The organism is Acidobacteriota bacterium (assembly GCA_016208495.1).
In the GTDB taxonomy this organism is placed as follows: domain Bacteria; phylum Acidobacteriota; class Blastocatellia; order Chloracidobacteriales; family Chloracidobacteriaceae; genus JACQXX01.
This window is the reverse complement of record JACQXX010000045.1, coordinates 1-100,837: the sequence shown is the minus strand read 5'-3', so window position 1 is coordinate 100,837 and position 100,837 is coordinate 1. Positions and strand designations below refer to the sequence as shown.

Genomic DNA, 100,837 nt, shown 5'->3' with positions numbered 1-100,837 from the left:
CGTCGTCCCGTCAAACTTCTGAATCCGATGGTTGTTGGTATCCGCCACCAGCAACTGGAACGGTTCGTTCACGTTCACAATTGACACCAGCGTCGCCGTCGCCTGATTCCCCGTTCCTCCGTTGGTTGATGTCACCGCGTCGGTCGTGTTGACCAGCGACCCAAGTCCCGTCGCCAGCACATCCACCGATATCGTGCAACTCGCTCCTGGTGCTAAGGTTATCCCGCTCACCACAATGCTCGTCCCGGCTGGACTTGCCGTCACGCTCCCGCCACATCCGTTGACCACGTTTGGCGTTCCCGCCACTTCCATTCCGGCGGGTAGATTGTCGGTAAAGCTCACTCCCGTCAACCCCACCCCTGGATTTGGATTCGTCACTGTAAACGTCAGCGTTGACACACTATTTGGCGGCACCGCTGGCGGATTGAAGGCTTTGGCCAGGTTCGGCCCCACAATCACCGCCGTCGTCGCCGTCCCGCTGTTGTTTCCGCCTACCGGGTCGGTTGTGCTGCTCGCTGCCATCGCGCTGTTGGTGATCGTGGTTCCCGCCGCCAACCCCGTGTTGACCGCCACCACCACCTCGAACTGGGCCGTTTCTCCCGCACCCACGGTTGCCTTGGAAAACACCACGTTCCCGGTTCCACCCACCGCTGGCGCGCTGGTGCTCCATCCCGTTCCAGTCATCACACTTGCTGAAACAAATGTGGTGTTGGTCGGCACCGCATCCGTCACCGTCACTGTTTGGGCTGCCGATGGCCCGTTGTTGGTGAAATTGAGCGTGTACGTCAGATTGGTTCCCGTCGCCACCGGGTCGGGACTGTCCGTCTTCGTGACCGAAAGATCAGCCTGCGCCGTCACCGTCGTCGTCGCTGTCGCGCTGTTGTTCGCCGGGTTCGGATCCGTTCCCGCGTTCGCGGTTGCCGTGTTGCTGATAACTGATCCAGCCGTCACTCCGCTGTTGACGTTCACCACTATCGTAAACACCGCTGTTTCCGTATTGAGCACGGTGCCTTTGCTGAATACCACATTCCCCGTTCCACCAACTGATGGCGCACTCGTGCTCCACCCGGTTCCCGTCGTCACCGTCGCTGACACAAATGTCGTCCCGACTGGAACGCCATCCGTCACCGTCACCGTCGTCGCGTCTCCGGGGCCGTTGTTCACAAAGTTGATCGTGTACGCCAGATTCATTCCCGCCACCACTGGGTCGGGGCTGTCACTCTTGGTTACGGCCAGATCCGTTTGCACCTGCACCGTCGTCGTCGCTGTCGCGCTGTTGTTTCCGCCAGTTGGATCGGTCGTAGTGGTGGTGGTGGTCGCCGTGTTGCTAATCACCGTTCCAGCACTCGTGCTTCCGTTGACATTCACCACGATGGTGAACACCGCCGTTTCACTCGCGCCGACTGTCCCCTTGGAAAACACCACGTTCCCGATCCCACCAACCGCTGGTGTGCTTGTGCCCCATCCGGTTCCCGTCGTTACCGTTGCCGATACAAAGGTGGTATTGGTCGGCACCGCATCCGTCACCGTCACTGATTGGGCTTCGCTTGGGCCATTATTGGTGAAGTTCACCGTGTAGGTGATGGTGTTTCCCGCAAAGGTTGGGTCTGGGCTGTCACCTTTGGTCACCGCCAGGTCCGCGCTCGTACTCACCGTCGTCGCCGCCGTGCCGCTGCTGTTTCCACTGTTCGGATCGGTCGTCACGGTTCCTGCCGTCGCCGTGTTGCTGATGACGGTTCCGCTCGCCGTGCTCGCATTCACTTTCACCACAATTGAAAACACCGCCGTTTCGCTCGCTCCCACCGTCGCTTTGGAAAATACCACGTTCCCGGTTCCTCCCACTGACGGTGCACTCGTGCTCCACCCGGTTCCGGTCGTGACCGTCGCTGACACAAACGTTGTGTTCGTCGGCACCCCATCCGTTACCGTCACCGTTTGGGCGTCGCTTGGTCCATTATTCGTGAAGTTCACCGTGTACGTGATGTTATTTCCCGCCGTTACCGGGTCTGGACTGTCGCTCTTGGTCACCGAAAGGTCGGCGCTGGTATTGACTGTCGTGGTCGCCGTCGCACTGTTGTTTCCTCCAGTTGGATCAGTCGTCGCCGTGGCGGCCGTCGCCGTGTTGGTGATCACCGCTCCGCTCGCGGTGTTTGAATTGACCTTCACCACGATGGTGAACACGGCTGTTTCACTCGCCGCCACCGTTGCCTTGGAAAACACCACGTTCCCGGTTCCTCCCACGCTCGGCGCACTCGTCCCCCATCCTGTTCCCGTTGTTACGGTTGCCGACACAAACGTCGTGTTGGTCGGCACCCCATCCGTTACCGTCACCGTCTGGGCATCACTTGGCCCGTTATTGGTGAAGTTCACCGTGTACGTCACATTATTTCCTGCCGTTACCGGGTCTGGACTGTCGCTCTTAGTCACTGAAAGGTCGGCGCTGGTGTTCACCGTCGTGGTCGCCATTCCGCTGTTGTTTCCTGAAACTGGATCGGACGTCGTTGCCCCCGCCGTCGCCGTGTTGGTGATCGTTGAGCCGTTGACCGCATTCGCGTTCACCTTCACCACGATTGAAAACACCGCCGTTTCCCCATTCGTCACCGTCGCCTTGGAAAACACCACGTTCCCGGTCCCACCCACTGACGGCGCACTCGTCCCCCATCCCGTTCCCGTCGTCACTGTCGCCGACACAAACGTCGTGTTGGTCGGCACCGCGTCCGTCACCGTCACCATCGTCGCGTCTCCAGGCCCACTATTGCTGAAGTTCACCGTGTACGTCAGGTTGTTTCCCGCAATCACCGGATCCGGACTATCCGACTTCGTCACCGCCAGATCCGCCTGGGTGTTCACCGTCGTCGTCGCCGTCCCGCTGTTGTTTCCGCCAGTTGGATCGGTCGTCGTGCTCGCCGCCGTCGCCGTGTTGGTCACCGTTGTTCCGTTCGGCGTGCTGCCGTTGACGTTGACCACCATCGTGAACACCGCCGTTTCCCCATTTGCCACCGATGCTTTACTGAACACCACGTTCCCCGTCCCACCAACTGATGGTGCCGATGTGCTCCATCCCGTTCCAGTGGTAACACTTGCTGACACAAAGGTCGTGTTCGTCGGCACCGCATCCGTCACCGTGACTGTATCCGCGCTGTTCGGTCCGTTGTTCGTGAAGTTCACCGTGTAGGTGATGGTGTTCGTTACCACGACTGGGTCAGGTGAATCACTCTTGGTCACTGCCAGGTCCGCTCGCCGGATCACCATCGTCGTCGTCATGGCGGTGTTGTTGGCTGTATCCGGGTCAAACTTCGGACTCGCCGCCACCGCCGAATTGGTGATCGTCGTTCCTTCGGCGACTCCCGCTCCCACCTGCACCACAATCGTGAACACCGCCGTTTCCGCATTCGCCACCGACGCCTTGCTGAACACCACGTTCCCCGTCCCGCCCACCGACGGCGCGCTGGTGCTCCAGCCGCTGCCGGTCGTCACCGTCGCGGACACGAACGTCGTGTTCGTCGGCACCGCATCCGTCACCGTCACCGTGTTCGCGGCTGACGGACCGTTATTGACGAAATTCACCGTGTACGTGATGTTTGATCCAGCCACCACCGGGTCTGGCGCATCGCTTTTGGTCACCGCCAGATTCGCCGCATCCAACTGCGTGCAGGTCGGATTTGCCGCCCCCGCCGCGTCCGGGTCATCGGTTAAAACATTGCTGAAGTTCGACCCACTCACTGTTCCCTGATTGCATACCTGCGCGGTTCCCTGCGGCACCGGATTGTCAATGTCCACATCAAAGCGCACCGTCACGCTCTTGCCTGGCGGAATCGTTCCAATTGATGAATTTACCGTTTCCCCCGAGCGGAGCAGACCGGGTTCCGGGTTCCGGGTTCCGGGTTCCGGGTTCCACGTGGGTGAGTTCAAACTGTCAGATGAAAGTTCTTTCCGATCTCCAATTCCAGTCCAGTAACTGGCCGTGATGACTTTCATCGTTGAATCCCGAAGCCAGGAATCTGAAAGTTGAATCCCTGTCTTCTCATACCCGGAACCCGGAACCCGACGAACCCCCACCGCCATCCGCCCGCTCATAAGCTTGTGCGCATGTTCTTCCCCGTCAAGCACTTCCAGCCCGAGTGCGCGTCCAAACTGATGCATGATCACCGTCAACAGGTCCACTTTGCCGTGGGCTGGACTTGCCTGGCCCGCCTCAAGCTCGGTTTCGGAGACAATCTTTTCAAATTCCACATCGTCCATCGGCGATGGGTCAATGTACCAGCCGTACCCGCCAGCTTTCGCGTCAAGCAGCACCAGGGTTGATGGGGTCTGGGTCAACAGGTCGCCTTTTTCCAAATCGGCTAACCCAAATTTCACCGCTCGCATCTGGTCAATTTTTTCAACTGGTGCTCCGGCGGCGAGCCATCGGGCAATAGCGGCTTCCGTCAACCACGAAACCTGGTCTGGAGTTAATTTGGTGACCGCTCGGCGGTTGAGTTCTTTTGGCTCGGGTAACGACAGGGTTTTGCCAGGTGAGGTCAGGTGGGTTCCTGAATTTGAGCTGGTTGTGGCTGGTCTGGAAGGTGCGGTTTGGCAAGTAGCGTTGGATACAACTGTAACGGTTCCAAGCACTTCAGTTGTGGTTCCAGGATTGTTTGCGGCCAGCACCGTTGCCGCAGTTCCTGACGACACACCTTGCTCAAGATTAACAGTTGCAGTATTTGCCTGACGAACCCGAATGCCGAACTGGCCGCCCGGCACTCCATTCGGGAAAGTTGCCGTGTTGTTGCGAACGTCGAAACAACCAGCCGAAGCTTGGCGGGCTTGAACCACAATTGGGGTCACTCCATTAACATTATCCCCAACTGATACAATGTTGTTGATGACGGTCGCGGTATAGGTCGGCAGCGCATTTGTATCAGGGGTATCAACCAAAATTGCCCGGGCCACACCACTGGTGGAATTCTCCGTCACTGTATTGCGGTCAATCAGAATGTTTGCCGGAGCGGCAGCGGCAGCACACACAGGACTGGCGCCGGCGCCGCAACTGGTCAAAAAAGCAATAATGGCATGATTTGTCGCACTGGTTGGATGTGTAATCGTGTTGTCTTTAATGACTGCGGTCAGTGACGAAGCCGCCGTGGCATTCCCTGCTGTTTGACCGACAAAAATTGCCACCCCGCCCACACCTGAAATGGCGTTGTTGGTCACGTGGGCAACCAGGTCACCATCAGTCCCATTTGAGAGAAGAAATCCCTCGTTCCCTTGTGTGGATTTTTGAAGCCTACAGTTGTTGATCGTAATGTCTATCGTCGAATCCCCATTTGCTGCCGCCTGGATGCCTTGAGATTTGTTGTCGTCAAAGAAACAGTTTTGGATTGAAATGGTGGCATTTGCAGGAGGCGTGCCGGCATTCCCATCGGTGTGGGTTTCAATTTGGATTCCATCACTTCCACCGCTGGTGCTGTTATCGGTGATATCGCTATTTGACACCGTTCCGCTAAAACTATGGCTTTGCTGGTAAACTTCAATCTGATGTTCAATTGAACAAAAAACTTTCAGGTTATCCAGGAGGAAGGAGGGAGTGCCCGTTGTGTTGAATCCATTCAGACCGCCTGGCAAGGACTTTCCAAAAACAATCGCTGCATCCTGCGAACCAGTACTCGTTCCGATATCGCCATCCGCATCGGCACAGGCACTACCGGAAATTGCCCCCACCGTACAGTACTGAACTGTCACATTGTTGACCGAAAGTCCATACACCCCAAAATTGTCGAACCGCGTCAGGTTCATGTGTTGGAGTGTCGCTGAACCATTATTGATATAGACACCCGATGAGGTTGTTCCATCACCATCGGCACCTCCGGTTTTATTGGTGATGGTGCCGCCCGTCCCATTTCCCCCCTTCGGCGAAGTTGCACCATTTCCAGTGACTACCAGCGGATTGACACCTGTATTGACGAGAATAATCCCGGTCGCAGAACCTCCAGACGAGGAAATGCTTTGGAAATTCAGGGTGCTTGTTCCAACAGTTGTATTTTGGACGTTCAATGCCGTTCCAGTTGTGCTGGTAATCGAATTGCCCGTGCCGGTCACATTGACCGTTCCGCCACCAGTCGCCGTAAACCCCGTGCCGCTGGTGGTATCAATATCCAACCCGCCACCCGTGAAATTGATCGTCGCCCCGGTATTGCTGCTCAAGTTGACGGCAGTGCTGGCGCCAGTGTTCAGCGTTTTTGTCCCACCTGAAAAAGTATAGGTGCCGCCGGTATTACTGGAGACTGAGATTCCCGTTGAACTTCCCGTCCCACTCAAATTTCCTGAAAGTGTGACTGACCCACCCGTGTTGCTGGCGATGTCCACCAGCCGAAACGCCGTATTGGAGCTCACCGTCCCATTGTAGGTAATCGCGGCATTGCTCCCATTTTCTTCAAAGGCAACGTTGGTCGGATTGGTGATCGAGGTGTTGCTGCCAAAGCCGAAGGTGCCCGACGAACCGTTGAAAATCGTCAGCCGCGCCCCGCCGCCGTTGAGCGTCGTCGTCCCGTTAAAATTGTATGTTCCGTCCGCGTTGTCAAACGTCAATCCCCCATTGCTCGTCGAACTCAACGTCCCGGTCTGAAACGTGATCGTTCCCGTGCTGTGGGCCGAAATATTGACCAGCGGATTCCCGCCGCCATTCGTCGCACTCCCGCTGTAGGTCACCGACAGTGTTCCCCCGAATGTGAAACAGCCGTTTGACCCGCTGATGCTTCCGCCCGCCGTCAGACTCCCAGCCATGCTGGTCAACACCACCGCCGTCTGGGTCGTGCTCGTCGTCGAGAGCGTGATTCCCGACGTGGCGTTGATTGTTCCGTTTGAAAGGCTCAGGATTTGTCCCGTTCCGTTGATCGTCAGCGTGTCGGCGTTAAACGTCCCAATGCTGTTGCCGCTGATTCCCGCTCCGGTTGTGTTTCCAATCGTGAATCCCCGGACTGTATTGCCGCTTCCGAGCGTGATTGAATTGGTACTCGCCGCCGTCGCCACCAGCGTCGTGTTGCTCCCAGCAGCTACCACCGTAATCGTGTTGACTGTCAACGCCACTCCGCTTCCGATCAACTGCTGATTGTTGAGAAGCGTCATGTTCCCGTCGTAATCCCCAGTCCGTTCAAAGACATAGATGATGTCGCCCGCCGTGTCCGGTCCCGTCGCTCCACTTACGTCCGCCAGTGAATCAAACCGCGACGCGAACGTTCCATTCCCTCCCGCACTTGCTGTTGAATCCACATACCACACCCGCTGCCCGAGGTTGATCGTCACGGTTCCGGTATCCGTCAACCCGTCGCCATCCGTCAAGGTGTAGGTAAAAGTATCCGTCAGATTCTGGTCGCCGACTTGCGGTTCATAGGTAAATGACCCGTCCGCCGCAATCGTCACGCTCCCGCCCTGCGTCGTGGCAAATGTGCCTGCCGTTACCACCAGCGAAGCGGTCGGCGTCACGCCGTCCACGTCATAATCGTTGGCCCGGACGCCGCTCGCGGTGTTGATCGTCAGCGTTGTGTTTCCCACCGCGTTGTAACTATCGGCAATTGCCAGCGGTGAGACCTTCACCGACCCGGCTACCAGCGTCGTGTTGGCGTCAATCGTGTCTGTGAAATTCACTCCGGTCGCATTTCCACCACCCGAATTGGTAATCACCACCGTATACCGCAACCGGTCACCTGGATCAGCGGCAAAGTCTCCGTCCACATCATTTTGCAGCGCGTCCACCTTGGTCGCCGCAATCGTCGGCGTTTGCCGGAGCGGATTTCCTAACTTCGGAAACATCGTTCGGCTGGTGAGCAACGGATTGATTGCCACTGGAACACTTCCCTCGATTCCAGGAAGTCTCTGGCTGCGAGCTTCGGTTTCCCGAACCACAAGGTGGTTTCCAACTCCAAATACCAGGATGAGTCCAATGAAAAAGAAACCTGAACCGAAAAACCGGGAGGAAATGCGACGGTCTGAAGTCATAATGTACCTGCGAACCGGATTCAGGCAGTTTGGCGTTGGGGGGAGTGTTCATCAGTGATGGAGACAACCATTTGCAGCACATCACAAAGAACGTTCTGCGCCTGCAAACATAGTGAGCCACCCAATTTCCTGAACCAGCAATCAATAAGTGGTTTGTAAAAACAAAAGAGGGAAATAAGTGATTGATGTGGAACTACTTGTGATGGATTTCCTGCGAAAAGTCAAGCAATGGCAAATCTTTCTCCAGTGAATGACATTGTCTATTTCTGCTTAACATCCTGAAACAATACTCATACTATTTGGATCCAGGTTTTCGAATCTCAGAAAAATACAAATATTTCAACAACTTATGGCCACTATGATTCCCAAGAATCACTCGGTTTACAGCTTTTCTTCCCTTCAGTCGCCCGTGTGTGAAGTGACCCCAGGGACAGTCCTGACATTTGAAACGTCTGACGAGCAATATGAACGCCTCAGCCGTGGCGAATCCGTTCAGGCAGTTCGGAAATTGACCAACCCGGTGACCGGCCCGGTGGCGATCCAGGGTGCACAGAAAGGTGATGCGATTTGTGTGGAAGTACTCGATATCCAGATCAGTCGGGCCTGGGCAGTCTGGGTACCGAACCTCGGTAGCCTCGGCCACAAGACCCAAACGATTCAAGTAAAAGAAGTTCTCATCCAGAACCAAACTTTGCATTTGAGTCCGCGATTGACAGTTGACCTTGATCCAATGATCGGCTGCATCGGTGTGGCACCCAAAAAAGGTGTTGGGTCAACAGTTGCCCCAGCAGGACGATGGGGTGGGAATATGGACCTCCGGGAATTGCGAAGCGGAACCAGCATCTGGTTGCCCGTGTTTCATCCTGGCGGCCTGCTCTCGATTGGGGACCTGCACGCCGCCATGGGCACGGGTGAACCAACCTGCATTGCCATCGAAGCCAGTGGCCAGGTCACAGTCCGGATTGAGCTGATTCCCAAAGCCGGGATTGAATCGCCACGGTTGTTTGTCCCAGGAGCAACTATGTGTGTTGGCATTGGCCAAAGTATTGAACAGGCTCAACTTTCGGCCATTGATCAGGCATATCAGGTTTTAGTGGAAAAGTTTGGTTTGAGTGACTTCGAAGCTTACGCTTATGCCTCGGCAAAGCTTGAACTCAGATTCGGAGGCCCTGCCTCACCGATTGTGCTGGCAGTTGTGCCAGATCTACCATTCAACAACAAGAACTACCAAATTACTGAAAATTCTGATTCTTTCTGACTATGCACCAACTCCCAATTACCTTATTTCTTTTTTTGTTCACTTTGGGACTGGTGAGCAATCAACCCGTTTCCGAACAAAACGATCTTGCCACACTGGCAGCCAGGTTTCGCGCTTACCGTGAAGCATTGCGGAAAGATACTGACCGGCAACAAACCGAACTCCGACACTGGAACGGCCCCGTTCACAAGCTGATGTCTGAACTCGGAGACCGTCTTGAGCTTGAACATCTTCCGGAAAAACAGGTGATCAACCTGCTTGGCAAACCAGATGAAATCATCAAGGGCGGCAAGTACCACAACGGAATGCTTGTTCCCAAACCTGAAAAACATCTTGTCTACTGGTGGCGCGGAGGACACGACTATCTGTATCTGGTTGTCCGCCAGGGAAAAATCGCTGAGGCAAGATGGTGGTATGCTGGAGAGTAAACCCTTTCGGGTTTAAGGTTTAAGGTTCAGAGAAACAAATTCCACAATAGGTTAATCCCCATGAAAAGAATTTTCCCTTTTTTCCTGGTCGGGCTTCTTTTTCTGTTCCAACCACCTCCTTTAGTGGCTTCTTTGAAGCCTGCTCCATCTTCAATTCGGTCAATTGATTTTCGCAACTTCACTTATCCGTTACCTGATAAGCGATTTTCAGAACTGGGTAAAAAAGTGAGAGTGGTGGATGGAACGTGTGATGATGGAAGTAACCAAATGTGTCGGGCCTATTTTCACGTCGCAGAAGTGATTTATGGTGATTTGACCGGCGATCAGCATGAAGAAGCTGTGGTTGTTACTATTTTTGGCAGCGCATGTGGAACATATTATCTGACAAACATCTATGTTTATTCTTTGGTCAACCGCAAGCCATTACTCCTTGCCCAGTTAAAAGAATCCCAGGTTGAAGAAGACTTCAAAAAGACTTACAGAGGTGATAAATATCAGCTTTTTGAATCGGTTGAGAGCGGAAGACTCATCAAAAACAAACAACTAACTGTCAGCTATTTTACAACTGGCGCTCATTGTTGCCCAGAAAACGTTTCAACATTCAGATATGAGTTGCGTGGAAAAAAAATGGTATTGATCCAAAATCCAAAGCGAGTGCCGAATTCCCAGGAGTATGTAAAAATGCAGGCTTACCATGAGAGATTGAATTACTTGAAATTCTGAGAACTCAAGAAACTTTGCTACACTGCTGTGGCCGACACCAATTTCACTTTCTCATTTCAGGACTATGGAATTCCAACTCACTCACGCACTTGAAATACTCCGGCAAACACCTGCCACGCTCCATTCCCTGCTGGATGGACTCTCTCCCGAATGGATTCACGCCACCGAAGGCCCCGAAACCTGGAGCCCATTCAACATTGTCGGCCATTTGATCCACGGCGAAGAAACCGACTGGATTTCCCGCGCCCTCATCATTCTCAATCAGGGCGAAAGTCGCCCGTTTGAACCGTTTGACCGGGTGGCAATGTTTGAACGCTATGGCCATCAATCACTGGCTGAATTACTGGACTTGTTTGCCCGGCATCGGGCCGCCAACCTTGAGAAGCTGATTTCGCTCAACCTGACAGATGAACAACTCGCACTTCGTGGTCAGCACCCAGCTTTTGGGAGCGTCACGCTCCGGCAGCTTCTGGCAACCTGGGTCGCGCATGATTTGAGCCATTTGGCCCAGATTTCACGCGTCTTTGCATATCAATATCGTGATGCGGTCGGCCCCTGGCGCGAGTATCTTTCGATACTGAAATGAAAAAGCGCATCCCAGGTGTCTTTTCCAGGTGAAAGCATTTTTCATCAAGTACAGTTCCCATTCCGCCACCTTTGCCAGTCGTGGGTCACCAAATCTGCGCGGCACATCTTATTCATCAGGGAATGAGCTTTGCCCTTGAAAGCTCAAAAATAGTTCTATGAAACTAAACTCTATCTCGCGAATGTGGTTGTTTTTTGCTGCTTTCAACCTGTTTTTCTGCCTGACATCACACTCCACGCTTGCCAAACTGCCCCCACGCGGGGGAGAAAAAATCAAGGCCGAAGACGTTATCGCCAAACACCTCGAAGCCATTGGCCCAGCGGCGGTTCGGGCGTCAATCAAAACCCGCCGGGCAGAAGGAACCGCCAGTTTCCTGTCGTTTGCGGTTCGAGACCTGCGGCCCTCTGGCCCTGCCGTTTTTACATCAGAAGGTAAAAAAGTCCTGCTTGGAATGAACTTTAACCTCAGTGATTATCAATCGGAGCGCACCACGTTTGACGGGAATCGGGTCTGGTCAGGCTATGCGCGGCCCGGCGTTCGGTCTCCGCTCAGCGAATACCTGCTCCCCCGAAAAGTGATTTTTCAGGAAGGGTTGCTTGGCGGCGTGCTCTCAACCGGCTGGCCGCTTCTTGACCTCACATCAACCAAAGCCCGGCTCGAATATGGTGGAATCAAAAAAGTGGACGGCACGCCGGCGCATTTACTCCGCTATCAGCCCAAAGGCGGCTCGGATGTAACGATTCGGCTCTATTTCGACACCGAGCACTTTCGGCATATCCAGACGGAATATGAACAGGTTTTTGCGGCTCAAATGGGTGCTACACCTGACCAATCAGCCCAGATTCAGACACCGCGCATTAAAATGACTGAGCGGTTCGATGATTTTTCAGACGAACAGGGCCTGGTGCTGCCCCACAGCTACAAGATTTTGTTTTCACCAAATGGCTCAACCCTATACAACTGGCAGATCACGATTCAAAAAGTCGTGGTAAACGAAACCATTGACTCGTCCACATTCCAGCTTTCACCGGGTAAGTAGGCAGGTGGGGGTTCCGGGTTCTGGGTTCCGAGTTCCGGGTTCCGGGTTTTCGAAACCAAGCACCAAGCACCCTGAACTTCAACGAGGTACATTTTATGTGTCGCAACATCAAACCCCTGTTCAATTTCGAGCCACCTGTGACGGATGAAGAGATTCGGGCCGCCGCGCTCCAATTTGTGAGAAAAGTGAGTGGCTTCAATAAACCATCAAAAGCCAATGAACCAGCGTTTCTGGCAGCAGTTGAGGAAATCACCACCATTTCCAAAAACCTGCTGAGTGCCCTTGAGACAAATTCACCGCCGAGGACTCGCGAAGAAATGGCCGCCAAAGCCCAGGCCCGCACCGCCCGGAGATTTCCGACGTGAACCGCCCGGTATCAACTTTTTTGTAGTCAGTAGTCAGTAGTTCGCTAAGTTTATTTATTTGAATTACTTAACTGTTTTCTAATACGGGGATCTCATTACAAACTGGTATCACACGGTATTAGGAAATAGTGATAGTATCTCAAGAGGTTTTGCTCAGAGGGAGTTTACGATGTCAACACAACTTAAACATTACTACACTGACGAAGAATACCTCACAATTGACCGGGCTTCCGATATCAGGCGTGAGTACCTTGATGGAATCATTTATGACATGGGTGGGGCATCGGCTCGGCACGTTCAAATTGTCGGCAACATTGCGGGAGAACTCCGCACCCGGCTCCGAGATAAACCATGTCTGATTTATTCGACCGATCTTCGCGTGCAAGTGAGCCCAGCGGGGTTGTATGCCTATCCAGATGTTGTCGTTGTCTGCACAGAACCAGAGTTTGTTGACGAAGAACTCGACACATTGACCAATCCACTGTTGATTGTTGAAGTTCTCTCAGACTCAACCAAAAACTATGACCGTGGAGAGAAATTTGAGCGATATCGAACCAACCCTTCATTCCGTGAGTATCTGCTCGTCGCTCAAGATCGGGTCCATGTCGAGCGATTTGTTCGTCAGGCCGATGGGATGTGGCTTTTGTATGAAACCAACCAGCTTGATGAAACTATTGAACTGATTTCAGTCGGGTGCCAAATTCCAATTGCTGAGTTTTATCTCAAGGTCACTTTCCCAACATCAACTGGGGGTTCAGGGTTCAGGGGTTAGGGTTCAGGGGTTTCGAACTCAGGTCCTTTATGTCCCTTTTGTCCTTTTTGTCCTTTATGCCCTTTTTCGAAAACCCGGAACCCGGAACCCGGAACCCGGAACCCGGAACCCGGAACCCGGAACCCGGAACCCGGAACCCGGAACCCTAAATCTGCGGAAACAAATGTGCTAACCGGAGTTCCCGGAGCATGGCGCTTTTCTTGGCCTGGTGGGCCTGCATCCGCTGCAAAATGTCATCCAGCACCTGGACGGCATTGACCACAAAGGGACCTTTATTGAGCATCACGCATTCGGCGCGGTGACCCATGGCCGCGTCGGTGATTTCGGCCCGCGATGGCATTCCCTGGCGGGCCAGCGTTTCCAAAACCTGGGTTGCCCAAATCACCGGCACATGCGCGGCTTCGCAAATCCAGAGAATTTCCTCTTGAACTTCAGCCAGTCGTTCAAAACCACATTCAACCGCCAGATCGCCACGGGCAATCATCACGCCGGAACAGGGCATGCGCATGGCGGTCAGCAACATGTCGCCCAGGTTTTCAAACCCCCGGCGGGTTTCAATTTTGAGAATCACGGCGGGTTGTGGCCCACCGATTCGGCTGATTTCCTCCCGAAGCAAATCAACATCCTGCGCTTGATTGGCAAACGAGAGCGCCACCACATCCGCGTGATGAACCACAAACTGGAGATCCGCAATATCCTTTTCGGTCAATGCCGACAACCGCAGGGTACTGTCAGGCAGGTTGATGCCTTTATCACTTCGGAGTTTGGCCCCTTGGGCTGCCGTCTGTGTGATTCGAACCAGGATTCGATCAGCTTCGATGCGTTCGATGACGCCGCCAATTTTGCCATCATCAAACCAGATTCGCTCTCCGGCCCGAATATCGTCAAACACTTCGGGCAAGGTGCAGCCAATCGAAGCTGGACAGAGAATTCTCCCACGGCTATCCACCGTGGCTGGTCGGCCCGGTTTTAAATTCCGAGTCAAAATCAGCAAATCCCCTTGCTGTACAGTGATTGGATTTTCACGTGGGGCAAACACACCAACTTCTGTTTTCCCAGTTTCAGGGCGGTGATCACCTGGCTCGATGTGGAGCACAATTCCAGGAACGATATAGGCCACGCGTTTGAGTTCGGCCCAACATCCATCATCGGTGGCGTCCACCACGTGCAGGGTTCGCGCGGCACCACGAAGATCCCGAAACTTGACCGCGTCTCCGACCTCAAGTTGCGCCAGCCAATCAGCCGACACGGGAAGGACGGCATCAGCCGGTGACGGAGACCGGACCGGCGATTCTTCATTGGTGAACCACACGCGGGCCGGAGCGATAACTTTTCCATATACATCGCGTTGCGGACGAATCTTCATTACCGTCGCTCCAGGTTCCAAGGGTCCAGTCCGCAGTTTCGGCCCCGCCAGATCCATCACGACCCGACACGACCGGCCCAGCGACGCTTCGGCGCGACGCAGGTGGTCAATCATTCGTTTCCAGGCTCGGGCATCATCGTGGGCACAATTGATGCGCATGCAATTCATCCCCTGGCGGAGCAGGTTATGCACCAGCATGTAATCATTGGCGGCTTCACCCGGCATGGTGACCATAATCCGAACCTCGCGCCCTGTCGGAACCGGCCCCAGCAGCCGTTCGGTATGGTCGTTGAGCAGGCGCTGACCTCCGGCAAAATCAAGGGCTGGCGATTCTGGCTTCGGTAGATCGCCAGTTCGTTGAATCAGCCGATGAAGCGCACGCAAGACAGCATCCACCGTTGCCAGCACATGTGATTCAGCCCGTCCCAGTGAAGACAGGCCCAGGCCCGCCAGCCGTAACTGAAGCGGACGCAGGTCATGTCGCCGCAACGCCAGATAATGCAGCAAGTTGCGTGCGCTTTCATGGTAAGTTGGATTGAGTTTATCCAGAATGGTTTCAACTGGGCTTGCCAAATTGATCATTTCCGCGCGAATCGTGGTCAATTCAGCAAACAAAGATTCCATCTCCGCAGTCAGTTGAGAAGGAGTGAGGTCAAGACAGTTGTTTGGGTGTGACATGGAGCAAATAAGACCATTTAGGGCTAAGGGCATCGGGCTTAAGGGAAATACAATTTTATCAACAAGTTAGCCTCTTGCTCATACGATAGGGCCATTCCAAGATGGTATAAGATTCAGAATTGAATAATTTTGGGGAGCGAATGCGCTTTTCTTGTCTGGTTGGGGCAACCTTGTTTTCTTTGTATCTTGCCATTGTCGGCTTACCTGCTTCAACTCCAGATCCTCATAAAAAGGTATAGAGTTCAAGCTTTCTCTTGCTTCGGTCTTCTGGGGCAAATAACCCGAGGTTCACCAGGTACTTAACGTGAGTTCGATGTAAGAAAGACAAAGAAATAACCAACAACTCTCATTTTTGGTATCATTTACAAAATGAAAACCGGCGTTCACCACAAATGATTGAAAGGAAAGCCTATGCTCCGTGCTGCGTTGCTGGCGTTGGTGTGTATGTTGTTTCAGGGTATGGCGGTGTGTGCTCAGGAATTGCCTCCGGCTCCGCCTGACACCAGATTTTTTCAGGCCCAAAAGCTCGAAAAAGAGAAAAATTTACCGAAGCCCTTCATATCTATCTCGAACTTCCCGGTGCTGAATCTTTCGCAATGAACCTGGTCCGCCAGGATTCGGAGCAGACCGCTTTGAATACCTTCCGCCCGATGCTGTTTATGAAGCGTTGCCGTTCACATAGCCGGTCGGTTGGCCGCTTTGGGACTACCACCGGTCACCTCGGCCACCTCTTGTCACTCTGCGCTTCGCCGTGCACCGACGGGGCGCAGGCGAAGCGCGGAGAACTGGACAGGATGAAACCTGTTTCCGGTGGTAGTTCACTGCAGCCGAGCAACCACCAGCTATCCGAACAGCAGCCTTTCAGGATGCTCAATCCAAATACTTTCCCCCAAACGAAAACGGGAAGTTAATTTTTAACAGTCCCTAAGGACTTGGGTTGCACCTGATTGGGGTAGCAATCCGTTCTGGGGTGGTGCGCCAAATAGCTTCCCCGAGGCTAATATTCTGATTCGGCTTTGCAGATCAAACTACATCTTTTGTTAGCATACTGGATGAAAACCTAATGCTGTCTTGCTGCTGCGAAGTGGCGAAAGAAGAACTTGGTTCAAAGTTAAGATTGAATTGAAGTTGCTCCCTACTTACTCTCACAATTTGAATCTAAAACAATACTTCTTGTTTTAACAAATTGTGGCTTCTTCCACATTGACAAGCTTACTCACCTTCTTGCATATTCCTCTTGCTCTATACTGCAACGGCTTTGGGGTTACACGTCCATCCAGGTCAATCAATTTCAATACTTCTGGATTGATGAAAAATCAATGAGCCAGTTGACTTTCCTCTTGTTGGTTCTGGACAAAATTCCTGGAGTAAATCTATGGGTGACTATAACTTATCAGGATTGAGCACTCGTTCCTTTGAGCAACTTATCCAGGCGCTGGCTCTTAAAATCATCGGCCCTGGTGTCAGCATATTTGGTGATGGGCCAGATGGAGGACGAGAGGCGACTTTTGATGGGCCAACCAGTTACAGTCCGTTCGGTCGGGAGGAGGATCAATGGAACGGTTATGGAATCATCCAGGCTAAGTTTTTGCAGCGGCCTAAAAACTCAACAGATGATGGTGATTGGGCACTTAATGAGCTTAAAACAGAATTAAGAAAATTCACTCATCCGAAAAATCGAAAAAGGAAACCGGATTACTATATTTTCGCTACTAACATTGTTTTGACCCCAGTTGAAGAATCGGGTTCTCAAGATAAAGTTAAAGAGCATTTGAACTCATTTGCTCAGACTTATCCATTAAAAGGCTATGACATCTGGCATTTTGATAAAATCTCCAGATATCTCGATGGAGATCGTGATACCAGATGTGCTTATGCAGCCTGGATAACACCTGGCGATGTTTTGGCTCAGATTCTCAAATGGTTTTCCCCCAAAACCCCCAACTTTGAGACGATTATTTCCAATTTTCTTCAAAAAGAGTTTCTCAATGACCAATCTCTAAAACTAGAACAAGCTGGCCATACATTAAAACAGCGGATCTCAATTGATCGTGTTTTTGTTGATTTGCCTGCACTCGATCAACCAGCGATTGCGCCACCTTCTGAACATTTCCTGAATAGAAAGCTCCCTCCAGGGCTGGTAGCCAGAGTTCTTGAGTATGCCCACGAAAAACTCACTCCAACTTCAAACCAAACTGAACTAGGTAAGGGAAAGAAACCTGTTGATGGTTCACGAATTGTCCTCATCGGGGGACCCGGTCAGGGGAAATCAACTTTAGGTCAGTTTTTGTGTCAGTTGTTTCGAGTTTCAATCCTGAAAGACCGCACCAACCTGGAAACTGATGTTGAAGAATCCAAACGAGCATTTCTCGATCAATGTAAAGCAGAGGAGTTAGACATTCCAACTGTTCGACGATTTCCAGTGCGAGTTGTTTTAAATGACTTTGCCGCTAAACTTGCCAGCGATCCTACAACCAAATCGCTTCTCTCTTATCTCGTTACTCAAATTGGTGATAGAACCAATCATGATTTGTCACCCGATAATCTCCGCGAATGGCTAAGGACATACCCATGGTTATTGATCTTGGACGGCCTGGATGAGGTTCCTGCGTCAAGTAATCGGGATCGAGTATTGAATGAAATAAAAGGATTTTTTGTCGATATCAATGATTACGGTGCAGATGTTTTGGTCCTTGCCACAACAAGACCTCAAGGATACAACAACGACTTTTCAACAGATATTTACCATCACCTTTGGTTAGCACCTCTTTCTCCAGTACGTGCCCTGCACTATGCAAACAGACTGGTCAGCGCCAAGTTTGGGCCTGAATCAGACACCCAGCGTACAGTTCTTGAAAGACTTAAACGAGCCTCAGAAAAGCCAACAACTGCTAAATTGATGGAAAGCCCCTTACACGTAACCATTATGGCAGCTTTGCTGGAACGGCTTAGTGAACCACCCCAGGAACGATGGAACTTGTTCAGCCGATACTATCAGGTTATTTATGAACGAGAACTTGCTGACCGACCGGCTTCGACGGTGTTAAGTGAACGCGAGGCAGAAGTCGAGGGTGTTCATCAACGAGTCGGATTACTACTTCAGATAAAAAGTGAACAATCGGGAGAAACGAATGCTCAGATATCTTCTCAGCGTTTCGAAGAACTGGTTGAAAACCAACTAAAAGAGAGCGGATTTAGCGGGTCAAAACTTCGAACTTTGCATCAACAGATTTTCGATGCAGCTACTAAACGACTCGTTTTTCTGGGGGATCCCAAACCAGAGACAATCGGATTTGTAATTCGACCATTGCAGGAATTTATGGCTGCCTGGGCACTAATGATTGGCAATGAAGAAGAAATAAAGAAACGATTGAGGAAAATTGCCCCCATAAGCGCGTGGCGGAATGTGTTTTTGTTCGCTGTTGGAAAATGCTTTAAAGATCGAAATAAGGGTCTTTTGAATGAAATCTCGAAGATTTGCACCGACTTTAATGACCCAGCCCAATACAGTCTATATTCAGCAATTCGTCTTGGATCTCAACTTGCACTGGAACTACTTGAAGAAGGATCCCTTTTAAAGACTCCGAATTCTGCTAAACACTTCATAGAGATTGCCTTACATCTTTTGGATGTGCCCAAATATTTAGAAAATAACCCTTCATGGTTTGCTGAGCGCCTCGCTTCTATTTATACCCCTGACTTGGAAAATGAATTCTCTAAAGCAATAAATTCTCGGATTTCACAAAGCAATCCGCAAAGTTGTCTGGGTGCCTGGGCTTGTTTAAGTATTCTTATTCGACAGGAAGTTGAATGGGCAGAAGAACTCGAAACTAAATATTGGCCAACTGATCCGCTTCAACAATTAGCAGTTTTTAATGTGTGTCCATTGAGGAAGCAAAATGTATGGATAGTTAAAAAGATGATTGATCTCGTTCCGCACCTATCCCCATTGGATTTTATAAATAGCGAATGGAAACTCTCATTTCTAGATACAAAGTTAACTAGGGCTCCATTGGAAAGCGAGCCAAAGGCGCACCTTGGGTGGCTAAGTAAGGCACTTGAAATCCTGCGACATTCAAGAATTTCGCCCCCAATTCTGGAAATCAAAGTTAACGTCCCTTCAAATGCTCGTCTCAAAGCAGTCCTTTTATTTGGATTACCCCAACAAAGTACTGACAACTCAAGTTCCTTGGAGAAAATGCCAAATCCATCTATTGAATGGATACTCGTCACGGCCATAGATTCCTTTGTAATCAATCCTTCCCGGGAATCACTATCAAAAGCACTAAGATGCATTGGAGAGAACTATCACATTCTCTCAGATCATTTTCTTAAATGGGTTAGAGAAAGTGGGCCATGGTTGGTAGAGTTATGCTTATTAGCAACTCATAACAAATTAGATTTATTAACAATTGCAAACCATATTGAAAATGGAGATATGGGAGACGTAGAAGACTGGAGAGAAACAGAGCGAATTTGGGTAAAGAATGGCATTAGCATTGAACAATTTCGCTTAAAGGTAGAAATACCTGAATTGATTAAAGCTTTCCAAATGAAAAACCTCCTTCTCCCATTTCCTTATGAATACCGTTTAGCCCCTGTTTCAAAACAAAATAATATTAAAGAACAATTCAGTTTTTATTTCCAACTTCAAGAAACTACGGTCAAACAGTTTTATGCTTCGTTTCTGCTTTTGGTTTGGAGAGATATAAATTTAGACGATCAGGTTTGGATTCAGGAGCAACCTGTTCTTACACCTATCCAATTTCAGTCGTTTCTGGAAGATGCTTCATCTGGTTATTTAAATTTTCCTATCGAAATCTTGCAATTCCTTGAGATCCATAACCTTCTCGATAATGAATGGATGGAGGTTATAGATTCATTTGCTAGAAAAATGAAACTAGAGATATATACCGTTAGTGGAAACGACTATCTAACTAAGCTATTTTCACAAGGATTTTGTTCAGATCCAACTCGTTTAGGAATTCTCAAAATTCTTAAAGCGTTTACTGCTGTAGGTAACGCTCCCAATATTCCACTATCATTGCTTGATCCAGATCGTTTTAATGATCCTGATTATCGTGAGTCAGCACTTATCATTCAGCTTGCATTAGGATTCAAAAGTTCAGAAGCTACTGATTTGGCAATGAAAATAGCCGATTTAGTTGAGGGTCAAAATGATGTACTTGAATTAACTCTCCATACTTTAAGCCATAGAGAATCCAATGACGCAATTCAACACTTCTTGATTGCACTGCAAAAACAACTTCTTCCTTCAAAATGGCACGAAGCAGCAAAGGTCACGGAGCGACTTCAAAGAATCCAACAAAGCCAACGAAGTCAACTAAATAACTTTGAGATCTGGCAAGACCTTGGGTTTTCGCATGAACTTCATCAACTGCTTGAATAGGCAATCGGATCGCTGGACCTATCTTCACCAACTAGATTCAATTCATAAACTTCGCCACAATCGAGTCAAAATAAATCACGACGTAGAGCAGCGTTGCCAGATTGACGTACAGCAGCAGTGGCACCACCCACGCCAGCACCACCAGCCACGAACCGCTGTGCAGGTAGATCATCAACGTCATCAGCGTCAACCCGATGTACAGATCCATCCCAACTTGCCGTCCCCAATGCAGTTCAGCCATTTTGAACAGACTTCGAAGCAAGTCTTCTTTGGTGCTACAGAAAACCGTGAAGGCCAGAAAACTGAGATAAATCACCCAAATCAGCACTTTCACCGAGGCGAGCGGACCTGAAAACGAGAAAATCCGGTCGCTCCAACCGGTGTAAAAAGCAATGCCAGCGAAAACAACATAACCAGACCAGAGGAGTAAGTTTTTCCAATTCATAGGGTTCAGAAGACCAGGGTTCAGGGTTCAGAAAACCAGGGTTCGGGGTTTTTCTTCGAAAGTATTGATTTCTAACCACTAACCACTAACCACTAACCACTAACCACCAGAGGGATTCTTCATTCTCAATTCTTTTTTCTGAAGCGCGGCTTCAAGCAAGCGGGCCACCAGTTCGTGGTTGCCGCGCCGGGCGTCGGTCAACGGTGTGCCTCCCCAGCGGTCAATCGGGCTTAGATGAACGCCGCGTTCGATCAGGTATTTCACCACCACGTCGTGACCCTCTGAAGCCGCCAGATGGAGCGCCGTGCGTCCGTCATAGTCCGCTCCGTCGAGGTCTACGCCAAGCGATGCCAGTTTCTGGATCTCGCTGATGTCGCCCTGACTCGCGGCCCAACACAAATTGACGGTGCCTTCGATTCGGGTCTGGTTTTTCTTGAGCCGGGGGTCGCGTTTTTTGTTCTCACCCAACGTCAGGCTGTCAAAGTTGTGGAAGTTATAGCGCTCCACGAGCTGTTTGCAAAACTCAATGCCCCGTACCGAGTTGCCCAGCGCGTCCAGTCGCGGAGACCAGAGCGCAATTCCCATCACGCCCGGAACCACCACCATCAACGCTCCGGAGACACCACTCTTGGCCGGCAACCCAATCGAGAAGGCAAATTCGCCCGAAAAGTCATACATCCCGCACGACGACATCAGTGAAAGGCAGTTTTGGACCGTCCGGGCATGGAAAATCCGGTCTCCGGTGATAGGGCAAATCCCGGCACTGGCCAGCGATGCGGCGGCCACGGCCAGCGCCTCGGCTGAAGTCTCAATCGAACAACACTGAAAGTAAAATTCCAGGGATTGAATCAAATCCGTTCCAGCCGGAAACGCCTGTTTCTCGCGCATAAAGTAGCCCAAGGCAAAATTTCGATCCGCTGTCCGGCGTTCCGAGAGGTACACCGGATTGTTAAAGCTGACGCGCTGGCCTCCGGTCAGCCGTCCCCAGGTGTTGAGCACGTAGTCAAACCGGTCAGCCGGTTCAAGCCCCGGCTTAATCATCGAACAACACATAATCGCCCCGGAATTGATCAATGGATTATGCGGGAGGCCATCGTTGTTGAGCGTCAGTTCGTTAAACCCGCGCCCACTTGGTTCGCGTCCGACGTGCCGATGGACGTGCGTTTCGCCGTGCTCTTCGAGCGCCAGACAGTAATTGACCGGTTTGCTGACTGATTGAAGACAAAAATCTACCTGGGCATCGCCCAACGACAATCGCTGACCGTCAACCGTGCAGATCGAGACCGCAAATTGTTCGGGATTGACCCGGCTGAGTTGTGGAATGTAATTGGCGACTTTTCCCGAAGTGTTTTTCCGAACGCTGGTAAACATCTCCTGAAAGACTGCCACCATTTCCTGAAACTCGGGGATGATCAAATTTCCCTGAATCGCTTTTTTGATCAGGCTGCTGTTCTGGTGGCAAATTTCCTTGAACTGGGAAAAGGTAATCCGGTGGTTGGCTTCGAGCGCCCGCAGTGTTTCGACTGTTTTCAGAAGGCGCGGATCATTGACCCAGATGCCGCAGTCCTGAAGCCGGGCAAACAAATCATCACGCGAAATCGTGCCGTCAATATCACATCCGAAGAGCTGAAACAGTTTTTGATATTCGAGGTCAATCCCATTGAGTACAACAGGTTGACCGTCCACGGTTCCGATGTGGGGAGGAACGAGATCTTGTTCTGTCCGGGCTTCATTTGAAGTCGCCCCCAGGCCGTCTGATTGAAACGACATAGCAATTCCTTTCAGAAGTTCAGGTTTGAAATGGTTCAGATGGACGAAAAAGAGTGGGCTCTGGAATGAAAGGGTTTGATGAAAGTTCGACAAGGTTCATTAAATCAACTGGATAGACAAATCTTGTCCTGCTTGAGATCCTTTTGCAAGCCAAAGTTGTACTGGCCAGAACTGGCTGCTCGCTTGCCAGGGTTCATTTTTGTCCCTACATTCCACAATTTAACGAAATCCTGAAAATCAACTCACCAAAGGCAGTAAAAACAACTTATGACTCAATTGGACTACACCGTGAGAACCATGACCCGTCAGGAACTCGATATTGCCGTGGGCTGGGCGGCAGCCGAAGGCTGGAATCCAGGGCGCTACGACGCTGATAGTTTTTATGCGGCAGACCCAACCGGATTCCTCATCGGATACCTTGGAAACGAACCCATCGCCAGCATTTCAGCCGTGAAATATGGCGATTCTTTTGGCTTCATTGGGTTTTATATTGTCAGGCCCGAGTATCGCGGTCGAGGGTATGGCCTTCAGATTTGGAATGCGGCTATGGCGTATCTCAGTGGCCGCACTGTTGGTCTCGACGGTGTTCTGGCCCAGCAGGAAAACTATCAGAAATCAGGATTTACCCTGGCCTATCGAAACATCCGCTACCAGGGCACCGGCGGTGGTGTGCGTCCAACCGACTCAAACCTGGTTCCACTGTCAACAATTCCATTTGATGAAGTCTGCGCCTATGACCAGCCATTTTTCCACGACAATCGCACGTCGTTCCTGAAAAGCTGGATTTCCCAACCCGAGAGCATTGCGCTTGGTGTCCTCGGAACTGACGGAAGACTTGCAGGATACGGTGTCATCCGCCCCTGTCAATCTGGGTTCAAGATTGGTCCATTGTTTGCCGATAGTCCGCAACTGGCGGAAGACCTGTTCCTGGCCTTGAAAACCGGTGCCCCAAATGAAGCACCAGTCTTTCTCGATATTCCTGAAGTCAATCCTGCGGCACTGGAACTTGTCCAGCGACACACCATGGTCAGCATGTTTGAAACAGCCCGGATGTACACTCAGACCTGTGCCGCATTACCCGTCAACCGGCTGTTTGGGGTGACCTCTTTTGAGCTTGGGTAGGGATTGATAAGGCATCTTTAACCACGAAATACACGAAATACACGAAAAAATCGAACATCTACTAAAACCTGTTTCTCAGATTGCTTCAGTTCAGCCCGTTCAGCCTGTTCCCACACTCCCCATATGTGGTTGATCTACCTGAGGTTGGTGTACTTTCCAACGCTCTGGCTGGGGCTTGCCACACAGTTTGATTTGGAACCCGGGACCATAATGGACACCTCTTTTGCCAATTCCAATCAAAACTGGTCAAATCACAATGAGTTTTCAACTTCGACCCAGGCGACTTTCTTTCCGGTGGAACACCGTCAAAATCCGGCTTCACGGACGCTCGAAACTTATTACATTTGTATTTTCAGCCATTGTAATAACGCTCCTTTCGATCTTTTTTTGGATTCACCATCAGGTTGATTCCGACCTGGCCCGCACCAGAAAACTCATTTCAAATCAAGAGTTTATTGCCTTTGAGCACAAACATCTCGGGCCTATTGAACATTCAAACATTCAAACAATTTTTACTGATTCACACGTGACCGATGTAACCAGGTTTCAAAATACACTGGTGGCGGCGACAACCGGTGGGCTGGTTCAAATTGGGAATCAAGCCCGGCATTTCACCCTTCGAGATGGCCTACCAGAACACGATCTCACCTGTCTGGCGGTTTTTCACAACACATTGTGGATTGGAACCGAGAAAGAGGGGCTCATGACTTTTGATGGCGTACAGTTTGAACACTACACCTGGCCCAATCACAATCAACACATTACGGCCCTGCTGGCTGACGCTCATTCCCTGTTGATTGGGACACAAGCCGGCGGATTGATTGCCTTTGATGGATTGCGATTTACCCAGGTCCAGTTTGAACGTGAAAAGCACCGATTTCCCGCAATTGAATGCCTTTCCAAAATTGAATCACGGCTCTATGTCGGCACATATTCCGAAGGATTATGGGTTCAAACCAGCGGACGCTGGCAGCAGTTCACCACCAGCCACGGCCTGCCTTCTGACCGGGTGGTGGGTATTGCCGAACTGGGTGAACAGGTGATTGTGGCGACCGATTTCGGGTTGGCCAGTGTCTCCAAAACCGAAATGGATCAGGCGGAAGCCACCACCCCCAATCTTTTTCATACACTTGCGACGCTACCGGGATTGGCTTCACTTACGACCTGTCAGGGAAAAATCCTGATGTGTCAGGACAATGGAGCACTCTCGACGGTCGTCCAAACCGGCAATCAGCTTTCGGTTGAACCACTTGACCAGCCATTTGTCAGTCAAACCCCTTCCCTTTCTGGATGCCGGGTTTCAGCAGTTGAAAACAGCGTGTTTTTGAACAGTGACCAGGGATTGTGGAAGTCATCAGAAATCACCACCGACGTTTCTCAACTTGCATTTGAACCGATTGCCCTTCCAGCCTCACTGGGTTCGCTGACCAGCAATCAGATTTCAGCTCTGGAGTTTGACGCCGACGGAAACCTCTGGGCCGGGACCTTCCGTGACGGCATTGATGTCCTTTCCCCGACAGGGAAACGAATGGCGCATCTTGAATCCGATGCGCTCCGGGATATAAACCAGCTGGTGTTTGACCCCCAACTCAAGGTCATGTGGGCGGCAACGTCAAATGGACTGATGAAGATTGACGCCCTCACCCAAATGTCCTCGGTCACGACCCGGCAGGGACTTTTAAGCGATTCTGTCAATTCAGTGTTTCCGGGCACAGAATTGGTTGTCGCCACCAGCGATGGCCTTTCCACGGGTAAACCCAATCAGTTCAAAAGTTTGACCCGAATCCAAGGCTTGCCGGGTAATTCGGTATATTGTGTTCTGCAGGTTGGACGCTCGGTGTTTGTCGGCACCGGAGGCGGACTGGCCGAAGTGCAATCCGGCAAAGTCATCCGTGTCTGGACTGATTCCAATTCACACCTGACCCATAACTGGGTGTCAGCACTCGCCGCGACTGAATCACGTTTATTTATAGGAACTTACGGCGGCGGTGTCTTTGAACTTCTTCCATCCGGTGATCTGCACGCCTTCGACATCGGCAAACAAACCGTCAATCCCAATGCCTTGATGTGTTTCGGAAACAAACTCGGTGTCGGCACACTCGACGGAGCGTGGATTCTGGACCTGGACTCACAGAAATGGACGCACCTTTCCAGCGAACTTCCGTCTTCCACCGTCTTGAGCCTGACAGCAACTGATGAACACCTCTATGTGGGAACGGATGCGGGGATTGTTGTTTTAAAACAGGGTTCAGGGTTCAGGGTTCAGGGTCTTTAAAGCAGGGTTCAGGGTTCAGGGTTCAGGGTTTGGAAAACTAAGGTCATCACATTTATCAGGAAAGATTCCTTTGCAGAGTCAAAATTTTATGAAATGGCTTAACCTTCATATCACCAGCAATCTCAAGAAAATCAATCTTCTGGGATTATCACCTGAACCCCGAACCCTGAGCCCCGAACCCTGTTTTTCAAACCCTGAACCCCGAACCCTGAACCCTGTATTCATTCTGGCTTTCCTTCTCATCCTTCCCTGCTGGCTTCCAGTCTTTCGAAGTCACGCTCAATCGGGGGTTCTGATTCCGTCTTCGATCAAAGATAAACCGGATGCGGCGATTCTTTCGCTCCAGGTGATGCACGTTGATGTGCGGATTGACAATCAACTGGCTCGGGTTCGAGTTCGTCAGATTTTTGATAATGCGATTTCCTCGACGCTCGAAGGAAAATACCTGTTTGCGTTGCCAAAGCTGGCTTCGATTTCGGATTTTGCGGTCTGGGACGACGATTTGCGGATTCCTGGCGTGGTCATGGAAAAACGTCGGGCCAATGAAATCTATACTCAGATCAAAGATCAGCAGGTTGATCCAGGTCTGCTCCAACAAGATGACGAACACGGCGGAAATTCAGCGTTTTCAGCCAAAGTCTTTCCGATTCCACCATTTGGCACCAAACGACTGGAGCTTGAATACACCCAAATGCTGCCGGTTGACAGCCTGACGTCACATTTTACCTTCCCACTTAAACCGGCATTTGGCGACGTGCAAACCTGCGCGAATTTTTCCATCCACGTCCATATTGTCAGCGAAACGCCGCTCTCGCCGCCTGTTTTTCGGTCAAAGGCGTATCCGATGCGGGCGCTCACATCCAGTCCCAATGAATTTGAATATGAGTTCACGGGTCAGCAGGTCAAATTGACTGATGATTTTGCGCTCGATTATCAACTGAAGCTTCAAACCAGTTCGCTGTCGTGGCTGGCCTATCGCGCACCGGAATACATTTCAGCCTATGACCTGCGCGACCCGGCGCAGGCCGCACAAAATCCAGATGGCTACTTTCAAGCCACGGCGACGTTTCAGATGGGTCAACCTTCCCAAGCCGCCCCGGCACGAAATGTTCTGGTGCTCCTGGACACATCGCTTTCGATGCATGGGGAGAAACTCGTTCGGGCAGTCGAAGCCGTGGAGTTCTTTCTGCATAACCTGACGCCGCAAGATCGCTTTAACCTGCTGCTTTTTCATTCTGAAGTCATTCCCTTTTCACCCCAACCTGTCCCAGGCACGCCCGACCAGATCGAAGCGGCCTTGAATGTAATTCGAAGTTCCTACCTTTCCGGCGGCACCAATCTCAAACAGGCACTCTTGAAAGCAAAGGAACTGATCGGACAATTCCCGACTGGTGAACGGACGCTGATTCTGATTTCAGATGCCAACCCAACGCTGGGCACAACCCAGCAAAAACAGTTGATCCAGACGTTTACCGCCAATCAGAAGGAAGTCACCGGGCTGCGATTTTTTGCTTTTGCACTGGGGAGTGATGCCAAAACGACGTGGCTTGAAACCCTGGCCGAGCACTTCAACGGCTTCTCGGTCCAGGTGCGGGAAACCGAAGACATCGCCGCCCAACTCAAGCTGTTTTTCGACAAAGTTGGAGCTTCGATTCTGTCCGGAGTGCAGTTTGTCCCTGCCAACCCAGAGCTGTTTTATCAGGTTTACCCAAACGGCCAGCATACGTTTGAGGGAGGCAGCCTGGCGTTTGTCGGACGGTACAAACCATCTGCCGGCTCGACTTCGGTCCAGGTTCAGGCATATCACAGCACGGACCCGATCCAGCTTTCCCAAACCGTTTCGCTGCCTGAGCTGGACGCCACCCACGATCATTTACCCCGATTGTGGGCCCAGGCCAGAGTGACGGCGCTACTCAAGGAAATGGATTTGAATGGCGAACGCGAAGACTACATTTCAGAAATCATCCGGCTGGCTCAAAAATACAAGCTCGACACGCCGTACACAGCCTTCATTGCGGCACCACGGGCGTTGCTGCGGCCACGGTTGATTCAACCGGGTGATCCGGTGATCCGGGTCAAAACCGATGAATCCATTACGTCAGTGTTTGCCGTGCTGCCGTTTGGCGAGACACTTCCCTTGCAATTTATTGAGGATAAAAAGGTTTGGGAAACCAGATTTCTGGCGCCGGCCTGGTTGCCCGATGGCACGTATCGCTGCCGGTTGCTCCTGACAGACAACCATGGCAACGGCTATCAAGAAGCCAAAACCTTTGTGGTTGACTCTCATCCGCCAAAGCTCAAAGGCACGGCAGACACACCTACCGTCAGAAGTGGTGAGCTGGTCCGGCTCCGGGTTTCGGCTGATAGCGACACCGTGCGACTGGTTGCCAAAATGTACGGCGCCCAACCAGTTCAACTTGTCTGGTCAGACCAGGAAAAAACCAATTGTGGAACGCTGTGCATTCCAAAGGGCCTGGCGCCTGGACGCTATCTCGTCACGGTAACGGCTGAAGATTTCGCCCACAATCAGGCAAGTACTGAGATTGAACTTCAGGTTTATTAGCTGAACCAAACCAAAATATTCACCACAGAGGACACCAAAGGAGCACAGAGAATCAAAAATTTCCTCAATTCCTCTGTGGTCCTCTGTGTCCTCTGTGGTTAAAAAGTATGAAACCGCAATTGCTCGCCGCACTCACTGTGGGTCTGGTTGTCCTGAGTTTTTCTTTCTGGAAAAGCCGCGCCGATGCCGTTCCACCAAAAACTGAAGACCTGCAAACTCAAATTGAGGCCGCACTCTATACCCGGGCTGAATTTTTCGGAACTCAGGCGCTGGTGCCAGTTCCAACTGCTGAAGCACGCACCCGAATGGAAGCCCTGCAAGCCCAATATCCACAGGCATCGCTCATTGCCCGGCACCTGTCACAACTCGATGAGAAACTGGGAAATCCCGATCTGGCCGAAAAAGAAATCGAGCATTATGCCGAGCTTGAACACCAGAGTGTTGAAAGCCTCGAACTGGTCGCCGCTTTCCAGGACCGACAGGCTCGATTTGACCACGAAGCCAAAACATTGGAACGATTGCTCAATGTCGTTCCAAAAGTACAGAAAGTCTCGATTCTGCAGCGGCTTATTTCCCACGCTCGAAAACACAATTTGACTGAGTATCTTGGCCCACGGTACTACCAGAAGGTCATTGAACAGGATCCGTCCGTGGTTTCAGTCATTATTGAACTGATTGACTGGCTGACAAATGAAAAAAATTACCCGGAAGCCCTGAAACTGGTCCAGCAGTACAAACCGCACTTTCCGCAAAATACCAGGTACTTTGTGGTCACCGAAGCCAATCTCCTGGCCAAACTGGGTCGCGAAAAAGAGGCCGAAGTCGTTTTTTCAACCACACTCGATGCACAATGGTCTGAAGCCCTCGCCCAGTCATTTGACTCGTTTCTGGACGAACACGACCGATACCGCGCCTTCTATTTTGAAATCAAAGAACAATTTCTGCAGCACCCAGAGAACTTTTCCCTGCTCGTCAAACGCCTCCATTATCTGGAAGGACACTATGCAGGCGGCTCGGTCAAAAATGATATTCTCCGCCACGAAAAGGCCCGTGCTGAACGCAATCAGCCGTTGACGCCAGATGAACTCCTCATCATCAGCCACTATTTGATTGAGGAAAACGAGCCTGATGAAGCCGCCCGGTATCTCTACACGGTTTGTTTGCAGAGCCAGGTCAAACCCGGAGACCCCATTCGCGCCAAAGTACTCTATCAACTGTTTGAAATCCTGATGGATGCCCAGAACGAGCAGCTTTCATTGACCAACAATGACCTGCAGTTTTATCAGGATATTGCTACGGCAGATTCGCATCCAGGGCTGTTTGGCGCCGTGCTGTCGCTTATTTTTTCAGATAGCGATGTGGGCGATACGTTTGAAGCAAAGCAAACCAATGCCACTCGATTTTTTAATCAAGCCGCTGCATTTCGAATTTTTTCAGCCTACAAACAGGAAAACCCGACTTCGCCCGAACTGGCGCAAATGTATCTGGATATTGTTCGGTTGTATGCCGCCACCAAGGAACTTCAAATTGCCGATACAACACTGGTTGAATTTGAGCAACGCTATCAGAATGCGCCGCAATTTCCAGAAGTCGCGCTCAAACTGGCGGATGCCTACCTGGCCAGAGACAACCGCCAGGAAGAACAGGCCGTTTTGCAGCGGGTACTCGATTACTTCGGCAAAAACCGGAAGCCCGGCGATCAGTTACTGCCGTTTTCTCCCCAGATTGGGTTTTCGACTGACCTCACCGGACCACCACCCAATCAAACCAACGCCGCGTCCCCATCAAACCCTGGCATCAACATCCCCAATACCAAAGACGCTTCACCACCTGAGAATTGGAGTTATTCATACAGCACCTTCAATAATCACCTGGGCATTTCAGCCGAAACTCAGCCCCAAACCATCACTTATGGAATCGTTTTGGACCGGCTGGTTGCTTCGCTCTTTGCCCAGGAGCGGAGACAAGACATTTTGAGCCTGTATGCCAGTGAACTGAAAAAATATCCGGACGAACAGGGCCTCTATGAACAATGGTTGCAATGGCTTGACCAGACCAATCTGGCTGAAGAACAGCTCCGGGTATATCGAGAAGCGATTGCCCATTTCCCCACAACGCTCTGGCATCATCGGCTGGCACGGTGGCTGATCCGGACCAAACGCGACCGCGAGCTTGAGACTTTTTCCCGTCAGATGGTTGCCACGTTAAATGACTCTGAAACCGAAGCGTATCTGTTGAAAGTCGTTGAGTTACAGGCAAATCCCAGAGCAAATTTCGACCAGAGTTTTGCCTTTGGCATGTATCAACTGGCACATGCGCGTTTCCCGCATAACCTGATGTTTGTCAATGGGTTGCTGAAGATTTATGAACAGCGGAAAGAATGGACCGAATGGCGCAAACTGATGGCGGAATATGTTTTTGTATCGCCGGGAATTCGCCGCGAATTTCTGTCACATCTGGCCAGTCGGAAAGAACTTCGATCCTCAGTTGAGCAAGCCCGGAAAAAGTGCGCAACGACGACAAAAAATCCGCTGGAACTCCTTCCCTACAAACTCTTTCAGGCTGATGCGGCCATCCGGCTTTCTGATTTTGAAGGCGCGGTCGAGACTTATCGCGAGCTGACTCGCCTCTATCCAAACAATGCCGAATTTACCCTCCGCCTCGTGGCATTGAACCGCTCGTTTGGGCAAAAAGACCGCACCGCTTTAACTGAAGCGGCCACCACTCAACATGCCTATACCGAAGCCAATCCCGCCATTAGCGACCTTCGCACCACGTCGGGCGAACTATATGCCGAACTGGGCGACTATGGTCAGGCCAAAGCCGAATGGGAAAAGCTGCTCGACCTTGGCCGGGGTGAGCCCGAAATCTATCTCAACACGGCGACGCTCTACTGGGACTATTTTCAATATGATGACGCGTTGCACACAATTTGGCGGCTCCGGGAACAACTCCATAATGATAGCCTGTATGCCTATCAGGCCGGGGCCATCCACGAAGCCAAACACGAGCGGCCCCAGGCGCTGGCGGAGTATGTGAAGGCGTTAAATCAGGAAACCACCGACTATGCTGACCGCCGCAAAACCAGAGCACGGTTGCACGTTTTGTATGATCGCCAGGATGTTCCCCAGGCGCTGGAACAGGCACTGGCACAAAGCTATCGCACACAACCGGAACCCGAATGGCTGGTGCTCGGATATGCCGAATTTTTGAAGGAAGTCGGCCAGGAAGAACAGGCGGTCAATCACCTCAAAACCGAAGTCACGAAAAGCCGGTCCCAGGAATTTCTCGCCCGAGCCCGCAGTTTTTTCAGAAATAGCAGTCACCTCGATGGCGAAGCCACCACACTGCACCAACTTATCGCAAATGCCAAAAGCCATCAGTTTGCGATTTCGTTTCACCTGCAACTGGCTGAACTGTACAAAAATCACCGTGACCTGGCTGCCGCAGACCAGGCCCTTCGACACCTTCTTGAGAAGTATCCGCGCAACTACGGCGTGTTGAGTGAAGCCGCGGACATCTACTGGCGGATGGGGCAAAGTGACCGGACGCTGGAAGTTCTCAATCAGGGACGTCAACGCGGCATCGGCAAATTTGCCTACCGGTTTGCCCGCAAGTTGGCGGCGCGATATCTCGACCTGAACCGGTTTCCGCAGGCCGAGCAAGTCTTGACACAACTGCATCAGGAAAACCCACTCGATGCCGGGGTGTTCCAGGAACTGGCCCGGATGTATGTCAAAACCAGCAATCCAGCCGCGTTACAGCAGGTTTTTCAACAAAGCCTCAGCGCCATCCAAAAACAGGACATTGAAATCCAGGAAATTCGATATCAGGTGGCGGATGTGCGGGAAAAAATGATCACGGCGTTTACTCAGTTAAAAGACTATGACGCCGCCATTGACCAGCACATTGAAATTATCAACCGCGAACCGGATGACGAAGACCGACTCACTGCCGCGCTTAACTATGCGAAGCGATACGGCGGTGCCGAACGGCTGTTGACCTATTATCAGCAAACAGCGAAACAGGCGTATAAAAATTATCGCTGGTATCTGGTTCTGGCGCGAATTTATGAAACCAAAAAGGACTGGCCAAAGGTCATTGAAAACTACCGAACGGCGATTGGGAACCAACCTGAGAAAGCTGACCTCTACGCGGCAATCGCCGAAGCCCACCTCAAGCTCGATCAAGTCAACGAGGCCATCAAAGCCTTGCGCAAAGCCGCAGAACTGACCAACGACGATCCGGAATACCTCAAAAAACTGGTCAAAGTCCTTGAACAGGCTGGTTTTCATAAAGAAGCCGCCGTGGTTCGACAAAAACTCCCCGAACCACCGCCACCAAAGAAACAAACCTTAGCCGAACAGCTTGCCGAAGCTGAACAACTCCGAACCACTGATAAGGCCAAAGCAATTGCACTCTATCGAAACGTCTTTGAAACCTATGCGTCCAATCCGTACAAAAATGAAATCAACATCGGTGATCTGACCAGTTACGTGCAAACGCTTCACTCTGAAGAACCTCTGGACAAGATTGCCGGACGACTCTGGGACCTGCGCCAGAAATTGATTGCCGAACGTGAATCACCAACCAGTCTGCAAGCCGGGACCGCTCAGGAACGAATCAAATTTCTGAATTATGGACTGGTGGCGGCAGTGGCGGCTGAAGCAGCCGACCGGGCTACCGGTGACGAACTGGCGGCCCTTATCCAGGACCTGCGGCAACGCATCGAACCCGCCGTTTCCCAACCTGATCAATTTGAAACCATCAGCCTGTTGCGCAACTTCGCGGCCAAAGCCGGGTTTACTCACCTGGAAGAAGAAATACTCAACGCCCAGCTCAAAACTTCAACCCACGTCAACGATTTCCATCGGCAGCAAGTGTTTGAACTGGTTGAGTTTTATCGCACGCACGGAGATTTCCAGCAGGCACTGGTCACGCTGGTGACCGAATATGAGCGCGACCCCGACAAACCTTCCGTTGACTATCTGGAAGCGATTGCTGACGAATCGCACCGCCTCAACAACCGTGAAAAAGAACTCTGGGCATTGAGAACTTACTATCAGCGGTACACCGGTGAACTTTGGAAACAGCCTACCCCAACAGTTGAGCGCTATTTTGAACTTCTGTTTGATCTGGGCGATGCCGGGAAAGCTGAACTCCGGGCCTGTGCCGAAAAACCGTCTCCGTTCCATCTTCAACTGGTCAATTTCTTGATTCGAAAGCAGATGACCGACCTGGCTCACCTTGCTATTCAGAACGCACCGCTTTCCGCAGCCTGGAAATCGGCTCGCACGGCCCAAACCGGGCTGGTTTTGCACGAATTGACACCGCCGATTGATGAAGCTTTTCAAAACGCGCTCCGGTTTACCACAATTGGGGAGCTGGTCAAACAACGTCCCGACACAACCAGTCAACTGGTGGGCGATGATTGGGCAATGCTGGCTCAAAATTACGGCCAGTGGGTATTTCAAAAGCAAACTACCGGCGACAAACAAATCACAAGCCCCATTCCACCCACCGGCTGGCTGCAGGCTGGACTTGAAAACCGCCCTGAAGACGCTGCTGAACAGATCAGACTGGGTCGCTGGTTTTTAGCTCATCACGACCCACAATCAGCGCTCACCCATTTGACGCTGGCGCTTGAAAATACGGCTGACCCGGCTACGGTCAGACTTGATCTGGGTCAGGCACTCTGGCAACTGGGCGAAACAGTAAAAGCCAAAGAACAATGGGAGCAGGCCATTTCCTCAGACTTCAATCGTGAATTCAGTGAACGCTATCTCCGCATTCTGACCGAACATGGACTCAGTGAACAGAGTCGGGCACGGCTTTTCCCGATTCTGGTCAAAGAACTCAAACGGATCGAAAAAGAAAATGACGAGGTCTATTACAGCGACCCCAAGAGCCAGTTTGAACCACTGAAACCTCTGCTTCATACGCTTTCGGCATCCTTTCATCCAGCATTGAAGACCGACACGCCGCTTTCACCAGCCGCAGCCCAGGCCCAGGCGGCTTACTTTAACCAATTGTGCCTTGAGCTTCCCAAAAATAGCTGGCTGGCAGAAACCGTGATTGGTGAATCACTGGTCAGCGAAACAAAACACGCTCAGTTTTATCAGCTTTTGATTGACCAGAGTTCCGGGCTGAGTCGCTACAACTACGATTATCAATTTACCGACCAGCTCAAGACGACATTCAATCCGTTGCGGGCTGAAGAAATCCTCGACCACAAAAATGACTATCGTGTTGAGGAACCAGAATCTGACCGATTGAAATGGCACCAGGCGCTCATTGAATCCCAACTTTCGCAGCAACAGACCGCCGCCGCCCTCAACACAGTTGAAACTATCGAAAACGAACTCAAAAACAGTTACCCACGCCCGGAGTGGCTCCGGCTGACCCGCTTCCGCCTGGAAGCACAGACCGGAACGGCAACCCTTTTTGAAGAACTCAACCACTTCTGTGGGATTGAAACCTACCCGGAAACACTCACAGTCCAGAAACCTTCATTGCGCCGATTGAATGATGTGGTTGCGCTGCTTCAGGAAGAAAACCGCACTGACCTGGCTCACAATCTGCTCCAGGCCGCCTATGAACGGATGCTGGCGCTGGAACAGCTTGAACCGTCAGCCTTTATCGGCCTCGCCCGGCTGGCCTTTGAGCGAAACGACACCAAAGCTGGCCTTCAATTTCTGAATTTCCTGACCAGCCTCGATGAGGACGAGACCAGAGAAACGACTCAGGCTGCCGTAGCGAAACTCTCATTTCTTGCCAGTCGGGCCATTACCGACCCGGTGGTTGAAAAACCCGCTCCGGTTCTTTCCGTTTCTCGCGGAGAGGCCCTGGCTCTCAGCGCTGAACTGGCCGCAGAGGTCGGTCAGATTGAGCTTGCGATTCAATACCGGCAGCGGATTCGAGCCATTCATCCGGAAAATGAAATCAACCGCCTCGAACTGACCCGATTGCTGGCCCTGGCCAACCACACATCAGAAGCCGTTGCTGAACTGGCTGCCCTGCTGGGAGATCGTTCCGTTTTGCGAAAAACCCGGTGGCAGGCAGTCTGGCTCGCGCCCGAGTTGATCGGGACAAACCCTGCGTTGTGGACAATGCTTGAACAAATGGTTCAAACCAAAGGTGATACTGAGATGTTAACGGCGATTCAGGCAAGAAAGCTGGCTTCGATGAATCAGGCATCCGAGGCACTTCAACTCCTCAACCAGCAGTCGCCAGTTTTTGCTAATCCATATGGTTCATTCTTCAGAGCCCTTCTGGAACAAGCAACCCACCAGCCCAGCCAGGCTATCGCCGATTTTTCGCGGGCTCAAACAAATAACCCGCACCTGTCGATGGTTGAGAGCTTTGGGTTTGTCGAAGCCGACCCGCAAATTCAGCAAATCGGGTTGTACCTTGACAGGAACCAGCCGCGAGCCGCCTTCACCATCGCCGACAAATTAACCAGTTTGGAAAGTACCCAACCAGCGACGGAAGAAGCTACTTCCGAAAACAACACCCGTGAATCTGCACCAGTTGCTTTGCCGGAACCAACCGTTCAGCCTCGGTGTCAAACCCTGAAAACCCTCACCCAAAATCGTCAACACCAAATCCAACTTGAGCTTCTGGAGCGGTTGTCGTTCGCTGCCGAAACCATCAAAGCCTATGACATTGCCCTGAAGTATGAAAACCAGCGACGGGCACTCCTTTCTGATCCTGCCCGACAGTCAGCGAGTGAAGCTCGCATCGAAAAGCTTTCGGCCCTGCTGGCGACGCAACCTGTCCCGCCCGCACCAACCCTCGTCATTGACCAGAGGTTGGTGACACCTGTGGAATGAAGAATGTGGTTAGTGGTTAGTGATGAGAGTTGCACAAAAATCGAGCCTTTGGGGACTCATAAGCGCCAGGATAAGGGTTTGAGGCCCGAAGGGTCGTCGTTTAATAGCCGTGGTGCGAAGCCCACGGAATACGGCCAGGACGGGATCCAGGCCCGACACGAGCGTCGTTCAATGCCAACGGAACGGACACGGGTTTTCTTATCCTGGCGCTTATAATTGTAACCGTGGGCTTCGCGCCACGGCTATTGCACAACGTCCCTGCGGGACTAAAACCCTTTTGAGGCCAATGTATGATGTTCCTAACAGGCTGTAAATTCCGGGGTTCTGCGGTTATTCAAAACTCCTGGCGGTGGAAACTGGCGCTGGTGCTGATTGCGGGCCTGGGGCTTTTTGGTTCGGCGCAATCCGCGAGGAAAAAAGCCAATCCATTTGAACTGGCCAATGCCTTGCCGCGTGGGGCGTTTGTTTATGGGCAATTTCAGGATTTGCCGGAGTTCATCAAACGCTGGAATGAATCCGGTTTGAAAGCTCGCTACCAGGAAAGTGTGAATTATCAACAGTTTCAAAAACGTCACCTCGGGCTCAAGCTGATGGAACGATACTTTGAATTCAATTCTGCCCTTGGGTTTGAGCTGGATTCGATGACAATGAGCAACTCAGCAGAAAAGAAAGCTGCCTTTGCCGTCTATGACATTGGTCGAATGGAAATGGTGTTTGTCGCACCAATGAGTGACGAAAAAATTGCCGCCACTCAATTCTTTAGCAACCAGGATCGGTTTGAACCGACTGAGCTTCCTGATGGAACAACCTACTACAGCCTCGAAGTCGAAGCCGACCGGGGCCGTCAAAAACAGAAGCTGGTTTTTGCCGCTGTCAAAGGAAAGCTCATTCTGGCCACCAGCGAACAACTGATGCTCCGCACGCTGGCCAACCTCCGAGGGAAATCACAGGCTGACCGGTTGTCAGCCGAACCCGCCTTTCAGAAATTGACGCGTGAAGCCACGCCGCACTTCTTCACCGCCTGGGTTGACCAGAACAAACTCAACAGCGACTGGTACTTCAGACATTACTGGGTGCAGCGCAACGTGGCTGAGTTGAAATCATTTGAAGCTGGCTTGTTTGACCTTGAACTGGCTGAAACCGAATGGCTTGAGCATCGGTTTTTCCTGACTTCGAAGACCAAAACTGGTCGCCCAACCCAAATTTCGACAAAGGAACTATCCCAGGTCGCACAACTCATCCCGGATGATGTTCCATTTATCACGCTTCACTCCGCAGCCGGTCAGGCAACAACTATCTCCAAACCCGTGAGCCAGATTTTTACCCAGCCGCTCAAGCCAGACACGACTTATGACCGGGAGCATCACTGGGATACCTATTTAGCCAGTTATGATACCTATGGCGTAGATTCCGATGATTCCTGGTATGGATACAGCCACTATCAATACCTTGATTCAGACTATGACGAAACCATCAACGATCCAGTAGATGCCGAAATCGCCATCCCTGAGCTTGATCCGATTGAAGTCCGCAAATCAGCCCGACTGGCCTTTTCACAAAGCTTCAGCGATGCCATGTCCAGTACCGGCCCCCAAACCGTCGCTGTCATTCAAAGCCCGCAAGCCCGCCCCGGCCAGCTTTTTGCCGAATTTCGCAAAGCGACACTGGTGACGGTTCAATCTCCGTCAGGGCTGAACCGCCCGCTACTTGAACAATCATTGATCCAACTGGCACAAAGTCAGTTTTCAATCGCCGCCGTTGGAACGACATCGTTGGAGTGGACCAGCTCAGAAACCAATGGTCTCCAATTTCGACAACTGAGCCTGCCAATGCTCGGACTCACGTGGTGTTATGCCCTCAAAGACCGGGTGCTGGTGCTGGCAAATAATATTGAGTTACTTCAATCAATTTTGGCGCATTCGCCACAGCAAAAGAACATGTTCCAAACCTCGAACGCAATTGACGAACTGACCCTGATTCGCCTGAACCAGCGCAAACCGGCCTTTGATGACATCGCCACCCGGCTCAAAAGCGACCAGATTGACTTTTTTGCGAATGAAATTTCCAGTGTGCTCGACACGGTGCAACCCGTCACAGAAGTCACGATTACTCGCCGAACCGAACCTGGGCGACTGTATGAGGTCGTAAAATTTGAGCTTCAGCCATCAAACTAAATTTCAATTCAAATTGAATTCGGAGCAAGAGAAAAAGCAGATCTCATTCAAAACAAATCAGTTGTGGCCGTGGCATTCGAGTTGCATATAGCTTTTAAAATCAACTCCAATTCCATCTATCACATCAGGCAGCCTATGAAGACCATGCTTATTTCGCCCAAACTCAGTCATCCGAAGTTGACCAGTGAGGCTCTCTTTCGTTTGAAAGCCACCCTGTTGCAGGTCAAACGGGGCATCAAAAACCAGTTTCCTTCATCACCGAAACACCACACCAAAGGCAATCAGTTTGTCGAAAAGCCAGTTTTGGCCGAATCACGAACTCCACTCTGGACCAGCCCAGGCGCACCGGCTGAAAAACACCTGCAAGCCGGGAAAATTCATAATCTCCGCATTGCCCTCAAACAACTTGACGGGATTGAACTTCCGGCTGGTGAAGTGTTTAGTTTTTGGGCACAACTGGGACAGCCAACCCGATGGAAAGGCTATGTCGCCGGGCGTGAATTGCGCGAAGGATGTCTGATTCCCAGCGTAGGCGGTGGCTTGTGCCAGCTTTCCAATGCACTCTATGACGCCGCACTCAAAGCCGGGTTTGACATCGTCGAACGGCATGCCCATTCGCAGGTGGTGCCCGGCTCGCTGGCTGAAATTGGTCGGGATGCCACGGTTTTCTGGAATTATGTTGATTTGCGCTTCCGAGCCGGTTTTCCATTTCGCATCGAAGCCTTTCTGACATCAGATTCGCTGGTGGTGCGATTTCGAGGTGATGCAACCTCAGAAGATTCAACAAACCCAACTGATTCAAAACCAGCTCGCCTGCTGGGAATTATCCCTGGAAGTTGTGCCAGTTGCGGGGTTTATAGCTGTCATCGCAATGTTGAACGGGAGACGCAATACGCACAGTTTGGAAAACAGGCGTTTCTGGTGGATGAATTCTGGCCGGAGTTTGATGAGTACCTGAGTCAGCACAAATCTGACCAGGATGTGTTGTGTCTCCCGATTGATGGCAACCAGGTCAAGAAAGCCAATTATGCCTGGGAGACTGGTGGGTTTGGACAGGTTCAACAGGCCCGACTGGTTGCCCTCTGGCGGGCGTGGTCGTCACGGTCGCTGGCTTCCCAGGGTGCCGAGCGGCAACAGGCGCTCCTTGAAGCCGACCAGGAACTGGCCGCCGCCTTTGCCAAAAATTTGACCTATGACATCACACACCTGACCTGTATGCAAAACCTGCTGCCGTTTCTGTGGATGGATGGACATTTAGGAGGTAGAACGTTTGATGTCCTGATGACCCGGTTGCCGCTTGATGCCCTGCACCAGCAACTGGATCGAGGCCGGAAACTTCATCCGGAAAGCCCCACGCTGGGTGATTTTCGCGCTGACTCAGCTTTGCTCAAGGCTGAACGCGAAGCCCTTCGTCAGGCTCGACGAATTATCACGCCACATTCGCACATTGCCGAATTGTTTCCAACCAAAGCTGTGTTGCTCGACTGGAAGCTCCCCAAATCAACACATACACCTGTCAAAGGAAAAAAAGTGGCCTTCCCGGCTTCAACCGTTGGCCGCAAAGGCGCCTACGAACTCCGTGAAGTCGCTGAAAAACTTGGACTTGAAGTTGTGACTTTTGGTTCTGAACTTGAAGGAAAAGACTTTTGGGGTAGCGGTCAAACACAGCGACGATCCTTTTCCCCAAACTGGCTGGATGACATCGGAATCGTCGTCCTGCCAGCCTTTGTCGAACATAAACCACGCAAGTTGCTCGAAGCCGTCGCGGCTGGCATTCCTGTGATTGCCTCAGCCGAGTGCGGTTTAAAACACGTCCCTGGCGTCACGACAATTCCAGCCGGTAATGTTTCAGCGCTATGTGAGGCAATTCAAAAGGTGAAGAATGGGGCAAGGCAGCCACAAAGCCAATAAAGCCAGCGTTTTCAATTACCTCTATTGCAGAGTCAGGGTTCAGCCGCCTTTTCATAGCTAACTAACACAGGTATATTTGGGGTTCTCATCCTCGCTCTTCTTTCGAATCTTGATTAGGAAACCACGAATATGCCTCAAGTAACCACGCTTGAAGACGTGTACAAGATGCTTTCTCCAGAGCCGCTACGGACGGAGCAGGAGTTAAATGACTACTATCGGGCTGAACTCAATGAAATCAGAGGCGGGTACCGGTTACAACATTTATCTCTTCAATTGCGTCGTGCTTTTGGAAGTGCTCCGTTTAAAGCATTTTTGATGGGCCATCAAGGGGTTGGAAAATCAACTGAGCTTTCAAAGCTGTCTCAGGAAATCAAAAATTCATTCAAGACAATTACGCTCAACGCCACACTTGACCTGGATCCAACCAGTTTTCAGCCTTTTGATGTGCTCCTCCTGATGCTGATGGAGGTCGCTGAACGCACCGCTCAATCAGTTGATAAGGGTGGCGCAGGAAGTCCCCCATCAGACCATCGCCTCCGTGAAATTCTCGAATGGTTTTCAGCAGTTAAGATTACAGACGAAAAAAAGACCGAAGTTGGTGCCCAGGCTGAAGCAGGGGCTGGACTTTCATCTGATTCGCTCTGGGCAAAAGCGCTTGGGCTGTTTGGAAGTTTAAAAGGTGAGATGAAATATGCTTCGTCTCGCACGACCGAAACTGTTCAGTACCGGCTCAACCAGATTTCAGCCCTGGTCAAAGCGGCCAACCGGCTTCTGGCGGAATGCAATGAAATTCTCAAAAAAGCGACTGGGAAAGAATGGCTCTTTGTTTGGGAAGGGTTTGACCGGATTGGCATCATTCCACCGGAAAAAATTGAAAATCTATTCCTGACTTATAGCACTGTGCTCAGAGAACTGGATGCACATTGTATCTTTACCATTCCGATTGATTTTGGATATGCCAAAACCGGGCAGTTTTCCTTTCCCTGCCTGTTAATTCCTGACATTCCGGTTTTTCATAAAAACCACACACCAAACATGGCTGGTAGAAAATCGCTCCAGGCAATTTTGGAGGCACGCTTAGTGGCTGATTTGTTTGAACCTGGCCAAATGATGCGACTCATCACGGCTTCAGGCGGGAATCTCCGGGATCTGTTCACGCTGGTGAATTCCGCTGCGGATAACAGTCTGCTGTCTTCGAAATTGAAAATTGGCCAGGATCAAGTAACCGACTCCATTATATCGCTCAGGTCAGAATACGAGCGCCGCCTTGGTCAACATCAACCAGATAAAACTGAAAACCCTGTCACTTACGCCCAACAAGCTGAGCGGTTGCTTAAAATCTACAACCGGGATGAAGCGGCTGAAATTGCGGATCCAGTTCTGACATCACTCTTTCGGGCTCGTGCAGTACTCGAATTTAATGGGGAACGATGGCTTGGCGTCCATCCACTCGTGGTTGATATTTTGCGGAAACAAGGAAAAATTGCCCCCAATGCTCAAGGAGTAGCGCCTGGTGGAACCGAATAGCTCTCCATCTCTGGAACCTGGTTCAATCAAAGAGGTTACCGCACGCCTGTTGCTCTGGGGGCGGCGGGCACCCAGGGGACTGGCTCGGGTTGAGTTCACATCTGAATTTGCCAGACAGGAAGTTGTTTCAAATCTCCATAAAAGCTTTGAGGATCTTGAGATCGCGTTCCATGAAGTCAAACTTCCGCGAAATCAACCAGCAACTGAGATTGTTGATTTCTTATTCGCACATCTGAAAGAACTTGCGAAGGGTGTTGTTTCCATCTCAGGCTTTGAAACCGCATTTCCTGAAGATACGCCGCTCGTCGAATCCCTTCGGATTCTGAACATCAACCGTGAAAACCTGGTCGTTCCAAACATCTGTCAAATCTGGTGGATGGCTCCTTCAACGGCAGACATCTTTATTCGGGGCCTTCCTGACATCAATTCCTGGTTTCTCATCAAGTTAGGGCTTACAGAAATCATCCTTAAACCTGATACTTCATTCGACACAGTGCGGCACTCTTTTGGATTTAAAGACATTTCAATATTTAGTGTTGATGATGCCCGTTACATCTCAACGGGTCTAGCTCATCGTTTTGAATTGGCAGTACTACACGGACAGAATTCAGTTGAGGTTTTTCATCAATTGGCAAGGCATGCCATTTTAACACTTCATGAAACAAAGCTTTTTAATGAGGCTACTCAATTAGCTCAGCATCTCACAACATTTCTTCCACAATTAGGTGAGATTGCAAGACTCTCTCGCTTCGCTAAGACAGAAGAAGACCACGAAGATTATTTAGACCTTTTGATCAAACAAGCTGAAAATTATGGGGTGCTTAACCAATATCAACAAGCAACAGACCTACTTCAAAAAGCTCTTCAGCTTGCCAAGGAAAATCTACCTTTAGAAAACCCCATCTTTGTTCCAATTCTTGAAAAGCTGGGAACCTATTTTTATCGTCAAGACAACTTTTCAGAGGCAAAGTACTTTTTTGAACAGGCGTTAGAACAAAGAGAGCGACTAGAAGGTGTTGAACACCCAACGTTTATTACTAAATTGAATGAACTCGCCAGGGTGCAAACCGAGTTGGGAAACCTTGCTGAGGCAGAGGTTATCTTCAAACGTGCATTGCTTATTGGTGAAAAAATCTGGGAAGGTGAAACCCTCAGTCTCGCCTTTCTTTTCAACGATTTAGCAAACCTCTACCGAAAACTGGGCCGGTACCTCGAAGCAGAACCTCTCTTTAAAAAAGCCCTTGCCATTCGAGAAAGACTTTTAGAACCAGAACATCCAGCTACGGCTGATGCCATGATTGAGTTAGCTCGACTCTTTGTCAGACAAAACCGATTTGCAGAGGCAGAAGATCTCTTTAAAAAAGCAGTTGCGATTCGGGAAAGACGCTTAGGTCAGGAACACCTGGATGTCGCTATTAGTTTGCACGACCTGGCAAACCTCTATCAAAAACAGGAACGATTTGCTGAAGCTCAGGTCTTGCTTGAGCAGGCAAAACCAATTCTGGAAAACGCACTTGGCGCTGATCATCCAGCAACTAAACTCTGTATAACCGAGTTAACCGGACTCTACCAAAACAAAATTGCTTAGCACTACAGCAAAGTTTGGGGTTTAAACTTGCAAGTCTTTCGCCTTTCATGTGTAGGTTTTTGTTTGTGTTCTAGTGGGACGAGACAATGCGTGCATTGGATTGAGCATCCTGAAAGGCTGCCGTTCGGATAGCCGGTCGGTTGCGAGGTTTTGGGAGCTACCACCGGGAAAAGTCGGGTTATTCTCCCTCCGCGCTGCCTGCCCGCGCCCTGTGGGGCGCGGGCGAAGCGGGGGAGCAACAAGGGGTGGCCTTGGTGTCCGGTGGTAGGCCCAAAGCGGCCAACCGACCGGCTATCCGAACTGCAACGCTTCGCGGTGCAAAACCAAAAACCGACACGTGAAAGGAGCCTTCCACCCGCTTCACGGGTTCAAAACTGCTCTATTCTTCAATCCTTCATTCGCATTACCAATCACTGACTCCAAACTGCTATACCGTTAAAAACAATGCCTTCCAAATTTCGCACGCCTGGGTATCATCCACTTCGAAAAATCAAAGTTGCTCTGGCTGGACTCCATGTCGCGGTTCTGACTGATTTTAGTGTTGCTTATAAAGTGGTGCTTTCACTTCCGGTCCTGATCGTTGCTTTTTTCTTCCGCCAATGGGTAGATCTCTCCATTATTTTACTCGCTACCGGGCTGATGCTCATTGCCGAGCTGTTTAACAGTTCGATTGAAGTCCTTTGCGATTTTGTCGAACACCGCGAAGATGAAAAAATTCGCATCATCAAAGATATTGCTGCTGCTGCCGCCGGAATCAGCATTGTCGTTTGGGCTACGATTTTAGTGCTTGAAAGCCTTCACATCTGGGGAATTGCCAAGCCCTAAAACCGGGCTGAGGGCCTGGGGCTAAGGGATGAAGACTCGCAAGCTCGGGGCAATTGAAGGGATGAGGGATGAAGGATGAGGGATGAAATAAAACCAGTTCGTCAACCCAACGTCTTCAGCCCCAAACTTATATCATTTCGCAGTCAAGCACTCACACCAGAAAACAGTTAAGTAATTCAATCAAATAAATTTAGTGAACTACTGACTACTGACTACTGACTACTGACTACTGACTGGTATTACATCAAATACCCTTCCGGAGAATAGTTCCGTTCGGTCTGGATGCGCACCCCGACCACGGTGATGTCATCACGCTGGGGTTCAGCGCCTTGATGGGCTTCAAGTTCTTCAATGAGTGCGTGGTATTGCACTTCGAGGCTATACCCGGAAGTTGACTGCAGGAGTTCTTTAAATCGCCGGGTGCCAAATTTCGGTGCGTTTTCTCCTGCCTGATCGCTAAACCCATCCGAAGCCAGATACATGGTGACTTCCTTTTGGATTGAAATGGTTTGATTGGTGAATTTCCGCTCGGTTTCCTTTTGTTTGCCGCCGACTGATTTCCGGTCACCTTTGACTTCGATCAATTCTCCGCCACCGTTGATGTAATACAGCGGGCGTTTCGCACCAGCAAAAATGATTGTTTGCTGGAGCGGATCAATCCGACACACGGCGACATCCATCCCGTCCTGCGATTCAGCGTCGTCAGCATCCTGTTTCAGTGCTTTGCGAATGCCGACGTGCATCAACTCCAAAATCAGGGCTGGGTCGTGAACCTGGTTTTCGATCACGATTTGACTCAATAAACTATTGCCGATCATTGACATAAAGGCGCCCGGAACACCGTGCCCGGTACAGTCCACCACGGCAATGATGCTGATACCGTCAACATAGTGAAACCAGTAAAAGTCGCCTGAAACAATGTCCTTGGGTCGAAACAAAATGAAGTACTCATTCAGCGACTGACCGATGCGCTTCCGGTAGGCCAGAATGGCCTGTTGGATTCGCTCGGCATACAAAATACTGTCAATAATCTGGCTGTTTTTTTCCTGAATCTCTCGGGAACGGCGCTCCAGTTCGGCGCTTTTGCGCTCGATTTCATCCCGTTGGCGGATAATTTGTTCGTTCTGGTGCGAGAGTTCATTTTTCTGCTGAACAACCTCCTGGGTTCGCTCAATGACAGATTGCTCTAAAATGATTGCCCGCCGTTTCAACGACCGCAGGCGTAATTGAACGCCCAGCCACGAACCACCAACAATTCCGATGACATAGAGTGAATAGGCCCACCAGGTTTTCCACGGTGGCGGAATCACTTCAAAGCGGAGTGCAATCCCCTGCTGATCCCAGACCCCATCGGAGTTTGCCCCCTTGACTCGAAAAACGTAGGTGCCAGGTTTCAAATCAGTGTAACTCGCATACCGCTGTGAACCGGCGAAGACCCAATCCCGGTCAAATCCTTCAAGTTTGTACTGATAGCGATCTTTCTCTGGCACTGTGTCATTTAAGAAGGCAAATTTAAAGGTGATAAAATTTTGGGTGTAATTGAGCGAGGGAAGATTTGTGCCGTTAAAACCTTCAAGTTCACGGCCATAGATAAGAAAACTGGTCAGTGACAGCGAAGGGATAAACTGACGATCTTCGATTTTTTCCGGGTGAAACCAGTTAAACCCGTTGATTCCGCCAAAGAGCATCTCACCCCGACTGGTTTTCAAGGCTGCATTTTGCGTAAATTCATTGCTTTGCAGTCCATCGCGGCTATCGTAGTTTCGACAGGATCGGCTGGCGGGATGGAAACGACAAAGTCCCAGAGTTGTCCCAAGCCAGAGATTTCCAGCTTCATCCTCAAGCATACTCATCACTGAATTGCTTGGAAGGCCGTCACGAATCGTGTAACTGGTAAAGGTCCCCGTCGTTCGATCCAGACAACTTAGCCCGCCGCCATTGGTGCCAACCCACAATGCTCCAGCCGTGCTTTCATAAATGGTAAAGATCGTATTGCTCCCCAGACTGGTCGCATTCCAGGCGGCTGACAGATAGCGGGTAAATTCCTTTGTGGTTGGATCCAGCCGGAGCAGGCCGTTTCCATAGGTTCCAATCCACAACACACCCGCCCGATCTTCATATAAAACATTGATGTTGTCTTCAACCGGGCGCCCGGTTTCAGCCGCTTTTTCCTGAAAGCGAGTAAATTTACCCGTTGTCCGATCCAACCGATCCAGACCACTCTCTGTACCAACCCAAACCTGCCCCTGACGATCCACCAGCACCGACCAGATGCGGTTATTGCTGACACTGGTCGGATCTTCGGGTTGATGCTGAAATCGTTTGCACTTCCCAGTCCGTGGATCCAGCCAGTTGAGCCCGCTCCCCAATGTCGCCACCCAGAACGTGCCAGCGGTATCACGCGCCAGCGACGTCACCCGGTTACTGCCCAAACTGGATGGATTTTGAGGGTCATTTTGGAAATGACTGAACACCCCCGTTTCAATCGAGTCCAGTCGGTTCACGCCTCCGCCATCGGTTCCAACCCAAACGGCCCCGGTTGGATCCGCGGCAAACGCCTGTACACTTTTTCCGCGAAGACTTGTTGGCTGGCCTGGGTTTTCCCGAAATCCAGGAAAATGTTTGGACCGATCCAGCCGATTGGCGCCGCCATCTCCAGTTCCAACCCAGAGCACACCCGCTCGATCCTGGGTGAGCGAGAGCACGGAGTTGCTGCTCAGGCTCCCTGGTTGGAGCGGGTCATTGCGATACTGGATGAACTTTCCACTTCCCCGATCAAACCGGCTCAAACCACCACCCCGCGTGCCAACCCAGAGTACACCTTCGCGATCTTCAAAGATGGTCCGCACATCATTGCCACCCAGACTGGTTGGTGATTGAGGGTCATTTCGAAAATGAGTGATTTGATTGGTCCGTGGATCAAGGCGGTCAAGCCCGCTGTCTTCAGTACCGATCCAGAGCATTCCGGCCCGATCCACCACAACCACCATGACCCGATCACTTCCGAGCAAGGGTTCCGGGTTCCGGGTTCCGGGTTCCGGGTTTGCAGAAACTGGCTGGTGGCGATAGACGGTAAATGTTTCTTTGGCCACGTCGAAGCGGTTGAGCCCTCCGCCCAGCGTGCCAATCCACAACACGCCGGCGGGTGATTCACAAATCGAGGACACCCGGTTTGAACTCAGGCTATAGGGGTCAGCCTCGTCATGCACAAACCGTGAAAAGTGCCCTGTCACCGGATCAAAACAGTTCAGCCCGCCACCCAATGTACCGACCCAGAGTTTTCCACGGTGGTCAACCAGGAGCGCTGAAATCTGGTTATCGCTCAAACTGTTCGGGTTTTTCGGATCGGCAAAGAAGTGGTCAAACTTTCCGGTCCGACGATCCAGCCGGTTCAACCCATCACCGTTTGTACCGACCCACAGCGCACCGGACGGGTCTTCACACAGCGACATGATAAAATTTGAACTCAAACTCGCCGGGTTTTGCTGGTCATAGTAATAAACTTTGAATTCATACCCGTCATAGCGATTGAGTCCATCCTGGGTCCCAAACCACAAATACCCTTCCCGATCCTGTAACAGACACATGACCGTGCCCTGTGAAAGTCCTTGATCCCGAGAGACATGCTGAAACTCACTCAGTTCCTGTTGTGCAAAGACACGACCGCATCCCATCAGGCTCAATAGGAAAATGGACCATCCAATCCAGAACTTGCTGATCATGGGCAGACAACGGGGTGTATTCCAACGGCCTGGACAAGAGTCGAGGCTGCTGAATCACGAACTTGGAAAAACTGAAGTTGAGGTAAACCAACAACAAGGGGATCTGGGTCAGGACTTGGGTTTGCCAAAAATGTGCGGCTATTCTACCAACAACTCATCCATTTGATAAATGCAGACTGGAAAAACGAGGCAATTCTCTTCACTGAAACGCCATAATCAACCATGTCAGGTAAGTGAATGTGAATTGAACTTTCACCCGTGGTACATTTTTTGAACTCAATCAAACCACCGTTCACATTCAATTCAAATTAAAAGTTTCTATTCAAATTCAATATGCACAGTAACCTATTGAAAAATTCAATTCTCTTATGCTCTTTTCGATTTCTGATGCTTGTCATTGGGCTGATTTATTGTGGTTGCAGCGACACGGTCACGGCTACGACCGCCATTCTTTTACCTGATGATGATTTGATCGTCAGTTCCCGGTTGATTGTTCGTGGCCAGGTCATTGCCCGTGAATCAAACTGGGATGCTGGCCACGAGCGGATTTACACCTATGTCACGATCCGGGTGGACGAGTTCTTAAAAGGAAGCCTTTCATCCCGCGAACTGGTCATTCGTCAACTGGGTGGCGAAGTCGGGCCGACGGCTCAAGTGGTTTTCTTATCTCCGGAATTCTCACCATCAGAAGAAGTTCTGCTCTACCTCAACCCAGCACCAGATGGCGCACTCCGCATTGCCCATTTTTTTATGGGAAAATTCTCGATTGTGACTGACCCAGCCAGCGGGCGGAAATTCGTCAAGCGGGAGATTGATCAAACACACCTTGAATCGCCAGCCACCCAGACGCTCCAAACCGGAGAGATCACCAATTCAATGGAGCTTGGGTTATATCTTGAGAAAATCCGAGCCACGCTCCATTCGCAAGCTGATCGGGTCGCAATGTTCGAAAAACGTTTTGCCGGGATCTCGCTCCGGTCAATGCCATCTGAATATCAGCCATCGCCCACAAAAGTCTTTGTTCAGCCCAAATTTAGCCTGCTTGGACGTGGCTTCCGCTGGTTTGAACCAGATCAAAATACGCCGGTGCCGTATCGAGTCAACTTGCAAGATGCGCCAAACAGCGGGGCCCAATCCATTTTTGCTCAATCGTTATCCGCCTGGAGTGACATTTCCTCAGCCTCAATTACCCTGGACAACATTGGAACCACAACTGCCTGTGGCTTTGTCGCTGATGGCGTGACGGCGGTTTCCTTTGATGATTGCCGCAACGAAATTGACGATCCAGTTGATTGTCGCGGAATTTTGGCCATTGGCGGCATCTCGCTGGCCTCAAGCGAAACCCGCACCATCAACGGACAGGTCTTTCAGCGCACCCTTGAAGGTGATGTGGTCTTTAACAATAACTTCGAATGTTTCCTGGGAGTTGCCGCCAATCTGGGCGAAGTCATGACCCATGAAATCGGCCATAGCATCGGGCTGGGGCATTCTTCACAAAAGTCCCCAGAACCTGATTTTGTGTTGTCGGACGCCACGATGTATTTTCGGGCGCACGGGGATGGGCGCGGTTCGTCAGTTCGGTCAGATGACATTGCCGGAACCACATTTATTTATCCGCTTCAAACAACCGTGCCGGTGATTGATAGCTTTTCTCCCACCACTGGCCAGGCAGGAACCGCTGTCGTCATTACCGGATTTAACTTTACCGGCGCCACCTCCGTCAGATTTGGGACCGTTGAAGCAACATTTTCAGACGTCACCGCCACGTCAATCAAAACCACAGTTCCGGCGGGTGCCGTCACGGGGCCAATTTCAGTCACCACCCCGGAAGGCACGGGCAGCAGCCAGAATTCATTTTTCATTCCCATTCTACCGCCTTCGATTTTGAGTTTTTCTCCGAAAAGCGGGCCTGTCACCTCTACGGTCACCATTTCGGGCTCGTCGTTTGTCAACGTCCGCGAAGTCCGGTTTGGCACCCTTCGCACTTCATTTCAGGTAACTTCCTCCGGTACCATTTCGGCCATTGTCCCCGAAGGAGCAGTCACCGCACCAATCTCGGTGGAAACCCTGCTGGGAACGGCCACAACCACTGAAGATTTTGTGGTGGCCAATCCAAATCTTCCAACGATTCTCAGCTTTGACCCGACCAGTGGCCCGGTGGGAACGGCGGTTGTCGTCCGTGGAACCAATTTTTCCAGCGCCACATCAGTTCGTTTTGGAACAGTCGTGGCTCAATTTTCAATTCGCTCCAGCCAGGAACTTCTGGCTACGGTTCCGCCACAGGCGACCAATGGTTCAATCAGTGTGACGAATGCCGAAGGAACTGCCGTCAGTACCACTTCTTTCACGGTTACCACCGAAACCCTCCCTACCTTTACCAGTTTTACGCCTCTGAGCGGTCCCGTCGGAGAACGAGTGGTCATCATCGGCACTCGTCTTTCTGAAATCGCGAAGGTTGAATTTAACGGCGTATCGGCTGAATTTACCACGAACAGTGACACGGCAATTGCGGCGATTGTCCCAGGAAATACGTCAACCGGTCCAATCCGACTGATTTCACGTTCTGGCAACAGTATCCTTTCAAATCAACCATTTACCGTCGTGGCTGCCCCTAAAATCGGGAGCGTCACACCTGGCTCGGCGCGTATCGGCACACCGCTGGTCATTACGGGCAGCAACTTTGACGGTGCCACCGTCTTTTTCGGTGAAACCCAGGCGGAAGTAACTTTTAACTCAGGAACTGAAATTCGAACCAGTGTCCCGACTGGAATTGCAGTCGGAACAACTCAGTTGATTGTTCGAACAGCCGGTGGAACGGCCAGTCTCAGCTTTGCTATCGAAGCCGAACCGGTCCCAGTCATTACCGGCGTCACCCCGACAAAGGTTCAGGCGGGTGCCGTTGTGCGCATTTTGGGTTCAAATTTACGCAACGGTGCGGTTCGTATCGGCGGGGTTTCAGCCCCCATCAATTTCAGCAGCGAGACCGAGATTCAGGCGGTTATTCCAGCCACAACACCACGTGGCAAAACCACAATCACAGTTGAAACAGCCGGCGGAACGGCCAGTGCCACGATTAAAGTGAAGAAAGCAAAATAGTGAGTACCACCTGCGTGAGCGGGTGGGCTATGTCATCAGTACCACCTGCGTGAACGGGTGGGTTTCAGGAGGATTCAAACATGTCCACCTTAGCCAAATTCACTTCAGCGGACCTTGAATGTTTTCCAGACGATGGAAAACGCTATGAACTCATTGAGGGAGAACTTCATGTGTCAAAACAACCAGGCTGGGATCACCAATTTACCTGCACACAACTTTCATATTACCTGAATCTTTGGATTCACACCTCTGGAACGGGCACTGTCGTTTTTGCCCCTGAGCTTCTCTTTGCAGATGACGATGATGTCGTTCCAGACGTCGTCTGGATCAGCCATGAGCAGCTTCAGACCTCGCTTGAATCAGACCGGAAACTCCACGAAGCTCCAGAACTGGTCATCGAAGTGCTCTCTCCCGGCACGCTCAATGAACGCCGTGATCGGCAGACGAAATTGAAACTCTATTCCCGACGCGGAGTTCACGAATACTGGATTGTGGATTGCCAGCGCCACCACGTCGAAATCCACCGCCGCGAAGAAGGCGCCCTCAAACTCGCTGGCACGTTCTTTCCACAGGACGAACTGAAATCCCCCCTGCTTCCCGGCTTTTCCTGTACTATCGAAAACCTCTTCTTTGATCTCTGGCGGAAAAAACAGCCGACAAAGAAAGAAAGGTAGAACGGCAGTTAACCGCCTAAAGGCGGAACTCTAAACTTTTCACTTAAAAATTTTCATGGCGAATGGTGATCACCATTTTTCGCTCTGTGCCGGGTTCGAGCACAATCAGATTGGCGTCAATGCCACGCGCCTGCAGGTTAAACCCATCGGTTGGACAGGTATAGGGTTCAATACAAATCGCTTTTCTGGGGAGCGGCGCTGTGTAGGCGACAATATGCGGAAACGTCGTGACGTCTGATTCCACCACCACCAGCGACCGTGCCGGGGTATCTTCCAACACACAGTGCACCAGCCCCAACTCATCCACCACCATATCAGTGTAAATATCGTCGAGTTCGATCTGGCTGGTCTCCTGGCCGTCTCGCAAATCAAACATTCCATCAACTTCGAGTACATTCCCGGTTGGCAGGCTGTCCCGGAGTTCCCAGCGTAGATGAGCCGGAATAAAGAGCTTTCCGTGGTCTGGACGGCGAAAATACGGGTGGATGCCAAATCCAAATGGCAATTCGCCATTCCCGGTATTGTGCACCGTGGTTTCTAAAACCAACGACAGGTCGTGCAGCCGGTAGGTGACTTCGATCCGAAATGGAAATGGAAATTGAGTCAGGATCTGGTCGGCGTACGTGTGGGTATCCAACGCTGACGTCACCCAGGCGCCGCCGTCAGCCGTCGCGCCGCTGTCCACCACGGTCCAGGCTTTATCTCGAACGTATCCGTGGCGATTGGGCTGCACTGGATACAGTTTCCCCTGGAATTCAAGCACGCCTTCGGAAACCCGGTTGGGATACGGAAACAACAGTGGAATACCGTAACTGGTTGGTTTCTGAAGGAAATCAGCCAATGAAACCGGCTCAAGCAGTGCAACCTCTGAGGTTCGAAAGACAAAACAATTGTTTCCCAGTGCTGGGGCGACCTCGGCTTCAGCTTTCCCATCATTGGCCAAGACAAAAATTTCAACCCCTTCACGCATTTCGGACCGGACCGAATACCCGTGACTCATACCCTGTTCCTTTCACACCTGAGCGAATTAGTGAAGTAGCGAAGTAGTGAAGTAGTGAAGTAGCGAATACTGAATTAGGAAAATAGTACAAACTAACCAGTAAATCACTACTTGCTACTTCGCTACTTCACTATTTCGCTCTTCTTGAAACTGGCCAGATAGGCATACCGGCGATAGAGGAACTCGACCGATAGTGTTCCAAGCCCTTGTGTCTGTTGTAAATGGAGATGTTCTAAAACTTCGGGCCGGAAATATACACCAAATCTGGCAAGCCATGTGTGAAGAAGTTTGCGGAACCAGGACGGTAAATCAAAAGAATCACCAAAATCAATGATGAAAAGTGTTCCCCCAGGCTTCAAATTGTGAAGAGCGGTTTTGAGTGCCTCCGGCCAAGTGGGGATCATTGACAGGGAGTAGGAGAAAAAAATGGAGTCAAATTGAGTGAGGAGTGAAAAGGTCTGATGAAAGTGAAAGGCTTCGGCAGCCGAGTACTTTAAGACGATTTGGTGATCAACATCAGCCCGAATGATATTGCTCCGGGCGGTGGCCAGCATCTCCTGGGAAATATCCACCCCAAACAGATGCGCTTTCGGATGGCGATTGGCCAGGGTAATCAGGTTACGGGCGGTCCCACAGCCAATTTCAAGAATATGCTCACCGGGCTGGATGGACAGGGTATCGAGCAATCGGTCACGGCCCAGCAGGTAGTATTTTCGCGACAGATCATAAATGTGCCTCTGATGGCGATACATGCGGTCCATCTGGTCTCCCTGCTCAGCCATCTGGTCAGAGTTTGACGACATTGACGATATCGTGGCGTCACTCATAATTCCCCAAATTTTGCCCCAAATAGTAACTGTTTGCTCAGGTTTGGTCTCAGATGTGGTGAAATAAAGGACATAAAGGACATAAAGGACATAAAAAATAGGGTGAATGTCAGTTTCGTCACCGCGAAGGCTCAATTTCGGTGAATTCTGATTCCACTTGAGTGATTTGACCGCTTCCTGGTTACGCGGCGTGTCCCGCCCTGGTCGGCGCTGGTCTTTTGGCAAATTACCGCTATTTTAGGCAAAATTCAGGTCATTCATACTTCATAATTTGCTTCATTCGGCCAGCCGATAGAGGTGAAATCCGCCATAAATTGAAGACCGATCTCGCTGGAACCAGTCGTGTGAGCGTTCAGACTCATACACAAATCGTTTTCGCAACTCGGGCGACAAAACCCCTTCGATGGTGGATTTCCGGGCAGCGGTTCGAAAAATAATGCGTGAACCCGGCTGACCAACGCGGGCAATCTCGGCCCAGAGGGCTTCGATTTCGACGGGCTTCATCCATTCCTGGGCATCAAGCAGCACAAACCGATCCAGGCTTTGCGCCGGCTGGTGTTTCAAAAGCTCCGTAACCGAAATGATTGCCGTCTTGATTCGATTGACGTTGTCTTTGAGGACCGGATAGTGCTCAGCTTTTAAATAATCCGGAATCGCCTGGCGCTGGTCGCAATCGTAGCGGCGGGCAATTGCCTGCCAGGTAAAATAGTTTTCCGCAATTGGAAAGCCACAGGTCAGCTTTTTCACCCGTGACCGATAGAGTTCGATGATATTTCCCTGGGCGTCTTCGCGAAGTGCTTCAAGCTGTCGGGGCGGAATCCCCAGCCCAAACACCAGAAATGGCAGTTTGGCCAATCCTTTAACCAGCACATTGTCAAAAAACGGTGCGATTTCAGTAGCAAAGACCTGTTCCTGTTCAGCCAGCGATGTGGCCTCTAACACCTTTTCAGGATGTTTTCCAAGCAGATGCGCCAGTCCGGTTACAAACCGCAGGAAATACCCGTTTCGCGCATGGTCATAAAATTGGGTCCCAAATGCCTCGACCCGACGTTTTCCGGTGATTGTGCGACCTTCCCAATATTCACGAGCATGGACATCCAGGTTTGGAGCTATAAAAGCATCGTACCGGGCGACGTTCTCAGATCGGTTGGCACATCCGAAAAACTCAAAGAACGCCTCGTGGTCGGGCAAGAATTCAAGCGCCGTTAACTTCAACCGGGTCAAATACATGTGATAAGGGTTCAAGTCCACGCCGATAATCAACCGCGGTTGGGCAACCAGATAATTGAGAACATTGCACCCACCCGAAGTAATCGTCAGCACTCGACTGTCAGAGGTGAGTTCCAGGGCTTCGAGATCAACCAGCGGATCTTCCCAAATCTGGTTGTAGACCAGCCCATCAAAAAAAGCAGTAAACATTCGTTCAAGCACACCTTGACGGCTGGTCAGTGAATGCTGATGAACTGCTTTGCGGAGCAAACTGGCAGATGGTGAGACCATAGGTTTTCGTGAAGCGACAAGGTAACAGAATGAAGAATGAAGAATGAAGAATGAAGAATGAAGAATGAAGAAGCTATCGCCTTATTTGCTCTAAATATAGACATTAAAAAACTTAATACTTGCTCTTCATTCTCAATTCTTCATTCTTCATTCAACTGGAATCAGATGAACGTCCTGGTTTGTAATTCCGACAAAGGTAGATGGAATGTCGGTCCAGCACCCGGTGTTGACATACCGGACCGAACCCGCCTGAGCCGTCATCGCCAGGTGGGTGTGACCACAAAAAACGTAGTCAGCTCCCTGCTCCTGGCCGTAAACAGTTGCCTTTTCAGCCACTTTGGCAGATTGTCCGGAGAGTTTTTTCGACATCCGCTTGGCCCAGCGGCTCAAACGAAGATCGCGATGGTCAATTTTTTGAAGTGCCTGATTGAGATGGCTGCCAACTTCGGTCAGTAACGGGCGTTCGGCCACCAGGGAGTCAAATTGATGCCCATGAAGTGCCACAAATTTCGTCCCGCCAGCTTCCCAGGCAAATTCCTCCAGAACCGGCTGACCGAGCAATTCCATACCTCGACGGCACAGGCCCTCATCGTGATTGCCTTCGATCCAGACCACTTCAACCTCAGAAGATGCCTTTGACAATGCCTGAATGGTGCGAACCAGTTCCCAGTGCGCGGGGTGCAATCGGTCAAATTTCAGGTTTTCAAACACATCTCCCAGCAAAATCAATCGCTTGAAAGTATGTTCCCTGAGCAAAGCCGAAAGCGCTTCAGCCCGGCTTACCGGCGAGCCGAGATGGATGTCTGAGACAATCAGGGTGCAAAATTCAGACATTGGCAAAGGTCGAAGTGAAAAAGGAACAGAGTTGGAGGCTGGTGCGTGCAACTAAATCAGGGTCAGGTAAGCGGCGAATTACGTGCGTGTTAGAAAAATATGAACCTTGAGTTACTCAAAAATTGAACTGATCCAGGGTAAAGGCGGAAACCCTGACAGCTATCTCTCACAAAACAGACAGGAACCGGAAGTCGGAAAAATTGTTTACCAGAAAAAATGCGAGAAATCCCCGCCTTCAACCGCGAAGCGGTAAAGCGGGGATGAATCACCGCCGAAAAAAGAGTTGCCCCACTGAGGCGGCAAGTTTATAGTGTCACCACACCGTCAGCTTTTGAAAGCAACTCAATCCGAAGAGCCGAAACGCCCGGAGACGGTGCGATTGAACTTGAAAGCAACCTGGCTCCCAGCGAGCCGGTCACTGACCTCCTGAACCGACGGAAAATGGGTCGTGAATCTTGATCAGGCACGACCCGGTATCCATCGCCATCGAACCTTGGCGTCCGGCCTGAAAGCGATTTCAGGACCATGCGTGGTCGGTCCGGGAACCGTGGACTTGTCACAGATGCGACAGCGGGAACTCGGTTCCCAAACCGGCGCTCCACACGCCGGTAGAGCGTCTCGCGCGACACCTGGAAAAGGCAACTTAGAGCCGTCTGCTCCGAGCAGGAACGGAAGCGGTTGTCCGGAACAGGAAGAATCCCTTTCCTCAACCGCGTAGCGGTAGGGAGGGGAGGTTCAAAATTCATTCTTTAGGATTGGCAGCGTCTTTCCAAATTTCCCTTTTCTCCAACCTACCTACCGCCAAGGGGACAATCATGGATCAGCATTCGGATAAAAAGTTGCAAACCACGACCTATGATTTGGGCAACCTGCTCAATGATGTCATTGCCAAGTCTCCCCGCGTAGCCAAAGCCCTTCAGGACATAAAAGAAGAAGGCTACGATGTACTGATGAAAGTCGAAGTCTCAGTCGCCTTTCAAAAAATCAATGCTGAAAAAAATTCGCGCCGGGTTTCTGAAATGAGTTTGATGTCGGAAACACGCAGCGCCCGCGCTTGACCAGAGCCTGCGAGGAAGCGATCCGCTGATTTCCGTTGACGAATCCCATCAACCTCCAGTTGACCCCTTCCCCAATCCCGCTCTTTTCTTCAATCAAACCCCGTTGCGATTGCTGAGGAGCCCCGCCTGAGTCGCGTCGAAGTGTGCCCGGTCCCGACACACCCGGTTCTCAGCCTTTCACCCAACACACCTCTCACACCAGTTCTTTAACCATCGCCTATGTCCCGTGAAATTCTGCCCTGGAGAAAACTCTCCACTGAACAAATTGCTGATTGTAAAGTCTTTACGGTCAACCGTGACCGTGTCTGCGCTCCTGGTGAACCGGATGAAAAAGCCCATTCCTTTTTTGTGATCCACCCGGCCAACTGGGTCAATGTGATTCCAATTACACCTGATGGAAAAGTTCTCTTAATTGAACAATTTCGTCATGGCATCGAGCAGGTCGCCCTCGAAATCCCCGGCGGCATGATTGACCCCGAAGACCCGTCACCCGAAGCTGCCGCCGCCCGCGAACTGCTTGAAGAAACCGGCTACCGCGCCGATGAAATCACGATCATTGGCAGGCACTTCCCGAATCCGGCGATCCAGAACAATGTGTGTTATTCGATTTTGGCAAGGAATGTCAGGCAGGTTCAGACACCGTCAATGGATGGGACCGAAGATATTGCGATGAAACTGGTGCCGTTGGAGGAAATTCCAGAATTGATCCACTCTGGAGCCATCACCCACGCGCTGGTGATTGTGGCTTTTTACTACCTGGAGTTGTGGAGGAAGAATCAGTAGTCAGTAGTCAGTAGTCAGTAGTCAGTAGTCAGTAGTCAGTAGTCAGTAGTCAGTAGTCAGTAGTCAGTAGTCGAGTGTTGGGATTTTGAAATTAGTGTCAAGTGTGTTTGGCACGAAATTTGACGGTTATTCTTTCATTACTGCAAATTCAATCGAATTTAAATGAAGGATTAACCAATGAGTAAACCAAATTTTGAAAGACTTCGGGTCTATCAGGTAGCCGAATTATTTGCCGATGTTATTTGGGAAATCGTTAGCCAATGGGAGCCTTTTACGAAGGCCACCATCGGAAATCAGCTTGTCCGTGCGGCTGACAGTATTGGTGCAAATATTGCGGAAGGGTGTGGGCGTGGGTCCTATCAGGACAATCGGCGATTTATTAAAATTGCACGGGGCTCACCCAATGAAACCCAACATTGGTTACGCCGGGCCTTTAAGCGGAACCTTTTAACTTCCCAGGAAATTCAAGAGTTAAGAAAATTAGTCGAGAATCTTGGACCGTTATTAAATGGATACCTGCGGTCAATAGGAACCTCTTCAGTTAACAGTCAAGAGAGTCTGATCAATAGTCAGCAGTCAAAATCTAATATCATTGATGACTGAGCTTCTCTGAAAGAAAATCTCATAAACTAGAGCATTAAAACAAAATACACTTGAAATTGTATTCGACCTTCCCAACACTTGACTACTGACTACTGACTACTGACCCACTAAACATAATCCCGCAGCATTTTCCGGAGTTCAATCACGTGCATTTCTTCCTGCCCGATCATGGTGCGGGCAAATTCTTCCAAATACACGCTCCGGTCTTTCACGACATCAAGCAGCGATTTATAGAGATCAAGCGCTTTTCGTTCATGCACCAGGCTTTCTGACAGAATGTCTTTGACTGAATGCTGGTTGGTTTCTTCAATGGTGGCAATGCGCAGGCTGGGATGTCCTTCCAATCCAGTCAAGATTTCTCCGGCGGTCTGGGCGTGGAGCAGTGATTCGGTGGCCTGGGCTTTGAGAAATTGAACGATTGGAATTCGGTTTGGACCAGTGACCATCAGCGCATAGTGCGTGTACCGAACGACTCCGGCCAATTCATACTCCATAATTGACTTTAATAATTCGCACGTTTGAGGTGTATCGAGATCTTCCATATGATTACCTTTCCTGGGTTTGACGGCGAGCTGGCGTACTGAAGTACACCACAAGGAACAGTGCCGTCGCCCCTGAGACCGCCAGCTTATAAGCGGGTGAAATATTGAGTGGTGAGAGAAAGCCTTCAATCAGACCTGCCACCACCAGAAGCGGTAGACAAATCATCATTAATTTAATGGCTTTGATCCCACGTTCGATCAGTGCTTCGCCCCGCCTCAAATCGCCGGGCATCAGTAATGCGCTACCTATCAGAAAACCCGCTCCGCCGGCAATAAAGATTGCCGTAAGCTCAAACACACCATGGGCCGCCATAAAGATCAAAATCGGAGTGAATTTGTACTTAATACACATGGCCGTGATCCCACCAATGTGCAGGCCGTTGGTGGCCATAAAGTACAGCGACCCGAGTCCGAGAAAAATGCCGGTGGCAAACGAATAGACAGCCACCCTGGCGTTATTGGTAAAAATCATTGAGGAGGCAGCCTGATTGTTGCTGTTGATCATTTCCGTCCAGTTTTGTTTGGACTTGACCATATCCAGAACGTCGGGCGCCAATCGGAGGGAATACTGGTCATCCAGAAAGACAAAGATGCCGCTAAATACCCCAACCACCATAAAGACCAGGAACGCCGCAAAGGTATAGCGCCAGGTTTCTCGAAATAAAGCCGGCGCGGAATAGCGGTAGAATTCCCAAATTTCCTTAAACCCAGAGCTTTTTGAACGGTAAATGGTACCGTGCGCCCGGCCAACCAGGTTATTGAGATAATTCACCAGGTGACTGTCCCGGATTTCCTGGTGCGCAATCGCAAAATCAGCCGCCGTGCGCTGATAGAGACGACCGAATTCGCGAACTTGCTCCCGGTGCAGGTGGCTGAGTTGACCACGCAGGGCCAGAGACAGCATCTCTTCCAGTCGCTTCCAGTTTAATTGTCTGCGATCAATAAAATCTCGGCCCATAGATGAATTATGAATTATGAATTATGAGGCAAATTCCTGGGTTGAAAGTGACCAAAGGAATGCAGAATGAAAAATGAAGTCAATCCAAACTTCTTCAGCCCCAAGCCCGACTTCTTCAGCCCGTTTTCTTCAACCCCGAGCTTGCGAGTCTTCAGCCTGATGTTTTCAGCCCGTTTTCTTTAGCCCTGAATCAGTAATTTCGCTGGAGCAAAAAATCAGCATACTGATAAAGGAGGTCTCGGGCTGGTGATTCTGGCAGGACATGGAGTTGCTTTTTCGCGTCTTCAAGCAAATTCCAGGCAATATCACGTGCAAACGCAATTGAACCAGCCTCTTCAAGTAAAGCGACGGCTTCCGGTAATTCACGAGTTAAGCCTGGATTGCCCAGATATTTCAGAAATTGCTCACGTTCAGGTGATTTGGCATATTTCAGGAAGTGAATCACAATCAACGTCTTTTTCCCGTCGCGGATATCCAATCCAAGCGGTTTGCCTAACCGGAGCGGATCAGCCTGAAGATCCAGCACATCATCCCAAATCTGGAACGCCGTTCCAATCTTTTCACCAAACACCGCCATGGCGTTGACCTGGTCTTCGGTTCCATCACCAGCCAGAACACCGCAGATGCAACTTGCCCGGTAGAGCGCCGATGTCTTACGTGACGCCATAATCAAATAGTCTTCGATTTCCAGCTCCATCCGGGTCTCAAAACTCATGTCGTCAAATTGCCCTAAACACATCAATTTGGCGGCTTTGGCCAGCACGTCAACCATTCGAATGGCATGCCGGGCAACCCGAGACGCCTGTTCAACCGCTTTGGCGTAGAGCAAATCTCCCACCAGGAGCGAGGTTCGATTTCCAAACTGGCTGTGGAGCGTTGGGAGACCATGCCGTTTTTCACTGTGATCCATCATATCATCGTGAATCAACGATAAATTGTGCAGGTACTCAACGGCCAGGGCTGGCGGAATGGCATCATCCAGTACACCGCCGAGTGCTTCGGCACAGGTGATAACCAGAAAGGGACGTAATCGTTTGCCACCGCTTTTAAAGAGGTAGGTGGTGGCTTCCAATAGAAGTGGTTGTGTGACTTCGGCAATGTCTTTGATGATTTCTTTGTCGATCATTCGGGCTACGGCTTCTGCCCTTGCCATCAAGGCAATCGTTCCCGGCTCTTCAAGAAGTTCGCGCATGGTCCCCCGCTTTTCTCGGTGATGTATTCTCACCATCCTACAATGGGCCAGATGCACTCGCAAGCACAAGCTTTCGGCGCCTCATTTATCAATGGCATGCCAGCCCACAGGGTCGTTTGCTCAGTCACCAGGAGCCGAAAATAGATTTGGCACACCCTACAGGCCCCCAAGCGTTGGCAGCAGACCTGAAGTTTCCCCCCGGATCCCTCCAAGCCTACAACTCAGAAGTAGGATGTGCCAAATCAGCAATGAACTCCCTACAGACACTGTCCAATAAGATCGCTCATTGAATGAATTGACTATACGAAAAACGACCAAATCGGTCAACACTCTTTTCCCTAAAATCATCCTAACTTCCTTACAAATTCTAGCAAAACGACAGTAAAGCTAATAAAAACAATAATTAGCCTTAAACCAACTTACTCTCCGATAAAACATCTTGTTCCTCCAAATGGAATCTGGTAGGTTTAATTCGACCAACGAAAACGACCAAAACGACCATCATTTCCTATTGGGCGATACCGAAATGGAGCAAGTGGTTCGTTTTTCCTCAAATCCTGAAGATGGTGATCTATGACGCGTGCCTATTCAACTGCGGAAGTTTCTCAAATGTGGAATGTCAGTGAATCCACGATTAAACGGTGGGCTGACAGTGGGAAGCTGGAGTGTATCCGGACACCTGGGGGGCACCGCCGATTTCAAATGGAAGCTCTGATGGCATTTCAGGAACAAAATCACCTGAAGTCATCCAACCTCTTCTCGTTCTCGATCCCGTCACTGGTGGCTGCTGAGCCCGCCCAGGCTCAGGAAAATCACTTTGGCCGGGAACAACAATTACTTGAGCAAGTTGAAACGGTGACTGAGTTCACGCCACTCAAAACACTCCAGCAGATCTATTTCGAACTGGCAATTCAGGGAAGTCAGAAACTGGCTGAGATTTTTCTCCAACGGTTGTACCTGCAAGGCTATTCAATTCTGGATATCAAGGAAAAAGTGATTACCCCGGTCATGCACCAGATCGGATGGTTGTGGCAACGGGGCGAATTGCAGGTCTATGAAGAACACCTGGCATCTCAAGTAACTCTTTCAGCCACCAGATATTTACATTACCTGGTGCCACACAAATCCGAACATGGGAAGTCAGCATTGTGTGCCTGTCTTGAAGGCGATTTCCACGAAATTGCACTTCACTGGCTGACCCAAACGCTTGAATCTGATGGCTGGCGGGTGATTGTGGCCGGGGCCAATACCCCGGTTCACTCAATTTCTGATGCGCTCAACCGGTTTCAACCAGCGATTCTGTGTTTATCAGCCACGATTTTGTCTAATTTGGAACATTTGCGGCGTGATTATAAAGTTTGCTGGGAACGGGCCGAAGCCCTGGGAACTCGGATCATTATTGGTGGGGCCGCCTTTGAGGATCCTGATATCCGCGCCCATTTTCCCCATCACTTTCATGGCACGAGTTTTTCCGACCTGATCGGATATCTGCGGCGAGAATTCAAATAAACCTCACCATTCCCATTTTTTGTCTCCTTCATCAAACAAAAATTGAAACTGCTCTCTCACCCATTGTTTGAAAGTCGGGGTTCCTCGCACTGAATTCAAGCAAAATCAGGGAAAATGCTGTCTTTCACCGATGATGGCTCAGTGGAACAGGGATTGCTCTCACGACGGTAATGTTTTGTTGATGACAAAACAACCACCTCTCCCGCACGCCTTGATAGTTTTAAACCTCACTTCAATCTGGTGTTCAAGGAGAATGAGCCCATGAATATTCGCCGTCCGTATCGTGTTGCTTTCATCGTTGCATTTATTGGACTTGCTATCGCAGGTTTGTTTTTTGGATATCCCAGTCTGCTCTACCGGGATACAACCTATTCGTACCAGGAAGAAAACCCTCAACTTGCCTTTCCCGAAATTCTCACTTCAGCAACAAATACTCTATTTGAACAGGGGCTTGGGGATCCACGTGGGTGCGAGTACCGTGAAGTTGAAATAAAAGCCCGGAATGTATGGGGGGAAGAGCGAACAATCCAGGTTCATGGTTTTGTTCAACCCGTTTCCAATGAAAACCAACCGTCTCAGCAGGTTGTTTGCTGGGATGGATTGATTTATTCGGCAGTCTCCGTCGGGAAGAAAGTGGACCTCAAGCACGACATCGAACATATCGGGAAGGTCAACCGGTTTCTTAGCGAAACGAATTGGGATGGCATTGAAGAATGTTCATTCCACAAGATCACTCAGGCATTTGAAATTTCCCACCGAACGTGTTCAACCCTCAAAGTCTGCTTGTTGCTTCGGCTTGGTGAAGTGGATTTAGCGCGCCGGGCATGGGAAATCTCTCTCACGCCGCGCCGTCTTTCCAATCTCAAGCCGCCTGATCCATATCTTGAATTAGCCCGAACCTGGGCATATTCGCTCTATGATCGGGGCTTATGTGCCCACATGGTGGGCGATGACCAAACTGCACTTGAACGATTTCAAATGCTGGCTCGTGTCAATCGGCTTATCGAAGCTGAGGCTGAACGGCGTGGGTTTCAACGTCCCGAGGCCCCTCCCAAGGTTCACCTTCAGACCCCAATGCCATACCTTCATTTTGTGTGGAACCTCTCTGAATTGCTGGCTGATCAGGAACGTCGCGCCCGAGCACAAATTACAGACACCACCTTCTCCCAGACAGAACCACAAGTATCTGAAAATAACCCGGCACCCATTGCAACCCTTATCAAAAACCTGGATCAAGTGAATGCCCGCCAGTGGGGACAACCTGGAGGAGTCAATTTAGCCGATGATCCAATCGTTCAAGCCTTGATTGCACGGGGAGAGGAAGCGGTTCCCCTTCTCCTCGACACGTTTGCATTTGATAACCGGCTGACTCGTTCTGTTCATTTTCACCGTGATTTCATGCCTGATCGAGCCGTCCTGAGGGTACACGAAGCAGCCTATACCGCCCTCACCGCAATTTTGCAAACTTCTTTCTTTAGTCCAAACCGAAGCAGCGACAATCTTTCCAGACGAAGCCAGGAACAGCGACAAGAAATTGTCAGGCAAATGCGCGACTACTGGACGAAATATCACGGAATCCCGCTTGTCGAGCGGTGGTACCAGGTGCTGATGGATCCGACGATTGAGGATACCCAGTGGCTTATCGCCGCTTCCAAAATTGTCAAACCGGCTGGCGAGAAGAGTTATATCCCTGGCTCGATGATTGGGACCGCAACACCTGGCGAAGGGTGTCAACCAAATCAACCTCAGGGTTTGTGTGGAGATCCCTTGCGCTCAAAGGTGAACCCAACCATCACTGAACTCATGAGCCAGCGGGCAATTGACCTGGCAGGCAATACCCTGAACATGACCCCTCGTTCGATTGACCGTGGAAGTGATATGGCAATGATGCTGGTTCGGTGGGATCCATCAGCCTCACTTCCGGTTCTGCAATCGCTGGCAAACCATTGTCGAGATCTGCGAGCCAAAACTCCAAGAACGGGCCCCGCCTGTTCTGATCGTCTTTCTCGAACTTATTACCTTTTGCTCAAAACCCGGGTCCAACTGGGCGATACCACTGCCACCTCAGAATTGGCAGAATTAGAAAAAGAGGGTCCCTTTCCTGATTCAGATGGTCAATGGATCCTTGATGCACCTTAACCACAAAGTCACCAAAATTTGGAAAGAACGCTGTGGTTTGCAGCAAAGAGAACAGGGTATTTCCGGTCCATTGAGCTTCAAACCACAGACCCCAAACACTGTATCTGCACGGCTGAATGTATTCTCCTGGTACATCTTTTCCCATATTCTGCGGTTGAATAAGGCTTCCCTGGAACCACTCGCGGTACACGATTTCGTGACCTCAAATTACCAGCACATACCTTTTCGTGCATAACCTCTTTATTCACAATAATTTATAAAAAAGTCAGGCAACGATTCAAAATCCCCCTGTGTCAAATCGCCGCAAACATACAGCAGCGATGCTGAAACAATAGTGATAGACACACAGGAACTTCTGGATGAGGAGCCCGATTATGAACAAACTGACACTTTCATTAATGACGATTTTCATGGTAACCGCGATGGGCCTGGTGGATTCGGCCCAGGCGCAAAACTACCCATCTGCTGGCCGGTATCCACGCCCAGTTGATCAACAATATGGAACTTATCCGCAAGGATATAGCCGGGAATATGCCGAAGATTACAATCGTGGGTTTCGTCAGGGCCGAAGCGATGGGCTGACGGATGGCCGCCGCGACGGTGCCCGCGAAGTCAAGCAAGAAAAATTGCGCACCTATTCGACCCGCCGGAACCCGACCATGGGCGAGATGGCGTTTGCTGATGGCTACAACAATGGCTATCGCGAAGGGTATGAGATCGGATTTGACCAGGAATTTTCCAAGGGCCTGCAGGAACAGACCCAGCGTGGATACAAAGATGGCTACAATGCCGGCTTGAAAGACGGACGCAATGCCATTGATCGCAACCAGTGGGATGAATCACTTCGCCGGACCGCCCGGCCCGTGAACAACCTGCGTAACAAATTCCAAAAAGCCTATGACGATGCGTTTGAACGCGGGTATCGCGAAGGGTTTGAAAAAGGCTATCGCGAACGTCCAGTCAATTCAGGCAAGGATTTTCAGCGCGGATACGCCGATGGATACAAACTGGGCTTCCAGGATGGCCAGCAAGCTGCCCGCTCGGGCCGGAATCGGGATGATGCCTTCCGTACCCGCCGCGCAAGCCGGGAAAACCAGTACGAACAAGGGTTTTCGAAGGGCTACTCTGAAGGCTTCGAAAAAGGCTTCCGCACCGCCGACCAGGGCCAGGTCAACCAGCAGGAATTTGAGCGCGGATATCGCGAAGGGTTCCGGATGGGATTTGCCGAAGGTCAGGAAGCGGCTCGTGAACGGCGCAACCGCAATGATCGCAGCAACTCGCTTTGGCGGCGACCAATCAAAACTGACTATGACCGTGGTTTTATCAAAGGCTTCAACGAAGGCTTTGACAAGGGATACGACTCACGTCGGTGAGAATTGGGGTTGAAAACCAGGGTTCAGGGTTTGAAAACCAGGGTTCAGGGTTTGAAAACCAGGGTTCAGGGTTCAGGGTTCAGGGTTCAGGGTTTTGAAAAAACGATAAAGAGTATCCTTTCAAAAACCCGGAACCCCGAACCCCGAACCCCGAACCCCGAACCCGGCTTCCTAAGCATGTTTCCGCTCAAATTCCTTCATAAATTCAACCAGCGCGGCCACACCTTCTTTCGGGAACGCGTTGTAAATCGAAGCCCGCAGACCGCCGACTGACCGATGGCCTTTCAACCCATCAAACCCAGCGGCGGTTGCCTGTTTGATGAGGTCTTTTTCAAGCTCTTCACTTGGCAGACGGAAGCAGACATTCATCAGTGAGCGGCTGTTTTTGTCAGCCGTTCCACGATAGAACTCAGAGGCATCAATCGCATCATAGAGAATACCGGCTTTTTCTTGATTCATCTTCTCCATCGCTGCCAGTCCGCCCAGTCCTTCCAGCCACTTCGCTACCAGTCCAATCACATAAATCCCAAAGGTTGGGGGTGTGTTATAGAGCGACTTGTCTTTGACGTGGGTCCGGTAGTCCAGCATGGTATGCAGCCCGTCAGGAATTCTCGCCAGCAAGTCATCACGCACAATGACCAGCGTTACTCCTGAAGGACCAATGTTCTTCTGGGCACCGGCATAAATCATCCCATACTTTGAAACATCAACCGGTCGGCTCAGAATGTCAGACGAGGCGTCGCAAATCAGTGGCACGTTGCCAACTTCGGGTTCGGTGCGCCATTCAGTTCCAAAAATTGTATTGTTGGAGGTGAAATGCACATAGGCGGCATCCGGGTCGAGGGTTAATTCTGACTGATTCGGGATGCGCGAAAAGTTCTCGGCTTTCGTGGTGCCAGCCGTTTTCACCGTGCCGACCTTTTTGGCTTCCTTGACCGCCTTTTCCGACCAGACGCCGGTTACAATGTAGTCGGCAGAACCGTTGGCCGGCAGCAGGTTGATCGGCACCATTGAGAATTGCAAACTGGCGCCGCCCTGCAAAAACAGCACGTGGTAATTGTCAGGGATCCCCATCAGGCTGCGGAGTTTGGCTTCGGCTGTTTGAATGATTTCATCAAACACTTTTGACCGATGGCTGATTTCCAGAACGGACATGCCGACGCCGGGCAACGACATCATTTCGTCACGGATTTGCTCCAGCACGGACACTGGCATGATGGCCGGGCCGGCGCTGAAATTAAAAATTCGCTTTGGTAGTGGACTCGACATGGAAGTTTACTCCTTCGAAAGACTTAAAAATGAAGTGATAAGTGAAGGTTAAGATTTGCGGAAGGCAGAGAGTATTCAAGTCTGAAACGAAGAATCAAGGGCAATCACGTGGACTGAGAAAATCTTCTCTCTGGTTTTGGGAATTCGGTTGAAATGAAGCCCTTGCCTGACTACATTTGGTAAAACTTCAATTTTGTTCTCGTGTGGCTTTCAGGTGTTTCCAAATGCCCCTGCTGAACCTGACAAGCGAGTTGATCCAAATCCTGTCAACGGCTGGCATTGGCCTGCTGGTGGGTGCGTTGCTGACCGAAGGGTGTCTGCTGGTTCCATACTGGCACAGTTTGTCTGCAGATCGCTTTCATGCGCTTTATCGAGAACTCCATCCCCTGCTCTACCGGTACTTTACACCGCTGACCGTTGCTCCGCTGCTCCTTTCTCTTATCGCAGGCGTCACCAGCATTCTGGTCGCCGGTTCCAAAAGTTGGTCCACACTAACGGCAGGTGTCCTCATGGTGTGTGTGACAGCCACGCATGAAATTTACTTTAAAAAAGCCAACTCGCAATTTGCCGCCGGTTCACTCAGCCCCGATGAACTTTCACATGAACTAGCCCGCTGGTCAGCCTGGAACTGGTTCCGGGTTGGTCTGGGATTGATGGCGTTTAGCGCTTCAATTCTTGGACTTCGGTTTGGGTCATAATTGCTTCAGGCCGACATCTTCTGAAAATTTGTAAACCGCCTGCCAAATCACCAACCCACTGACGAAAAACCAGTCACCAAAGTGGTTGATGCTGCCCTTTGAATGAAGTTCTGGCTTTTGCTATTGCATGAACTGACTCAGGAGGAAGATATGAAGCAGTCCCCAACCCGATTGAAGAAGAGGGTTTCCCTTTCTGCTCTGATTTTGATTGGCTTTTTGGTAGTGGCTGTACGGTATCGAACTGAAACGGCCAGAGAAACACTGATGGAAATAGCCCGTCGAAATCGGATCACTATGGCTGAGTCAGCTTCCTTTGGTGCGAAACGCCCTGTGTTTTCTTCAAATGTGGACGATGGCGAAGCCTGGCCGTACTACCTGAAAGCCCTTACAAAACAAAAAGAAATCTATGAGTCTCAAGTGAAAGGCAGCTCAGGCTTTTATGGAATTAGCAATTTGAAAGAATCAAAACCTTCTCAAAGCGAAGCCGCAGGCCGGGAAGTTTTCGCCTATCGAGATGCGTTGTTATTGATTCAAAAAGCCCAGAACCAGCAGTTCTTTTGTCGCCCTGAAAACCGGACTGAAAGATTCTACGATCAAGTACTGCCTCCGTATGAAGTTGAGAAATTAAGCGACTTGCTGATTGTGGCGTCTCGACTGGCTGAAACCGACGGGAAACAGATGGAGGCGATCCAACTGGCTCTGCGTGCTTATTGCTTATGGGAAGATTTGTTCTTCGTAACAACCTGGTATCACGCAGGGCAGGTCTTTCAACATCAGTCAGTGGTGTTACATCGGATTTTGAAGTTACTCAGTCAAAATCGCCTTCAATCACCAGAGTATGCTCAACTTCAGGCCCACCTGATGTCTCTTTATCAAACCCAGGTTCCGTGGTCAGCAAAGATGCGCTATCAGCGCGTTGGTTTTTTGGCCCGCATAACCAAACCAGCGATTGATCGGCGCTTTGGCGAATATGGAACATTCGTCAGCCATTGCGGAGGTAAACCAAGTCAGTTGAAATTAAAGATGGAAGAGATTGAACGATCACTTGAAGGGCATTTTTTTCTTCCACGAACACTGGCTTTTATTCAAAAAAAAGATCAGGTCTTTCAGCTCCTGGAAAAAGCGGAAAGCCTTGACCTGAGAAGCCTGTTACGAGCGATACCAGCCACTCAGGACAAAGAGTCGCTGCTGAATGCCTGGCAAATCCAGGCTGAATTTCGGGCCTGTCTTTTTATTGTTTCACTTCATCAGAAGAGCATTGAACAGAGAACTTCGCCGACTAATATATCTGAACTTATCCAACAAGTTACGGCTTCCAGTCCGGCGAAAGATCCATTTTCATCGGCGCCCTTTTTATATCGTCTTGACAGCCACGGTACCGGGCTTGTGTTCTGGAGTCTCGGGCCAGACCTGGATGACGACGGGGGGAAATCGGTTCCGGAACCAGATTGGTTAAATTCCAACCAGGATGGCGATCTGGTTTTTCAAGCACAACTTTCCACAAATTATACAATTTTGGAATGAACCTATCGCATTACGGGAAAGCTAAACTATTGGAAGAATTGTATTTTCCCGATACCCTGAACCCGATACCCTGAACCCAAAATGGTATTACTTCCCAACAAATCCTCTCCCCTGAAGCCAGTTTCCATCGGTTTCAAAGGTGACCGCACCATTCAGACCAGTCTGCCAGAGTTGGGCGGCTGGAAAGAGGTACTGATAGCGACGAACCACATCTGGATGAGGATGATGGTAAATCGAATGCTCCGGGGCGCAAAACACCACGTGCTGAGGCCGGGTATGTTCTAAAAACTCGACCGTGCTTGAGGTTTTGCTGCCGTGATGTGGTGCTTTGAGAACGGTGCAGGATTGGAGATTCGACTGGGAAACCAGCCAGTGTTCAGCCGTTTTTTCAATGTCGCCGGTAAATAAAAAGGATTGCTGACCATAGGAAACCCTGAGCACTAAAGAATTATCATTATCAGACTGAAAGAAGCGTTTAGATGCGTCAGGAGGCGAAAGGACCTCGACCTGCACCGCCCCGACTTCCCAGCGATACCCGGCTCCCAGTTGAATCAGTTGAATGTGCTGTGTGTCGAGCGCCTGTTGCCAGGTTTGATAGGTGCGGTCTGATGATTCACTCCCGCTTCCCAAGGCTTGCCCAACCGGGAAATTCCGAACAACTTCACTAAACCCTTGAAGATGGTCAGCATCCCCGTGCGTTCCGACAATCCAATCCAGACGACGAATCCCCCGTGCCCACAATGCCCGTGAAACAACGCGCTCGCCAATTCCCCGCCGGTCCGGATTAAATCCCGATTCAGCCGGTTTGGTCCAGGCTGACCAGCCGCCACTGTCAATGAGCATCACCTGGCCGGTTGGAAATTCAACCACGGCTGAATCTCCCTGCCCAACATCGAGAAAGGTTACCCGCAAAACACCTGCTGGAGCTGCCGTCCACCAGCGCGGTGGGTTGATAATCCAGACCGCCAGCGTTCCCCAGATAGCCACCAGAAATGCTCCCAGGATAACCCGATATTTTTTCCCGAAGGTTGGTTCTGGCCTGGGACTTTGCAGGAGTGGCTTCCAGTGCTGGAGGATGGCAATCATCACCATCACCATCACGCCATACAGGACATAAACGCCAATCAACCGGCCTTCCAGGTGAGGAATTCGCCAGCTTGCCCAGGACCACTCAGCACCCCAGGTCGCCAGTTTGACAAACCCTGAGGTGACCCACTCCAACGCCAGAACCAACCACCCCGTGAGCCCTGAATGAACGACCAGCGAAAGGAAATACCCGCTGGCCAGAATGAGAATGAGCCCCAGCACCAGTTCAGCTCCCAGATTGGAAATCAGGCCAATCGGCGTGAATCGGTTAAAATAGGCGGCACTGAGCGGCAACAATGCAAGTTGAACCATCCCAGAAGCAATCAGCAACACCACGCCCCACCGGATCAGAACCTGAAGATTCATCACCTTTGCCCAGGGAAATCGCTTTCTGAGGAACTGAGGAAGACCAATTTGCTCAAGCCAGAACGCGGCATTTGATTTTTCAAGCTGGTAGGTAATCGGAGATCGCGCCATGTCTTCAGCAAAGCGTTGCGGGCTCCAAAAGAGTGCTTCGGCCAGGACTCGAATCCACCTGGGGCACACAGGCGGCAAGGGTGTCTGGCGAGTCGGTCGCCAGTTCCCAATCCGTTCAAGGCTTGATACCAGCGGCATCACACCGCCGACCAGCAGCCAGACGGCCCCAATCGTCAATTGAAAACTGGGTGAAAAAAGGTCTGAGGGTTTGAAAAGCAATAAAGCGATGCTGGCGGCGCCCACTACGTTGAGTGGCTCAGGTTGACGGAAAAAAAGTCCACACAGTTGCCAGACCGTAATGGCCACCGCTGCCCGCTGGACAGGTGGCTCACTTCCAACCATCCAGCAGTAGCTCCAGATCATGACCAGAGTGACCGAAGCAGATACCCAACGCGGGGAAAACCAGCGGCGGGTGGCACTTGCCACCAACCAACCAAGGAGAGCCAGATGCGAACCCGAGATCACCAGCAGATGGAACGTTCCCGTTTGTCGAAAAGACTCGGCCCATCCAGCCTCCAGAAAGGCCCGACTGCCAAAGAGTAAGGCGGCCAGCAGACCTGCAACTCGGGGTTCAAAGTCCTCAAACAGGCGGTTGATTGCCCGCAGTCGAAGCATTCTGATCCGGATGTGCCACCCCTGGCTTGTCCCTGGTGCCAGGATGGATTCAATTGATTGCACCCGACCAATCGCCGTCAAATTGGAGGCACTCAGAAAATCATCCAGTTCGAGCATGCCTGGATTATGGCATTGACTCCGCCATTGGAGTTTGACAACCAGTTGAACCAGGGTGCCAGGCACGATTGGATGGGATTCCCAGGCTTGTTTGAACGTAATTTTTTCAAGTGGGTACACAACACTGATTCGCCCCTGGACCGGCTGGATTTGATCCTTGAACCGCGCCTCAGTGACCTTCATGGTGAGATACAGGCGCTGAATGGCCGGTTCTGGCCAGTCTTCGACAACACCGGTGAGTTTGACGGCTTCGGTGGGGTCAATCTGATGTTGAGCCAGGATCCAAGCCAGTTGGTCAGGATGAACGGCTGCCTGTTTTTCCTGAATTGCACCAAGTGCTCCAACACCAAAGACCGCAATCACCAGACTGCCCCACCACAATCCGGACCAGGATTTCAGATAGCCAAAACCACTGGCCAGGCAGGCAGCGACCACAATCCCCACGATCCAAAAAACCGTAGCTTGAACGAACTGAAGTGAGCCAAACCCAATGCCTGCTCCAAACACCCAACTGCCATACCATAATGGCCTTCGGGTCCAATCGAATCCCCCGCGAGACGGCTGAGACACACCAGATTGCCCTTTCACAATTAAATTTCCCCCAGAATCGAAATTGGTATTAAACTCGGAGAATGAAGGGCAAACCGTGTTCCCAACCGACCTGCCAAAAAACCGGATAAATCATGGTTTTCACCGGGAAAATCCGGCAATCAGACGCGATGCTTGACAGTCTTCATGACGTTGCACTATTCTGGCCCTGTCCTTTTGGTTGCTGCTCTTTTTTCTATAAAGCCTCTAAATCTTCTGGTTTTCCAAAAAACAGTTCCACGACAACACTTAGCCGCTAGGTTATCCTTTTTCTCTATCGGGGAAACACACGCATGTCCGCGAAGCTTGGCGAGATCCTACTCAAAGAGAATTTACTCACTCCGCAACAACTGAAAGAAGCTCTGGATTACCAACGTGCCCATGGTGGGCGGCTTGGCTCAATTCTGGTCAACCTGAAACTGGTTTCAGATGAAGAGATTACATCCATTTTGAGCCGTCAATATGGGGTTCCGGCTGTTAATCTGGATCTTTTTGATGTTGATTCCAATGCCGTCAAAATCATTCCTGAAGAGACGGCTCGCAAGTATATGGTGCTTCCGCTGGCACGGGTTGGACCAACGCTCACCCTGGCGATGGTTGATCCGGCAAACGTGTTTGCCATTGACGATATCAAGTTTATGACGGGGCTCAGTATCGAGCAGGTTGTGGTCTCGGAAATCGCAATGCTCAAGGCGCTGGATAAATACTATGCCCCAGAGCGTGGTCTCGAACTGGCCAGTCAAATGAACCAGTTTAACGAGCAATTCATGGGCGGTGGCGGCTCCTCCCAGGCGTCCTCAGCCGCCAGCAGTACATCATTATCTGATCAGATGAGTGAGTTTATTGATGACGAATCAACCAACCTTGAGGTGTTAGAAGAACAGGACGAAATCAACCTTGATGATTCAGAGAAAGGGGCCAACGAAGCTCCGGTTGTTAAACTCGTCAACCTGGTTCTGGTCAATTCATTGGAATATGGCGCCAGCGATATTCATATTGAACCCTATGAAAAAGAGTTCCGCATTCGGTTCCGGATTGACGGGATTTTGAAAGAGATCATGCGGCCTCCCCAAAAAATGCGGGATGCTCTCACGTCCCGTATCAAAATCATGTCCAAACTGGACATTGCGGAAAAGCGCCTTCCCCAGGATGGTCGTATCAAAATTAAACTTCGCCGCGAAGGTCGGGCCCGTGACCTTGATTTCCGGGTTTCGACTCTCCCCACCCTCTGGGGCGAAAAGATCGTCATGCGGTTGCTTGATAAAGAAAAGCTCATGCTTGATATGACCAAGCTTGGGTTTGAGGTCCAAAGCCTGGAACGATTCAAGCGCCAAATCGCCAAGCCCTATGGCATGGTGCTGGTGACCGGCCCGACAGGATCTGGTAAAACCAACACCCTTTATTCAGCACTCTCCAGTTTAAACACCCCCGATACCAACATCATGACGGCTGAAGATCCGGTCGAATTTAACTTGACTGGAATCAATCAGGTCCAGATGAAGGAACAAATCGGCTTAAATTTTGCGGCCACGTTGCGGTCATTTCTCCGGCAGGATCCAAATATTATTCTGGTCGGAGAGATCCGAGACTTTGAAACGGCTGAAATTGCTGTCAAAGCGGCGCTGACCGGCCACCTTGTGCTGTCAACGCTCCACACCAACGACGCCCCGTCTACCGTTAGTCGCTTGATGAATATGGGAATTGAACCCTTTCTGGTGGCGACCTCAGTGAACCTGATTCAAGCCCAGCGGTTGATTCGCCGAATTTGCACCGAGTGCAAAGCGCCCGCCAAGGTTCAACCTCCGCTGCAAACCCTGCTTGAAGTTGGGTTTTCACCCGAAGATGCCTCCAGCATCACGATTGTGGAGGGACACGGTCGGTTACCAGATGGTCGAGAGTGCCCGAAATGTAAAGGAAGCGGGTATAAAGGGCGCGTCGGACTCTATGAAGTTATGGAAATGACCGATGAACTGCGAGAACTGATCCTGGTTGGTGCCTCGGCCCTTGAAATCAAGAAAAAAGCCATGGAAGACAAACCTGGCTACAAAGGTATGCTTTCCCTTCGTCAAAGTGGGATTGAAAAAGTTAAACAGGGGATCACAACCATTGAAGAAGTGATTCGTGAGACAGTCTTATAAGCACCCACACTGGCGCTTTTTTCATTTCCCGTCGGTTTTCGTTGGAAAAGCCCATTTTGGGTTCGCATGTGCGTCCTGTCTTTATTTTTCGCAGTTCAGCGACTGTACCGGTTGTAACCCGTCATTCTTAATAGACCTCGGTTTGAAGTGGAGGATTCATGGCAAATCTTGTCCTCAGCGAATTACTCAAGAAGATGACCGAACTTGGTGGTTCAGACTTGCACATCACCACGAATTCCCCACCCCAGGTCCGGGTTGATGGTCACCTTCGCCCCCTTGATTATCCAGAACTTACCCCGTCAGACACCAAGCAACTGGCCTATTCAGTTTTGACTGACGCTCAAAAACACCGGTTTGAAGAAACTCTTGAACTGGACTTCTCTTTTGGGATTAAGGGCTTGTCCCGCTTTCGCGCCAACCTGTTTAATCAACGCGGAGCAGTAGCCGCGGTCTTCCGGGCAATTCCCTACGAAATCAAAACCTTTGAGACCCTGGGTCTGCCGCCCATAGTGAGAAAACTGTGTGAAAAACCCCGTGGTTTGATTTTGGTGACTGGTCCAACTGGCTCTGGGAAATCCACGACCCTGGCGGCCATGATTGATAAAATCAACCAGGATCGGCACGAACACATCATCACGATTGAAGACCCAATTGAATTTCTCCATCCCCATAAAAATTGTCTGGTCAACCAGCGTGAAGTGCATGCTGATACCCACAGTTTCGCCAACTCGCTTCGTGCCGCACTCCGTCAAGACCCCGACGTGGTGCTGATCGGGGAAATGCGCGACCTGGAAACCGTGGAAACGGCGCTGCGAATTGCAGAAACGGGCCACTTGACCTTTGGCACCCTGCACACCAACTCCGCCTATTCAACCATCAACCGTATCATTGACATTTTCCCATCCCACCAGCAATCACAAATCCGGACTCAGTTGAGCCTGGTGTTGGAAGGTGTCCTTTGCCAATCGCTGCTGCCGAAAGCCAGTGGTCAGGGACGCTGCATGGCGCTTGAAATCCTGATTCCAAACGTGGCTATCCGGAATCTGATTCGCGAAGATAAAATCCACCAGATTTACGGTATGATGCAAACTGGCCAGGATAAATACGGGATGCAGACCTTTAATCAGGCACTGGCCACGCTCTACTTCCAGCGGTCGATTTCGTTGGAAATGGCGCTCATTCGGTCACATAATGCGGATGAACTCCAGGATCTCATCAATCGCGGCTCCGGCCTGGCAGGCCAGGGTGGACCTGGTGGACCCGGTGGACCTCCAGGCGGTCGCCCAATGCCTCCAGGCGGGATGCAGCGGCCAGGACAACCTCCGATGCGCCCAGGTGGGCCGCCACCAGGTGGAGTTCGACGCTAACACATTGACTCTTCTTAACTTGCCAGGGGAACACAACTTATCTGGAGCACTTCCGACTCATGTTTTTCGTCTTGTCGAATCGGATCTGCTCCTTGTCAAAGAGGGGCCATTTATCACGGTGAGGCCCTTTGCGCACTTGGTTGTTCGACGGCAATTGCCATTTGGGTTCAACACAACTCCGTCGGCACAGCTCAAGCCAGACACTTCTGAGATGTAAGGAGCAGACCAGTTATGCCAACGTTTGTTTATAAGGGACGCAATCACCTGAATGAGGTTGTTGTTGGAGAAAAATTTGCCCCCAGCCGCGATCAACTGGAGCAACTTCTTCGCCGGGACAAAGTTTCGTTATTAAGTGCCAAGGAAAAAGGGAAAGAAGTCTCTGTGCCCCGGCTTGGAGGCTCCCAAAAGGTGAAGGCCAAAGAACTGGCCATCTTCACCAAACAGTTTTCAGTGATGATTGACGCCGGGTTACCGCTGGTTCAATGCCTGGAAATCCTTGGTGGCCAGCAGGAAAACAAATATTTCAAGCAAGTGTTGTTGCAAGTTCGCGCCGACGTCGAACAGGGGATGACGTTGTCAGACTCAATGTCTCGCCACCCCAAGGTTTTTGAACAGCTCTATGTCAACATGGTGGCAGCCGGGGAAACTGGCGGTATTTTGGATGTGATCTTACAGCGACTTTCAGTCTTTATTGAAAAAATCGTCAAATTAAAAGGTGATGTCGTTTCGGCTTTGATCTATCCGGCAGCGGTTGTCATTTTGGCGGTGGTTGTGATTTCAGTCATTATGATTGTGGTGATCCCGGCCTTTAAGACCATTTTTGAAGGGTTGCTTGGTCCTGGGGAACGCCTTCCACTCCCGACTGAAATCGTGATCATAATCAGTAACTTTATGGGCTCTTACTGGTGGTTGCTGGCCATTATCGTTGGTATGACGATCTATGGGATCAAATCCTATTATGCCACCCCAGGCGGGCAACGAAATATTGATAATCTCATGCTCAAATCGCCCATCTTTGGTCCGATTTTGCTTAAAATTGCAGTTGCCCGGTTCTCCCGCACCCTGGCGACCCTCCTCTCGAGCGGTGTTCCGATTCTGGAATCTTTGGACATTACCGCAAAGACCTCTGGGAACGTCATTGTGGGTGAAGCCATTTTCAAAGTTCGGGCAGCCATCGAACAAGGTCAAACCATTGTTGAACCCTTAAAAGCCTCTGGGGTCTTCCCATCAATGGTGTGCCAAATGATTGCGGTCGGAGAGCAAACCGGCGCCCTGGATGCGATGCTTGGCAAAATCGCCGACTTTTATGAACAGGAAGTTGATAGCGCCATTGCCAACCTTCTGACCTTGATTGAGCCGGTCATGATCGGGTTCCTTGGCGTAACCATCGGGGGAATTGTGATTGCCATGTATATGCCACTGTTTGTGCTGATCGGGAAACTGGCCAGTAAGTAGACCACCTTCGTCCCCACATCAGATTGAGAACGGGAGTGCTCCAGTGGAACACTCCCGTTTTATTTTTGGGTTGATTTACCCAACGAGTACCATCAGATCCACCACGTCGAAAGTCAGCAGGTTGATGTCATTGACATTGATATCAAGACAGGCAACAACTCATTTCAGTCAATTTCATTGCTATGTATACCCGTGTTCTGAGTTTAATTCTGTCACGTCTGGTCATCGTCATTTTGCTTTTAGGGCTCGGCATTATCGTGAATGCCTCCTACAACCCCAACCTGAATCTAAAACCCCTCTTGATCTTTGCCGCCGCAGTCTGCCTGCTTTCAGTTGGTTATTTTGTTGCCCTGCGGCTTTCAGAACACTATCGGATACAGCTTTATATCCAGGTGTATACTGATGTGGTACTCACCACCTGGTTGATTTACCTGATGCGGGCCTCTGATTTTTCTTTGGCGCCGCTCTATCTGGTGATCGTGTTGGGAGCCAGCATGGTACTCCCTCGGCCAGGGGTTTTAAGCGTCGGCATTGGGTGTGTGGTCAATTATTCAGCACTCTTTGGGCTATTTTATTTTAAAATTCTGAGTGATGACGGTCGGTTTCTTCAAAGTACCCACCAAAATAATCTGCCATTGTATACGCTTGCCCTTCTACTTTTAACAATTTTAGGCGGTCAACTCGCGGAACGATTACGTCGCAGTGATTCTGATTTGGAAATAGCCACCCGGTATCTGGCTGATTTACGAGCATTTAATGAACGGATTGTTCAAAGTATCAACAGTGGATTGGTGACCACTGACTTGACCGGGACGGTTCTTTCTTTTAATCGGGCTGCCGAAGAAATCACTCGCTATCAGTCAGCTCGGGTTCGTGGTCGTCATTTTTATGATATTTTTGGAGATTTGTCTGCCTTTAGCCTCTTTGACCAAAGCGAAATTCAAACCTCAAAGCGTCTTCCTCGGTTTGATGTTGATTGCGTTGCACAAGACGGACGCACCGTCCATTTGGGATTTAGTGCCTCTCCTTTAATCAGCGAATCGTCTACCGTCACTGGATATGTTTTTTCGTTTCAGGACCTGACCGAAGTAATCAAATTGGAACAGGAAATCCGCCGGCGCGACCGCCTGGCAGCTCTGGGGAAAATGGCAGCCGGAATTGCTCATGAAATCCGCAACCCGCTGGCTGCCATGCGTGGATCAATCCAGTTGTTACGCAGTGAAATGGAGATGACTGAGGATCAGGGATATCTGTTCCAGATTATTCTTCGAGAATCTGATCGGTTAAATCGAATTATCACTGATTTTCTGGCCTACGCCCGGCCCAGCCACCCACATATGACCCGTGTTGATCTGGTTCCAGTCATTGAAGAAACTGTCACCTTGCTCAGAAATAGTCCCGAACTCCACCCGAATCACCAAATTACCGTTCAGATTAAATCCCGACCATTGATTCTCCTGGCTGATGCAGGCCAAATCCGGCAGGTCATGTGGAATCTGTCACGAAATTCCCTTCAGGCAATGCCTGAGGGCGGGACCCTCGACATCCTCATGGAATCCTCATTTGGCAAAGAGATCGAAATCAAATTGAAGGATACTGGACTTGGAATGTCACAAGAACAAATGGATCGCTTATTTGAGCCATTTAATTCTTCACGGACAGGAGGAACTGGGCTTGGAATGGCCATTGTGTATCAAATTATTACCGATCACCAGGGGACAATCAGCGTGACCAGCGGTCCTCAAACCTCTGAGCAAAACCGGGGCGGGACTGAAATCACGATCCGGCTTCCGATTCGTGAAACTCCGCCATCTGTCACGGGAAAAACAGGTGCCTATGAAAAAGCCGATGACTTTGATTAACCGGGTTTTGTAAATCTTTTTGTTTCCTGACTCTCAAACCTGAAGTAAACGTGGTATGCTGGACCCACATTGATTCTTCCAGACAACCACACCGTTCCACACGGTTGATCCATTCCTTTTATAATTTTCGTTCCTGGGGTTCTCTATGAAAGAGATTTCTCATTCCCTTCCCTATGCCACCCTCAGTTACCTGGATAGCTCAGGACAAACACATATTGTCCCGATTAATGCACCGGTCTTCACCATTGGAAGATTGAGAACAAACCACCTTCAAATCAATGACTCCTATGTTTCGCGCCAACATGCGGAAATTGCCTATCAGGATGGGCATTTCTATTTGCGGGACAAAAACAGTACCGGGGGATGTCTGGTGAATGGGAAGCGAGTTTCAGATTATTTGCTCCAACATAATGATCAAATCCAACTCGGCAATACCAACCCGTTGATTCTTGTTTTTGAACTTCACGACGATCAGGTTACAACCGAAGCCTCTATGAGCACAGGTGAGGAGCATTCAACTGACAAGTTGATGACCATCATCACCCATAATCAAACCCGGTTTCTCAATACCTCGCTCCTGGATAGTGCTGAATGCATCACTGATGCCACGTTGAATCGGTTGAAGAATTTGAATGAGACCATGCGGCGGATGCTGGCCGCCCGCAGTACCCAGGAATTGCTCGAAATTTTGCTTGACGCAGTGATGGCGGCCCTTCCCGCTGAACGCGGCGTGGTGATTTTACCGCCTCAGGGCTCAAATCGCCTCGAAATCAGAGCCGTCCGACGCCGAACCGAAAGTGGTACTCCGGTACAGCCGAGCAGCACCATTGTCGAACACGTTTATCAGGAAAATGTGGCCATTCGAAGCTTTGACGCGATGGCGGATAATCGCTTTGCCCTCAATTCGAGCATCATCCAACAAGCGATTCACTCGGTGATGTGTGCCCCGGTAAGTTCCCAAAATCGGGTGTGGGGCGTTTGCTATATCGACAATCTGATGGCCCATACCCAGTTTAATGATGAAGAACTGGAGTTCTTTCTGGCTTTGACCCAGCAGGCCGGGCTGACGATGGAAAATCTGCATTTGATTGAAGAATTGCGAGCCACCCAGGAAAAACTCATTGCCAAAGAAAAACTGGCCACCCTGGGACAATTTTCCAGCGGGATCGCCCATGAACTCAAAAATCAGTTAACCACCCTGACAGCCGCCGAAATCTTACTCAATGTCACGGAAGACCAGAATCTGCGCAAACTGATCCAGTTGATTCTCAATGCCCAACAACGCATGTTGTCAATGGTCAATGAAATCAAGGATTTTGCCAAACAAAACCCGGATGGATTCCGCAAGGATTTACAACCCCTCCGACCTGTTTTGGAAGACGCGATCAGCTTTGCCCGTTTTGACCCCTGCGTCAAAATTTGCCGGGTGGAGACCCACTTTGAAACCAACCCGGTGCTCTATCTCAACAAGGATAAACTGATGCAGGTCATTTTGAACCTGCTCCGCAATGCCGCCCAGGCCATGGCACAAGGAGTTATCGTCGTCCGAGTTTCAGAGCTTGATAGCCATGCCATCATTCGTGTGACGGATTCAGGGTGTGGGATCCCCGCCGAACACATTCACCTGATCTGGGAACCGTTTTATACCACCAAAGGAACTGAAGGAACGGGGCTTGGTTTGGGGATTTGCCGGCGCATTATTGAAGGCCATTCAGGTATTATTGCCTGCGAAAGTGAACTCAACACCGGGACTTCATTTATCATCAAGCTTCCGATTCCGGGCATCCAATAAAACCATACTTCGCCGGTTACTTCCTGAAACGGAAAGTTTTGCGGCTAGTTGACAACTCCCCGGTGGGAAACCATAATGGCCTTTCCACCGCAAGTCATCATTGGATCATCAGTTCCAACACCATCAAAATCCTGATTCCCCGTGTTTCTGCTCACAGCAGCCAACCTTCGTTTTTTTCAACCTTAATCTGCGAACCGTAACGCCATTTTTTTAGGCAGCGGGAGGACTGGTATCGTGACAACACAAGAATTTGAGGCACAACTTCAAGGACAGGTTGTCGAACTCGTTCGGACCCATTTGGGAACACTTCAGCAACAGATCATCCAGATTCAAGCCCAGGTTCAAAACGCATTTAATCAATTCCTCGAACAATCCGAAGCTCAACTTGAATCGCTCAACCAGGACCAAACCCTGGCTGAACTGGTACAGGCAACGGTGGCTCAAGTCTATGCGGCAGGCATTGCTTCCGTTCCACCTCCTCCGCCAGCACCACCCGCCCCTCCTCAATCAAGCTCGGATCTGGCCATTGTCAAGGCTTCGATTCTTGATATTCAAAGCCATCAAACCCAGGCTGATGTTTTAACGGCACTGGTCAACCACACCGCGAATTTTGCCCCTCGGGTGGCACTTTTTATTGTCAAAGCTGGAAATGTCGTCGGGTGGACCGGGCGTGGATTTGAAGGAACAGTTGATAATAACAGCATCCGGGGTCTGAGCGTTTCACTTCAGGCTGATACCCTGCTTCGGACTGTTTTAAGCAAACAATCCACTTTTGCGGGCCAGCCCGCTGACCAGGCCGACAATCTGCTTTTGATCAAACGGCTAGGCGAAGTATCACCGGAACGGATTTCAGGAATTCCGCTTCTGGTGCGAGGTAAAGCGGCAGCCGTGTTGTATGTGGACTCCGGTGTTCAGGCCGGTGATGCCATTAACCTTGAAACACTTGAAATCCTGGTGAATATCGCTGGCATGACGGTGGAAATGTTGTCGTTGCGAGGTCGCTCGGCAACATCACCCGCCGCCCCAGCCCCCGAAGCAGCTCATCCGGCCCCTCCTAAAGTTGAAGCACCAGCACCACCTCCAGTACCAGAACCGGCACCAGTTGTTGCAGCGCCGGAACCAGAACCAGCACCTGCAGAACCGGCGCCAGAACCACCAGCCGAGCCAGAACCGACACCCGCGCCACCTCCGGCACCTTCCTGGGCGGAACCTGTTCCCGCGCCGCCAGCCGCGCCAGCGTGGGCCGAACCTGTTCCCGCGCCACCTCCGGCACCTTCCTGGGCCGAACCTGTTCCCGCGCCACCAGCCGCGCCAGCGTGGGCTGAGCCTGTTCCAGCGCCGCCAGCCGTGCCGTCGTGGGCCGAACCCGTCCCTGCGCCACCTCCAGCACCTTCCTGGGCCGAACCTGTTCCCGCTCCGCCAGCCGTGCCGTCCTGGGCAGAACCCGTCCCCGCTCCGCCAGCCGCGCCAGCGTGGGCTGAGCCTGTTCCAGCGCCACCAGCCGCGCCGTCATGGGCCGAACCGGTTCCTCCGCCACCTCCAGCATTTACTCCACCAGCACCTGTAGCTTTTCAGCCCCAGGCATTTACACCTCCGGCACCTGTGGCTTTTGAAGCTCCAGCTTTTCCACCACAACCAGCACCAGCCTCATTTCAACCGACCAGCTTTGCACCTCCCCCACCTCCCCCACCTCCTCCCCCGGTTGCGGTTGAACCTCCAAGTTTTGCGCCGCCGCCTCAGGCGCCCCCACCTCCTCCTCCGCCAGCCCAGTCTGTTCCAGTCGCTGGCCGAACAGGCCGGTTGTCGGTTCCAATGCCGGATGTCAGTGAAGAAGAGCAAAAGCTCCATAGCGATGCTCGGCGCTTTGCACGCCTCCTGGTATCTGAAATCAAACTTTATAATGAATCAAAAGTTATCGAGGGCCGGAAGAACAACGATCTGTATGATCGGTTGAAAGAAGACATTGATCGCTCCCGGCAGATGTATGACAAGCGGGTCAACCCGGTGGTTTCTACTCGTTTTGACTATTTTCACGATGAATTGGTGAATATTCTTGGCGGTGGAGACCCTGAAAAACTAGGTCGCGATTGTCCAGGCCCTCAGCTTGGAGGCTAGTCACAAGCGTTCAACCTTACCTGCTGATAAAAATGGTTTGGGGTTTAGGATTTCGGAGATACGGCTCATCCAGACAAACCTGGTGAGTTCACCAAATCCTAAACCCCAAACGTATTCCTGGACTTATCCTTCTTGAGTGTTTGATTCAATTTTTCAGACGGCAACTCGCCATCTGGCTGTGGGAAGCCACATTCCGCTTTGATTTTCCAGGCGGGTACAGTGCCATCTATCGCCCATTTTCAACTCTAAAATCCAAATCAAAAAGTGACAGCTCAGACTGTCGCCCACTCAGTGAGCAGATTTGAGGTGCATCCCCAATCACTCTCAAACCATCTGTTGAACTGAAGCCAGCACCAACCATCCGTGGTGCGGCCTGTTTTTTCATTCTTAATTCCATTTTGGAATGACCCCAACGTATGAGCAAAAGGCTAACCTGTTGATAAAATTGTATTTCCCTCAGCCCTTAGCCCGATACCCTCAGCCCTATATGGTATGACTAATCCCAAGATTGGTTTCTAAAAGTACTTTTCTCACTTTGTCAGGTGAACACGGCAACATTTCCCCATTGCGGCGAGACACTATGAATCTCTTCTCTCGATTTTTCAGACTTCTTCGACAATCTTCACTGGGATTGGTCCCGATTGTGGCCAGTTGTGTTCTGGTGGCGACCTGCGCGGCGGCTCGCCCAGCCACGCCCGAAGAACGGACCAGGGCACTCACTGATTTGCGACGTGAAGTGGCCAAAGCTGGCAACCAGCCTTCGGATTCGGCACTTGCCTACTTTGAGCGAAATTACCCCCAATCTGAAGCGGCCTCATTAGCCCGATTTCGACGTGGCTATGATCATTTTATCAAGCAAGAATATGACGAAGCGGCTGACTTGCTGGATGAAAAATATATTCAGGCAAACAGTCGCTTAGGCGCCTATGCTTTGTTTTACCAGGGCCGGGCGCTTTTTGAACTTGGCAAATTTGCCAGGGCTCAACAGGCTTTTTCACGAGCCGCAAGTTCATATCCCAACACCCCGCTGGTCCGAGACGCCCAACTGTGGGCTGGTAAATCCGCGGCACAGAAGCTTGATCTTCAAGGTCTTGAACAGGAATTAAAACCATTGCTGGATCAGGGTGATGGAGCAGCCCTCCTGCTGGTGGCCCAAACACTGGAAACACAAGGAAAATCAACGGAAGCAACTGGAATGTACCAGCGACTCTATTTTGAGGCGCCACATTCAACCGAATGTTCCGTGGCAGTCAGCAAGCTTCCGCTGCTCGGCATTGCCCTTGATGCACCTGAAATGATGAATGCCCGGCAATGGCAGATTCGAGCGGACCGCCTCTTTGAGAATAAGCAGTTTGTCAGTGCCGCCGAAGCTTATGCCCAGCTTGAAAAACTGAATCCTTCAGCCCTCCAGGCTGATCAAAACCGGCTCCGATATGGCATTTCACTGGTAACGGCTCAAAAATATCCAACCGCAATTCCTTATCTCAACCAGATCAGCTCCAAAAATAAAGAATTGTATCCAGAAGCTTTATTTTATCTGGCGAAAGCTGAACGCCGGGCGAACCTGCCTTCTCATGTGGGTACGACTGAACGGTTTTTAAGCCTCTACCCCAAACATCCACTGGCTGGCGAAGCACTGGCGGATCTGGCTGCCTTTCAGGAAAAACGTGGACAAGGTGTGACGTATTATGCCCGGCTCATGCGTGAGTATCCGAATGAAAAAACGGGCGACGACTATTCTTTCAAAAGAGCCTGGAAAGCCCACGAAGCCAAAAATTATGCGGCAGCCGTCAATTTTCTGATCGAACATGTGGGCAATTACCCTGATTCGGATTTTAAAGGAAAAAGTGCCTTTTGGGCGGCGCGTGATGCCGAACGAATCAACGACCTGGAGCGGGCACTCGCCTTGTATGAGGCTGTTTCCAAACGCTATATCACCAGTTTATATGGCTCGCTGGCTTCCGATGGCGTGAAACGAATCAAAGCCCAATCGAACCTGAAACCAGCCAAACTCTCACCCTCTTCGGCACTTGGGCGAGCCCTCAATAATGTTCAACCGGCCCAGGTTCCACCTGAAACCGCTGGAAAAGAGGCTGATGCTTTTTTGAATCGAGCATCGGATTTGCGAATTATCGGCCTGATGGATCTGGCCATGACCGAACTTGAAGCTGCCCGCAGCACGGCTCCACGGTCACGGAAAATCAACCTTGAAATCGCCCGGGTGAATCGTGACAAAGGTGATACGCTGGCGGCAATGCGCTCAATTTCGCGGGCACACCCCGATTACCTGTACTATCAAGAACATCAACTCTCACGCGAAGAATGGGATCTGGTTTTCCCAATGGTCGAATGGGAAACCATTCAACGTGAAGCCCGTGCCAATGGACTTGATCCATTTATTGTGGCGGGATTGATTCGCCAGGAATCAGTTTTTAATCCACGCGCCAAATCCCGAGCCAATGCCCTTGGATTGATGCAATTGCTTCCGTCCACGGGTCGCATGGTGGCCAAAAAATCCAGCGTCGGGGCCATTTCTGAAGAACAACTGTACAATCCCAGACTGAATATTCAACTTGGCACGATTTATTTGTCAGATATGGTGCGAAAATTTGGCCGGTATGAATATGCTTTCGCCGCTTACAATGGCGGCCCGGGACGTGTCTCCAAGTGGCTTCAAACCCTTCCCAGCGATGACCTGATTACCTGGGTTGAATCAATCCCAATTACTGAAACCCGGCTGTATGTTCATGGCGTGTTGCGCAATGCCTCCCATTACCGCCGGCTCTATGGCGAGAAAAGCCTGAACCCACAACCCGAGTAGAATGAAGAATTTGGTTAGTGGTTAGTGGTGCCAGTTAAGAGTTGAAGCGGTTTTGGGGGTTCAGCCCAGGAACTGGACGGAATAATGAAAGCCTCGGGTGGAGCGGAGCGGAATCCGTGGAAAACAGAATCGGTGGCGATGAATTCCGCCGTTGCCCAGGCCACGCTGACCGGTGATGGAGGCCACGGATTCCATTCGCTGACGCTCATTGCACCCGAGGCTTGAAGACTGTCATCCGCTTCGCGGATTCAAAACCAGTCTTTTTTCAACCCTTAACTCGCATCACTAAGGGATCATTAAAAAATAAGTTCCTGGGAGCGTGGTCACCCTTTTACGTTCAGGTTTTTGGTTGTGCACCGCGAAGCGTTGCCGTTCGGATAGCCGGTCGGTTGGCCGCTTTGGGCCTACCACCGGGAACAACAGCCCTCTCTCTTTTCCCACTGCTGCCCCCGCCCCGCAGGGGCAGGAGCAGCAGCGGGAAAAAACCTTGTGAGCTGGGCGAAAGGACAAAAAGGACGAAAAGGACAAAAAGCACATTCATTTGAACCCGTGGAAGATCAAATGCCGGGAAATTTTTCATCCCTCATCCTTCATCCCTCATCCCTTGTCTTTTTGCCTTTCAGGATGCTCAATCCAAATGCCTGATTCCCAAACGAAAACGGGAAGTTGATTTTTTACAGTCTCTAAGGTCCGGGCGGTTCAACCAACTCAACACAAATTTGGAGAATGTATGCCCAGCCTCCTCAGTCAATCCAGTTCGACTTGTGGTTTCACACAAGGACAGATTGGGAGCGTACAGGGTTACCGATGTACAGTGTTGCCAAAGGCTTTTTCCGCGTTCATACCTTCCTTTTCCGCGTTCGACGAAATGTTGGCCGGTGTTTTGGATCTTTTTGAAAATACTGTCATTAATCAGGCAGATTCACCAACGGCAATGTTTGACCCTGGAGGCTCACGCCGCTGGTATTGAATCATTTGCCGACGCAATGCCGGGCCAAAAAAGAAGGTGTTTCAGCCTATGAAAAAATATATTCGTCACATTCTTATCGGTTTAATCATTTTGTTGCCGCTGTTTATCGGGTTGCCCTCAGCCCGTTTAGCTACAAACGGCCCCCGTCAATTCACGCCGACTGGATTGCCCTCGGAGGCAAGGCAGTTCGATTTCTGGCTCGGCAGATGGAACGTCGCGATACCTGGAATCAATTTTCCGGTACAGGACGTCATCACCTCTTTTGGACTTGGAGGCGGAATTGCAATCCTTGAAGATTTTAGAGCGGGGGCGCAACCCATTGGCACCAGCATCAGTCTCTACAGTCCCAAAACCGGAAAATGGTACCAAACGTGGTATGACACCGACCAATTGTTGATTGAGATGGCGGGCGGGGTTCAGGACGGAAACATGATCATCCAGGGCCCCCACTTCGGCACTGCCACCGGGGAAAGACTGCTCGGACGAATTACCTTTTCCAGGATCACAGCTCAGAATCTCGATTTTTTGTACGAAGTATCGACCGACAAGGGAAAGACGTGGCAGTTGAGTTTGTCATCTCGTTTCACGAGGATGCCCGGCACATTGCCCCCGCCTGCAGGTGGTTTGGGGGTGTTGGGGGCCGAGTTGAAAGCCAGGTCCGGCACATTTGTCCCGTCTGTGTTGCCATCCGGATTTCGTCAATTTGATTTCTCGGTCGGGGCATGGAACGTCGTCATGTCTGATCGTGCAGGAACCAGCACGGCAAAAATTTCCAATTTCGGGTTGGGCGGCGGAATTGCTGTATTGGAGGAGTTTGAGGGGCCTGACGGATATGTCGATACGAGCGTGAGTCTTTACAACAATGAGAACAAGCTGTGGCGCCAGATTCGACTTGATTCGAATGGTCGCCATCTTGAACTCGTCGGCGAAGTAAAAGATGGGAAAGCGGTTCTGACCGGCGACATGCTTGATTCCCAAACCGGAAATACGGTCCTGGTTCGGATGACGTCCGACGGGGTGACACCGTTCGGATTCAAGCGCACTTTCGAGGTTTCCCAGGATTCCGGAGCTACCTGGACACTGCAATCGACGGCTGAATTCATCAAATCCGGCAATCCCGTGCCTGATTTCGATCTCTCAGCGTCACCCGAAACGCAAACCGTCATGGCTGGCGGGTCAATTGGATTTACGGCGACCGTCACGGGCAAAGACGGGTTTTCACAACCGGTGTTGGTGACGGCAACAGTTTCCCCAGCCACCGATACCATGAAAGCTTCGGTATCGCCCGGACCGGTCGTTCCGGGTGGAATGGTAGATGTTATCGTTACCACAACCAGTCTTACCCCGCCAGGGAATTATCTCGTCCAGGTCGTTGGGGAAGCAGGGTCGCGCAAGCGAAGCAGAGCCGTCGTCTTGACCGTCAATCCGGGTTCGTCCAACCCACCATCGGTGACCCCGATTGCCGATCAAACTGTAGCGCCGGGCGAGGAGCACCTGGTCCCCGTTATGGCCTCGGACGCTGGGAGCACAAGTGGATTGAGGCTTTCGGCCTCGGGACCGGCCTATGTAACCTTCACTGACAATGGAAACGGAGCCGGGGTATTGCGGATTGCTCCTTCAGCGACTGAAACTCAGGGTGGACGTGTCGTCGTGACCGCCACAAACGCAGCCGGACTCACTGCCCAAACGTCGTTTTCAGTTACGATTCAGGCGCCCGATTCTCAAAATCCGGTTGTGTCGAACCTGGCGCTTTCGAAATCCAAGGTCAAGCGAAAGAAAGACCCAACCCTCCAAATTACCTGGACCTCGTCCGACAACACCGCTGTCGCTTCACAGTCCATTGCCTATGCCGGGGAGGGAGAGAATTTCGCTCTGACGGTCATTGAGGGACTCGCAGGTGATACAACCTCTTTCACCTGGACCGTTCCCGCCTCACTTGGGAAAACGAAGACCGGTCGCATCAAAGTTACTGCCCGTGACACCGCCGGAAATCTCGGCGACGCGATCAGCCCGCTATTTACAATCAAATGAGTCAGGGCCTGAAACCCTTAGTACAAGTCCCCATAAAAGGGGGATGCAATTCAACCACTCACTGGGAGAAATATTGGCTTTCGCCCGGATGGGCGCTGGACAATAGCCGGTGGTTTGCCGCTTTGGGCACACCACCGGAGCTTCGGTCCGCAGTGGTTTGCGCCCGGATGGGCGCTGGAAGCTGGTTCGGGTCCCGGTTTTCGTCGAATTTTCGGCTGCTGGCTCACGACTCTTGTTCCAGCGCCCATCCGGGCGCGAACCCGTGATGGCGGCTCTGTCCGGTGGCCGCGTGTCCAAAGCGACACTTGCCACCGGCTATTGTCCAGCGCCCATCCGGGCGAAAACCAATATTTCTCCCAGTGAGTGGTTGAATTGCATCCCCCTTTTATGGGGACTTGTACTTAGGGACTGTAAAAAATCAACTTCCCGTTTTCGTTTGGGGAACGGGTATTTGGATTGAGCATCCTGAAAGGCTGCAGTTCGGATAGCTGGTGGTTGCGAGGCTTTGCGAGCTACCACCGGGAACAGGTTCGTTCTCTCCAGTGCTCCCCCGCTTCGCCCGTGCCCCTGCGGGGCGCGGGCGAAGCGGGGGAGCAACAAGGGGTGGCCTTTGGATCCGGTGGTAGGCCCAAAGCGGCCAACTGACCGGCTATCCGAACAGCAACGCTTCGCGGTGCACAACCAAAAACCTGAACCTGAAAGGTCGCCTACACCCCCAGGAACTTGTTTTTTAACGACTCCTAAATTCTCTGTCTTTCACTATTTCACTATTTCGCTCTGCTTGCTACTTCACAACTTCTATCGAAATTGATTGCTGACCAGTAATTAAAAAGTGGGCTGAGGGAAGTTCTTTTTCGACCAGAACTGAACTCTTTAAGGGTTGATATTCGCTTGAGATACGGTCACTGCTGAGGGTCGCCAGCATGGAAGGCGGGAGCGAGGGCATTTCCTCGTTATTGACCACGGCCCCGGCTTCTGCTCGGAGCAGTCGGACATACAGGCGGTTATTTTTTCGAAGCTGATTGATGAACCGAACCAACTGGGCTGTATCTTTTGGTTCTGGCAGGGCCCGGCGTTCGCTTTGGCCGATGGTTGCACCATCCCCAACTGAAACCGTAGCCATTCCCAATCTGGCATCGGCGGGGATATCAATCGGAATTCGTTCGACAAAGGTCTGGCCGTTTGCATTACGGGCAAATGCCTGAATTTCAATGGCTTCCCCGCGTCTGACCTTCGTTTTGCTGACCCAGATTCGTTCGAGCGAGCCATTGGTTCGGGCATCACTGGCTGTCACGTTGAGGGTCACACCTTTCACGTTGACATCTTCGAACCCAGTTCCGAGCAGCACACCAAGGGGTTGGGAAACGGAAAGGCCAATCAATCCGGCTGGATTGAGGCGTGAAGTAAAACTATTGCTCAGATCAATTGGCGCATGGCCTTCGAGTTGAATCTGACCTTTCGAATGGAGGGTCAGATCACCGAGCGCCCGTTCAGTTGCGGTTAATCCACTGGAAACGCCAAGACTGACCAGCAGTGGGGTAAGAAACGAATCGTTAATGACTTCGAACCGGTAGGTCCGTTCAGCGCCACGACTGGTGGTGACATGTAAGGTAATTGGAATCATCGGCGCCGCCTGCCCCAACTTGCCTCGAATCGCGGTGGTTCGGTCCTGGTTGATCATTCCAACTGGAGGACCTGGAACAGTGAGTTTGAAGGAATTGTTGATATTTGGAACGACAGTTACCACCGACCCTTCAGACATTGGAAATTGAGTTGTCCCAAAATTTAAAAAGGGGTGGCCGAAGGCATACACCTGATCGCCATCTCGCCAGGTCACGGTCCCACCAGCGGCAAAGCTGAAATCTCCTCCCGCCAGCAAAACGCTGATCGTGGAGCCAGGCAGCAAGGTGGTGTCGTCAAAGGGTTTCAAACCAGTTCCCATCGGGGCCGCTCCGCTCAAGCCTGAAACCAGCCGAAAGCCAAGGGCTTCAAACTGGGGTGCGTATTGGGCCAGGATGTCATTTGGAACACCTGAAACCGAAATCGGAGTCGCAATTGGCATTATGGTTTGCCCCACCAGCGAGGCCAGACCTGGAGTATAGGCAGCTTCGGCACCTATCAACACTGGGGTTTGTCGCTGACTCAATTCAACTGGAACGGAAGCTGGCTTCACGGTGGCTAAGTCCTGAAAACTAAACAACCCGCGAGCTGAGTGAACTTCCGATTCCCCGGTTTCAAAAATGGATAACATTTCCTCGATGGGGGTCACACCACCGAGCGGTTCTTTTGAAAACGGGAAGCTGAACGCAATCGCGCCAACCAGCTTCCCATTGATAAAGACCGGGCTGCCGCTCATTCCAGCAAACACGCCGGTTCGTTCGGCATTGGCGCCCGACAGCCGAATAATGATCGAAGATTGAGTCGGTGTCGGCAGCCCATAGAGCACACCCAGCACTTCGACACCAAACTCTTCCATTTGCGAGCCCTGGAAAATGGTTCGGGCGATCCCCTTCATTCCGGACTTCACTTCTTTTAATGGGAGAAATCGAGGATCGCCAATTCCCTTTTTTTGAGGTTCAGATGGGTTTGATACGGCTGATTGGTTCAATCTCTGTTTTTGAGACTGTTTGGTGTCAGAACTCGGAGCAGCCTGGGCACCAGGCTGGCCGGATAAGGTTGCGGATTTCGTTTGGGCAAAAGTGAATCCAACCGAATGAAAACCAAGGAGTGTCACAACACCGGCGACCAAAAGACTCTTTCGAAACGACATAGACTGAACCTCAAAACTAAAAGTCAGTACCACCTGCGTCAGCGGGTGGAGTGTATTACTTGTAAACCCACCCGCTGACGCAGGTGGTACTGACACGTTTTTCATTCTGGATTAGCGGGCACCGGCAGCCTTGCCGGCAAATTTGAGTTCCTTGAGCAAATGAGTGGCACCAGCCATTTTTTCAACCAGGAACAGAACGTACCGGATGTCCACGCTGATGGTGCGTGCCAGTTCCGGGTTGAAGGCATAGTCGCTCCCCAGACCTTCAAAGTTCCCGTCAAAGGCAATCCCGATCAACTCACCCCGACCATTCATGATCGGTGACCCCGAGTTCCCTCCGGTAATGTCGGTGGTTGCCAAAAACGCAACCGGTACATCGCCAAATCGAGGATCGCTATAACCACCCACATCACGTTTTTCAACCAGTGATTTGAGTTCAGCCGGAACGTCAAACGGTTCAGCACCGGTATCTTTGTCAACTACTCCCTTGAGAGTGGTGTAGTAACGGTAGGTTGCTCCATCAAATGGGGTGTAGCCGAGCACTTCGCCATACGTAAAGCGCAATGTCCGGTTGGCATCCGGATAAATTGGATCCGTGCGGCGGAACAGCGTCAGGACTTCGATATATTCAGCCCGGAGTTTGGCGACCCGCGTGTTGTACCCTTCGGTGCGTTTGGCAATTTCAGGGATTTCTTTCGCGGCGCTCAACAGGAAATTGATGACCGGGTCATTGAGATCACGCATCTGTTTGGCTGACATGTCAGCCAGTCGAGCGACCCCATCGGCAGATGACAGATTTGGGTGATTGACAACCTTTTCAGCAAAGTCTTTCTCGGCCTGAATGCGGGCCTCACCTGTCTTGCCTCGGAAGAGGTTTTCATAGACTTCCACCTTTTGGTCAGCAGGCAGTTCGCGAGCAAACTGGAACAACATTTCATAGATTCGCTGCTCAATTTCAGGCTTGCGATCTTTGAACACAACTGGAATTTGCTTTTTCAACCCCATGGCAATCGCTGGCGGGATGGTTCGCTCAGCTTCAGGTTTTTCCTGATCCATAGCAAATGTGGCGGCAAAAATCCCAGTTGAAAAGGCTGGGAAGCTCAACGGGCTGGACAGGGCATTGACCAGCGTGTTACCGACGATGGTCCGCCGCCATTTTTCATTCACGTTGTCGAGTTTAGAGAGCACATCGCCATACTTCGCTCTCATATCGGGACGCGAATCAATAAATTTGGCCAGTTCGGCTTCTTCAGCCCGCCGACGGGCCAGCAGGTTGGAACGTTTGAGTCCTCGGATTGCGCCGTCAAAATTCTTTTGCGTATTGGCCAGACCAGCCACCAGCGAAGCCAGTTCGAGTTGCAGTTGCCGGTTGTTGCGTCCGGCTTCGCGCAACAGTTCAATGCGGGCGGTGTAGTATTTAACCGTAAACGGCAGTTGGACTTCAGCCGTATTGGCCAGGGCAGACGCTTCGAGATAGCGCGAAGTTTTCCCTGGATATCCCATAATCATCACAAAGTCTTTTTCCTTGTAGCCGTTAAGGGAAATCGGAAGGAATTTTTTGGGACGGTACGGCACATTGGTTGGTGAGTATTCAGCCGGGCTGCCATCTGGCGCTGAGTAGACACGCAGGAACGTGAAATCACCTGTATGGCGTGGCCACTGGAAATTATCAATGTCGCCACCAAACTTTCCGATGGCCAGCGGTGGAGCATACACCAGCCGGACATCCGGATAGACTTCATACACATACAGGTAGTATTTCAACCCGCTCAGCATCGCCACCACCTGGCACTCATAATTCTTGCTCGTCTGAGCGGCTTTGATAAGGTCGCGGCGTTTGGTTTCAATGGCCGCGTTGCGCTCTTCGGCATTCATCTGGTCAGTGACCCCCGCCAGCATGTCAGCGGTTACATCACGTGCTTCTTTCAAGATTTTGCAGCGGTAGGTTTCATCTTTGATCGCGATTTCCTCGGCTTCGCTTTTTGAGACAAACCCATTTTTCAAGTAGTCCTTTTCCGGAGTGCTTTCAGTCGCAATCGCCTGGAACGCCACGTGGTGGTTGGTCAAAAGTAATCCACGGTCTGAAACAAACTCAGCCGTGCCCCCATCAACAATCACAATCGCATCTTTTAAACTGGGGGCGGTGTTTGAAAAGACGTCTTCTGGTCGCAAGGTAAAGCCTTTGGCTTTCATCTTTTGGAGCAGTTGCCGGTTTCCAATCGTGTCAGGCAGCCACATCCCTTCGTCAGCACGGAGCGGCAGGGCTTGCCCCAGCAGCACAACGGTAAGTAAAACAGAGGCCAATATTTTCAGTCGCATTCGTTCTCCTTGTTTCCCTCCTGGTCAGGGATACTCTTTTGAAAAAGTGTAAGCAATTGCCAGTGATTCAGATTTGTGTCTGATCGGGGAGCTGTCACCTTTGGATAAATGTTTGGCGCTCGAAAAGATTGGAAAATGACAGGTTTCCGGCAATTGATAACGGATGAATTCGCTTGGCGGAACCCCAAGCTGTGGTACAATAGCGCCTGTCTTCCTAACCTATCAAGGGCATCTTTTCCGAAATCAATCAAGGGGTTAAGCGCATTTTCTGCTTCATCACCCGAAGCTTTGTGGGGACGGCTCCTCCCCGTTTCATTCAGCCACCTTTTGCGCTGAAAATTTAAAAGCGAAACCCTGTAGCAGTATGCTTCGAATGAACTTTGAAACCGTACGTGTGCCAGATTTCGTGCGGTTCGTCTGTCGGTGTTTGACGGTGGGTGCGGTTGGGTTGCTGATGTTTTTGGCCGCTCCTTTGCGCTATGACTATCACGCCCAACAACCAACGCTGCAAAATGTCTCCATTTCCCACGAACTGGTTGAACGCGCCACGATCTTGCGGCAGACCTTCGCCAATAATCCCAAAGTTGCACACACTGAAACTGAATATCTTGACCTGATCGGCATCTACCAGCGTGCGGTCCGCCTTGACACCGAGCAAACCGTCGGCGATGCGGCACTCATTGGTCAGGCTGAGGTTTTTCGGGAGATGGGATCGCGTTTTCAAAAAACGCGGTATTTCTACAGTGCCATCGGGTGCTACCAAAATCTGCTGGAAACCTATGAAACCAGTCCACATACCACCCGCGCACTCATCAGCATTGCCCAAATTTACGAACACAACCTCCAGGAAATCAGTCAGGCGGCACGTGCGTATCAATTGATCGTCGAGCAATACCCCAACTCGGTGAGTGCCCGCGAAGCACTGGCCAGCCTCGCCCGAATCGGCACGGTATCGGGTGATCAAACAACTGGTGAAAATGTACTGTTTGCCCAGTCGCAGGATGATCAGGCCGGAATCACCACCATTGGACAGATTCGCCACTTTTCCGGCCCGGATTATGCCCGGGTGATTCTCGATCTCAGCATCCCGGGCACCTACGAACGATCCTTAAATGGATCCACTCTGGTGTTGAAGCTTCCTTCAGCCAAAGTTTCCCCGCTCCTGGCTGGGCGACCAGTTGTCGTTACCCCCAATGGACTCTTGAAAAATATCCGCTACTCATCTTCAACCAGCTCGGTTGAAGTCGCGATTGAGTGCACCCAACTGCGTGATTTCGCTATTTTTGCACTCGACGACCCACCGCGGTTGGTGGTTGACCTGCGTGGGTCACGCTCGATTGCCGAAGATGCTGAGATCCTGGCCTCGACGACACCTCTTCCCTCAATCAAAGGCGCCCAGCAAACAGCGGCGGGCGACATTACCCTGATGCGGGCCCTGGGGCTGAAAGTCAAACGGATTGTGATTGATCCGGGTCACGGAGGCTCTGATTTGGGCGCTACCGGCAAAGACAACATTTATGAAAAGGATGTGGTCCTTGATATTGCCCTTCGACTCAGGGCAGCCATTCAACAACGAATGAAAGATGTCGAAGTCATTTTGACCCGTGATAGCGACCGATTTATTCCTCTTGAAGAACGAACCGCCATTGCCAATACCAAACAGGCCGATCTTTTCATTTCAATCCACACGAACTCCAGCCCATCGAGCCTGGCCAGCGGGGTTGAAACCTACTTCCTGAGTCGTGACGCGTCCAAGGAAGAACTCGAAGTCGCCACTCGTGAAAATGCGACCACCTCACGCAACGTCAATGACCTGCTTGATTTACTTCAGCAAATCGCGCTCAACAACAAAGTTGCCGAATCCCGTGACTTTGCCCAACACGTTCAAACCAATCTGGTAAACGGGTTAACCCGAGTCAGTCCTCATTCCGGGTTGAATCGAGGAGTGAAAAAGGCGCCGTTTGTGGTGCTGGTCGGCACCACCATGCCGAGCATCCTGGCTGAAGTTTCATTTATTAGCCACCCCAAGGATGCCGACGCCTTACGAACAATTGAATTCCGCCAGACGATTGCCGAATCACTCTTTAGTGGAGTTCAGAGTTATGTCGAGACACTTTCGAAAGGGCTGGAAACAAGCTCTGGAAATTAAGGTGTGGAGTGCGGCCCACTTGACGCCGCTTTTATTGTTTTTACATTTCCGCTCCAAAAACCAGTTGACACCGGCTTACATACTTTGTTATTTTGGAATCCTAACATCTTAGGCCGAATCGTATTCCTATTTAATCCTGGAAATCATTGCAATGCAATGAGATTGTACTTCTCTTTTTGAGAGAAGATGGGTCTATGTCCTTTTTGCGAAGGACTCAGGGTTGATTGATTTATGGCTGTTTACAGTCAAAGGTTGTTTTATGAAATTGACCAACACTTTGTTCCATCGAAGGAAGCCCGTTCTTTTGGCGCTGATGGTGCTTCTGGTGCTGATCGGTGTCGGCATCGGTTTGACCGGTCGGAGTTCGCAGGCCAAAAGCGGTCCGTCGTCGGTTGCCGTGCCCACTCCAGTCCCGACCCCGGTGGCGGTGGCACCGCTTCCGGCCAAAGTCCAAAGGGACAGGTGGGCTGGATCGTGGTCTATGCCACGCCATTTGGGTTTGAACCAGCCGAGGTGACCGTTCCCGCTGGAACCCGTGTCCTGAATGTGCAGACCTGCACCGGAACGCTGGTGGCCCCGACCTATCGGTTGACGCGCCAGGTGCTTCCCCGCTCGACCTTCCCCAGGAAGGCAACGACGCCAAGGTGGAACTGGCGTTGACTGCTGGAGTCCATCAACTCTCCGATCCGGCCAATGCCGATTTGGGAAGCTGCACCATCACGGTTACGCCGTGAGATCAACCAATAAAAGAAAAGATGAGCGCTGGCCTGGTTAGAACTGGCGTCGGTTCATCGTGGGTCTTGACCCCCGTTTCTATTTTTTTGAGATTTTTCAGTGATGTCTTTTATGCGATTCAACTCCGTCCGCTGTCTGTGTGTTTTGTTCTTCGCTGTCTTCATCGTGCTTCATCTTTCATCCGCGTCGCTCTGGGCCCAGGTGTCGCCATCGTCGGTGACGACGCCGTCCTCGCTGGCCAAGGGCGTGCCTCCGTTGGGGAGCTATGATGGCGGGTCTTTCGATACCGTGAACCTTTACAATGGGAATCTCTCGATGCGGTTTCCGCTGGGGGCACTGTCCGGACGCGGCGGGATGACGGCGGCGGTGGTGCTGTCATACAACGCCAAGCTGTGGCGGGCGGAACAGAAACGACGACCCGTGTCGCAGGGCGCGCCTCCGGGCACCGAACTGGATCCGGTTTCAGTTCCGGTGTTTCGCGAGTGGGACACGGGCGTGCCGATGATTGCGCCGGGATGGCTGCTCCACGCGGGGCGATTATCAGCGCGGCAGAGTGGGTGGAACGACATTCCAGTCGCGTGCGGCGATGCGGGCGGCGCCGGGTATTTTCCGCGCTACATCTGGACGCTGACGACGATCACGTTCACGGCACCGGATGGAACCGAGTATGAATTTCGCGACCCGGTGGCGAATGGCGCGCCATTGCTGGTCAATGGCTGCGAAGGACTGTCACGCGGAGCAACCTGGGTCTCGACTGATGGAACCGCCGCCACATTTTACAGCCACGACGGGAACGGCAACCCGGTTGAGATTCGGGATCGGGCATCCAAACTCGGTGCGGGAAGTGTCCAGCCCTTCTTGAATGGAACGGTGGTGCTGCGCGATGGAACACGCTTCACGATTGACCAGAACCGGGTTGTGAAACAACAAGACCGCAACGGAAATGTGATCCGGTATGAATATCGGCCAAATTCGTCCATCCTGACGAAAATCATTGACACGCTCGGGCGGGAAATCCAGATCCAATACAACGTCCAGGTGTCAGGCAAGGACCTGTTGATGCGAGTGACGCTGCCGGGAACCACTGAGGCCGGAACTGCTCGCACGATTGATGTTGAGAAAGATCGGCTGGGGGATCTACTGGTGGCCAACGAAACCATCAAGACGATTGGCCAGCTCTTCCCTGAAGCCCAGTTCTTCCAAACCCCTGAAGTGTTTAATCCGGGCCAGATGCCGGCGGCGATTACGCTGCCGTCAGGACACCAGTGGCGGTTCCGCTATAACAGCTATGGCGAAATTGCGGAGGTCGAGACCCCATCCGGTGGCAAGGTGCAGTACACGATGGAGACAGAGATGCAGTCGCCCGGACCGGTCTACAGTTTTGACCCGCAGATTTTCCGGGTGGTGAAAGAACGACGAGTGTATGCCGATGGGCAAGCCCTGGAAGGAAAAACCAGTTACCACGCGAAACGCCTGGACGGCGACCGCCATCAGGTGACCGAAGTCCATGAAGGTGCGGAGAATGAACGACTCCAGGTAGTCCGCCACCGGTTCAAGACCGCGCCACTTGATCCACCGCTTTTCAACGGCCAGACCAGCACCCGTCCGCCGCAGCTTGGGTTTAAAACGTGGCAGGAAGCCAAGGAAATTGAAACAACCGTGTTGCCGCCCACAACCAGCAACTTTGACGCGGAAACCGGCTATTTGCAGCAGACGCGCTACACGTTTGAGCAGCGGGAGACGGTCACGTGGTCGCAAGCCCAGGTGTGGCGCAACCCGGCCAATCTGGATTCGCAACCGGCGCTGGATGTGCGACTGGTCAAGACGGTGATGGAGTGGGAAAACGGACAGAAATCTGAGACGCGGATGACCTACGACGAGTACACCAATGTCGTGGATGAAACGGTGTTTGACTACGACGGGAAGAAGCTGCGGCGGGTCAATCGGAGCTATGTCACCACGCTTGGGGGAAGCAATTACGCCACGAACAAAAACATCCATTTGCGGTCACTGCCGAGCCAGGAAGCGATCTACGGGTATCATCCAGATACCCAGGCGGAAAGCCTGGAATCGAGAACGGTGTATACCTACGACCAGTACAGCGGAGAGCTGGCGGCGGGGCTCGTTGGGCGGACCTTTGCGCCGACGAGTGTCCACAATACCAATCCCTATGGAACAAGCTGGACAACACGCGGCAACGTGACCAAAGTCGAGGTATTCGACAAAACAGGCGCGAAACTATCGGATTCATTCTCACAGTACGACATCGCGGGAAACGTGGTCAAAACCTTCGGTCCAGCGAATGCCGCCAGCCAGCGGCGGGAAACGACGATTGGGTATACCGGCGGACTCTTCAACCATGCCTATCCAAATACCACTTCGGTGACGGTTGGCGGCGTGAGCCTGGCGACGGTCACCACCTATGACCTCAACACCGGGTTAGTGCAAGACGAAACTGGAAATAACGGAGAAACAACAACGTACGATTATGTTGACTCGCTGGACCGGCTGACGCGGGTGAATCGTCCGGCGGGGATGGGATTCACGACCTACGGCTACAGCGCGGCGGGCGACTATCCGGTGTCGGTGACGTCAACCGTAGCGATTGACGGAAGTCAATCATTGACAGCCACCAGCGAGTTTGACGGGATGCTCAAGCCGATTCGGAGCGAACGGCACGACCCAACCGGAATGGTTTTCTCTGAAACTGAATATGACGGGATGGCACGACCGGAAAAAGTGTCGAATCCCTATCGAACCCTGGATGATGAGACCTATGGCTGGACCGGGAGCGAATATGACGGGTTGTCGCGGGTGGTGCGAGTGACGACGGCTGAAGATAAAAACCTGAGCCAGTCAACCGGGACGGTGATGAGCAGCTACGCCGGGCCGGTGGTGCTGGTCGAGGACCAGGCCGGGAAACGCCGTCAGAGCCGGAGCGATGCGCTGGGACGAGTCCGGGAAGTGGTTGAAGATCCAGGCGGATTGGGCTACGTGACAACCTATGGTTATGATGCGCGGGGAAATCTGCTCCAGGTGAAGCAGAGTGGGGGACGCAACGAAGACCAGACCCGAAGTTTCAGCTATGACGGAATGAGCCGGCTGCTCCAGGCCAATGTTCCGGAAAGTGGAGTCACCAGTTACCAGTATGACCCGGCGTCGAACCTGACGCTGCGGACGGATGCCCGACAGGCCCAGACCAGCTACACCTATGACATTCTGGGACGGTTGCTGGTCAAGAGTTACACGGTCACGGGCGATGTCGCGCCGACGCCGACGGTCCGGTATTTCTACGACCAGGTGAGTAACATTCCAACGGCGGACCGGCCCGCTGAGTTACAGGACACCAATGCCAATAAAGGCCGAATGGTTGGAACAGTTACGGACGGAGCACCGACTGACCGGCAAGGAATGTTTTATGAATATGAAACCAACGGGCGGGTAACGCGCAGCCTGCAATGGTTGGATGGAGTCGCCTACCCGATGTCGGTGGCAGGT

General features: G+C 51.2%; 58 protein-coding genes. 42 read left to right on the top strand and 16 right to left on the bottom strand.

Annotated elements, in window-relative coordinates:
* The coding region (locus HY774_07845) for a DUF11 domain-containing protein (GenBank protein ID MBI4748388.1) at positions 1 to 7,974 on the bottom strand (7,974 nt) is incomplete at its 3' end.
* Between the two features lie 349 nt (positions 7,975 to 8,323).
* Between HY774_07845 and HY774_07840 the strand changes: the two genes are divergently transcribed.
* The 7 genes from HY774_07840 (at position 8,324) to HY774_07810 (ending at position 13,145) form a co-directional block, all read left to right on the top strand.
* Positions 8,324 to 9,232, top strand: a complete 909-nt coding sequence (locus tag HY774_07840; GenBank protein MBI4748387.1) for an acetamidase/formamidase family protein — start codon at positions 8,324 to 8,326, stop codon at positions 9,230 to 9,232.
* Positions 9,233 to 9,234: 2 nt separating this feature from the next.
* On the top strand, positions 9,235 to 9,660 hold the full coding sequence (locus HY774_07835) for a hypothetical protein (protein MBI4748386.1): 426 nt from the start codon (positions 9,235 to 9,237) through the stop codon (positions 9,658 to 9,660).
* Positions 9,661 to 9,720: 60 nt separating this feature from the next.
* Positions 9,721 to 10,383: a hypothetical protein gene (locus HY774_07830; protein MBI4748385.1), complete on the top strand. Its 663-nt coding sequence runs from the start codon at positions 9,721 to 9,723 to the stop codon at positions 10,381 to 10,383.
* A 64-nt stretch (positions 10,384 to 10,447) separates the two neighbouring features.
* Positions 10,448 to 10,969 carry a DinB family protein gene (locus HY774_07825; GenBank protein ID MBI4748384.1) on the top strand — a complete coding sequence of 174 codons (522 nt, stop codon included), beginning with the start codon at positions 10,448 to 10,450 and terminating at the stop codon, positions 10,967 to 10,969.
* 157 nt (positions 10,970 to 11,126) lie between these two features.
* Positions 11,127 to 12,008, top strand: coding sequence for a hypothetical protein (locus tag HY774_07820; protein MBI4748383.1), 882 nt, complete (start codon positions 11,127 to 11,129; stop codon positions 12,006 to 12,008).
* Between the two features lie 95 nt (positions 12,009 to 12,103).
* Positions 12,104 to 12,373, top strand: coding sequence for a DUF2277 domain-containing protein (locus HY774_07815; GenBank protein ID MBI4748382.1), 270 nt, complete (start codon positions 12,104 to 12,106; stop codon positions 12,371 to 12,373).
* Between the two features lie 169 nt (positions 12,374 to 12,542).
* Positions 12,543 to 13,145: a Uma2 family endonuclease gene (locus tag HY774_07810; GenBank protein ID MBI4748381.1), complete on the top strand. Its 603-nt coding sequence runs from the start codon at positions 12,543 to 12,545 to the stop codon at positions 13,143 to 13,145.
* Positions 13,146 to 13,290: 145 nt separating this feature from the next.
* Here the strand turns inward: HY774_07810 and HY774_07805 are convergent, their stop codons facing one another.
* A complete protein-coding gene (locus HY774_07805; protein MBI4748380.1) occupies positions 13,291 to 15,189 on the bottom strand; it encodes a pyruvate kinase in 1,899 nt (632 codons plus the stop codon).
* Between the two features lie 411 nt (positions 15,190 to 15,600).
* Between HY774_07805 and HY774_07800 the strand changes: the two genes are divergently transcribed.
* Entirely contained in the window at positions 15,601 to 15,789 is a 189-nt protein-coding gene (locus HY774_07800) for a hypothetical protein (GenBank protein MBI4748379.1), read from the top strand.
* A 775-nt stretch (positions 15,790 to 16,564) separates the two neighbouring features.
* Positions 16,565 to 20,599 (top strand): hypothetical protein, encoded by a 4,035-nt coding sequence (locus HY774_07795; protein MBI4748378.1) that lies wholly within the window; start codon positions 16,565 to 16,567, stop codon positions 20,597 to 20,599.
* A 37-nt stretch (positions 20,600 to 20,636) separates the two neighbouring features.
* On the opposite strand, the gene HY774_07790 is transcribed toward HY774_07795, so the two are convergent.
* Positions 20,637 to 21,044 carry a hypothetical protein gene (locus HY774_07790; GenBank protein ID MBI4748377.1) on the bottom strand — a complete coding sequence of 136 codons (408 nt, stop codon included), beginning with the start codon at positions 21,042 to 21,044 and terminating at the stop codon, positions 20,637 to 20,639.
* Between the two features lie 99 nt (positions 21,045 to 21,143).
* On the bottom strand, positions 21,144 to 22,814 hold the full coding sequence (glsA, locus tag HY774_07785; GenBank protein MBI4748376.1) for a glutaminase A: 1,671 nt from the start codon (positions 22,812 to 22,814) through the stop codon (positions 21,144 to 21,146).
* Positions 22,815 to 23,081: 267 nt separating this feature from the next.
* On the opposite strand from glsA, the gene HY774_07780 reads away from it, so the two are divergent.
* The 9 genes from HY774_07780 to HY774_07740 all read left to right on the top strand — a co-directional run bounded on the left by HY774_07780 (position 23,082) and on the right by HY774_07740 (position 44,631).
* A complete protein-coding gene (locus HY774_07780; protein ID MBI4748375.1) occupies positions 23,082 to 23,936 on the top strand; it encodes a GNAT family N-acetyltransferase in 855 nt (284 codons plus the stop codon).
* 256 nt (positions 23,937 to 24,192) lie between these two features.
* Positions 24,193 to 26,211, top strand: a complete 2,019-nt coding sequence (locus HY774_07775; GenBank protein MBI4748374.1) for a hypothetical protein — start codon at positions 24,193 to 24,195, stop codon at positions 26,209 to 26,211.
* 88 nt (positions 26,212 to 26,299) lie between these two features.
* Entirely contained in the window at positions 26,300 to 28,774 is a 2,475-nt protein-coding gene (locus tag HY774_07770) for a VWA domain-containing protein (protein ID MBI4748373.1), read from the top strand.
* A gap of 107 nt (positions 28,775 to 28,881) precedes the next feature.
* Entirely contained in the window at positions 28,882 to 36,606 is a 7,725-nt protein-coding gene (locus tag HY774_07765; protein MBI4748372.1) for a hypothetical protein, read from the top strand.
* Positions 36,607 to 36,896: 290 nt separating this feature from the next.
* A complete protein-coding gene (locus HY774_07760; GenBank protein ID MBI4748371.1) occupies positions 36,897 to 38,780 on the top strand; it encodes a hypothetical protein in 1,884 nt (627 codons plus the stop codon).
* Between the two features lie 135 nt (positions 38,781 to 38,915).
* Positions 38,916 to 40,691: a VanW family protein gene (locus HY774_07755; GenBank protein ID MBI4748370.1), complete on the top strand. Its 1,776-nt coding sequence runs from the start codon at positions 38,916 to 38,918 to the stop codon at positions 40,689 to 40,691.
* Between the two features lie 129 nt (positions 40,692 to 40,820).
* Positions 40,821 to 42,218 (top strand): hypothetical protein, encoded by a 1,398-nt coding sequence (locus HY774_07750; GenBank protein MBI4748369.1) that lies wholly within the window; start codon positions 40,821 to 40,823, stop codon positions 42,216 to 42,218.
* Positions 42,205 to 43,806, top strand: a complete 1,602-nt coding sequence (locus HY774_07745) for a tetratricopeptide repeat protein (GenBank protein MBI4748368.1) — start codon at positions 42,205 to 42,207, stop codon at positions 43,804 to 43,806. Before HY774_07750 ends, HY774_07745 begins: the two co-directional genes overlap by 14 nt.
* Before the next feature lie 444 nt (positions 43,807 to 44,250).
* Positions 44,251 to 44,631 (top strand): diacylglycerol kinase, encoded by a 381-nt coding sequence (locus tag HY774_07740; protein MBI4748367.1) that lies wholly within the window; start codon positions 44,251 to 44,253, stop codon positions 44,629 to 44,631.
* A gap of 239 nt (positions 44,632 to 44,870) precedes the next feature.
* Here the strand turns inward: HY774_07740 and HY774_07735 are convergent, their stop codons facing one another.
* Positions 44,871 to 48,305, bottom strand: a complete 3,435-nt coding sequence (locus HY774_07735; GenBank protein ID MBI4748366.1) for a SpoIIE family protein phosphatase — start codon at positions 48,303 to 48,305, stop codon at positions 44,871 to 44,873.
* Between the two features lie 435 nt (positions 48,306 to 48,740).
* Here HY774_07735 and HY774_07730 point away from each other — a divergent pair, with 435 nt between their 5' ends.
* Both HY774_07730 and HY774_07725 read left to right on the top strand, forming a co-directional pair.
* A complete protein-coding gene (locus HY774_07730; protein MBI4748365.1) occupies positions 48,741 to 51,449 on the top strand; it encodes a hypothetical protein in 2,709 nt (902 codons plus the stop codon).
* An 80-nt stretch (positions 51,450 to 51,529) separates the two neighbouring features.
* Positions 51,530 to 52,123 carry a Uma2 family endonuclease gene (locus HY774_07725; protein ID MBI4748364.1) on the top strand — a complete coding sequence of 198 codons (594 nt, stop codon included), beginning with the start codon at positions 51,530 to 51,532 and terminating at the stop codon, positions 52,121 to 52,123.
* A 43-nt stretch (positions 52,124 to 52,166) separates the two neighbouring features.
* Here the strand turns inward: HY774_07725 and HY774_07720 are convergent, their stop codons facing one another.
* The 4 genes from HY774_07720 to HY774_07705 all read right to left on the bottom strand — a co-directional run bounded on the left by HY774_07720 (position 52,167) and on the right by HY774_07705 (position 56,284).
* A complete protein-coding gene (locus tag HY774_07720; protein ID MBI4748363.1) occupies positions 52,167 to 53,123 on the bottom strand; it encodes an aldose 1-epimerase in 957 nt (318 codons plus the stop codon).
* 122 nt (positions 53,124 to 53,245) lie between these two features.
* Complete coding sequence (locus HY774_07715; GenBank protein ID MBI4748362.1) at positions 53,246 to 53,884, bottom strand: methyltransferase domain-containing protein; 639 nt, start codon at positions 53,882 to 53,884, stop codon at positions 53,246 to 53,248.
* Between the two features lie 342 nt (positions 53,885 to 54,226).
* A complete protein-coding gene (locus tag HY774_07710) occupies positions 54,227 to 55,450 on the bottom strand; it encodes a DUF3419 family protein (GenBank protein MBI4748361.1) in 1,224 nt (407 codons plus the stop codon).
* 147 nt (positions 55,451 to 55,597) lie between these two features.
* Positions 55,598 to 56,284: a UDP-2,3-diacylglucosamine diphosphatase gene (locus tag HY774_07705; protein ID MBI4748360.1), complete on the bottom strand. Its 687-nt coding sequence runs from the start codon at positions 56,282 to 56,284 to the stop codon at positions 55,598 to 55,600.
* A gap of 448 nt (positions 56,285 to 56,732) precedes the next feature.
* On the opposite strand from HY774_07705, the gene HY774_07700 reads away from it, so the two are divergent.
* The 4 genes from HY774_07700 (at position 56,733) to HY774_07685 (ending at position 58,728) form a co-directional block, all read left to right on the top strand.
* Positions 56,733 to 57,002, top strand: a complete 270-nt coding sequence (locus HY774_07700; protein ID MBI4748359.1) for a hypothetical protein — start codon at positions 56,733 to 56,735, stop codon at positions 57,000 to 57,002.
* A gap of 97 nt (positions 57,003 to 57,099) precedes the next feature.
* Positions 57,100 to 57,342 carry a hypothetical protein gene (locus HY774_07695; GenBank protein ID MBI4748358.1) on the top strand — a complete coding sequence of 81 codons (243 nt, stop codon included), beginning with the start codon at positions 57,100 to 57,102 and terminating at the stop codon, positions 57,340 to 57,342.
* A 219-nt stretch (positions 57,343 to 57,561) separates the two neighbouring features.
* Complete coding sequence (locus HY774_07690; protein MBI4748357.1) at positions 57,562 to 58,125, top strand: NUDIX hydrolase; 564 nt, start codon at positions 57,562 to 57,564, stop codon at positions 58,123 to 58,125.
* 177 nt (positions 58,126 to 58,302) lie between these two features.
* Positions 58,303 to 58,728: a four helix bundle protein gene (locus HY774_07685; GenBank protein MBI4748356.1), complete on the top strand. Its 426-nt coding sequence runs from the start codon at positions 58,303 to 58,305 to the stop codon at positions 58,726 to 58,728.
* Between the two features lie 107 nt (positions 58,729 to 58,835).
* Here HY774_07685 and HY774_07680 read toward each other — a convergent pair whose 3' ends face one another.
* The 3 genes from HY774_07680 to HY774_07670 all read right to left on the bottom strand — a co-directional run bounded on the left by HY774_07680 (position 58,836) and on the right by HY774_07670 (position 61,420).
* Positions 58,836 to 59,270 carry a bacterioferritin gene (locus tag HY774_07680; GenBank protein ID MBI4748355.1) on the bottom strand — a complete coding sequence of 145 codons (435 nt, stop codon included), beginning with the start codon at positions 59,268 to 59,270 and terminating at the stop codon, positions 58,836 to 58,838.
* A gap of 4 nt (positions 59,271 to 59,274) precedes the next feature.
* Positions 59,275 to 60,228, bottom strand: a complete 954-nt coding sequence (locus HY774_07675) for a stage II sporulation protein M (protein ID MBI4748354.1) — start codon at positions 60,226 to 60,228, stop codon at positions 59,275 to 59,277.
* A 190-nt stretch (positions 60,229 to 60,418) separates the two neighbouring features.
* Positions 60,419 to 61,420 carry a polyprenyl synthetase family protein gene (locus HY774_07670; GenBank protein ID MBI4748353.1) on the bottom strand — a complete coding sequence of 334 codons (1,002 nt, stop codon included), beginning with the start codon at positions 61,418 to 61,420 and terminating at the stop codon, positions 60,419 to 60,421.
* A 573-nt stretch (positions 61,421 to 61,993) separates the two neighbouring features.
* Between HY774_07670 and HY774_07665 the strand changes: the two genes are divergently transcribed.
* From HY774_07665 to HY774_07655, 3 genes are all read left to right on the top strand, one after another.
* Positions 61,994 to 62,929 carry a cobalamin B12-binding domain-containing protein gene (locus HY774_07665; GenBank protein MBI4748352.1) on the top strand — a complete coding sequence of 312 codons (936 nt, stop codon included), beginning with the start codon at positions 61,994 to 61,996 and terminating at the stop codon, positions 62,927 to 62,929.
* A gap of 261 nt (positions 62,930 to 63,190) precedes the next feature.
* A complete protein-coding gene (locus tag HY774_07660) occupies positions 63,191 to 65,068 on the top strand; it encodes a hypothetical protein (GenBank protein ID MBI4748351.1) in 1,878 nt (625 codons plus the stop codon).
* Positions 65,069 to 65,442: 374 nt separating this feature from the next.
* Complete coding sequence (locus tag HY774_07655) at positions 65,443 to 66,441, top strand: hypothetical protein (GenBank protein ID MBI4748350.1); 999 nt, start codon at positions 65,443 to 65,445, stop codon at positions 66,439 to 66,441.
* 171 nt (positions 66,442 to 66,612) lie between these two features.
* Here the strand turns inward: HY774_07655 and serC are convergent, their stop codons facing one another.
* The gene (gene serC, locus HY774_07650; GenBank protein ID MBI4748349.1) at positions 66,613 to 67,710 is read right to left on the bottom strand and encodes a 3-phosphoserine/phosphohydroxythreonine transaminase; all 1,098 of its coding nucleotides are present in this window, start codon (positions 67,708 to 67,710) and stop codon (positions 66,613 to 66,615) included.
* Positions 67,711 to 67,934: 224 nt separating this feature from the next.
* On the opposite strand from serC, the gene HY774_07645 reads away from it, so the two are divergent.
* Together HY774_07645 and HY774_07640 are read left to right on the top strand one after the other, a co-directional pair.
* Positions 67,935 to 68,408, top strand: coding sequence for a DUF1772 domain-containing protein (locus HY774_07645; protein ID MBI4748348.1), 474 nt, complete (start codon positions 67,935 to 67,937; stop codon positions 68,406 to 68,408).
* A gap of 150 nt (positions 68,409 to 68,558) precedes the next feature.
* Complete coding sequence (locus HY774_07640; GenBank protein MBI4748347.1) at positions 68,559 to 69,932, top strand: hypothetical protein; 1,374 nt, start codon at positions 68,559 to 68,561, stop codon at positions 69,930 to 69,932.
* 87 nt (positions 69,933 to 70,019) lie between these two features.
* Here the strand turns inward: HY774_07640 and HY774_07635 are convergent, their stop codons facing one another.
* Positions 70,020 to 72,815 carry a ComEC/Rec2 family competence protein gene (locus HY774_07635; GenBank protein ID MBI4748346.1) on the bottom strand — a complete coding sequence of 932 codons (2,796 nt, stop codon included), beginning with the start codon at positions 72,813 to 72,815 and terminating at the stop codon, positions 70,020 to 70,022.
* A 293-nt stretch (positions 72,816 to 73,108) separates the two neighbouring features.
* Here HY774_07635 and pilB point away from each other — a divergent pair, with 293 nt between their 5' ends.
* From pilB to HY774_07585, 10 genes are all read left to right on the top strand, one after another.
* Positions 73,109 to 74,953, top strand: coding sequence for a type IV-A pilus assembly ATPase PilB (gene pilB, locus HY774_07630; protein MBI4748345.1), 1,845 nt, complete (start codon positions 73,109 to 73,111; stop codon positions 74,951 to 74,953).
* A 158-nt stretch (positions 74,954 to 75,111) separates the two neighbouring features.
* On the top strand, positions 75,112 to 76,320 hold the full coding sequence (locus tag HY774_07625) for a type IV pilus twitching motility protein PilT (GenBank protein MBI4748344.1): 1,209 nt from the start codon (positions 75,112 to 75,114) through the stop codon (positions 76,318 to 76,320).
* Positions 76,321 to 76,551: 231 nt separating this feature from the next.
* On the top strand, positions 76,552 to 77,775 hold the full coding sequence (locus HY774_07620; GenBank protein MBI4748343.1) for a type II secretion system F family protein: 1,224 nt from the start codon (positions 76,552 to 76,554) through the stop codon (positions 77,773 to 77,775).
* 182 nt (positions 77,776 to 77,957) lie between these two features.
* Complete coding sequence (locus HY774_07615; GenBank protein ID MBI4748342.1) at positions 77,958 to 79,637, top strand: PAS domain S-box protein; 1,680 nt, start codon at positions 77,958 to 77,960, stop codon at positions 79,635 to 79,637.
* A 145-nt stretch (positions 79,638 to 79,782) separates the two neighbouring features.
* On the top strand, positions 79,783 to 81,429 hold the full coding sequence (locus HY774_07610) for an FHA domain-containing protein (protein ID MBI4748341.1): 1,647 nt from the start codon (positions 79,783 to 79,785) through the stop codon (positions 81,427 to 81,429).
* Between the two features lie 234 nt (positions 81,430 to 81,663).
* Entirely contained in the window at positions 81,664 to 83,544 is a 1,881-nt protein-coding gene (locus HY774_07605; protein MBI4748340.1) for a hypothetical protein, read from the top strand.
* Positions 83,545 to 84,124: 580 nt separating this feature from the next.
* Positions 84,125 to 86,365, top strand: coding sequence for a transglycosylase SLT domain-containing protein (locus HY774_07600; GenBank protein MBI4748339.1), 2,241 nt, complete (start codon positions 84,125 to 84,127; stop codon positions 86,363 to 86,365).
* An 84-nt stretch (positions 86,366 to 86,449) separates the two neighbouring features.
* On the top strand, positions 86,450 to 86,590 hold the full coding sequence (locus tag HY774_07595) for a hypothetical protein (GenBank protein MBI4748338.1): 141 nt from the start codon (positions 86,450 to 86,452) through the stop codon (positions 86,588 to 86,590).
* Positions 86,591 to 87,383: 793 nt separating this feature from the next.
* Complete coding sequence (locus HY774_07590) at positions 87,384 to 89,366, top strand: hypothetical protein (protein MBI4748337.1); 1,983 nt, start codon at positions 87,384 to 87,386, stop codon at positions 89,364 to 89,366.
* Between the two features lie 109 nt (positions 89,367 to 89,475).
* The gene (locus tag HY774_07585; GenBank protein ID MBI4748336.1) at positions 89,476 to 89,826 is read left to right on the top strand and encodes a hypothetical protein; all 351 of its coding nucleotides are present in this window, start codon (positions 89,476 to 89,478) and stop codon (positions 89,824 to 89,826) included.
* Between the two features lie 324 nt (positions 89,827 to 90,150).
* Here the strand turns inward: HY774_07585 and HY774_07580 are convergent, their stop codons facing one another.
* Both HY774_07580 and HY774_07575 read right to left on the bottom strand, forming a co-directional pair.
* Positions 90,151 to 92,136 carry a hypothetical protein gene (locus tag HY774_07580; GenBank protein MBI4748335.1) on the bottom strand — a complete coding sequence of 662 codons (1,986 nt, stop codon included), beginning with the start codon at positions 92,134 to 92,136 and terminating at the stop codon, positions 90,151 to 90,153.
* A 111-nt stretch (positions 92,137 to 92,247) separates the two neighbouring features.
* Positions 92,248 to 94,455, bottom strand: coding sequence for a S46 family peptidase (locus HY774_07575; GenBank protein ID MBI4748334.1), 2,208 nt, complete (start codon positions 94,453 to 94,455; stop codon positions 92,248 to 92,250).
* Positions 94,456 to 94,828: 373 nt separating this feature from the next.
* Between HY774_07575 and HY774_07570 the strand changes: the two genes are divergently transcribed.
* The 3 genes from HY774_07570 to HY774_07560 form a co-directional block, all read left to right on the top strand.
* A complete protein-coding gene (locus tag HY774_07570; GenBank protein ID MBI4748333.1) occupies positions 94,829 to 96,604 on the top strand; it encodes an N-acetylmuramoyl-L-alanine amidase in 1,776 nt (591 codons plus the stop codon).
* 231 nt (positions 96,605 to 96,835) lie between these two features.
* Entirely contained in the window at positions 96,836 to 97,264 is a 429-nt protein-coding gene (locus HY774_07565; GenBank protein ID MBI4748332.1) for a hypothetical protein, read from the top strand.
* A 186-nt stretch (positions 97,265 to 97,450) separates the two neighbouring features.
* A partial coding sequence (locus HY774_07560; protein MBI4748331.1) for an RHS repeat protein occupies positions 97,451 to 100,837 on the top strand: 3,387 nt, incomplete at its 3' end.

Coding starts and splice junctions, on each gene's coding strand:
- HY774_07800 (MBI4748379.1), top strand. CDS start 15,601: ATGCTCCGTGCTGCGTTGCTGGCGTTGGTGTGTATGTTGTTTCAGGGT.
- HY774_07835 (MBI4748386.1), top strand. CDS start 9,235: ATGCACCAACTCCCAATTACCTTATTTCTTTTTTTGTTCACTTTGGGA.
- HY774_07615 (MBI4748342.1), top strand. CDS start 77,958: ATGTATACCCGTGTTCTGAGTTTAATTCTGTCACGTCTGGTCATCGTC.
- HY774_07675 (MBI4748354.1), bottom strand. CDS start 60,228: ATGGGCCGAGATTTTATTGATCGCAGACAATTAAACTGGAAGCGACTG.
- HY774_07775 (MBI4748374.1), top strand. CDS start 24,193: ATGAGTTTTCAACTTCGACCCAGGCGACTTTCTTTCCGGTGGAACACC.
- HY774_07715 (MBI4748362.1), bottom strand. CDS start 53,884: ATGGACCGCATGTATCGCCATCAGAGGCACATTTATGATCTGTCGCGA.
- HY774_07690 (MBI4748357.1), top strand. CDS start 57,562: ATGTCCCGTGAAATTCTGCCCTGGAGAAAACTCTCCACTGAACAAATT.
- HY774_07695 (MBI4748358.1), top strand. CDS start 57,100: ATGGATCAGCATTCGGATAAAAAGTTGCAAACCACGACCTATGATTTG.
- HY774_07770 (MBI4748373.1), top strand. CDS start 26,300: ATGAAATGGCTTAACCTTCATATCACCAGCAATCTCAAGAAAATCAAT.
- HY774_07735 (MBI4748366.1), bottom strand. CDS start 48,305: ATGGGATGCGGTCGTGTCTTTGCACAACAGGAACTGAGTGAGTTTCAG.
- HY774_07580 (MBI4748335.1), bottom strand. CDS start 92,136: ATGTCGTTTCGAAAGAGTCTTTTGGTCGCCGGTGTTGTGACACTCCTT.
- HY774_07720 (MBI4748363.1), bottom strand. CDS start 53,123: ATGAGTCACGGGTATTCGGTCCGGTCCGAAATGCGTGAAGGGGTTGAA.
- HY774_07825 (MBI4748384.1), top strand. CDS start 10,448: ATGGAATTCCAACTCACTCACGCACTTGAAATACTCCGGCAAACACCT.
- HY774_07805 (MBI4748380.1), bottom strand. CDS start 15,189: ATGTCACACCCAAACAACTGTCTTGACCTCACTCCTTCTCAACTGACT.
- HY774_07795 (MBI4748378.1), top strand. CDS start 16,565: ATGGGTGACTATAACTTATCAGGATTGAGCACTCGTTCCTTTGAGCAA.
- HY774_07595 (MBI4748338.1), top strand. CDS start 86,450: ATGAAAGCCTCGGGTGGAGCGGAGCGGAATCCGTGGAAAACAGAATCG.
- HY774_07665 (MBI4748352.1), top strand. CDS start 61,994: ATGACGCGTGCCTATTCAACTGCGGAAGTTTCTCAAATGTGGAATGTC.
- HY774_07750 (MBI4748369.1), top strand. CDS start 40,821: ATGCCTCAAGTAACCACGCTTGAAGACGTGTACAAGATGCTTTCTCCA.
- HY774_07680 (MBI4748355.1), bottom strand. CDS start 59,270: ATGGAAGATCTCGATACACCTCAAACGTGCGAATTATTAAAGTCAATT.
- HY774_07740 (MBI4748367.1), top strand. CDS start 44,251: ATGCCTTCCAAATTTCGCACGCCTGGGTATCATCCACTTCGAAAAATC.
- HY774_07570 (MBI4748333.1), top strand. CDS start 94,829: ATGAACTTTGAAACCGTACGTGTGCCAGATTTCGTGCGGTTCGTCTGT.
- HY774_07760 (MBI4748371.1), top strand. CDS start 36,897: ATGATGTTCCTAACAGGCTGTAAATTCCGGGGTTCTGCGGTTATTCAA.
- HY774_07710 (MBI4748361.1), bottom strand. CDS start 55,450: ATGGTCTCACCATCTGCCAGTTTGCTCCGCAAAGCAGTTCATCAGCAT.
- HY774_07670 (MBI4748353.1), bottom strand. CDS start 61,420: ATGCGCGAACTTCTTGAAGAGCCGGGAACGATTGCCTTGATGGCAAGG.
- HY774_07620 (MBI4748343.1), top strand. CDS start 76,552: ATGCCAACGTTTGTTTATAAGGGACGCAATCACCTGAATGAGGTTGTT.
- HY774_07685 (MBI4748356.1), top strand. CDS start 58,303: ATGAGTAAACCAAATTTTGAAAGACTTCGGGTCTATCAGGTAGCCGAA.
- HY774_07625 (MBI4748344.1), top strand. CDS start 75,112: ATGGCAAATCTTGTCCTCAGCGAATTACTCAAGAAGATGACCGAACTT.
- HY774_07790 (MBI4748377.1), bottom strand. CDS start 21,044: ATGAATTGGAAAAACTTACTCCTCTGGTCTGGTTATGTTGTTTTCGCT.
- HY774_07755 (MBI4748370.1), top strand. CDS start 38,916: ATGAAGACCATGCTTATTTCGCCCAAACTCAGTCATCCGAAGTTGACC.
- HY774_07655 (MBI4748350.1), top strand. CDS start 65,443: ATGAACAAACTGACACTTTCATTAATGACGATTTTCATGGTAACCGCG.
- HY774_07640 (MBI4748347.1), top strand. CDS start 68,559: ATGAAGCAGTCCCCAACCCGATTGAAGAAGAGGGTTTCCCTTTCTGCT.
- HY774_07840 (MBI4748387.1), top strand. CDS start 8,324: ATGGCCACTATGATTCCCAAGAATCACTCGGTTTACAGCTTTTCTTCC.
- pilB (MBI4748345.1), top strand. CDS start 73,109: ATGTCCGCGAAGCTTGGCGAGATCCTACTCAAAGAGAATTTACTCACT.
- HY774_07830 (MBI4748385.1), top strand. CDS start 9,721: ATGAAAAGAATTTTCCCTTTTTTCCTGGTCGGGCTTCTTTTTCTGTTC.
- HY774_07780 (MBI4748375.1), top strand. CDS start 23,082: ATGACTCAATTGGACTACACCGTGAGAACCATGACCCGTCAGGAACTC.
- HY774_07645 (MBI4748348.1), top strand. CDS start 67,935: ATGCCCCTGCTGAACCTGACAAGCGAGTTGATCCAAATCCTGTCAACG.
- HY774_07660 (MBI4748351.1), top strand. CDS start 63,191: ATGAATATTCGCCGTCCGTATCGTGTTGCTTTCATCGTTGCATTTATT.
- HY774_07765 (MBI4748372.1), top strand. CDS start 28,882: ATGAAACCGCAATTGCTCGCCGCACTCACTGTGGGTCTGGTTGTCCTG.
- HY774_07575 (MBI4748334.1), bottom strand. CDS start 94,455: ATGCGACTGAAAATATTGGCCTCTGTTTTACTTACCGTTGTGCTGCTG.
- HY774_07565 (MBI4748332.1), top strand. CDS start 96,836: ATGGCTGTTTACAGTCAAAGGTTGTTTTATGAAATTGACCAACACTTT.
- HY774_07610 (MBI4748341.1), top strand. CDS start 79,783: ATGAAAGAGATTTCTCATTCCCTTCCCTATGCCACCCTCAGTTACCTG.
- HY774_07730 (MBI4748365.1), top strand. CDS start 48,741: ATGCTTGTCATTGGGCTGATTTATTGTGGTTGCAGCGACACGGTCACG.
- HY774_07820 (MBI4748383.1), top strand. CDS start 11,127: ATGAAACTAAACTCTATCTCGCGAATGTGGTTGTTTTTTGCTGCTTTC.
- HY774_07590 (MBI4748337.1), top strand. CDS start 87,384: ATGAAAAAATATATTCGTCACATTCTTATCGGTTTAATCATTTTGTTG.
- serC (MBI4748349.1), bottom strand. CDS start 67,710: ATGTCGAGTCCACTACCAAAGCGAATTTTTAATTTCAGCGCCGGCCCG.
- HY774_07810 (MBI4748381.1), top strand. CDS start 12,543: ATGTCAACACAACTTAAACATTACTACACTGACGAAGAATACCTCACA.
- HY774_07600 (MBI4748339.1), top strand. CDS start 84,125: ATGAATCTCTTCTCTCGATTTTTCAGACTTCTTCGACAATCTTCACTG.
- HY774_07815 (MBI4748382.1), top strand. CDS start 12,104: ATGTGTCGCAACATCAAACCCCTGTTCAATTTCGAGCCACCTGTGACG.
- HY774_07705 (MBI4748360.1), bottom strand. CDS start 56,284: ATGTCTGAATTTTGCACCCTGATTGTCTCAGACATCCATCTCGGCTCG.
- HY774_07725 (MBI4748364.1), top strand. CDS start 51,530: ATGTCCACCTTAGCCAAATTCACTTCAGCGGACCTTGAATGTTTTCCA.
- glsA (MBI4748376.1), bottom strand. CDS start 22,814: ATGTCGTTTCAATCAGACGGCCTGGGGGCGACTTCAAATGAAGCCCGG.